Annotated in this window: 85 protein-coding genes and 1 tRNA gene; 40 read left to right on the top strand and 46 right to left on the bottom strand. The window is 72.9% G+C overall.

What is annotated here, in order from left to right; all coding sequences use genetic code 11:
• Positions 1 to 444: 444 nt before the first annotated feature.
• The 5 genes from O145_RS06645 to O145_RS06625 all read right to left on the bottom strand — a co-directional run bounded on the left by O145_RS06645 (position 445) and on the right by O145_RS06625 (position 5,092).
• Positions 445 to 1,308 carry an undecaprenyl-diphosphate phosphatase gene (locus tag O145_RS06645; RefSeq protein ID WP_043561364.1) on the bottom strand — a complete coding sequence of 288 codons (864 nt, stop codon included), beginning with the start codon at positions 1,306 to 1,308 and terminating at the stop codon, positions 445 to 447.
• Between the two features lie 171 nt (positions 1,309 to 1,479).
• Positions 1,480 to 2,304, bottom strand: a complete 825-nt coding sequence (gene hisN, locus O145_RS06640; protein ID WP_043561361.1) for a histidinol-phosphatase — start codon at positions 2,302 to 2,304, stop codon at positions 1,480 to 1,482.
• A 691-nt stretch (positions 2,305 to 2,995) separates the two neighbouring features.
• On the bottom strand, positions 2,996 to 3,559 hold the full coding sequence (locus tag O145_RS18030; protein ID WP_229118400.1) for an alpha/beta hydrolase family protein: 564 nt from the start codon (positions 3,557 to 3,559) through the stop codon (positions 2,996 to 2,998).
• A gap of 38 nt (positions 3,560 to 3,597) precedes the next feature.
• Positions 3,598 to 4,353 carry an aldo/keto reductase gene (locus O145_RS06630; protein ID WP_267489917.1) on the bottom strand — a complete coding sequence of 252 codons (756 nt, stop codon included), beginning with the start codon at positions 4,351 to 4,353 and terminating at the stop codon, positions 3,598 to 3,600.
• A 271-nt stretch (positions 4,354 to 4,624) separates the two neighbouring features.
• Entirely contained in the window at positions 4,625 to 5,092 is a 468-nt protein-coding gene (locus O145_RS06625) for a hypothetical protein (protein ID WP_043561356.1), read from the bottom strand.
• 1,709 nt (positions 5,093 to 6,801) lie between these two features.
• On the opposite strand from O145_RS06625, the gene O145_RS06620 reads away from it, so the two are divergent.
• On the top strand, positions 6,802 to 7,143 hold the full coding sequence (locus O145_RS06620) for a hypothetical protein (RefSeq protein ID WP_043561352.1): 342 nt from the start codon (positions 6,802 to 6,804) through the stop codon (positions 7,141 to 7,143).
• 168 nt (positions 7,144 to 7,311) lie between these two features.
• Here O145_RS06620 and O145_RS06615 read toward each other — a convergent pair whose 3' ends face one another.
• Positions 7,312 to 8,334 (bottom strand): zinc-dependent alcohol dehydrogenase family protein, encoded by a 1,023-nt coding sequence (locus O145_RS06615; protein WP_411265948.1) that lies wholly within the window; start codon positions 8,332 to 8,334, stop codon positions 7,312 to 7,314.
• A gap of 267 nt (positions 8,335 to 8,601) precedes the next feature.
• Here O145_RS06615 and O145_RS06610 point away from each other — a divergent pair, with 267 nt between their 5' ends.
• The 3 genes from O145_RS06610 to O145_RS06600 all read left to right on the top strand — a co-directional run bounded on the left by O145_RS06610 (position 8,602) and on the right by O145_RS06600 (position 10,547).
• A complete protein-coding gene (locus O145_RS06610; protein WP_043561345.1) occupies positions 8,602 to 9,789 on the top strand; it encodes a low temperature requirement protein A in 1,188 nt (395 codons plus the stop codon).
• A 109-nt stretch (positions 9,790 to 9,898) separates the two neighbouring features.
• The gene (locus O145_RS06605) at positions 9,899 to 10,150 is read left to right on the top strand and encodes a type II toxin-antitoxin system Phd/YefM family antitoxin (RefSeq protein ID WP_043561343.1); all 252 of its coding nucleotides are present in this window, start codon (positions 9,899 to 9,901) and stop codon (positions 10,148 to 10,150) included.
• Positions 10,143 to 10,547, top strand: coding sequence for a type II toxin-antitoxin system VapC family toxin (locus O145_RS06600; protein ID WP_043561340.1), 405 nt, complete (start codon positions 10,143 to 10,145; stop codon positions 10,545 to 10,547). Before O145_RS06605 ends, O145_RS06600 begins: the two co-directional genes overlap by 8 nt.
• 252 nt (positions 10,548 to 10,799) lie before the next feature.
• Here O145_RS06600 and modB read toward each other — a convergent pair whose 3' ends face one another.
• The 7 genes from modB to O145_RS06565 all read right to left on the bottom strand — a co-directional run bounded on the left by modB (position 10,800) and on the right by O145_RS06565 (position 22,943).
• Complete coding sequence (modB, locus tag O145_RS06595) at positions 10,800 to 12,977, bottom strand: molybdate ABC transporter permease subunit (protein WP_084682433.1); 2,178 nt, start codon at positions 12,975 to 12,977, stop codon at positions 10,800 to 10,802.
• 84 nt (positions 12,978 to 13,061) lie between these two features.
• On the bottom strand, positions 13,062 to 14,021 hold the full coding sequence (modA, locus tag O145_RS06590; RefSeq protein WP_043561337.1) for a molybdate ABC transporter substrate-binding protein: 960 nt from the start codon (positions 14,019 to 14,021) through the stop codon (positions 13,062 to 13,064).
• Between the two features lie 354 nt (positions 14,022 to 14,375).
• Positions 14,376 to 15,170: a respiratory nitrate reductase subunit gamma gene (gene narI / locus O145_RS06585; protein WP_043561334.1), complete on the bottom strand. Its 795-nt coding sequence runs from the start codon at positions 15,168 to 15,170 to the stop codon at positions 14,376 to 14,378.
• Entirely contained in the window at positions 15,167 to 16,021 is an 855-nt protein-coding gene (gene narJ / locus O145_RS06580; RefSeq protein ID WP_043561445.1) for a nitrate reductase molybdenum cofactor assembly chaperone, read from the bottom strand. The genes narI and narJ overlap by 4 nt, the downstream gene beginning before the upstream one ends.
• 35 nt (positions 16,022 to 16,056) lie before the next feature.
• The gene (narH, locus tag O145_RS06575) at positions 16,057 to 17,664 is read right to left on the bottom strand and encodes a nitrate reductase subunit beta (RefSeq protein ID WP_052374769.1); all 1,608 of its coding nucleotides are present in this window, start codon (positions 17,662 to 17,664) and stop codon (positions 16,057 to 16,059) included.
• Positions 17,664 to 21,425: a nitrate reductase subunit alpha gene (locus tag O145_RS06570; RefSeq protein ID WP_043561333.1), complete on the bottom strand. Its 3,762-nt coding sequence runs from the start codon at positions 21,423 to 21,425 to the stop codon at positions 17,664 to 17,666. The genes narH and O145_RS06570 overlap by 1 nt, the downstream gene beginning before the upstream one ends.
• A gap of 186 nt (positions 21,426 to 21,611) precedes the next feature.
• Complete coding sequence (locus O145_RS06565; protein ID WP_052374767.1) at positions 21,612 to 22,943, bottom strand: MFS transporter; 1,332 nt, start codon at positions 22,941 to 22,943, stop codon at positions 21,612 to 21,614.
• Between the two features lie 276 nt (positions 22,944 to 23,219).
• On the opposite strand from O145_RS06565, the gene O145_RS06560 reads away from it, so the two are divergent.
• Entirely contained in the window at positions 23,220 to 23,828 is a 609-nt protein-coding gene (locus O145_RS06560; protein ID WP_084682432.1) for a MogA/MoaB family molybdenum cofactor biosynthesis protein, read from the top strand.
• Between the two features lie 74 nt (positions 23,829 to 23,902).
• Here O145_RS06560 and mobA read toward each other — a convergent pair whose 3' ends face one another.
• The 7 genes from mobA to O145_RS06525 all read right to left on the bottom strand — a co-directional run bounded on the left by mobA (position 23,903) and on the right by O145_RS06525 (position 32,417).
• Positions 23,903 to 24,592: a molybdenum cofactor guanylyltransferase gene (mobA, locus tag O145_RS06555; protein WP_411265947.1), complete on the bottom strand. Its 690-nt coding sequence runs from the start codon at positions 24,590 to 24,592 to the stop codon at positions 23,903 to 23,905.
• Entirely contained in the window at positions 24,592 to 25,998 is a 1,407-nt protein-coding gene (locus tag O145_RS06550; protein ID WP_229118399.1) for a proteasome accessory factor PafA2 family protein, read from the bottom strand. Before O145_RS06550 ends, mobA begins: the two co-directional genes overlap by 1 nt.
• A 32-nt stretch (positions 25,999 to 26,030) precedes the next feature.
• Positions 26,031 to 26,216: a ubiquitin-like protein Pup gene (locus tag O145_RS06545; RefSeq protein WP_043561330.1), complete on the bottom strand. Its 186-nt coding sequence runs from the start codon at positions 26,214 to 26,216 to the stop codon at positions 26,031 to 26,033.
• A 1-nt stretch (position 26,217) separates the two neighbouring features.
• Positions 26,218 to 28,050: a proteasome accessory factor PafA2 family protein gene (locus O145_RS06540; RefSeq protein ID WP_052374765.1), complete on the bottom strand. Its 1,833-nt coding sequence runs from the start codon at positions 28,048 to 28,050 to the stop codon at positions 26,218 to 26,220.
• Positions 28,047 to 29,669: a proteasome ATPase gene (gene arc / locus O145_RS06535; RefSeq protein WP_043561328.1), complete on the bottom strand. Its 1,623-nt coding sequence runs from the start codon at positions 29,667 to 29,669 to the stop codon at positions 28,047 to 28,049. Before arc ends, O145_RS06540 begins: the two co-directional genes overlap by 4 nt.
• A gap of 732 nt (positions 29,670 to 30,401) precedes the next feature.
• Positions 30,402 to 30,920, bottom strand: a complete 519-nt coding sequence (moaC, locus tag O145_RS06530; protein ID WP_229118398.1) for a cyclic pyranopterin monophosphate synthase MoaC — start codon at positions 30,918 to 30,920, stop codon at positions 30,402 to 30,404.
• A 69-nt stretch (positions 30,921 to 30,989) separates the two neighbouring features.
• On the bottom strand, positions 30,990 to 32,417 hold the full coding sequence (locus O145_RS06525) for a molybdopterin molybdotransferase MoeA (RefSeq protein ID WP_052374763.1): 1,428 nt from the start codon (positions 32,415 to 32,417) through the stop codon (positions 30,990 to 30,992).
• 175 nt (positions 32,418 to 32,592) lie between these two features.
• Here O145_RS06525 and O145_RS06520 point away from each other — a divergent pair, with 175 nt between their 5' ends.
• Positions 32,593 to 33,069, top strand: coding sequence for a molybdenum cofactor biosynthesis protein MoaE (locus O145_RS06520; protein WP_084682430.1), 477 nt, complete (start codon positions 32,593 to 32,595; stop codon positions 33,067 to 33,069).
• A gap of 14 nt (positions 33,070 to 33,083) precedes the next feature.
• On the opposite strand, the gene O145_RS06515 is transcribed toward O145_RS06520, so the two are convergent.
• Positions 33,084 to 33,368 carry a MoaD/ThiS family protein gene (locus O145_RS06515; RefSeq protein WP_043561326.1) on the bottom strand — a complete coding sequence of 95 codons (285 nt, stop codon included), beginning with the start codon at positions 33,366 to 33,368 and terminating at the stop codon, positions 33,084 to 33,086.
• Between the two features lie 160 nt (positions 33,369 to 33,528).
• On the opposite strand from O145_RS06515, the gene O145_RS18025 reads away from it, so the two are divergent.
• Positions 33,529 to 33,798, top strand: coding sequence for an SMI1/KNR4 family protein (locus tag O145_RS18025; RefSeq protein WP_156966626.1), 270 nt, complete (start codon positions 33,529 to 33,531; stop codon positions 33,796 to 33,798).
• Between the two features lie 43 nt (positions 33,799 to 33,841).
• On the opposite strand, the gene moaA is transcribed toward O145_RS18025, so the two are convergent.
• Positions 33,842 to 35,062, bottom strand: coding sequence for a GTP 3',8-cyclase MoaA (gene moaA, locus O145_RS06505; RefSeq protein ID WP_084682429.1), 1,221 nt, complete (start codon positions 35,060 to 35,062; stop codon positions 33,842 to 33,844).
• 80 nt (positions 35,063 to 35,142) lie between these two features.
• Positions 35,143 to 35,445: a DUF2249 domain-containing protein gene (locus tag O145_RS06500; RefSeq protein WP_043561324.1), complete on the bottom strand. Its 303-nt coding sequence runs from the start codon at positions 35,443 to 35,445 to the stop codon at positions 35,143 to 35,145.
• 149 nt (positions 35,446 to 35,594) lie between these two features.
• Here O145_RS06500 and O145_RS18020 point away from each other — a divergent pair, with 149 nt between their 5' ends.
• Genes O145_RS18020 through O145_RS06485 form a run of 3 tightly spaced genes read left to right on the top strand, consistent with a single transcriptional unit; the run spans position 35,595 to position 39,570 of the window.
• On the top strand, positions 35,595 to 36,623 hold the full coding sequence (locus tag O145_RS18020; protein ID WP_052374761.1) for a hypothetical protein: 1,029 nt from the start codon (positions 35,595 to 35,597) through the stop codon (positions 36,621 to 36,623).
• A gap of 3 nt (positions 36,624 to 36,626) precedes the next feature.
• A complete protein-coding gene (locus O145_RS06490; RefSeq protein ID WP_052374760.1) occupies positions 36,627 to 38,003 on the top strand; it encodes a hypothetical protein in 1,377 nt (458 codons plus the stop codon).
• Positions 37,996 to 39,570 carry a multicopper oxidase domain-containing protein gene (locus O145_RS06485; protein ID WP_084682428.1) on the top strand — a complete coding sequence of 525 codons (1,575 nt, stop codon included), beginning with the start codon at positions 37,996 to 37,998 and terminating at the stop codon, positions 39,568 to 39,570. The genes O145_RS06490 and O145_RS06485 overlap by 8 nt, the downstream gene beginning before the upstream one ends.
• A 23-nt stretch (positions 39,571 to 39,593) precedes the next feature.
• Here the strand turns inward: O145_RS06485 and O145_RS06480 are convergent, their stop codons facing one another.
• From O145_RS06480 to gabT, 3 genes are all read right to left on the bottom strand, one after another.
• The gene (locus O145_RS06480; protein ID WP_043561322.1) at positions 39,594 to 40,322 is read right to left on the bottom strand and encodes a helix-turn-helix transcriptional regulator; all 729 of its coding nucleotides are present in this window, start codon (positions 40,320 to 40,322) and stop codon (positions 39,594 to 39,596) included.
• A gap of 61 nt (positions 40,323 to 40,383) precedes the next feature.
• Positions 40,384 to 41,877 (bottom strand): NAD-dependent succinate-semialdehyde dehydrogenase, encoded by a 1,494-nt coding sequence (locus O145_RS06475; protein ID WP_052374758.1) that lies wholly within the window; start codon positions 41,875 to 41,877, stop codon positions 40,384 to 40,386.
• Positions 41,878 to 41,907: 30 nt separating this feature from the next.
• A complete protein-coding gene (gabT, locus tag O145_RS06470) occupies positions 41,908 to 43,233 on the bottom strand; it encodes a 4-aminobutyrate--2-oxoglutarate transaminase (protein ID WP_043561312.1) in 1,326 nt (441 codons plus the stop codon).
• Between the two features lie 296 nt (positions 43,234 to 43,529).
• Between gabT and O145_RS06465 the strand changes: the two genes are divergently transcribed.
• The 5 genes from O145_RS06465 (at position 43,530) to O145_RS06445 (ending at position 50,921) form a co-directional block, all read left to right on the top strand.
• Entirely contained in the window at positions 43,530 to 45,209 is a 1,680-nt protein-coding gene (locus tag O145_RS06465; RefSeq protein WP_043561309.1) for a PucR family transcriptional regulator, read from the top strand.
• 271 nt (positions 45,210 to 45,480) lie between these two features.
• Positions 45,481 to 46,908, top strand: a complete 1,428-nt coding sequence (locus O145_RS06460) for an aminobutyraldehyde dehydrogenase (RefSeq protein ID WP_043561306.1) — start codon at positions 45,481 to 45,483, stop codon at positions 46,906 to 46,908.
• Positions 46,909 to 46,925: 17 nt separating this feature from the next.
• On the top strand, positions 46,926 to 47,780 hold the full coding sequence (locus tag O145_RS06455; protein WP_043561303.1) for a universal stress protein: 855 nt from the start codon (positions 46,926 to 46,928) through the stop codon (positions 47,778 to 47,780).
• Entirely contained in the window at positions 47,777 to 49,342 is a 1,566-nt protein-coding gene (locus O145_RS06450) for an APC family permease (protein ID WP_043561300.1), read from the top strand. Before O145_RS06455 ends, O145_RS06450 begins: the two co-directional genes overlap by 4 nt.
• A 211-nt stretch (positions 49,343 to 49,553) precedes the next feature.
• Positions 49,554 to 50,921, top strand: a complete 1,368-nt coding sequence (locus tag O145_RS06445; RefSeq protein WP_043561297.1) for an aspartate aminotransferase family protein — start codon at positions 49,554 to 49,556, stop codon at positions 50,919 to 50,921.
• A gap of 48 nt (positions 50,922 to 50,969) precedes the next feature.
• Here the strand turns inward: O145_RS06445 and rsgA are convergent, their stop codons facing one another.
• The 6 genes from rsgA to O145_RS16400 all read right to left on the bottom strand — a co-directional run bounded on the left by rsgA (position 50,970) and on the right by O145_RS16400 (position 58,902).
• Positions 50,970 to 52,058, bottom strand: coding sequence for a ribosome small subunit-dependent GTPase A (gene rsgA, locus O145_RS06440; protein ID WP_043561294.1), 1,089 nt, complete (start codon positions 52,056 to 52,058; stop codon positions 50,970 to 50,972).
• Positions 52,055 to 53,521, bottom strand: a complete 1,467-nt coding sequence (gene aroA, locus O145_RS06435) for a 3-phosphoshikimate 1-carboxyvinyltransferase (RefSeq protein WP_043561291.1) — start codon at positions 53,519 to 53,521, stop codon at positions 52,055 to 52,057. Before aroA ends, rsgA begins: the two co-directional genes overlap by 4 nt.
• Before the next feature lie 27 nt (positions 53,522 to 53,548).
• Entirely contained in the window at positions 53,549 to 55,768 is a 2,220-nt protein-coding gene (locus O145_RS06430; RefSeq protein ID WP_043561289.1) for an NADP-dependent isocitrate dehydrogenase, read from the bottom strand.
• A gap of 92 nt (positions 55,769 to 55,860) precedes the next feature.
• On the bottom strand, positions 55,861 to 56,355 hold the full coding sequence (locus tag O145_RS06425; RefSeq protein WP_043561287.1) for a DoxX family membrane protein: 495 nt from the start codon (positions 56,353 to 56,355) through the stop codon (positions 55,861 to 55,863).
• Between the two features lie 162 nt (positions 56,356 to 56,517).
• On the bottom strand, positions 56,518 to 57,204 hold the full coding sequence (locus tag O145_RS06420; protein WP_043561284.1) for a hypothetical protein: 687 nt from the start codon (positions 57,202 to 57,204) through the stop codon (positions 56,518 to 56,520).
• Between the two features lie 111 nt (positions 57,205 to 57,315).
• Positions 57,316 to 58,902 (bottom strand): serine/threonine-protein kinase, encoded by a 1,587-nt coding sequence (locus O145_RS16400; protein ID WP_084682426.1) that lies wholly within the window; start codon positions 58,900 to 58,902, stop codon positions 57,316 to 57,318.
• 496 nt (positions 58,903 to 59,398) lie between these two features.
• On the opposite strand from O145_RS16400, the gene O145_RS06410 reads away from it, so the two are divergent.
• The 8 genes from O145_RS06410 to O145_RS06380 all read left to right on the top strand — a co-directional run bounded on the left by O145_RS06410 (position 59,399) and on the right by O145_RS06380 (position 64,860).
• Positions 59,399 to 60,100: a sigma-70 family RNA polymerase sigma factor gene (locus O145_RS06410; RefSeq protein ID WP_043561281.1), complete on the top strand. Its 702-nt coding sequence runs from the start codon at positions 59,399 to 59,401 to the stop codon at positions 60,098 to 60,100.
• The gene (rsrA, locus tag O145_RS06405) at positions 60,100 to 60,435 is read left to right on the top strand and encodes a mycothiol system anti-sigma-R factor (RefSeq protein ID WP_043561278.1); all 336 of its coding nucleotides are present in this window, start codon (positions 60,100 to 60,102) and stop codon (positions 60,433 to 60,435) included. The genes O145_RS06410 and rsrA overlap by 1 nt, the downstream gene beginning before the upstream one ends.
• Before the next feature lie 213 nt (positions 60,436 to 60,648).
• Positions 60,649 to 60,723 (top strand): 50S ribosomal protein bL37, encoded by a 75-nt coding sequence (locus O145_RS19865; RefSeq protein WP_404976001.1) that lies wholly within the window; start codon positions 60,649 to 60,651, stop codon positions 60,721 to 60,723.
• A 247-nt stretch (positions 60,724 to 60,970) separates the two neighbouring features.
• Positions 60,971 to 61,696, top strand: coding sequence for a GntR family transcriptional regulator (locus O145_RS06400; protein ID WP_052374754.1), 726 nt, complete (start codon positions 60,971 to 60,973; stop codon positions 61,694 to 61,696).
• A gap of 212 nt (positions 61,697 to 61,908) precedes the next feature.
• A complete protein-coding gene (gene deoC / locus O145_RS06395) occupies positions 61,909 to 62,625 on the top strand; it encodes a deoxyribose-phosphate aldolase (protein ID WP_043561275.1) in 717 nt (238 codons plus the stop codon).
• 27 nt (positions 62,626 to 62,652) lie between these two features.
• Positions 62,653 to 63,432, top strand: coding sequence for a YczE/YyaS/YitT family protein (locus tag O145_RS06390; RefSeq protein WP_229118397.1), 780 nt, complete (start codon positions 62,653 to 62,655; stop codon positions 63,430 to 63,432).
• A gap of 9 nt (positions 63,433 to 63,441) precedes the next feature.
• Entirely contained in the window at positions 63,442 to 64,410 is a 969-nt protein-coding gene (locus tag O145_RS06385; RefSeq protein ID WP_043561272.1) for a LysR family transcriptional regulator, read from the top strand.
• 48 nt (positions 64,411 to 64,458) lie between these two features.
• Entirely contained in the window at positions 64,459 to 64,860 is a 402-nt protein-coding gene (locus tag O145_RS06380) for a hypothetical protein (RefSeq protein WP_229118396.1), read from the top strand.
• Between the two features lie 96 nt (positions 64,861 to 64,956).
• Here the strand turns inward: O145_RS06380 and O145_RS06375 are convergent, their stop codons facing one another.
• Positions 64,957 to 65,547: a GDSL-type esterase/lipase family protein gene (locus tag O145_RS06375; RefSeq protein WP_043561266.1), complete on the bottom strand. Its 591-nt coding sequence runs from the start codon at positions 65,545 to 65,547 to the stop codon at positions 64,957 to 64,959.
• Positions 65,548 to 65,745: 198 nt separating this feature from the next.
• A complete protein-coding gene (locus O145_RS06370) occupies positions 65,746 to 69,531 on the bottom strand; it encodes a multifunctional oxoglutarate decarboxylase/oxoglutarate dehydrogenase thiamine pyrophosphate-binding subunit/dihydrolipoyllysine-residue succinyltransferase subunit (RefSeq protein ID WP_043561263.1) in 3,786 nt (1,261 codons plus the stop codon).
• Positions 69,532 to 69,962: 431 nt separating this feature from the next.
• On the opposite strand from O145_RS06370, the gene O145_RS06365 reads away from it, so the two are divergent.
• The 5 genes from O145_RS06365 to O145_RS06340 all read left to right on the top strand — a co-directional run bounded on the left by O145_RS06365 (position 69,963) and on the right by O145_RS06340 (position 76,969).
• On the top strand, positions 69,963 to 71,339 hold the full coding sequence (locus O145_RS06365) for a hemolysin family protein (RefSeq protein ID WP_229118395.1): 1,377 nt from the start codon (positions 69,963 to 69,965) through the stop codon (positions 71,337 to 71,339).
• The gene (locus tag O145_RS06360; protein WP_043561250.1) at positions 71,336 to 72,433 is read left to right on the top strand and encodes a CNNM domain-containing protein; all 1,098 of its coding nucleotides are present in this window, start codon (positions 71,336 to 71,338) and stop codon (positions 72,431 to 72,433) included. Before O145_RS06365 ends, O145_RS06360 begins: the two co-directional genes overlap by 4 nt.
• Positions 72,434 to 73,511: 1,078 nt before the next feature.
• Positions 73,512 to 74,429: a M23 family metallopeptidase gene (locus O145_RS06350; protein WP_229118394.1), complete on the top strand. Its 918-nt coding sequence runs from the start codon at positions 73,512 to 73,514 to the stop codon at positions 74,427 to 74,429.
• Between the two features lie 28 nt (positions 74,430 to 74,457).
• The gene (locus tag O145_RS06345) at positions 74,458 to 75,204 is read left to right on the top strand and encodes a glycerophosphodiester phosphodiesterase family protein (RefSeq protein WP_229118393.1); all 747 of its coding nucleotides are present in this window, start codon (positions 74,458 to 74,460) and stop codon (positions 75,202 to 75,204) included.
• Between the two features lie 40 nt (positions 75,205 to 75,244).
• A complete protein-coding gene (locus O145_RS06340; RefSeq protein ID WP_043561243.1) occupies positions 75,245 to 76,969 on the top strand; it encodes a carboxylesterase/lipase family protein in 1,725 nt (574 codons plus the stop codon).
• A gap of 66 nt (positions 76,970 to 77,035) precedes the next feature.
• Here O145_RS06340 and O145_RS06335 read toward each other — a convergent pair whose 3' ends face one another.
• Positions 77,036 to 77,671 carry a VOC family protein gene (locus O145_RS06335; RefSeq protein ID WP_043561240.1) on the bottom strand — a complete coding sequence of 212 codons (636 nt, stop codon included), beginning with the start codon at positions 77,669 to 77,671 and terminating at the stop codon, positions 77,036 to 77,038.
• A 239-nt stretch (positions 77,672 to 77,910) separates the two neighbouring features.
• A tRNA-Arg gene (locus O145_RS06330) sits at positions 77,911 to 77,983 on the bottom strand.
• Between the two features lie 243 nt (positions 77,984 to 78,226).
• Between O145_RS06330 and argS the strand changes: the two genes are divergently transcribed.
• The 3 genes from argS to O145_RS18015 all read left to right on the top strand — a co-directional run bounded on the left by argS (position 78,227) and on the right by O145_RS18015 (position 81,817).
• A complete protein-coding gene (gene argS, locus O145_RS06325) occupies positions 78,227 to 79,903 on the top strand; it encodes an arginine--tRNA ligase (protein WP_169740327.1) in 1,677 nt (558 codons plus the stop codon).
• Positions 79,904 to 80,062: 159 nt separating this feature from the next.
• Positions 80,063 to 81,481, top strand: a complete 1,419-nt coding sequence (gene lysA / locus O145_RS06320) for a diaminopimelate decarboxylase (RefSeq protein WP_043561234.1) — start codon at positions 80,063 to 80,065, stop codon at positions 81,479 to 81,481.
• Positions 81,482 to 81,637: 156 nt separating this feature from the next.
• A complete protein-coding gene (locus O145_RS18015; RefSeq protein ID WP_156966625.1) occupies positions 81,638 to 81,817 on the top strand; it encodes a hypothetical protein in 180 nt (59 codons plus the stop codon).
• Between the two features lie 364 nt (positions 81,818 to 82,181).
• On the opposite strand, the gene O145_RS18010 is transcribed toward O145_RS18015, so the two are convergent.
• From O145_RS18010 to O145_RS06280, 6 genes are all read right to left on the bottom strand, one after another.
• Positions 82,182 to 82,328 carry a hypothetical protein gene (locus tag O145_RS18010; protein WP_156966624.1) on the bottom strand — a complete coding sequence of 49 codons (147 nt, stop codon included), beginning with the start codon at positions 82,326 to 82,328 and terminating at the stop codon, positions 82,182 to 82,184.
• Positions 82,329 to 84,133: 1,805 nt separating this feature from the next.
• Positions 84,134 to 85,885, bottom strand: coding sequence for an ABC transporter ATP-binding protein (locus O145_RS06300; RefSeq protein WP_052374753.1), 1,752 nt, complete (start codon positions 85,883 to 85,885; stop codon positions 84,134 to 84,136).
• Entirely contained in the window at positions 85,882 to 87,705 is a 1,824-nt protein-coding gene (locus O145_RS06295) for an ABC transporter ATP-binding protein (protein WP_169740326.1), read from the bottom strand. The genes O145_RS06300 and O145_RS06295 overlap by 4 nt, the downstream gene beginning before the upstream one ends.
• Positions 87,706 to 87,793: 88 nt before the next feature.
• A complete protein-coding gene (locus tag O145_RS06290) occupies positions 87,794 to 88,699 on the bottom strand; it encodes an energy-coupling factor transporter transmembrane component T (protein WP_043561223.1) in 906 nt (301 codons plus the stop codon).
• Positions 88,696 to 90,492, bottom strand: coding sequence for an ABC transporter ATP-binding protein (locus tag O145_RS06285; RefSeq protein ID WP_052374751.1), 1,797 nt, complete (start codon positions 90,490 to 90,492; stop codon positions 88,696 to 88,698). Before O145_RS06285 ends, O145_RS06290 begins: the two co-directional genes overlap by 4 nt.
• Positions 90,489 to 91,121: an ECF transporter S component gene (locus O145_RS06280; protein WP_084682422.1), complete on the bottom strand. Its 633-nt coding sequence runs from the start codon at positions 91,119 to 91,121 to the stop codon at positions 90,489 to 90,491. The genes O145_RS06285 and O145_RS06280 overlap by 4 nt, the downstream gene beginning before the upstream one ends.
• A gap of 254 nt (positions 91,122 to 91,375) precedes the next feature.
• Between O145_RS06280 and O145_RS06275 the strand changes: the two genes are divergently transcribed.
• The 7 genes from O145_RS06275 (at position 91,376) to O145_RS06245 (ending at position 99,751) form a co-directional block, all read left to right on the top strand.
• On the top strand, positions 91,376 to 92,710 hold the full coding sequence (locus O145_RS06275; RefSeq protein WP_043561219.1) for a homoserine dehydrogenase: 1,335 nt from the start codon (positions 91,376 to 91,378) through the stop codon (positions 92,708 to 92,710).
• 2 nt (positions 92,711 to 92,712) lie between these two features.
• Complete coding sequence (thrB, locus tag O145_RS06270; RefSeq protein ID WP_043561375.1) at positions 92,713 to 93,615, top strand: homoserine kinase; 903 nt, start codon at positions 92,713 to 92,715, stop codon at positions 93,613 to 93,615.
• A gap of 345 nt (positions 93,616 to 93,960) precedes the next feature.
• Positions 93,961 to 94,251: a hypothetical protein gene (locus O145_RS06265; protein ID WP_043561218.1), complete on the top strand. Its 291-nt coding sequence runs from the start codon at positions 93,961 to 93,963 to the stop codon at positions 94,249 to 94,251.
• A gap of 46 nt (positions 94,252 to 94,297) precedes the next feature.
• Positions 94,298 to 94,978 (top strand): DUF6891 domain-containing protein, encoded by a 681-nt coding sequence (locus O145_RS06260; RefSeq protein WP_052374772.1) that lies wholly within the window; start codon positions 94,298 to 94,300, stop codon positions 94,976 to 94,978.
• A 367-nt stretch (positions 94,979 to 95,345) separates the two neighbouring features.
• Positions 95,346 to 97,403 (top strand): transcription termination factor Rho, encoded by a 2,058-nt coding sequence (rho, locus tag O145_RS06255; protein WP_043561212.1) that lies wholly within the window; start codon positions 95,346 to 95,348, stop codon positions 97,401 to 97,403.
• A gap of 387 nt (positions 97,404 to 97,790) precedes the next feature.
• The gene (locus O145_RS06250) at positions 97,791 to 98,834 is read left to right on the top strand and encodes a Gfo/Idh/MocA family protein (protein WP_229118392.1); all 1,044 of its coding nucleotides are present in this window, start codon (positions 97,791 to 97,793) and stop codon (positions 98,832 to 98,834) included.
• Between the two features lie 11 nt (positions 98,835 to 98,845).
• Positions 98,846 to 99,751: a sugar phosphate isomerase/epimerase family protein gene (locus tag O145_RS06245; RefSeq protein ID WP_229118391.1), complete on the top strand. Its 906-nt coding sequence runs from the start codon at positions 98,846 to 98,848 to the stop codon at positions 99,749 to 99,751.
• A 234-nt stretch (positions 99,752 to 99,985) separates the two neighbouring features.
• Here the strand turns inward: O145_RS06245 and O145_RS16395 are convergent, their stop codons facing one another.
• From O145_RS16395 to O145_RS06225, 4 genes are read right to left on the bottom strand one after another with little or no spacing between them, the layout of a single operon-like run.
• The gene (locus O145_RS16395; protein WP_052374749.1) at positions 99,986 to 100,642 is read right to left on the bottom strand and encodes a TetR/AcrR family transcriptional regulator; all 657 of its coding nucleotides are present in this window, start codon (positions 100,640 to 100,642) and stop codon (positions 99,986 to 99,988) included.
• A complete protein-coding gene (locus O145_RS06235; RefSeq protein ID WP_043561206.1) occupies positions 100,639 to 101,772 on the bottom strand; it encodes an ABC transporter permease in 1,134 nt (377 codons plus the stop codon). Before O145_RS06235 ends, O145_RS16395 begins: the two co-directional genes overlap by 4 nt.
• A complete protein-coding gene (locus tag O145_RS06230) occupies positions 101,769 to 102,848 on the bottom strand; it encodes an ABC transporter permease (protein ID WP_043561203.1) in 1,080 nt (359 codons plus the stop codon). The genes O145_RS06235 and O145_RS06230 overlap by 4 nt, the downstream gene beginning before the upstream one ends.
• Before the next feature lie 14 nt (positions 102,849 to 102,862).
• Positions 102,863 to 103,645: an ABC transporter ATP-binding protein gene (locus tag O145_RS06225; RefSeq protein WP_229118390.1), complete on the bottom strand. Its 783-nt coding sequence runs from the start codon at positions 103,643 to 103,645 to the stop codon at positions 102,863 to 102,865.
• Between the two features lie 577 nt (positions 103,646 to 104,222).
• On the opposite strand from O145_RS06225, the gene O145_RS06220 reads away from it, so the two are divergent.
• Positions 104,223 to 104,825: a hypothetical protein gene (locus O145_RS06220; RefSeq protein WP_043561200.1), complete on the top strand. Its 603-nt coding sequence runs from the start codon at positions 104,223 to 104,225 to the stop codon at positions 104,823 to 104,825.
• Positions 104,826 to 105,088: 263 nt separating this feature from the next.
• The coding region (locus tag O145_RS18005) for a hypothetical protein (protein WP_229118389.1) at positions 105,089 to 105,415 on the top strand (327 nt) is incomplete at its 3' end.

The following is a 105,415-nucleotide window of genomic DNA, read 5'->3' as shown; positions in this document are numbered from 1 at the left end:
CAGCCCCGGAGTGGACCCGTCCAGGTGGGTCCGGGTGCTCGTCCCTGTACGGCCGCGGGGGGATGGTAGGCCCGCGCCAGGGGCGGGGCCCGCTCGGCTCGTTACCGGCCCTGCGGGCTCGTGCGACCGGCGCCGCCCGGCTTGCGTCGAGGCGCAGACCCCGGGTCCTCACCCATGGGGCGGGTGCGGAGGCGGGCCGCGCACGGCAGAGCGGCTGCCCGGCCCCTTGAACCGATCTCGGCGGCAAGGGGAGCCGCGGGCCCCGCCCCGCCCCCTCGGCGCCCGGCCCGCCCGCCGTCGTCGGGCCCGGGGGAGCCCCCGGCGGCCCCGGGACCAGGGGATCAGCTGCCGAACCACTCGTTGACGCGCGCCACGATCGCCTTGTCGAAGGCGTCATCGCAGTGGTGGCGGGCGATCCAGGCCGAGAAAGAGCCGCCCGCGGCCTCAGGGCTCGACCGTGCCGGAGGCGACCAGCGCGACGATGAGTGCGCCCAGGGCCACGCGGTAGAGGAGGAAGCTGGTGAACTTGTTGGAGGAGACGAACCTCAGCAGCCACGCGATCGTCGCGTAGGCCACCAGGGCGGAGACGATAGTGGCGATAATGGTGGCGGTCCACCCGACGGTGGCGGTGATGTCTCCCGCTGCTGTGACCGCTTCGAGCAGGCCTGCGGCGATGAGGGCGGGGATGCCCATGAAGAAGGACAGGCGCGTGGCCGTGACGCGGTCGAAGCGCAGGAAGAGCCCGGCGGAGATCGTCGCCCCGGAGCGGGAGATGCCCGGCAGGACGGGTGCGAGCGCCTGGAAGCCGCCGATAATGAGGGCGTCCTTGACGCCGACCTTGCTCATGCCCTTGCCGAGCGAGGCGTGGGCGGCTCCGGGCGGGCCGTCGGACTGCTGGTCCGCGAGCCACATGACGGCGCTCCAGACAATGAGGGCTCCGGCGATCACCCACATGTTGCGGGCCGTGACCTCGATGAAGTCCTTGAGCAGCAGCCCGACCGCCGCGACCGGGATCGAGCCGAGGATGATGCCCCAGCCCAGTGTGTAGTCGGGGTCGCTGCGCGCCTCCTTGGACCTCAGGCCCTTGAACCAGGCGGTCACGATGCGCACGATGTCGCCCCAGAAGTAGACGACGGCGGCCAGGATCGCCCCGATCTGGATGACGGCGGTGAAGGCGGTCATGCCCTTGCCCTCGATGTCGTAGTGGAGGAGCTTCTCGACGATATTGAGGTGGCCCGTCGAGGAGACGGGCAGGAACTCGGTGATGCCCTCGACGATGCCGAGGATGACGGCGTGCAGCCAGTTCATGGGTCTCCCAGGATGAGGGCGGACGGGGTCGCCCGAAGGCTATCGCGCCGTGACGCGACGATGGCGGGTCTGCGGCGTTGGCCTTGGTCTCACTCGGCGGGTCGGGGCGGCGGCGCTCCGGAGGCCCGACGATGGCGCCCCGCGGGCCCTGACCGGCGCGCGGGCCCGGCCTCAGTCGGTCTCCTCGGCCAGGCGCGCCAGGACGGCGTCGTGCAGCAGGCTGTTGGTGGCCACGGCGTCGCCGCCCCACGGGCCCGGCTCCCCCGCCAGCGAGGTGAAGCGCCCGCCCGCCTCGGTGACGATCGGGACGAGCGCGGCCATGTCGTAGACCTCGAGCTCGGGCTCGGCCGCCAGGTCGACCGCACCGGAGGCCAGCAGCATGTAGGACCAGAAGTCGCCGTAGGCGCGCGTGCGCCAGCAGCTCTGCATGAGCGAGAGCATGCCGCGCAGCCGCCTGCGCTCCGCCCAGCCGGACAGGGAGGAGTAGGACATGGATGCGTCCTGAAGGGCCGTCACGCTGGACACGTGCAGCCGGCGGGCCAGCGCCAGCGACCGCCCGCTCCAGGCGCCGCCTCCCCTGACCGCCCACCAGCGCTTGTCCAGCGCCGGCGCGGAGGCCAGGCCGACGACGACCTCGCCGTCCTCCACAAGGCTGATGAGAGTGGCCCACACGGGCACCCCGCGCACGAAGCTCTTCGTCCCGTCGATCGGGTCGATGACCCACTGCCGCGGCGAGCGGCCCGTCACCCCGAGCTCCTCGCCGAGCACCGAGTCGCGGGTGCGGGCCCGCGACAGGTAGTCGCGGATGAGGCGCTCGGCCTCCCGGTCGGCGGCGGTGACCGGGGTGAGGTCCGGCTTGGTCTCGACCTCGAAGTCCTGGTTGTCGAAGTGCGCCCGAGTCAGGGGATCGACCTGGTCGGCGATCGTGTGGGCCAGGTGCAGGTCGTCTCGCCAGCGGCGCTCACCGGCCGGGGGAGGGGAGGCGGTCTCGATCATGGCACCACGGTAGCGGGGCGGGCCCCGCGCGCCCCGGCCGACAGGCTCCGCGTGCCGGGCGCAGCCTGAGTCCTGGACAACTCGATTCCGGTCGAGCCACGACAGGCTCCGCGTGCTGGGCGCAGCCCGGTGACATCGGCTCGGGAGCACTGGCGCCGTGCGCTGGCGGCTCCTGGGCGGGGCCCGACGACGGCGGGGCCGTGCGAACCGCTTGGCTCCTGTTGCGGAAGCTGTTTGAGCAAGTCGTTTGAGCCGGTGGTCGGTGCCGTCGGTGTGCGGTGGCAGTGCAGGAGGAGGGCGTTGCACATGGGAGAGGAGGGCCTTGCCGGTGCGGATGCCGGTTCTTCGCATCATTCTGCGATTTCCGCATGTCCGTCAAAATGAGCTGACGCGCTCCCATGTGCCTACAGGGGGGTCTGCGCACATGGGAGCGCGTCAGTCAATCTTGGCGATCCGAGAAGAACGTTGGAATTCCAACGAAAGTCGGCGTCCATCTCGTCGGGTCGCCTCTCTCCCATGTGCAACTTGCCTCCGCACCCGTCCCGACCCGCACCCAGGGCGGCGGGTCCCCGCCCGGCCGCACCCGGACACGGGCCGGACGGCATGCGCGGTCGTCCGCAGCATCACCCACCCCGGGTGCGCAGTCATGACTGTCTCCCGATTCTCCTGACGGGTGCGGGCCTCGCCGGGACTACCGACTCAGGAGCTGGGCCAGGAAGGAGTTGATCTCGTCGAAGAGGGTGAGATCGATGCGGTGGTAGAGGTCCACGTGACCGGCGCCGGGTGCCGCGACGAGGCGCTTGGTGGTCGTCGGCTTCTCGTGGATCGCCTTGGACAGCGAGCGGGAAGTGGCCTGCTCGCCCACCACTGTGAGCACCGGCGTCTCGATCTGTTCGGGATGCGTCAGTTCGGCGAAGTTCATGAAGGACGGGTCCGAGGCGGCGGCGAGCCGTGTAGTGGGGCTGTGGCGGTGCCCCGCCTCGCGCCAGCAGAGGGCCCCGAACTCGCCCATCGGGTTGTCGTCGCTGAGGGTCATGGGTAGCCCATGGCCGCCATCGCCGGGGACGGCGAGCCGAGGTCCAGGTAGTGCTGCTCGGCCAGGTCCCGCCAGGGCGGCCCTGCGCGCCTGCGCATCGGGGTGCGGCGGCAGATAACTGGCGGAGATGTCGATCACGCAGACGTTGATAAGCGCCTTGATGCGCAGGTCCACCTGGGCGGCCGTCAGGGCAAAGGCGCCCGAGGCGCACACGCCCACGACACCGATCCGCTCGTGGTCTACGAGAGGGCGGGCGCTCAGGTAGTCGGTGCCGGCGTGGAAGTCCTCGACGAAGATGTCGGTGGAGGACGCGTGCCGCGAGCTCCCGCCGGATTAGCCGTTGTAGGAGGGGTCGAGGGCGAGCATGCGCTCGCGGTGAACCGCCTTTTGGGGATCGTGATAACGCCGGTGCGCACCTGGAAGGCCAGGGGCACCTGGGCCGGCGTGGCCTCGTGGTCCTGGGCGATCCGCGCGAGCACAGGGTGGGTGAGGAGCCGTCCCCGGCCCCCAGCGGGTTCCAGGCCTCGATCCTGATGTCGTGAGAAGCCAGGAGGCGGACCAGGCGGCGCTGCTGGTACAAGGACGTGCGTCTCCACCTGGTCCACCACCGGCAGGATCTCGGCCGTCCGCACGATCTCCTCCACCTGGCGGCCGTAGAAGTTGGACAGGCCGATCGACCGCAGCAGGCCCGCCGAGCAGGCCTCCTCCAGCGCCCGCCAGGTCCGGGCGTCGTCGCCGTGCGGCCAGTGGATGAGCACGAGATCGATCCAGTCCAGGCCCAGGGTTCTCAGGGAGCTCTCGATGGCGCGCCTGCCCGCCCGGTACCCGGAGGTCGCGAGCTTGGTGGTGACGAACAGGTCCTCGTGGGCCACGCCGTCGGCCATCGCCCCGCGCACGGCCCGGCCCACACCCTCCTCGTTGCAGTAGTACTGGGCGGTGTCGATGAGGCAGTACCCCACCTCGACAGCCTCGCGCACGCAGCGCTCGGTCTCGCGCGGCGGCGTCCGGTGCACGCCCAGGCCGAGGACCGGACGCCGTTACTGAGGGTTGTGCTCTCCGCGCTGCTCCCATACTGCTCCCCTCCGCCGCGCTCTCAAAGCCTGTGACGACCCCGGGGCCGCTTGCGTCTGCCCAGGGTCCGGCGTCGGAGCACCGTCCGGCCGGGGAGCAGCCCTGCCCGGAGCAGTCCTCCCCGCCACCGCACGTGGCACAGGAGGAGGCCGACGGCGAGGAGGACGGCGCTCTCGCCCACCACGACGCGGATGCCTCGGGCGGGGCCTGGGCTCAGTTCCACGGGGCGTGCTCTCCGTCGGGGGAACCGAACCAGATGATGATGACGATGCCGAGGAGCACTCCGATCCAGGACAGAGACTCGCGCAAGAGCCCGGCGGCGAGGAGTGCCAACCCGCTCCACGCGAGGTAGGCGCGAGCACTCTCGAGAGTCTCCGGCCCTGTGCCCGTTGCAGAGGATGCCGTCGCGAGTAGGAGGCCGATCGCGCTGAGGACTGTGAGATGGAGCCACCTGGCCTTCTGCAGGACGCCGGTGTCCCCCTCGTCTGTGGCGGCGAGCGGGGAGGCGAACGAGCTGATGACAGTTGTCGCGATGAAGGCGCTCAGGACGTAGTGGTAGAGGATGATGACGGGATTCACCCCTATCGTCAGGGTGAACAGATTATGGCTGGAATTAAACGAGATGGCGTTCTGGGGCGGCTGCTGGGGGACTCCTAGCTGGTGCTTGCGGGGATATCGCATGAGGGTTGTCTCGTGCGGGTCGATATGACGGGGGGGGGCGGGATGTCCTCGTCAGATGGGGGAGGCGTTCGGGCGCCCTGCAGGCTTGTGGTGTGCCGGCGGGGCCGGGGTGCCCGGGGGTCGGGCTACCACGAGCCGGCGGGCTGGGTGTCGGCGGCTACCACCAGACGACGCGGACTGGTCCTTTTCATCAGGACTGAGCCCGGTGCCTCGGACGGAACCCTGCGGGTACCGGCGCGCCCCTGCGGCCCTGCGGCCGCGGGGGCGCGGGCGCGTGGACCGCGAGGCGGTGCGCACCCGCCCGTGCGCTCGGGGCCCGCCAGGCCGCGGCCCCGCCGAGAGGTCCCGGCGCCACCGCCCGGGCCGCCGGGCCCGGAGTCTCGTGATCCTGACCTGGTCCGGGCGCGGGCTCCCGCCGCCGACAGGCCCGCGATGAAGTGGGTGGGCGGCATCCACCTGTACCAGAACCCGGGGAGGGGCCCGATCTGCCTGGCGACCGTTGCCGGGCTGCTGTACCAGGAAGGTGGTCGGGTACGCCACTGGGGCGACCACACGCGGCACCGGCCCCTGGTGTGCGAGGCGATCGACATGGCGGCCCGCAGGCGCCCGACGAGGAGGGACAAGACGATCTTCCACCCCGCCCCGGGCCGCGGCACCCCGGCACGCCTCCGCCCGGCTCGCCAGGCACCTGAAAGACTACGGCACTCGCCCTTCGGTGGGCAGGACCGGGGCATGCTGGACGGGCGCCCGGGCAGAAGCCGGCGGGCGCGACCCCCAAGGAACGACAGAGCCCACACCAATGGTGCACCCCACCAGACGCAAGACCACCAACGACACTGCCTCCCGGACCGAGCCCGGTACACAAGCCAGACACGTCTCCACACCGGCGCCCGGGTACCAGACACAGGGCGAGACCGAGTACGAGCCGGCAAGCAGTAACAAAGCCACCTGACCAGCACAACCAACCACAGCCCAAGACACACCCAGCAGCCCACCGGTCGTTCCTCGGGGCACTGGGCCTGACGACCAAGAAAACGGAGGATCTACCCCATCGGGGGAGACCAGGACGCCGAGCAGACCCGCCCTCATGACGGGTCGCTCGGCGCGAGACCGATAAGGGACAAGAGGACCGCGGCCGTCCTGGACAACGCCGGGCTCCACCACGCCCAGGGCCCTGACCAACCTCTATGCCACCGGCCAGGAGCCAAGGCGAATCACACCCATCCACACGCCCCCCTGCGCCCCCGACCCCGGGTCCCACCAAGCACGCACGTGACACCGCCAAAACCAGCACCGCCCACACCACCAACCGCGCCCCCGACCACGACCTCGAGCACACCCCAGTCACACCGCCACACACCGACCTCGTTCAGCTCCAGCCAGAGCTGACTGCGCGGATGAAGTCGATGCTGTCCGTCCGAGCCTCCGCCTAGTGGCAGCCTCCGCCTAGTGGCGGAACCTGTTCGCGACGATCTGCATGGGGGCGGGTCCAAGGACGGTCTGGCCGTGAGCGGCATCTCCACTTCGAGAAGGGCTATGTCGATGCGGTGTCGATCCAGGATGCGCAGTGCTTGTGCTCCGTCCTCCGCGGTGGCGGCTATGGCTATGCCCGCATGCTGGTCGAGCACGCGCGCGTACCGTCGTCGGGCCGCGGACCCGAGTTTTGAGACGCATGTCTTTCTGGCCGAGGGCCCTGTAGACTCACGCGCATGAAACCCCTCTACTGGTTCCTTGCCGCCCTTGTCCTGTTCGCTGCCGGGGCGGGGCTCATCAGCGTCCAGCACCTCGGCCCTGCACCAGACGTCACGTGCCTGGAGGAGGGGCAGCCGTCCTCGGGCTTCTCCGTCGAGGTCAACGGCGAAGAGTGCCGGCTCAACAACGAGGACTTCGAAGCGGTGTGGGACTACGAGAACAACTCGGCGCGCCCAGTGCGCCTCGCGGGCCTCGGGCTCGTCGTGGTCAGCATCGGCTTCGTGGTGACCGGCACCGTCTCCGCCGTCCGCCGCCGGAGCCGCAGGAGGAGGGCGGAGCGCCTCGCCGCCGTCGGCTGATGACGGCGCGGCCCGTACCGGGGCGGGATTATTCGGAGGATCCGCAGCCCCGCGTCTGAGCCGCGCGGGCGCGGCCGACGACCACTGGCCGCAGCCCGACCGTCGAGAGGTCGTGGGCCGCGGCCAGTGGTGTGAATCGCGGTCAGGGGTAGACCGTGTCGGACGGCGTCAGACCTCCAGCAGCACCTTGATGGCGCGGCGCTCGTCCATCGCCGCATACCCCTCGGCCGCCCTCTCCAGCGGCAGGCGCATGGTGAAGACCCGCCCGGGGTTGATCTCGCGCTTGAGGATGCGGTCGATGAGGTCCGGCAGGAAGCGGCGCACCGGTGCGGGCCCGCCCAGCATGTTGACCTCGGCGAAGAAGAGCTGCTGCCCGTCGAGGCTCACGCCGTGGGCCACGCCGACGTATCCGACGTGCCCGCCGGGCCGGCACGAGGCGATGGCCTGGTTCATGGACAGCTGGTTGCCGACAGCCTCGACCACGCCGTGGGCCCCGTAGCCGCCGGTGAGCTCCTTGACCTTCGCGGCGCCCTCCTCGCCGCGCTCGGCGATGACGACGTCGGCGCCGAACTCGCGGGCGAGCGCCGCCCGGTCCTCGTGGCGGGAGAAGGCGATGACCCTCTCGGCCCCCAGGGCCTTGGCGGCCAGGACGGCCGACAGGCCCACCGCGCCGTCGCCGACGACGGCGATCGTCTTGCCGGGGCCGGCCTGGGCGGCCACGGCCCCGAACCAGCCGGTGCCCAGCACGTCGGAGGCCGCCAGCAGGGAGGCGACGACGTCGGGGTCCTCCGGCTTGCCGCCGGGCACCGCCACGAGGGTGCCGTCGGCCAGGGGCACGCGCGTGTACTGGGCCTGCGTGTCGCCCATGAAGCCGCCATTGGCACAGCGGGACTGGAAGCCGGACTCACAGATCTCGCAGGTGTTGTCCGAGGTGCAGAAGGAGCCGACGACGAAGTCGCCGACCTTGACGTTCTTCACCTTCTCGCCCACCTCGACGACGGTGCCCACGTACTCGTGCCCCATGGGGCGGGGCTCGGTGACCGGGGCGATTCCGCGGAAGGGCCACAGGTCGGAGCCGCAGACGCAGGCGGCCTCGACCTTCAGGACCGCGTCGGTGGGCTCGACGACGCGCGGGACCTCGCGGTCGTCCACGCGCACGTCTCCGGGGGCGTGCATGACGACGCCGCGCATCGTGGTGGGCAGGTCAGGGGTTGTGGTGCTCATGAGATCCTCCGTTACTGGCGCCCGGTGGTGCTCGGGCGCCGTCGTTTCGAGCCTACGGGCCGCCCGCGTCCTGTCCCAGGCACTCCCAGGGCCACCCCTATCGCTGTCAGCCGAAGCGTCTTGCCGCCTCTGCGCGGCCGGGTCGGGGCGGCCCGTGGGGCTTCGTGAGGTGAGGTAGTGTCCGCGGTGCTCGCAGTACTGCAGCACGCATTGCTGCCCGGAGGAGAGGACCGCATGCCCGGCACCGTTCATGACCTTGAGGCCGCCCCCGGCGAGGAGCAGGAGGTCACCAAGCTCGAGCTCTTCTTCGACCTCATCTACGTCTTCGCCATCTCCCAGCTCTCCGAGCACCTCCTGGAGAACCTCACCTGGCGCGGCGCCCTGGAGACCCTGGTGATGTCCCTGACGGTCTTCGGGGTGTGGGCCACCACGACCTACGAGTCCACGATGGTGCTGGCCAGGCGGCGCACGGCGCGCTACCTCCTGCTGGGCGTCATGGTGCTCGGCCTGATTATGAACGCCTCCATCACCGGGGCCTTCGAGCACTCGCCCTGGATGTTCGCGGCCCCGCTGCTGGCCATCCAGATCGGCAGGCCGCTGCTGACCCGGAGAGTGGACGTCCTGCCTGCCATGCGCCTGCACCGCATCAACATGGTGGTATGGGCACTGGTTTCGGCCGTGCCCTGGGTGGTGGGCGCCCTGGCCGACGAGCACAGCCGCCTTCCCTGGTGGGCGGCGGCCGCCGCCATCGACCTGTTGGGCATGCGCCTGCGGCACCCGGTCCCGGGGTTGCCCGTGCCCGGCCGTGACGAAATCGACTTCGACCTGTCCCACCAGATCGAGCGGTGCCAGCTCTTCCTCATTATCTGCCTGGGCGAGGCCATCCTCACCACCGGCAACGCGATCATCCACGGCCTGGACGAGCCCCTGGTCGTGGCCGCCGGAGTGGCCTCCCTGCTCGTCATCATCGGCGTGTGGGGTCTCTTCTTCGGGCCGGCCAACGAGGAGCACGTCCTGGCCCCCCTGACCTCCGAGGCGCACAGTGACAGCCCGGCCTCCAGCGTCTCGCTGGCCGTCCTGGCCACCAACGGCCAGCAGGTTCTGGTCCTGGGCATGGTGGCCTTCGCCGTCGGGGCCGAGGTCGTCGTGGCCGCTCCGACCGAGCCAGCTGGCCCGGCGGCGGTCGCGGCGCTGTTCGGCGGCATCGTCACGTGTGTCACCGCCTTCTGGTACTTCCTGGTGCGCTCAACGGGCCACAGGGTGTGGATCAGTCTGGCGGTCTCCGACGCCGTTCTGATTGGTGCTGCAGCAGTGTCCGCGATTGTGGGACTGCCCGGGATTGCGGTGATGGGGCTGCTGGTGGTCGTGACGGCCTCCACCGCCTTGGGCTTCAACAGGGAGACCCGCCGACTGGCACGGTAGCGCCCCGGCAGGCCGCGCCGTCCTTGTCTCCGATGCTCTGACGGAACGTGCTCCACGCGCGCCTCACCCCCCAGTACCGCTCGTAGCGCTAGGTGCTACACTGGATACGATGATGTCCATCGGCCAGCGTGAACTGCGCAACAACAGTGGTGCGATTATGCGGGAGCTGAGCGGGGGGAAGAGTTTCATCGTGACTCGGAACCAGGTCCCGGTCGGCGAGCTGCGGCCGCTGCGTCGCAGTCGAACGGTGAACCGGGAGGTGCTCCTGGCCGCTCTCGCCGGTGCCCCAGTGGTCGATGGTCGGCAGGTGGTCGCCGATCTGGACGCCGTCATCGATCAGGATCCTGAGCCCCGTGCCTGAGTCGCACCGAATTGGCCTTCTCGATACGTCTGTCGTCATTGACCTGCCGCAGATCGACTCGGCCCTGCTTCCCGAGGAGCTTGCCATCAGCGTCGTGACACTCGCCGAGCTGAGTGCCGCTCCTGCTTACGCATCTGATCCGATGGAGCGCTCCCGTCGGCAGGCGAGACTCCAATTGGTCGAGTCCCTCATCGAGCCGATTCCTTTCGGGGTCGAGGCTGCGCGCGCCTACGGGCTGATTGCCAGTGCAGTCTTGGCTGCGGGCCGCCTTCCTCGCAGTCGTGCAGCGGATCTGATGATCGCTGCGACAGCCCTGGCGGAGGATCTTCCGCTGCTGACCAGGAATGCGGGCGATCTCAGGGGGCTTGAGGGCCTCATCGACATTCTCCCCGTCTAGCGGAACCCGAGCTGGCAGATGCTGGGTCGGTCTTTGCGCCTCGGTCATCGCCTGTGCCGCCTGTTGCCGTCACTGGAGCGGAGTAGCTGGTCGGGTGGGTGGGGCGTCGTTGCGGGGCGGAGCGTCGGGGGTGTCGTCGGGGCCTGGGCATGAGGGGGCCGGCTGGGCTGGTGGTGGAGCAGATCGTCTGAGGTGACCAGGCGCGGGCGGCCCGCACGCCGGGAGCCCTGTGGGATGCGTCAGACGGGCCGGTCACCGCTCCGCCCTCCCGCTCGTCGCGGTGGCTGTGCCGCCGCCGGCCCCAGGGCCGTCTGGGCTCCCGGTGTGCCGGCCCATGGGCCGTGCTGCGCGCCGGGGCACGATGCGCACCTCGACGGCCTTGATGGCGCACCACAGCTCCTGACCGACGGCGATGCCCATCTCGGCGACGGCGCCGGCGGTGACCACGGCGCGGACGCCCTGGCCGCCGGCCAGCCCCACGCTCACCAGGGCGCCGGCCCGCTCCACCCCGGTCACCCGGCCCGCCAGGACGTTGCGGGGCGAGCCCTCGGGGGGCTCCCGGTACAGGGCCACGGCATCCGGCGGCACCAGGGCGATGCCGGGCCCGCCCGGGCGCGGGGGCCCGCCGCGGGCGTCGGCGTCGTCCCGGGGGCGGCCGTGGACGACCTGTCCGCGTGGCAGCTCCAGGGCCGGGGCCTTGGCGTCGCCCGCCAGCTCCCCGGTCAGGACCGCCGTCCCGGTCAGCCGCGCGGCGAAGTCGGAGACCGGTGCGGCCAGGACCTGAGCCGTCGCCCCGCGCTCCACCACCCGGCCGCCCTCCAGGACGACGACGTCGTCGGCCAGCGCCGTCACGTCCAGGACGTCGTGGGTGACCACCAGGGCCGTGAGCCCCTCCTCGGCGATCCGGCGCGCGACCAGGGCGCGCATCTCCTGGCGCGCGGTGACGTCCAGGGCCGACATGGGCTCGTCGAGGACCAGCAGGCGCGGGCGCGTGGCCAGGGCCCGGGCCAGGGCCACGCGCGCCGCCTGGCCGCCGGAGAGCGCGCCGCCAGAGCGGGACGCCAGGTGCGACGCCCCGACGGCGGCCAGCTCGGAGCGGGCGCGGCTGCGGGCCTGCTGGCGGCTCGCGCCCTGGCAGCGCAGGGCGAAGACCACGTTGCTCAGGACCGACATGTGGGTGAAGACGCCGGGCTCCTGGCTGAGCAGCGCCACCTCGCGGCGGCCGGCGGGCACGAAGCCCTCCGGGCCGTCCAGGACCCGCCCTCCCAGGACTACCCGGCCCCCCTCGGCGTCCAGCAGCCCGGCCACCACCGCGCAGACCGTGGACTTGCCCGAGCCGTTGGGGCCCACGAGCGCCACGGTGCGCCCGGCCGGGACGGTCAGGTCGACGACGACGTCGCGCGCGTCCAGGCGGAAGGAGACCGCCAGCTCCCGGCCGCGCTTTCCGGGTTCGCCGCGCTCGCCGTGCCCGCCGGGCTCGTCCGGGGCGGCTGCGAAGGTGTCGTCGTCGGGGGAGGCGGCGGGCTTCCTCGGCGTCCCGGGCGCGTCCGCCTCCAGGGCCTCGTCGGCGAGGCCCCGGGTCGGACGGCGGCCGCCCGCCAGGGCGGTCCAGCGCACGTTCGTGGTTCCGATAATGAGGAATGACAGGGCGATGAGTACCACGGCCAGCGCCAGGGAGGTCGCCGTGTCGCTCTCCCGCTCCAGGTAGATGGCCAGCGGCATGGTGCGGGTGACGCCCTCCTTGGAGCCGGCGAAGGCGATGGTCGCCCCGAACTCGCCCAGGCTGCGTCCCAGGGCCAGGGCGGTGCCGCGCACCAGCGCGGGCGCCGCCAGCGGCAGGGTGATGCGCACCAGGATCCGCCACGGGCCCGCCCCCAGGGTGCGGGCGATGGTCTCGGCGCGGGTGTCGCGGCTGCGCAGCGCGGCCTCCAGGGTGACCACCAGGTAGGGCATGGAGACGAAGACCTGGGCGACGACGACGGCTGCGGTGGAGAAGGCAATGGGTATTCCCCAGGCGTCCAGGGTCTGCCCGAGCAGCCCCCGCTTGCCGAGGGTCGCCAGGAGGGCGATGCCCGCGACCACCGGCGGCATGGTCATGGGCAGCACGGCTACGACGCGGGCGGTCCGCACCCCCGGCCACTGCCTGGCCAGCAGCAGCGACAGCGGCACGCCCAGAGCCACGCTGATGGCCGTGGCGATCAGGCAGGTGCGCACCGAGAGCCACAGGGCCTTCTGTGCGGAGGGTGTGGACAGCAGCTGGGGCAGCCGCCCCCAGGCGACGCGCGTGCCCAGGCCCACCAGGGGCAGGACGATCGCGCAGGCGCCCAGGACGGCCAGGGCGGTGACGAGCACCGGCAGAGGGGCGCGAGCGGCCCGCCCACGCCGGGACGGGGCGCGGGCGGGCCGCCGGGAGGATGGCAGTCGATTCACGGGACCAGGTCTACTGCGCCTGCGCCCCGTGCCGCATGACCAGCGTCATTCGGCACGGGGCGGTGGCGTCGGACGCGGGCGGCCTCACGGCGTGGCGGTCTCGGCGTCCGGCTTGTTGCCGGCCTCATCCGGTTTGCCGGTCTCACCAGGAGATGCCGCCTCGGATGCCTTCGAGGTCTCGGCGGGCATGGAAGAGGGTGCGGTGGGGGCGGCGGTCATTGCGCCGCTGCTCGGCGCGGCGGAGGCGCCTCCGGGAGCGCCGAAGCCGTACTTGGCCAGGATCTCCTGGCCGGTCGTCCCGGTGACGGCGTCGATGAAGGCCTTAGCGCCCTCCGGGTTGGTGGGGCTGGCGGTGGCGGCGATGGGGTAGTGATTGATCACGTTGTTGGCGGGGATGTCGATCTTCTCCACCTTGTCCCCGGCGGTAGTCGCGTCGGTGACATAGACGAGACCGGCATCCGCCTCGCCGGACTCGACCTTGCCCACCACATCCTTCACCTGCTGCTCCTCGGAGACCGGGTTCAGAGTGATTCCCTTGGCATCTGCGAGCTTGTGAGCGGCCTTGCCGCAGGGGACCTCGGGGGCGCAGATGACGAGGTTGGCGCCATCCAGAGAGGAGTCCAGGCCGGTGATCCTCTTGGGATTGCCCTTGGGAACGATAAGGGTCAGGACATTGGTGGCGAACTCGGTCTGCTCGCCCACCAGACTCTTGTCGGCGGCGTCCTTCATGGTGGAGTCGTTGGCGGTGGCCAGCACGTCGGCGGCCTGCCCCTCGGCCAGGGCGGTCACCAGGTCCTGGGAACCTTTGAAGTCGAAGGTAATGGTCAGATCCGGGTTCTCCTCCTTGACCTTGTCGGCGATCTCCGGGAAGGCCTCCTTGAGCGAGGCGGCGGCCAGCACGGTGACTTCACCGCTGATCCCGGATGCGGCGCCGTCGGAGGCGCCTGCTGTCGAGTCCGTGGGGGACGAGCCTCCACAGGCAGCCAGTGAGATGGCGGACAGAAGGGCGACGGTGGCCAGGGCCGCGCGGCGGTGCATGCGCATGAGTGGGTCCTTTCATCTGGGGATCCGTACGGGAGCGAGCTCGCGTCGACCGACGATGGTTAACTTGACCTCGGAGCGCTAGTGACGCATCACTCAACTAGGATCTCATGCCGATGACCGGGATGGAAGGACATGATTTCGTTCGCCCGAAAGAAAATTGATCATCATTGTCTTTCGATTATTGCGGTACTGGTTATCCTCTGACGGGCGGAACACGGCAGCGGGACGCCCCGGTGCGCGACTGCCCCGCCGCGCACCGCTCGGCGAACCGATCTCGAGCCGGAAGCGAACCGATCTCGACGAGTGGGAGTGGAGCGGGAGCGCCGGGCGGAGCGAGCAGGGGAGCCGGGCCGGTCAGGCCCCCTGGGAGGGGGCGACGTCGTCGGCGCCCTGGTTGCCGGTGCCCTGGGTGCGCACGGGCGTCCACCCGCGGCGCGGAGCGGCAGCGGAGGTTGCGCCCTCCCGCGAGCGGTAGACGACGTAGGGCCGGGTCACGTACCCCAGCGGCGCGCTCACGACGTGGACCAGCCGGGTGAAGGGCCAGACGGCGAACAGCAGCAGGCCGGCCACAATGTGCAGCTTGAACACCGCCGGCACGTCCGCCATGAGCTCGGGCTGGGGGTTCAGCAGGAAGATCGAGCGGAACCAGGGGCTGATGGTCTCACGGTAGTCGTAGCCGCCGTGCAGGCCGCCCAGCAGCTGGGTGGACACCGTCGCCCACGCCCCCAGGCAGATCGGCACGAGCAGGAGGACGTACATGATCTTGTCGTTCGTCGTCGTCGCCAGGCGCACCGACTTGACCACGATGCGCCGGTAGAGCAGGCCGGCCAGCCCCACCAGCGTCATAATGCCCGCCAGCGTGCCGGGGATGACCGCCATGAGGTGGTAGACGTGCTCGGGGACGCCCGCCGCCTCGGTCCAGTCCTTGGGGACGCCCAGGCCCATGACGTGCCCGGCGGCCACGAACAGGATGCCGAAGTGGAACAGCGGGGAGGACCAGCGCAGGATCCGCGACTCGTTCCACTGGGAGGACCGACTCGTCCACCCGAACTGGTCGTTGCGGTAGCGCCACACCAGGCCCGCGCCCAGCAGGAGGAACGAGAGGTAGGGCAGGGCGGTCCACAGGAAGTACTGCTCGAAGGTGCTCATGATCGGGGCTCCTGGGCTGCGTGTCGGTGGGGACCGGGGTCGGCCTCGGGGGAGGGCCCGGTCCGGGTGAGCCGCTCGGGCCGCGCGGGCGTCGCGAGGAACGCCGGGCCGACGGCGGGGCCGGCCGCCGCGCCGACCGGACCGACCGGGCTGGTCGGACCGAGGAGCCTGATCGGCGTGGTGGGGAAGGGCAGTGTGTCCGTCACCCCGACGGTCTCGGTGGGCGGCCCGGCCGCCACCAGCGCCCGCACCCGGTCGGCCGTGGCGGCGTCGATCTCGGGCAGGGTCATGGAGACCGCCTCGACGATCCGGGCGTAGGGCGAGCCGGCGTCGACCAGGGCGGCGCGCAGCACCTCGATGCCCTCGCGGTGGCTGGACAGCAGCGTCTGGGCCACCTCGTCGCCGCTGCGCGCGCTCAGCTCCAGGACCACGGGCAGGTAGTCGGGCAGCTCGTCGGCAGCCATCTCGTAGCCGGCCGCCGCCAGCGCCTGCTTGAAGGCCAGCAGCGCCGCCCCGCGGTGCCGGGTGTCGCCCACCGCGTAGTAGGTCAGGTACAGGCAGCAGCGCCGGCGCCGGTCGAAGGTCTCCACGTAGTGCTCGGCCAGTGCGCGCGCCCCCCAGGAGCGGGCCGTGGCCACGAACTCCTCAATGGGGGCGGCCACCGCCGCGGGAGGGGCGTCCGGGCCGGCCAGGGCGGCGGCGACCGCCCCCAGGCGCTCCTGAAAGGCGTCCTCGGCCGGGTAGTCCAGCAGCAGGGAGGCGGCCATGTGCGCCGTCGCCCGCTGCGGCGCCGTCAGGGCGACTCGCTCGGGCGCCGCGAGCGGCCGCGGCGCCCGCACGAAGGGGGGCATGCGGGCGCGCCCGGGGGCCGTGCGGGGGCCCATGGTCAGCGGACCCCGCCCGAGGCGCCCACCCCGGCCAGGCCCGGGCCCGCGGCCGGGACCGGGTCGCGGCGCACCGTCGGCATGGGCAGGGCCACCGGGGCGGAGCCGTCCTGCCCGAAGGAAGCGACGTCGGAGTGGCAGCCGGCCGGGGCGCCCTCGCCCAGCAGCATGCGCACGTCCTCGCCCATGGCCTCCATGCCGCGGGGTATCTCCGGCTTGGAGGTGGGGATGACGTAGCGGTCGTCGTACTTGGCGATGGCCAGCAGGCGGTACATGTCCTCCAGGTCCTGTCCGCTCACGCCCACCGAGTCGGCGATGGCCGACGGCGCCCGCCGGCCCAGGCGCACCTCGCGCATGTGGGAGCGCATGGCCGCCAGGCGGCGCAGTGAGCGCTCGACCGGGTCGGTGTCCCCGGCGGTCAGCAGCCCGGCGAGGTACTCCAGCGGGATGCGCATCTCGGCCACCGCCGTCAGCAGCACCCTGTGGTCCTCGCCGTCCAGGCCTGCTGCCGCGACCTCCTCGACGACCGGGCTCAGCGGCGGGATGTACCACACCATGGGCATGGTCCGGTACTCGGGGTGCAGCGGCAGGGCGACCTCGTAGGTGGTGATGAGGTCCCAGACGGGGGAGGCCTGGGCCGCGGTGATCCAGGTCTCGGGGACGCCCTCGTCGCGGGCGGCGGCGATGACCTCGGGGTCGTGCGGGTCCAGGAGGATCTCGCGCTGCGCCGCGTACAGGTCCCGGGGGTCCTCGACGGCGGCGGCCTGCGAGACGCGGTCGGCGTCGTAGAGCAGGACCCCGAGGTAGCGCAGGCGGCCCACGCAGGTCTCGGAGCACACGGTCGGCTGGCCGATCTCCAGGCGCGGGTAGCACAGCGTGCACTTCTCGGCCTTGCCGGTGGCGTGGTTGAAGTAGACCTTCTTGTAGGGGCAGGCGGACACGCACATGCGCCAGCCGCGGCAGGCGTCCTGGTCCACCAGCACGATGCCGTCCTCGGTGCGCTTGTACATGGCCCCGGACGGGCAGGCCGACACGCAGGTCGGGTTCAGGCAGTGCTCGCAGATGCGCGGCAGGTAGAACATGAAGGTCTGGTCGATCCGGTGCTGGATCTTCTGGCTCATGCCCGCCAGGACCGGGTCGTCGGCCAGGGTCTCGGTCGAGCCGCCCAGGTCGTCGTCCCAGTTGGGGCCCCACTCGATGGTGGGCATGTACTCGCCCGTGAGCTGGGACCTCGCCCGGGCCACCGGCAGGGTGGGGGAGTCCTTGGGGGCCGAGAGCAGGCGGTCGTACTCGTAGGTCCACGGCTCGTAGTAGTCCTCGACGCCCGGCATGTCCGGGTTGGAGAAGATCTGCGCGAGGCGGCGCAGACGCCCGCCGGAGCGGGGCACCAGGCGGCCGCCCGGGGTGCGCCTCCAGCCGCCCCTCCACCGCCCCTGGTCCTCCCAGCCCCTGGGGTAGCCCACCCCGGGACGGGTCTCGACGTTGTTGAACCACATGTACTCGGTGCCCCTGCGGTTGGTCCAGGCCTGCTTGCAGGTGACCGAGCAGGTGTGGCAGCCGATGCACTTGTCGAGGTTCATCACCATGGCGATCTGGGCCATCACCTTCATCAGAAGGTCACCTCCTGGTTGGTGCGACGACGGATGAGGGTGACCTCGTCGCGGTTGTTGCCGGTGGGGCCGATGTAGTTGAAGGCGTAGGACAGCTGGGCGTAGCCGCCGGCGAAGTGGCTCGGCTTGAGCACGATGCGGGTCAGCGAGTTGTGCGTGCCGCCGCGCCTCCCGCTGGTCTCGGTCACCGGGGTGTTCATGGTGCGCTCCTGGGCGTGGTGCATGAAGACGGTTCCCTCGGGGATGCGGTGGGAGACGACGGCGCGGGCCGCCACGATGCCGTTGCGGTTGTAGGCCTCGACCCACTCGTTGTCCCTCACCCCGATCTTGTCGGCGTCGGCCGGGCTCATCCAGATGGTCTGGCCGCCCCGCCCCAGGGTGAGCATGTAGAGGTTGTCGTAGTACTGGGAGTGGATGGCCCACTTGTTGTGGATTGTCAGGTAGCGCACCGCCACCTGCGCGGTGCCGGCCGGCGAGGTGGACACCGAGCCCGGCGCGGCCTCCCCGTACAGCGAGGCGAAGTCCAGCGGCGGGCGGAAGACCGGCAGGGACTCGCCCATGTCCCGCATCCAGTCGTGGTCGAGGTAGTAGTGCATGCGGCCGGTCAGGGTGTGCCACGGCTTGGCGTGCTCGACATTGACCACGAAGGCGCTGTAGCGCCGCCCGCCGTGCTCCGACCCGGACCACTCGGGGGTGGTGATGACCGGCTGGGGCTTGACCTGGGTGTCGGCGAAGGTGACCTGCTTGCCGGCCTCCTCCTCGCTCAGCTCGATTAGCGGGGTGCCGGTGCGCTTGGACAGCGTCCTCCACCCCTGGGTGGCCAGGCGGCCGTTGGTCGCCCCGGACATGTGCATGACGGCGTCGCCCGCCTTGATCGGGGTGTCGATGAGCGGGCGGTCGGCGCCCGCCCCCCGGCCGGTGCCGTGGGCGCGGCGCAGCTTGTCCATCTCCTCATCGGCGATGAGCATAATGCCCTTGGCCGGGATGCCCGGCTTCTCCACCAGTGGGCCGATGGTGTCGAACTTGTTGAGGATCTGGGTGTAGTCCCGCTCGACGGGCACGAGCTTGGGCATGGTCACCCCCGGCACCCACCCCTCGGGCAGCGAGGAGATGTCCCCGTGCGCCATGGTCATGGCGTCGGGCGTGTCGTGGGTCAGGGGCACGGCGATGACGTCGGTCTGGGTGCCCAGGTAGCGCGGCGCCCAGGCGCTGACCATGGCTGCGAGCTGGCGGTAGATGTCGAAGTCGTTGCGGGCCTCCCAGGGCGGGTCGATGGCCGCGTTGAAGGAGTGGATGAAGGGGTGCATGTCCGTGGTGGACAGGTCGTACTTCTCGTACCAGGTGGCCGCGGGCAGGATGACGTCGGAGTGCAGCGTGGTGGAGGTGTTGCGGAAGTCCGCCGTCCACATGAGGTCGAGCTTGCCCTCGGGGGCCTGCTCGCGCCATGTCATGGTCACCGGCCGGCGGCCCGGCGGCGTCTCGGCGGCGCTGACGTCGCCGCCCGTGCCCACCATGTGGCGCAGGAAGTACTCGGTTCCCTTGGCCGAGCTGCCCAGCAGGTTGGTGCGCCAGGAGGCCAGGATACGGGGGAAGTTCTCCGGGGCGTCGGGGTCCTCGGCCGCGAAGCGCAGCTCGCCGCGCTTCAGCTGGTCGACGACGTAGTCCTTGGGCGCCATGCCGGCCTGCCTGGCCTGCTGGCCCAGCAGCAGTGGGCTGCGGTTGAAGGTCGGGTAGGAGGGGGTCCAGCCGCGTCTCATGGCCTCGACCATGGTGTCCGAGGCGGTCTTGCCGGCCAGCCTCCCCGCTCCCAGCGGGGAGGCGAGGCGCTCGGCGGGGGTGTTGTCGTAGCGCCACTGGTCGGTGGTCAGGTACCAGAATCCGGTGGAGATCATCTGGCGGGCCGGTCGCTGCCAGTCCAGGGCGAAGGCGAACTGTGCCCAGCCGGCGATGGGGCGGACCTTCTCCTGGCCCACGTAGTGGGCCCAGCCGCCGCCGTTGACGCCCTGGGTGCCGCACATGGAGGTCAGCGCCAGGACCGTGCGGTAGAGCTCGTCGGCGTGGTAGTAGTGGTTGATGCCTGCGCCCATGACGATCTGGGAGCGGCCCCTGGACTCCACGGCGTTGGCGGCGAACTCGCGGGCCACGCGGATCATGGCCGGCCCGGGCACGCCGGTGAGCTCGCTCGCCCACGCCGGGGTGCCCGGCGCGGTGGCGTCGTGGTAGTCCGCGGGCCACTGGCCCGGCAGGTCCGCCCGCTGGACGCCGTAGCCGGCCAGGAGCAGGTCGTAGACGGTGGTGACCAGGCGGCCGTCGGGCAGGCGGGTGGCGGGCACCCCGCGGCGCACGACGCCGCCGCCCACGCTGCCGGTGGGGGTGGAGGACCCGGGCAGGTCGAAGCGGGGCAGGAGCACCTCGACGCCCTCGACCGGGGTTGTCGTGACGGCCAGCTCGGAGATGCTCATGATCGGGGCGACGCCCTCCATGAGCAGGTTCCACCTGCCCTCCCCCTCGGGGGTGAAGCGGTCGGCGAGCGTCCCGCCGGGGTCGGCCGGGCCGCGGCGGCGGTCCCACACCAGGGGCCGGAACTCGTTCCTGGGCCGGCCCTCGGCCGCGCCCGGCACACTCTCGGCGGTGACGAAGCGGCCCGGCACGTACCCGGTGGCGTCGGGCGAGACGTCCAGCTCCAGCAGGAAGGGGGAGTCGGTGTAGCGGCGCATGTACTCCAGGAAGTACGGCTCGTGGCGGCCGACGTGGAACTCCTTGAGGATGACGTGCCCCATGGCCATCGCCATGGCGCCGTCGGTCCCGGGGGCCACGCGCAGCCACTGGTCGGCGAACTTGGTGTTGTCCGCGTAGTCGGGCGAGACCACCACGACCTTCTGCCCGTGGTAGCGGGCCTCGGTCATGAAGTGGGCGTCGGGCGTGCGGGTCAGCGGCAGGTTCGAGCCCCACATGATGAGGTACTGGGAGTTGTACCAGTCTCCCGCCTCGGGGACGTCGGTCTGGTCCCCGAAGACCTGCGGGGAGGCCGGGGGCAGGTCGGCGTACCAGTCGTAGAAGGACAGCATGGTGCCGCCGATGAGCTCGTGGAAGCGCCCGCCGGCGCCGTAGGAGAGCATGGACATGGCCGGGATGACGGAGAAGCCGGCGCAGCGGTCCGGCCCCCAGGTGCGGATGGTGTGGACGTAGGCGGCGGCGATGATCTCCATGGCGTCGTCCCAGCCCACGCGCACCATGCCGCCCCTGCCGCGGGCCGACTTGTAGGCCCGCGAGATCTCCGGGTCGGCGGTGATCTCGGCCCACGCGGCCACGGCGTCGCCGCCCTGGCGCTCCTTGGCGGCCCGGAAGGCGTCGAGCAGCACCGAGCGCACGTAGGGGTAGCGGATGCGGGTGGGGGAGTAGGTGTACCAGGAGAAGGCGGCGCCGCGCGGGCAGCCGCGGGGCTCGTACTCGGGCATGTCCGGGCCCGTGGTGGGGTAGTCGGTGATCTGCTTCTCCCAGGTGATGATCCCGTCGGTGACGTAGACCTCCCAGGCGCACGAGCCGGTGCAGTTCACCCCGTGGGTGGAGTGGACCATCTTGTCGTGGCTCCACCGGTGCCGGTAGAAGGTGTCGGCCTGGCGGCCGCCGGTGAGAAAGAGCCGACGGGCGTCCGAGCTGGCCCGGCCGCGGCGCAGGTAGGACCCCAGGGCGAGCAGGGCGGGGGCGCTCTCGACCTGCGTGCCGGGTCCGGCAACGAGTGGGTCGGTGGAGGTGGTCATCGTCTGTCTTTCACTGTTGTCACTGTTGTCACTGTGTGGGTCGGCTGTGGGTCGGCTGTGGGTCGGCTGTGGGTCGGCTGCGGGTCAGCTGCGGGTCGGCTGCGGGTCGGCTGTGGGTCGGCTGTGGGTCGGCTGCGGGCCCGGGCGGCGGGGCGCCCGGCCGGTCGCCCACCGCCGTCGTCGCCGTCAGCCCGGGAACGGCGCCCCCGGCCGGGCGTAGCGGAGCCAGCAGATGACGGCGCACAGCAGGCAGTAGGCCACCGAGATCCAGTACCAGGCGGTGGCGCCCAGCGACGCGATGGCCGCCCCTACGATGAAGGGGCCCAGGGACGCGATGGCGGCGGTGAAGCCGATGGCGCCGCCGGCCTGGCGCTTGGGCATGATCATGGGCATCTGCTTGAAGGTGCCGGCGTTGCCCAGCCCGGCGAAGAAGAACATCGCCAGCATGGACCACAGGAATCCGGGGAACTGGGCGGGGTCGGTGGGGTGGAGGAAGAAGGCCGCCACCGCCAGGGTCGCGCCCATGCCGATCACGGAGACCAGGGTCCACACGGCGCCGCCGAAGCGGTCGCACAGCGGCCCCCAGCACATGCGCACGACCGAGCCGATGAGGGGCCCCAGGAAGGCGTAGGTGGCGCCCAGCGGCAGGAGAGAGCTGTCGAAGGTGGCGGCCAGGGGCGAGCTCGGCCCGTAGGTGTTCTTAATCAGCAGCCCGAACTGGGCTGCGAAGCCCGAGAACAGGCCGAAGGTCGCCACGTACAGCAGGGTCATGTACCAGGTGTCGGGGTTGGAGAAGATGTCGATCTGCTGGCGGATATTCGCCTTGACGGGCACGTCCTTGAGCAGGGCGAAGGCCAGGAGGGCGGCCACGATGGTCCAGGGGACGAAGAAGACGGCGATGTTGTGGACCCACACCGGGCCCTCGCCTGCGCTCTGCGGGGCGACCCAGGTGATGCCGAACAGGCCGAAGCCCATGAGCCAAGGGCCTATGAGCTGGATGACGCTCATGCCCATGTTGCCCACGCCGGCCTGGAGGCCGAGGGCCGTGCCGGACAGGCGCCTGGGGAAGAAGTATCCGGTCGAGGGCATGTAGCCGGAGAAGGAGCCGGCGCCGAGGCCGCAGGCGAAGGACAGGGCCAGCAGCACCCCGAAGCCGGTGGTGCTGTCCTGCACGGCGAAGAACCAGCCGAGCATGGGCAGGGCGTAGAGTAGGGAGGAGTAGCCGACGAGCCTGCGCGTGCCCACGATCGGCGGCAGGAACATGTAGAGCAGGCGGATGAGCCCGGAGGACAGGCCCGGCATGGCGGCCAGCCAGTACAGCTGGCCCTCGGTGAGGCGGAAGCCGATCTCGTTGAGCTTGGGGGCGATCGCGCTGGGCAGGAACCACACGCAGAAGGCCAGGATCATCGAGTAGGTGGTGATGATCAGGGTCCGCCACGCGATGGGGGCGGACCAGCCCTCCGGCTCCTCGGGGTTCCAGCCGGTGAGGACCCTGCCGCTGGTGTCGAGCGTACTCATGAGACTCCTGTGGTGACGCGAGGACAGAGCGCGGTCAGCGTGATCGTGGCCTCGGGCCGCGTTGTCCGGGGCGGGCGCCACGAGGCACGAGTCCTCGTGGCCCAGATTGTTCCATGATGCCGGATCCGGGGCTCGGGCCACGCCGGCGCGGCCCGAGCCCCGTCATTCCGATGGTTGTTCAGGAGCATTTTTTCACGGAGGGCGCCGTATATAGCAAATGTCGCATGCCCTAATAGATGCGGTGCGCCGTCGGCGCGGCCCCGTTACGGTGTGTTCATGCCCGACAGCACCGACAGCACCCGCCCCGACCGGCCCGCGACCTCCGGCGCCCGCCCGCACGGGGGCCGTCGGCCCTCCGCCGACGAGGTCGTCCAGAAGGCCCTGCACCCGCTGCCCGAGCCCCTCAGGGGCGCGGTCATCACCGTCTCGGACCGGTGCGCGAGCGGGGCGCGCGAGGACACCGCCGGGCCCCTGGCCGTCCGGCTCCTGGCCGGGCACGACGTCGTCGTCGACCAGGTGCGCGTCGTGCCCGACGGGGCCGAGCCGGTGCGCGCCGCCATACGGGCCGCCGTCGCCGACGGCGCCCGGGTCGTGCTCACCACCGGGGGCACCGGCGTGACCCCCCGGGACCTGACCCCCGAGGGCACCGCGCCCCTGCTGGCGGCGCGGCTGGAGGGGCTGGAGGCGCAGGTCCGCGCCCACGGCCTGACCAAGACGCCGCTGGCCGGCCTGTCACGGGGGCTGGTGGGGGTCACCGACCGCGGTGAGGACGGCGCCCTCGTGGTCAACGCGCCGGGATCGCGCGGCGGGGTCAAGGACACCGTGGCCGTCATCGGCCCGCTCGTGCCGCACGTCCTGGAGCAGCTCGGCGGCGGGGACCACTGAGCCGCCGCCGAGCTCCCGCGGGACTGGACTGGCAGTGAGCCGTTACTGAGCCGTCGCCGGGCCGCCGCCGGGCCTCACCCGCGGTCCCAGGCGCGCACGTCCTCCCAGGTGTCCAGGTCGCGCGCTGCGGCCCGCAGGTCGCCCAGGTCCACGCGGACGACCGCCAGCCCCCCCAGGGCCCGACGCACGGAGACGTCCCGCAGCGCCACGCCCCCCGGCGCCGCGCACCGGGTCAGCGCCGCCGTGCGGTAGACGCCGAGCAGGTACTGGACGTGGTCGCCCTCCAGCGCGCAGGCGCCGTCAGCTCCCCGGGACGCCGCCGCGACCAGGGCGGGCAGGGCCCGCCAGGACTCCGGCGCGTCGCAGGTGACGACGGCGGTCAGCGCCGCTGGCCCGGGGTCCTGCGCGAGCCGCGCGAGCCCGGCGGCGATGCCCGCGACCGGGCCGCCCAGCGGCGGGTCCTCCAGCGCGCGCAGCACGCCCGCGGGCAGTGCGACCCCTCCGGGGGCCACGACGACGACGCGGCCCGCGCCCGGGCCCCCGCCTGCCGGCGGCCCCGCCGGTCCCGCGCGCCCGGACAGCTCCTTCAGCCCGGCCAGCACGTGGTCGAGCAGCCGGGCCCCGCGGGCGACGACGTCGGGCTTGGAGGCCCCGCCGAGCCGCCTGCCGGTCCCGCCCGCCAGCACGACGACGTCGACCCCCTCCCCGCCCGGCAGGCTCGTGCCCGCCAGGCCGTCGGCGCCCGGGCCGCCCGCGCCGTCGATCACGCCGGCCCCAGGGCCTCGATCTCGGCCAGGAGCGCCTCCACGCCCGCGTCCTCGGTCTGCCGCGGGTCGGGCAGGTCGATCTGGGGGCGGGGCGGGTCGTCCAGGCGCACGTGCGCCCAGCCGATCGAGGCGGCCCGACCGGTGCGCTCGCAGGCCGCGACCACGCGGCCGCGCAGGACGGCGCGGGTCCCGCGGGGCGGCCGGGTGCGGGCGTCCGCCACGTCCCGCGGGGCGGTCAGGGGCGTCATGAGCCCGGCGGCGCTCAGGGCCCCGCGCAGGCCGGCATCCGCCGACAGGTCGTGGTAGGCCAGCTCGGCGCGCCGTACCCGCGGGTCGCGCCAGCCTGAGGGGGAGCGCTCGGCGACCCGCGCCAGGACCCGGTGCTTGATCGCCCAGTCCAGCTCGGTGGCCACCGGCCCCGGCCGGCCCGAGCGCAGCGCCTGCGCGCCCCGGCCCGCCAGGTCGAGCACGCGCGCGGTCAGCCCGTCGGCCTCGTCGACGGCCGGAGAGGCCAGACGCTCCAGGACGAGCTCCACCATCTCGGGGCAGGTGATGTCGCTGCGGCCGCCGACCCGCCGGCAGGCGGTGTTCGGATCCTGGTTCCACACGTGGGCGGCGCGCGCCGGGTCGGCCAGCTCGCAGTCGGCCAGGTCCCACTGGCCGCGCTCGACCAGGGTCAGGGCCGCGTCCACCAGGACGACCTTGAGGGCGGTCGTCCACGGGCTGACCGCGGAGTCCCCGGCGACCACGTGCAGGCGCCGCCAGCGGCTCGCGTCGGCGTGCGGCTCGTCGCGGGTGTTGACGAAGGCGCGCTCGCGGGTGGGGTCCGCCGAGGCCGCGCCGTGGATGTGGTCGGCGCGCGCCGAGTAGCGCATGGGCCCCAGCGGACGGCTGAGATCGTCGGTGCCGTTGGTGCCACCGGCCTCGGGCCGGCCGCCGTCGGCGGGCAGCGCCCCGGCGCCGGCTAGGACCTGGCGGGCCGCCAGCAGCCCCACCAGCCCGCCCAGGGGCAGGGGGGCGTTGCGCCCCACCTGGTAGTTCTCGTGGCAGCCGAAGGTGGCCCCCCACGCGTCCGTGTTCGACTTCAGCAGGTGGATGCGCGCGCCGCGGGGCTCCAGACGGGCGTTGGCGGCTCGGGTCATGGAGGCCAGCACCGCGTCGCCGGCCAGGTCCTGGGCCACGACGTCGCTCACCCACACGCACTCCGGCCCCGCGTACTCCGGGTGCTGGCCGACGTCGACGTACAGGCGCGCCCCGCTGGTGGTGAAGCGGTGCGTGCCGCTGCGCGGGGAGGAGACGTCGCGGAAGACCTCCTGCACCGCCTCGTCGACGCTCAGCGGCGCGCCCTCACCTCCAGGGGCCAGACGTGCGCTGGTGACCCCGTACTCTGTCTCGATCCCCACGGCGCGGTGCAGGCGGCCAGCGGGGGCAGGCCTCACTGGCCGCCCTTCTGCCTGAAGCTCTGCACGAAGGTCAGCGCGTTGACCTCCAGGACGTCGTCGATGCCGTCCAGGACCTCGTCCAGCCCCTGGGCCGCCGCGCTGGGCGCCACCGGCGTCGGGGCCGGCTCCGGCTCGGGCGCGTCCTCGCGCGAGACCTCCTTGTGAATGCGATCAGCCATGTCACTGCCTCCTTGTGCTGCCGGCTGTGCTGCCGGTGCGCCGGGCCTCGTCCCCGGCGTCGTCGTCGCCCGCCGGTACCCGGGCGGCGGGCCGCCGCGGGGCGGACGGGTCCTCGCCGGAGCCGGCGTAGAAGCCCTCGTCCCAGGCGTAGGTGCGCGGCTCGTCGGGGATGTCGATCCCCAGCGCCTCCAGGGCCGCGATCAGGCGCGCGCCCTCATCGCCGTCGGTGCCGCGCCCGAGCGCCCGCTCCACCTCCGCGGCGGTCGGGTGGGCCGGGTCGGCCAGAGTCACCCGCAGCAGGTCGGCGGCGCCGACGTCCACCACGAGCGAGGTCCAGCTCGCCGCCCACACCCGATCGGGGAAGGCCCTCAGGAACGCGGCCCGTCCTCCGGCGCGCGTGTCGGCGGGCGCCTGATCCACGGCGGCGCTCACCGCCGCGTCGTCCACGACCCGGCGCACCGAGCCGGCCCGCTCCAGGGCGGCCGTGAGCGAGGACGCCGGATCGACGACACCGAGCTGCAGGTCGGCCGCCCGGATGCGGGCGTCGTCCCAGCCGCAGCCGTAGCGGGCGCGCAGGCGCTCCAGCACCGCGAGCTTGGCGCACCACTCCACCAGGTGCGCCGCCTTGAGCGGGTCGTCCTCCAGAGCGTCGAGGGCCTCGCCCCACAGCGCCAGGACCTCGGCGGTCTCCTCGTCGAGCGCCTCGGCGCCGCCGGCCGTCCGGGCGGCGGCGGTGATCTCCTCCAGGAAGGCGCGCTGGATCTCCAGGGCGCCGGCCCTGCCTCCGGCCGCCAGCTCGCAGCGCACCCGCAGCCGGGGGTCGTGGGAGAAGGCGTGCAGCGCGCCGACCGGGTCGGCGAGGGCGACGCGCTCGGCCAGGTCGCGAGCCCGCTCGGGGTGGTTCTCGACCAGTGACAGCAGCGCCGCCATGGACCCGGTGCGCAGCAGGCCCGTGACCGCCAGGGTCGAGGAGTCGGCGGTGATCACGTGCAGGCGCCGCCAGCGGCCCGGATCGGCATGGGGCTCGTCGCGGGTGTTGACGATGGGGCGCTCGCGGGTGGTGTAGATCGAGACCTCCTGCTCGATGTAGTCGGCGCGCGCGAAGACCTGGAACCCGGGCGTCCGGCTCTGCGCGCCGATGCCGACCCGCCCGGAGCCGCCGATGACCTGCCGGGTGACCAGGAAGGGCAGTGTGACGGCGGTGAGCAGGTCCCAGGGCACGTCGCGGCGCACCGCGTAGGACTCGTGGGCGCCCCAGGCCGCGCCGTGACCGTCGGTATTGTTCTTGATCACCTGGACCCGCGAGCCGCGCTCCCGGCTCAGGGCCGTCTCGGCGCGGTGCATGAGCAGGTCCCCGGCCCGGTCGTACAGGACCGCCTCGCGGGGGCCCATGGCCTCGGGGGAGGCGTACTCGGGGTGGGTGTGGTCCACGTAGAGCCGCGCCCCGTTGGCGGCGTGGCTCGCCGAGCCCCGGTAGTAGTGGGACTCGAAGGGCGTCACCCGCTTGACCCAGCGCGTGGGCGAGCCGGTCAGCACCGCCCCCGCCTCCCGGTCCGTGCGGGCCTCAGGGGCCAGGTCGCGATCGGCGCCGTCGCGCGCGTCCCTGGTGGGAAGCTCGCCGGAGTAGTCGAAGCGGCAGCCGGCGCCGGCCAGCAGCCCCCGGCCGGTGGCGGCCGGCACGTGATCGGTGGACGGCGCGCCGCCGGCGGCCGCGTCACGCGCGTAGGTGAACAGCAGGGCGCGCGCCATCAGGTCGGGGTCGGCGTCCGGGTCGTCGCGGTCAATGAGGGCGTACTCGGTCTCCACGCCCATGATCCTGCGCACGGTGATCATTGTGTCTCCTTCCTGGGGGCCGGGGCGAGCGCAATGACCGGGTCGGTGCGCTGGCCGCGCCCGACGACGCGCGCCCACTCCTCGGGGTCCGAGGCGCCGGGCAGCTCGGCGGACTCGGCCACCTCGGCGTGCAGGGCCTGAAGCAGGTGGGCGGTGGTCAGCCCGCGGCGGCCCGCCAGGGCGTCCTTGACGGCGGCGGCCTTGGCGCGCTCGACGATCGAGGCGATCATCGCTCCGGAGACCAGGTCCGCCAGGTGCCAGGTCTCCACCGCCCCCGAGCGCCGGTGGACCTCCAGGACCGCGGTGTCCGGGCTGCGGGAGAACAGGGTGTCCAGCAGCGCCTCGCCCATGGCCCGCACGGCCCCGCTCACGGACCCGGCGGCAGCGAGCTCGTCAGGGTGGATCGGCAGGTCCTCGGTCAGGTAGCGGCTCAGGATCTGGCGGCTCGCCTCGCGGTCCGGCCTGTCGATGCGAATGCGCACGTCGAGACGGCCGGGCCGCAGGATCGCCGGGTCGATCATGTCCTCGCGGTTGGAGGCGCCGATGACGATGACGTTGCGCATCTCCTCCACGCCGTCGATCTCGGCGAGAAGCTGGGGGACCACCGTGGTCTCGACGTCGCTGGACACCCCCGTGCCGCGGGTGCGGAACAGGGACTCCATCTCGTCGAAGAAGACGACCACCGGCACGCCGCGGGCCGCCTTGTCGCGGGCGCGGGTGAAGATGAGGCGGATGCGCCGCTCGGTCTCCCCGACGTACTTGTCCAGCAGCTGAGGGCCCTTGATGTTGAGGAAGTGGGTGCGCCGGCCGGCGGTGCGTGCCAGGGAGGTGGCCACGGCGCGGGCGATGAGGGTCTTGCCGACCCCGGGCGGGCCGTACAGCAGCAGGCCCCGCGGCGGGCGCAGGCGGTGCTCGACATAGAGCTCGGGGTGGGCCATGGGCAGCTCGATGGCGTCGCGTATGCGCTCGATGGTCGCGTCCAGGCCGCCGATCATGTCCCAGGAGGTGTCGGGGGAGTCGTCCAGGAGGAGGTCCTCGACCTCGCGGCGGGCGATGCGGCTCAGGACGACGCCGTCCTTGAGGTCGGCCATGAGGGCGTCGCCGGGCCGTAGGCGCACGGAGGTCAGGGCGGGGGACAGGCGCAGGACGCGGGTGTCCTCGCTGCGCACGGCGACCAGGACGTGGCGCTCGTCCAGGCGCTGCTCGACGGTGACGAGCTCGCCGACGTCGGCGGGCTCGGCGGTGGCCACGGCGTTGAGGTGCTCGTCCAGGACCAGGGCCGTGCCGGGCTCCAGGCCGCCCAGGGGCAGGGAGGACGAGGCCGTCACCCGCATCCGCCTGCCGGCCACGACGACGTCGATGGTGCGGGCCAGGGCGTCGACCACACCCACGTGCGTGGCCAGTGACAGCGGCGGCGCAGTCAGGCGCTCGATCTCCTCCCGGGCGGCCGCCAGCTCCCGGCGCGCCGACGCCAGGGCGCGGGCCAGGCTGCGGTTCTTGCGCACCAGGACCTCGGTGTCGGGCACGGTCGGATCGGGCGCCGCAGCCCCGGCGCTCCCAGCCTCGGCGGCGTGCCCGGTCTTGTGCGGCTGCGTACGCGCCGCAGTGCCCTCATCCACGTCTGCTCCTTCGCCTCGGTTCTGCCCGGCCGCCGACGATCCCCAGGGACCGGAATGGCACGCCCGTACCAGAACGAGGTTAGCGTGTTCGACCGCGCGGCAACAGGGGGCGGGCGCGGGTCCCGGCGGGCCCGGCCTCCTCGGCCGCCTCAGTCGGCCGGGCGTGCTCGGCGTCGAGGGGAGCTCGTCGTGTGTTCCGTCCGGGCGTCCGGACGTGCGGCCCGCTCGCGGTCCCTGCCGGCCTGTCTCGTCGAGATCGGTCGTGTTCCGGCTCGAGACCGGTTCGCTTCCGCACCGAGACCGGTTCGCGGGGCCGGGTGGCCGTCGGGCGGCTGTCCAGCCGGTTCTTCACGGCCTCCTGAAGACCGGCCCTGACAGAAAAAGGTGGCTCCTACGCGCTTTTAAGGCGCTCACCGTTCCCGGGTGCGGTGAGGATCGGCATGTTTCCGCGGTTCTGTGGCGCGGACGGGGCGGTACGGGCAGCTAAAAGTGCGTAGGAGCCACCTTTTCCGCCCGGCACACCGCTCGAGCCCCCTCGCCGGCGCCCCAGAACGCGTCTTGTCCCAGAACCGGCCCAGACGACTGGCTCCGGGAAGCGTCGGGCGACGCGGTCGGGCAGTAGTGCGCTCAGGCGAGGCGGTCCGCCGCCTTCGCGGTCGTAGGTCAGGCGCCGCGGTCGTAAGCCTGAGGCACGACCGCGAGGACCGGACGGAACCGGCCTCTCCCCCGGAATCAATCATCTTGGTCGGCCGGGCGCACCCAGTCGCCCGAGCGGCCCCCCGACTTCGCCGTCACCATGGCCTCGCGCAGCGCCACGCCGCGGTCAATGCCCTTGACCATGTCCACCACCGCCAGGCCCGCGACGGTCGCCGCGGTCAGCGCCTCCATCTCCACGCCCGTGCGGTCGGCGGTGCGCACAGTCGCGCAGATGCGCACGCCGTCGTCCTCGACGGCCAGGTCCACCCGGCAGCCGTGCACGCCGATGACGTGCGCCAGGGGCAGCAGGTCGGGGACCCGCTTGGCCGCCGCGATGCCGGCCACGCGCGCCACGGCGAGCACGTCGCCCTTGGGGACGGCCCCGTCGCGCAGCGCGGCGACGATGCTCGGGGAGCAGGCCACGAAGGCGGTCGCGCCGGCGGTGCGCACGGTGGGGGGCTTGGCCGTCACGTCGACCATGCGGGCGGCGCCGGCGTCGTCCAGATGAGTCAGGCGGATAGGGAACGAGTCAGGCAGGCCGGGCTGGTCAGACATTGGCTCCTCCGGGTGATTCCTTCGGGTGCGGACGGGATCATGCGGTCGATCGGCACGTGCCTGTGAGCGTCAGCGCCAGCCCGCGGATGCGGCGGGACCGCAGCGCGGGTGGCCCGAGCCCGGCGCCGCCGGGGCGCTCAGGGCGATGAGACCGACCTCGTCGCCCACGCCGACCTCGGGCACATCCTCACCCACGACAGCCAGCGCCTCGGCTGCGGGCAATGAGGCCACAAGGTGCGAGCCCGAGCCCAGCCGGTGGGTCGGCTCGACCCACAGGGTCGTGCTCTCGGGGGCTGCGCCCGGCGCCGGTGGGTCCGCGCTCATTCCGTCCGGGGCGTCGACGAAGCGCACGGGAAGGTACTGGCGTCTGCCCGGGGGAGTCCGCCACGCGGCGGCGGCGCGCACCCGCGTCGGGGCCGCCCCCTGGGCGCGGCGGGCCCCGCCTCCGGTGAGTGGGCGGGGGAGGACGTCGTGCCCGGCCAGGCGCGCCAGGGCCGGGACGACCACGGTGGTGAAGGACACGAGCACGCTCACCGGGTTGCCCGGCAGGGTGATGACGGGCACCTGCCGGGACGTTCCGCCGTCCTCGATGCGCACCGTGCCGTGGCCCTGCGGCTTGCCCGGCTGCATGGCGACCTTGGTGAGGCGCAGTCGCACCGCGCCGTCCGTCAGGCTCTCGTCCTCCGCCAGCATGACCAGGGGGTCGAAGGCGCCCGCCGACACCCCGCCGGAGGTGACGATGAGGTCGGCCCCATGCGCCGCCTCGGTGAGCGCCTCCGCCAGGGACGCGGCGGTATCGCCGCTGCGGGAGACCGAGGCGAGCCGCGCGCCGTGCTCGGCGACCAGCCCCGCCAGCAGCAGGGAGTTGGAGTCGGGGACGGCGCCGACCGGCAGCGCCCGGCCGGGGTCGACGAGCTCGGCGCCGGTGGACACGATGGCGACCCGCGGCCTGGGGAAGGCGCGCACCGCACCCAGGCCGACCGAGGCGAGGGAGGCCACGGCCGCCGCGGACAGCGGAGTGCCCGCCGCCAGGACAGGGTCGCCGATGCCGACGTCCTCGCCCGCTCGACGCACGTTGAGGCCCGACTTTGCAGCGGCGCGGATCTCGACCTCGACGGGCGGTGGGTGCGGGCCGGGCGCCTGGTTGGTGTCCTCGACCTTGACAACGGCATCAGCGTTCTCGGGCATCATCGCGCCGGTCATGATCCGCTGGGCCGTACCGGGGACCAGGGGCCCGGGGGCGGCGCCGGCGGGCACGTCTCCGGTCACCGGCAGGACGACGGGGGCCTGCGGCGCGGCCGATCCCGTGTCCTGGGCGCGCACCGCGTAGCCGTCCATGGCCGAGTTCGTCCACGGCGGTACCGGCAGGGCGGCCGCCACGTCCTGGGCGAGCACCAGTCCGTGCGCCGCGGCCAGGGGGGTGTCGGCGGCGGGCAGGGGCGCGAGCGCGGCGAGGACCTCGGCGACGTAGGCCTCCACACTGAGCATCTCGGGCATGGTTCTCCCTTCGGGGCCGGTTGACGGCGGCGCGCGGGCGGGGCGCGGAGCGACGGTATATTCCCGAGGCTCATCATGCCCGTCCGCCGGGCTCGACGGCGCGCGGCGCACCCGGGACGTGTAGCGTCCCGTCCGGGGCGGGCGCGCCCGGGGGAACCGTTTGAGAGGAGCGACTGTGGCTGATACGGCTGACACCGCTGGGCCGGGCGACCGGCCGGGCGGCTGGGGCGCCGCGTGCGTCGTGCGGGCCGGGCTCGCCTCGGAGCCGGTCTCGGCGGCCGAGCTCGCCGCCGCTGTCGAGGACCGGGCGGCCGGCGCCGTCGTCACCTTCGACGGCATGGTGCGCGACCACGACCGCGGGCGGGGCGTGAACGGCATCGTCTACTCCGCCCACCCGAGCGCCGAGGAGGTCGTGGCGCGGATCGCCCACGAGGTCGCCGGGCGGCCCGGCCTGCGGGCGCTCGCCGTCGTTCACCGGGTCGGTGACCTGGGGATCGGGGAGACCGCGCTCGGCGTCGCCGTGAGCGCGGACCACCGCACGGCGGCCTTCGAGGCCGCCCGCGACATCGTCGAGGAGGTCAAGAGGCGCCTGCCGGTGTGGAAGCACCAGATCTTCGACGACGGCACGCGCGAGTGGTCCAATACCGCCTGAGGGCGGGCCGCGCCTCACCCGCCGGCAAAAGGCGGCAGGATGTCAATACGGTCGCCGTCGGCCAGGGGCGCCAGCGAGTCCGCCGGCGTCGAGAGGGCGTTGACCAGGTAGCTGGAGACGCCGATGATCCGCGCCATCTCCAGGCCGCGTCCCGCGAGCTGCTCGCGCAGGGCGGCCAGCGTCGTGCCGGCGGGCAGCTCGAGGCGCTCCTCGGTGCGCCCGGCGGCCTCAGCGGCGGCGGCGAAGTAGCGCAGCTCGATGGCGATCATCTCGCCGGCGTGCGGCGGGGTGGTGGTCATGTCGGCTCCTCTCGGGTCCGGGCTCTGAAGGGGGGCTCGTGGCTGCACGCGGGGCAGGCCGTTCGGTGCTGGTCGCGTGGATGGTACCCGCCGTCGGCTCCCCGGGGCGGGACCCGTCGGGATGCGGGCCGGCCGCCTGCCGTGTGCAGGAGTGTGAGCCGTGGACCTGGACGCCGCGTGGGACATTGTGGAACGAGCGCCAGCCGAGCACGTGCCGGCGGTCACAGCCGCGCTGCGGGGGGCTGGAGGACATCGAGCGCCTGAGCGCGACGGTCGGCCGCGAGCTGCCGGCCGACTTCCGGCCGACTTCGTGGCGAGCCTGCGCCGTCATGACGGCCAGGACAACCCGACCCGGTTCCTCGACCTCATTGACCACTACACCCTGCTGGGCGTCGAGGACGGCGACGGGATCTGGCTCGATGACGACTGACGCCCGGACCGACCTCGGCGCTCAATGCGACCGATCTCGACGCTCAGCCGCCGATGGCGGACATGGTGCGCGCGGGCCGCACGAAGCCGCCGGCCGCCCGGCCCGGGGCGTCCGCGCCGTGGGCAAGCGGCTTGCGCCAGGTCGCCCCGGCCCAGACCCGGATGAGCTCGTCGTCGCTCGCACCGGCGCGCATGGGCCCGCGCAGATCCGTCTCCCGTGCCGAGAACAGGCAGGTCATGACCCGCCCGTCGGCCGTCAGCCGCGTGCGGTCGCAGTCGGAGCAGAAGGGCGCGGTCACCGAGGCGATGACCCCCACCGTCCCGGCCGGGTAGGGCCCGTCGCGATCCGCGCCGGCGGCGACGTCCCACACCGCCGCCGGGCGGCGGTCCGGCCTCCCGCGGGCGCGCAGCCCGAAGCCCGCGGCGCCCAGGGCCTCCAGGATCTGCCCGGCGCCGACCACGTCCCCGGCCCGCCACGACTCGCGCGGCCCCAGCGGCATGTGCTCGATGAAGCGCAGGCTCCACCCGCGCCGCAGGCACTCGCCCAGCAGCCGGGGGGCGCGCTCGCCCAGGGTGCCGGGCACGGCCACGGCATTGACCTTGACCGGCGACAGGCCCGCCGCCTGCGCCCCGGCGGCGCCGCGCAGGACCCCGTCAAGGCGGTCGCGGCGGGTCACGCGCGCGTACTCGCCCCGGTCCAGGGTGTCGATGGAGACGTTGACCCGGTCCAGGCCCGCGGCGCGCAGGCCCGCGGCGCGCCTGTCCAGGCCCAGTCCGTTGGTCGTCAGGCCGATGTCGGGCTTGGCCCCGCGGCGCGTGCGCAGCCCCGCCACCGCGGCGACGATCTCCTCCAGGTCCCGTCGCAGCAGCGGCTCCCCGCCGGTCAGGCGGATCCGCTCCACGCCGAGGCGCTCGACCGCGATGCGCGCCAGCCGCGCGATCTCCGCGGTCGTGAGCAGACTGGGCGCGGGCAGCCACTCGAGCCCGGCGGCGGGCATGCAGTAGGTGCAGCGCAGGTTGCAGCGGTCGGTGACCGACAGGCGCAGGTCCCGCACGGTGCGTCCGTGGCGGTCCGTCAGCCGGTCCGGGACCGCGCCTCCCGACGTCGTCGGCACCTCCTTGAGCGCCGCGGGGTCCCACGCGCCGCCGCGCCCCGGGGAGGACGGCTCCGCGGGCGCCGCGACGCGCACCGCCGGCGTCGGCAGCGCCACAGGAGGGCGCACGGCCGGTCCGGCGACGCGTCCGTCGTAGGGCGGAGGGGCCATGGCTGAAGGATACGGGGCAGTGCAGGACGGGTCCTGGCCGCAACCGGTGCGTCAGGGCCGACCCGCAGCGGGGGCGCCGCTCAGGCGACGCGCAGGATCTCGACGCGGGCGTAGCCGTCCTCGGCCTCCAGGAGGGTGTGCTGGAAGGTGAGCGGCAGCCGGTCGATCTGGTCGAGCAACGGGGTGGGCACGTGCGGGGCCACCAGGTCGAAGCCCTCGCCCACGTTCAGCGAGGTGGCGGCGCCGATGACGGCGGCGTGGCGCAGACGGTGGGGGATCGCGCGGGCGTCGAGGGTCAGGCGCTCGGAGCCGTGCTCCTGGCACCCGCAGGCGTGGGCGTGCCTCTTCTCCTCGATCGGGATGAGGTCGGGGGTCTCACTCATGGCGTTCTCCTTGCAGTCGTGGGTGCGGCCGCCGCCGACGGCGCACCGGGCGCGCGACCTGTGACGTGAGCCGAAGCGCGTCGCGAGATCATTGCCCGGCCTGCCACTATTTTATTACGGTGACTGTTGTGGAAAAAAGTGGGGCGAGTGTGTCGAAGGACCCAGGCTCGGCCGCCTCCGCCCGAGCCCCCCAGGCGCCGACGCCGGTCGTCCCGGTCCGTCCCGGTCCGCCCCGGCCGACGTCCGGGCTCATCGTCCTGGCCCTCGCCCTGGTCGGCGCCTGCCTCCTGGCCGGACTCGACGCCGTGCTGCTGAGGCTGGGCGCGTGGGCGCCGGCGGGCGGCGCCGCGCTCGCGGCCCTGCGCGACCCTCTCCTGCTGGTCGGCCTCCCGGGCGCGGTCATCGCCCTGGGGCGGGCCGCGGCCGTGGGCGAGACCTGGGCCCTCCTCGCGCCCATCGGCTGCGCCTCGGGCTGCCTGGCCCTGGTCGCCGGGGTTCCCGAGCCGGCCGGTCAGGTCCTGGCGCTTCTCGGTTCTGCGGCCCTGTGCGCCGTCGACGCGCGCCTTCACCAGCGCGCCGCCTCCGTCGCCGTGGACGTCCGGGCCATGGGCGCCATCGCCCTGATGCTGGGGAACCTGCTCTGGCTGCGCGGCATGGCGATCGCGACCTGCGTCCCCCTGTGGCTGCTCCTCCCCGTGCTGGCCGTCGTCGGCGAGCACCTTGAGCCCGCCGCCCCGGGCTCATCGGACGCCGTGCCCGGCACGGTCGTCCAGGAGATCCTGCGCGCCGTGTCGGCGGCCGCCCTGCTGGGCGCCTGCATGCTGGGCGTCACCGAGTCCGCCCGCCTCGTCATCGGCCCCGCCCTGCTCGCCATGGCCGTCGTCATGGCCCGCGACGACGTCGCCCGCGGCGCGATCCGCGTCACCGGCGCCGCGCGCCTCGCCGCGGCCTGCGCACTCACCGGCCGCCTGTGGCTCGCTGTCGCCGGGCTGGCCTGGACCCTGAGCCCCCTGGACGCCGGCCCCGGGGCCGGGCGAGGCGCCTATAAGACCGTCGCCCCCGCCATCGTCCTCGGCTGGGTCCTCTCCATGATGACGGCGCGGATCACCACCCGCGCCGCGACCGCTCCGGCCTCGGGACGTCCCGGGACCGCCCCGGCCGCCGCACGGAGGCCCTGAGCCGTGCCCGCCTCAGGCGGGCGCCCCGCCCGCAAGCCGTCTCGCCGCAGCACCCAGGTGCGGCGCAACAGCCTCGTCGTGGCCTGGATCGTGGTCGCCGCCGTGCTCGCCGTCCTGGTCATCGGCGGACCGCTGGGCTCCTGGGGAACGTGGCTGCCCCTGCACGCCCTCATGCTCGGCGGCATCGGCTCGGCGATCACGGTGTGGTCGGCGCACTTCGCCGACACCCTGCTGCACCGCCCGGCGCTGGGCGGGGCCGCCCTGCTCGACGCCCGGCTGTACGCCCACGGCGCGGGCACGGCGCTCGTCCTGGCGGGGACCACCGCGAGCCTGTCCGCCCTGACCATGGTCGGCGCCACGGTCGTCGCGCTCGCCGCCCTGACGGGCGCACTGGCCATCGCGGTGCAGTACCGCCGCGCCGTCGCGCCGCGCCTGGCGGCCCTGGCGATCCACTACGCCGTCGCCCTGACGCTCCTCGCGCTCGGCGCCGCCCTCGGCTACCTCACCAGCCGGGCCGGGGCCCGCGGCCGCGCCCACCTGTCCGACATCCTCTACGTCGCCCACACGACCACCATGCTCCTGGGCTTCGTCGGCACCACCGTGCTCGGCACGCTCACCGTGCTGTGGCCCACCATGCTGCGCACCAAGATGGAGCCCGGGGCGCCGCGCTGGAGTGCCCGCGGACTGCCCCTGCTCGTGGCCGGCACCGCGCTCGTGGCGGCCTCCGGGGCGCTCGCGCCGCTGGCCGCGCTCGGCACGGCCGTCTACCTGGCCGGGGCGTGCGGCGTCATCGTGCCAGCGGCCAGGAGCGCTCGGCGCGTGCCGCCCACCTCCTTCGCCACCGCCTCGGCCACGGCCGCGGTCACCTGGTTCCTCATCGGCGTGGTGCGCATCGGCACGGGCGTCGGGGCCCTGGCACTCGGCGACGCCGGGCCCGCCGACCGGGCCGCCGCCGCCCGGGAGGTCATCCACGGCGTGCGCGTGCTCCTGGCGGCGGGCTTCGCCCTGCAGGTTCTCGCCGGGGCCCTGAGCTACCTCAGCCCCGTCATGCTCGGCGGCGGCCCGGCGACCACGCGCGCGACCAACGCCATCATGGACCGTGCGGCCGCCTACCGCGTCGTCGCCGCCAACGCCTGCCTCGCCCTGGCGCTGCTGACCGCCCTGCCCTGGGAGGTGCGCCTGAGCGGGGCGGTCACCGCGGGAGCCGTTGCCGCCTACGTCCCGGTCGGCATGGGGATGAGCGTGCGCGAGGCCGTGCGCCGCAGCCGCGGGCCGTCCCCGCGGCCGGGACCCGGCCGGAGCCCCGCCGCGCACCGGCTCCCTCAAGCTCAGGAGCCCCCTCAAGCTCAGGAGAGTATTCGGGAGAGAGCAGATGAGTGACAAGCCCCCCGCCGATTCCGACGCCACCGGCGCCGGCCCCGGCCGGTCCGCCGGCTCCGCCAGAGCCGGCGGCCAGTCCGGCCGCGGCCGGGTGCACCGCGGGGCCGTGACCTCCGGCACGGCCCCGGCCGTCGGCCGCGGCCGTCGCGCCGCCTCCGCGCAGGACGCCGAGGACGCCCGCCGGGACGCACGCGCCGTCGACCGCCGCGGCGCGCTCTTCGGGCTGCTCACCGCCGGGGCGGCCGTCGTCGTGGGCGCCGCGGTCGGCGGCCGCGGGGTGGGGACGCGTGCGGTGACCGCCACGGGCAGGACCGTCGAGGCCGCCGTCAGTGTTGAGGGCATGCGCTTCGTGCCCGACACCGTCACGGTCTCCCCCGGCGACCGGCTCGTCATCACCCTGAGCAACACCTCCGACCAGGTCCACGACCTCGTCGTCGAGGTCTCGGACGGCGGCACCGCCACCACCGGGCGCGTCGCGGCGGGGGCCACCGGCACCCTGGATGCGGGCGTCGTGGCCGGACCGCTGGAGGGCTGGTGCTCGGTCGCCGGGCACCGTGCGCAGGGCATGGTCTTCCACGTCACGACCGGCGCCCAGAGCACTGCGGCGGGCCACGAGGGCCACGGCGACCTCGGCGGCCCGGCGGCCCCGGCCGGCGGCCCCTCCGACGACTCCGACGACGCGGTGCCCGACTACTCGGCGGTCCTGCCCGACGACGTCCCCGCCTTCGACGCCGTCCTGCCCGCGGCCGGGACGGGCACTCTCCACGAGCACACCTTCACCGTCACCGAGCCCGTCGGCTACGTCGGCGGCGGGGTCACCCAGAGGCGCCTGACCTTCAACGGCCGGGTCCCCGGGCCGGTGCTGCGCGGCAGGGTGGGCGACACCTTCAGGATCACCCTGGTCAACGACGGCACCATGAGCCACTCCCTCGACCTTCACGCCGGCGTCGTCTCCCCGGACGGGGTCATGCGCTCGATCAACCCCGGGGAGCGGCTCGTCTACGAGTTCGTCGCCCAGCGCGCGGGCATCTGGCTCTACCACTGCTCGACGGCGCCTATGAGCGTGCACCTGGCCGGCGGCATGCACGGCGCCGTCATTATCGACCCGCCCGGCCTGGGCGGGGTCGACCACGAGTACCTCCTGGTCCAGTCCGAGATCTACCTGGGCCCCGAGGGCGGGCAGACCGATGCGGCCAAGGTCGCCGCCAAGACGCCCGACCTGTTCGCCTTCAACGGCATCGCATTCCAGTACCGCGACCGGCCGCTGCCCGCCAGGCCCGGTGAGCGCATCCGCTTCTGGGTCCTCAACGCCGGGCCGTCGGAGCCCATGAGCTTCCACTGCGTCGGGCTCCAGTTCGACCAGGTGTTCCTCGAGGGGGCCTGGAGCCTCGGGGGACCAGGCCGGATCGGCGCCGCGTGGTCCGGCGGCGGGCAGGCCCTGGGCCTGCAGCCCGCCCAGGGCGGCTTCGTCGAGGCCGTGCCGGCCGAGCCCGGCACCTACACGTTCGTCTCCCACTCCTTCGCCGACATGGAGAAGGGCGCCATGGGGAGGCTGGTTGTCGCGTAGTGGGCGGGACGGGCGGGACCCGCTCAGGCGGGCGCCTCCCCGTGCTCGACGACGACGCGGCAGCCGTCCTCGCACAGCGGCACCAGCGTCAGGCGGGTGCGCGCGCCGGTCTCGCCGGCGGAGGAGCGGTGCAGGCCCGCGCGCTCGTAGACCTCGTTGAGGTAGCCCTCGTGCATGACGCACACCAGCGGGTGGGGGGTCCGGCCGCGGGACACCAGCGGGCACGCCTTGAGGACGAGGGCGTCCCCGTGGGGCTCGGGCGCGAAGCCCATCATGGACAGGGCCGGCAGGAGGCCCGCGGTGCGCCGGGTCGGGCCGGCGCCCTGGCCGGAGTCCCCAACATCCTGCACCGACGGCGTCATCTGCGCCCAGCGCCGCCCGATCGCCAGCGCGAGCTCGTGAGCCCGGGGGCCGGTGCCCAGCGTCTCGGCGACGGCGTCGAGCAGGGTGAGGTAGGAGTCCAGGACCTCCTCCGGGTTCGGGGCGGTCGAGGCGTAGCGCAGCGCAGGGCGGCCGCGCCGGCCCGTCGGCTTGGAGGAGACCTCGACGAAACCGGCGTCGACGAGCGCGTCGAGATGCTCGCGCACGGTGTTGTGATGGAGGTCCAGCGCGGAGGCCACCTCGGCGGCGGTCATCGGGCGGTGGGCCGTCTCAATAAGCTCGAGGACACGACGCCGGGCGACCGTCAGCTCGGTGCGCGCCGACAGGTCCGCCCATGAGGGGCGCGGTAGGCGCGCAGAGACATCAGACACGCGGTGAGCCTAGCGGGAGCGACAACGCTCGCACAAAGCGCTCCCCTCCGGCCGGGGCGCCTCAGTCCCAGGCGATCGACCAGTACTGGGTCTCCTGGAACTCCCGGACGCCCTCGCGGGCGCCCTCCCTGCCGATGCCGGACTCCTTCAGGCCGCCGAAGGGCGCGGCCGGGTCCGAGACCAGGCCCCGGTTGATGCCGACCATGCCGAACTCGAGCCTCTCGGCCAACCGCATCGCCCACCCCAGGTCCCCGGAGAAGACGTAGGAGGCCAGCCCCGCGTCGGTGCCGTTGGCCCAGCCGAGCATCTGCTCCTCGTCATCCCAGGCGATGACCGGGGCCACCGGGCCGAAGATCTCCGTGCGCACGATCTCGGCGTCGGGGGCCACACCGGCCAGGATCGTCGCCGGGAGGAACGCCCCGGGCCCCGTCGGGCACTCGGAGCGGGCGGCCACGCGGGCCCCCGCGGCGACAGCGCGCTCGAGGAGCTCGGTGATCGCGTCGCGGGCCCGCACCGTGATCATCGGTCCGATCTCGCACCCCTCCGGTCCCAGGGCCGGGCCGACCCTCAGGGCCCGCACCGCCCGGGCGAGGCGCTCGACGAAGGCGTCGTGGACGTCGGCGTGCACGTAGAAGCGGTTGGCCGCGGTGCACGCCTCGCCGGCCCCGCGGAACTTGGCCTGCACGGCGCCGGCCACGGCGGCGTCGAGATCGGTGTCCGGGGCCACGATGAAGGGGGCGTTGCCGCCCAGCTCCATGGAGGAGACCAGGACCTTGTCCGCCGCCTGGCGCATGAGCGTCCTGCCCACCTGCGTCGAGCCGGTGAAGGAGACGGCGCGCACGCGGGAGTCCTCCAGCCAGGTCGTGGCGATCTGCGCCGAGCGGGTCGAGGGCAGGATGTTGACCACCCCCGCGGGCACGCCCGCCCGCTCGATGAGGCGCCCCAGGGCGACCGCCGTCAGGGGCGTCAGGCTGGCGGGCTTGAGGACGACGGTGCACCCGGCGGCCAGCGCCGGGGCGATCTTCCGGGTCGCCATGGCGGCCGGGAAGTTCCAGGGCGTGATCATGGCGACCACCCCGATGGGCCGGTGGGTGACCAGCGTGCGGGTGCCTCCGGCCGGGGAGGGGCCGAAGCCGCCCTCGGTGCGCACCGCCTCCTCGGAGAACCAGCGGAAGAACTCGGCGGCGTAGCGGACCTCGCCCAGGGCGTCGGCGAGCGACTTGCCGTTCTCGGCGCTGATGAGGGCCGCCAGGTCGTCCTCGGCGTCGATCATGAGCGAGAACAGCGAGCGCAAGAGCTCCCCGCGCAGGCGGGGCGCCGTCGCGCCCCATGCGGGCAGGGCCGCGGCGGCGGCGTCGACGGCGGCCCGCGCGTCCTCCAAGGTGGCGTCGGCGACGGTCGCGAAGGGCTCTCCGCAGGCCGGGTCGACGACGTCGAATGAGCCGTGGTCGGAGGCGGCCCGCATCGCACCGCCGATGAGCAGGCCCTCCCGGGCGTCGATGTCGGACAGGACGCCGCTCAGGCGGGGCGCGGCCTCAAGGGTTCGGTAGGTCATATCGGTTCCTCCTCGGTTCTCAGGGGGTGCTCAGGCGCGGGCGGACGCCAGGGCGTCGTGGATGATGGCCAGGCCCCGGCGCAGGAGGTCGTCGGGCATGGTCAGCGGCGGCAGGAGACGGATGACGTTGGAGTCCGTGCCGCAGGTCAGGACGATGACCCCCCGCTCGCGGGCGCGGGCGGCCACCTCGCCGGTCAGGGCGGCGTCGGGGCGCCCCGTGCCCGGGTCGATGAGCTCCAGGGCGAGCATGGCGCCGCGCCCGCGGACGTCGCCGACGCGGGGGTCCTCGGACCGCCAGCCGCGCAGGATCTCCAGGCCGATCTGCTCGATGCGGCGGGCGCGGGAGGCCAGGTCCTCGTCCTCGATCATGTCGAGGACCGCCAGGGCGGCGGCGCAGGCCACCGGGTTGCCGCCGTAGGTGCCGCCCAGGGAGCCGGGCCCGGCGCAGTCCATGATCTCGGCGCGGCCGGTGACGGCGGACAGCGGCAGGCCCCCGGCGACGCCCTTGGCGATCGTGACCAGGTCGGGGACGACGTCGTCGTGCTCGCAGGCGAACCAGCGGCCTGTGCGAGCCATGCCGGACTGGATCTCGTCGACGATGAGGACCGCGCCGCTGGCCGCGCACCACTGCTGGAGGGCGCGCAGGAAGCCGGGCGCGGGGACGACGAAGCCGCCCTCGCCCTGGATGGGCTCGATAATGACGCAGGCCACCTGCTCGGCGCCGATCTGCGCCTCGATCCGGGCGATGGTGCGCTCGGCCGCCTCCGGCCCGTCGAGCCCGTCGCGGAAGGGGTAGGAGCCGGGCACCCGGTAGAGCTCGGGGGGGAAGGGCCCGAAGCCGGCCTTGTAGGGGGCGGCCTTGGCGGTCAGCCCCATGGTCAGGGCGGTGCGCCCGTGGAAGGCGTGGTCGAAGCAGACGACGGCCTGGCGCCCAGTGTGCCTGCGGGCGAGCTTGACGGCGTTCTCCACCGCCTCCGCACCGGAGTTGAACAGGGCCGTGCGCTTGGGGAAGTCGCCGGGGGTCAGGGCGTTGAGGCGCTCGGCGACCGCGATGTAGCTCTCGTAACGGGTCACGGCGAAGGATGTGTGCGTCAGGCGGTCGACCTGGTCGCGGACGGCGGAGGCGACGGGGGCGGCGGCGCCGCCGACCGTCGTCACCCCGATGCCGGAGCCGAAGTCGATCAGCCGGTTGCCGTCGACGTCCTCGAGGATGCCGCGGTCGGTGGCGGCGGCGAAGGTGGGCATGGCCGCGCTCATGGCGCGGGGCACGGCGTCTCGCGCCCGCTCGGCCAGCGCCCGCGCCCTGGGTCCGGGCATGGGGGTGGAGATGAGCTCGTCCTGGGGCAGTGTCGTCATCGTCGTGCCTTCCTCGTCGGGGCTGTGTACAGGCCGTGCGGCTCGTGCCGGGCGTTGTGCGCCGAGGGCGGCGGTGACAGCGCTGGCATCGCGTGCGGGCCCGGCGCACCAGGAAGTCAAGCACGGCACAGCCCCCGCCATCCGGAGCAATATGCTCATGTGGGCGCCCTCTGGTGTGCGACATGCACTTCGGGTGCGGCCGCGAGAGCGGCTGAGACCCCCGCCGCCCCGCCGCGGGGCCCCGAGCGGCCGTTCGCGCAGGCGGACGACCCCGGGGGTGTGCTTGGATGCCCGACATGGTCACCGTCGCTCAGCTCCTCGCCGATCCCCGCCTGCGCCTGCGCGCCGTCCACCTGCCGGATCCCGAGCGGCGGGTCGAGTGGGTGGCCGCCACCGAGCTCCTGCACCCGGCCTCCTACCTGGAGGGCAGCGAGCTGGTCCTCACGACGGGGCTGGCGATGGCCGGGGTGCCGGCCGCGGTCTGGGCGTCCTACGCCGACGAGCTCGTCGAGGGCGGTGCCGCAGCCCTCGGCCTGGGCACCGGCATCGCCTTCCAGGCCATCCCCCTAGAGCTCAGGCGCGCCTGCGAGCGCGGCGGCCTCAACCTCCTCGAGGTCCCCCACGAGGTGTCCTTCACGGCCATCAGCCGGCGCGTCGGCGCCGGCCAGCCGCGCGGCGGCGAGCCCGGCTCCTCCGGCGAGCGCGCCGACGACCGCCTCGTCCTGGCCCAGCTGACCAGGGCGGCCGCCCGCGGCAGCGACGTGGCCGTCCTGCGCGCGCTGGCGGCCTGCGTCCACGGCGAGGCGGCCCTGTACTCCGCGCACGGCCAGGCGCTGTCGGGGCCCTACGGCGTCGGCAGCCTCCTCGACGAGCGCCTCGTCGTCGAGACGATCTCCCGGATCCGGTCCCGCGGGCTGCGCGGCGCCGCCGGCGTGGAGGAGGGGAGGGTCCGCCTGACAGTGCGCCCCATAGGGCTGACCGGGGAGCCGGGCACCTACCTCGTCACCGCCGTCGACCGGGACGAGGCCGGCCCGGTGCACCTGGCGGTCGAGCTCTCGTGGTCTCTGCTCAACCTCGCCGAGGAGTCCTCCCGGGGGCGGGCGGCGGTGCTCGCGGACCTGCGCGCCGCCGGCCTGCGCCACCTCCTGGAGGGCCGGATCCGGGAGGGGCTGGCGGTGCTCGGGCAGGTGCCCGGCTGCCAGGCCCTGGGGCGCACCGGCACCTGGCGCATTGCCGTCGCCCTGGGCGAGGAGGGGCGGGGCCCGGCGCTTCTCCAGGCCCTGGCCCGCGCTGCCGAGGGCGGGACGGGAGCGTCGGGCCCGGCGGGCTGCCTGGTGTGGGCTCCGGCGACGCGGGTCGACGGCGGCGACGGCCCTGACAGCCCTGACGGCCCTGACAGCCCTGACAGCCCTGACGTCTCCGAGGGAGTCCTCCTGGCCGGCCCGGCGACGGCGGTGGACCGGCTGCTCGCCCCGCCGAGAAGGGCGGGCGCGGCCGCGGCGGGCGGCCGCGGCCCGGCCTCCGCGACAGGGGCGCGGGCCGCCCTGACCGCCGCCCTTGGCGCCATGAGGATCGGGGTCAGCGCCCCCGGGCGCATCGAGACCCTCTCGCAGGCGCGGGCCCAGGCCGCCCACGCCGCCCGGGGCGCCCGCGGCACCGGACAGGTGCGCGACTGGGGGAGCCTGGGCGGCGTGGACGCCATCGACCTCATCTCCCCGGCCGACGCCCGCGTCCTCGTGACGGCTCAGCTGCGCGCTGTCGCGGAGCGGCCCGAGCTCCTGGAGCTCCTGGAGGCCTACCTCGCCGAGGGCGGCGCCACGGGGCGGGTGGCCTCGCGGCTCGGCATCCACCGCAACTCCCTGCCGCAGCGCATCCGGCGCCTGCGCCGGGCCCTCGGCGTCGACCTGGACGACGCCACGGTGCGCTCCAACCTGTGGATGGCCCTGAGACTGCGCGAGCGGGTCGGGGCGGACTGACGCCCGCGCAGGCCCGCGAGCGCGCGGGTTCAAGCCCGCAGCGGGGATCGGGCGCGTGAAGATTGTGCACCTTGCACCTGTGGACGGATAAGACACGACGTTACTATCCGGACATCTCTTGGGACTCAAGTCCTATGTTTCCGCGGTGTTGCGGAGCATGAGGGGCTGCGCCGGGGCGCGACCCGCCCGCAGCAGTGAGCAGGAGACGGGCCGCCCGTCCTCGGTAGCGGCTCCAGCACAGTCCGCACGCACACGAACGGAGAGACTCACCATGAGCCTGTCCCCCCTACCCAACTACATCGACGGGGCGCCCGTCGCCTCCCGCGCCTCCTCCGCCCTCGAGGTCAAGGACCCCCGCACCGGCGAGACCGTCGCCCTGTGCCCCGTCTCCGTCCAGGAGGACGTCGACGCCGCCTACGCCGCCGCTCAGCGGGCCTTCGCCGCCTGGCGGCTGACCACCCCGGCGCAGCGCCAGGAGCTCATCCTGCGCCTGGCCGACGCCGTCGAGGAGGCCGCCGCCGAGATCGTCGCCGCCCAGCAGCGCAACACCGGCCAGCTCGCCTCCCTCATCCGCAGCGAGGAGGTCCTCACCGGCGCCTCCCAGCTGCGCTTCTTCGCCGGAGCCGCCCGCATGGCCTCCGGCCTGGCCTCCGGGGAGTACGCCGAGGGCCTGTCCTCCCAGCTGCGCCGCGAGCCCATCGGCGTCGTCGGCCAGGTCGTCCCCTGGAACTACCCCTTCATGATGCTCGTGTGGAAGGTCGGCCCCGCGCTGGCCGCCGGCAACACCATCGTCCTCAAGCCCTCCGAGACCACCCCCGAGTCCGCCCTCGTCTTCGCCCGCATCGCCGGGAGGATCCTGCCCAAGGGCGTGTTCAACCTCGTCCTGGGCGACGCGACGACCGGCCGCCTCATGGCCTCCCACCGCGTCCCCGGGCTCGTCGCCCTGACCGGCTCCGTGCGCGCCGGCTCGGACCTGGCCGCTCACGCCGCCGGCCACCTGACCCGGGTCCACCTCGAGCTGGGCGGCAAGGCCCCCGTCATCGTCTTCGACGACGCCGACCTCGAGGCCGCCGCCGAGGGCACTGCCACGGCCGGCCTGTTCAACGCCGGCCAGGACTGCACCGCCGCCACCCGAGTCCTGGTCTCGCGCGCCGTCGCCGAGGACTTCACCGCCACCCTCGTGCGCCGCGCCGAGGCCCTGCGCACCGGGCCCATCCCCGAGGAGGAGGCCTTCTTCGGCCCCCTCAACAACGAGCGCCAGCTCGAGCGGGTCTCCCGCCTCGTCCAGGAGCGGCCCGCCCACTCCACGCTGCTGACCGGGGGCCACCGGGTCGGGCGGACCGGCTACTACTACGCCCCCACCGTCATCTCCGGCCTGCGCCAGGAGGACCGCCTCGTCCAGGAGGAGATCTTCGGGCCCGTCCTGACCGTCCAGGTCTTCGACGACGACGCCGAGGCCCTCGCCATGGCCAACGGCGTGGACTACGCCCTGTCATCCTCCATCTGGACCGCCGACCACCGCCGGGTCCTGCGCTTCTCCCGCGACCTCGACTTCGGCTGCGTGTGGGTCAACACCCACATCCCCCTCGTCGCCGAGATGCCCCACGGCGGCTTCAAGCACTCCGGGTACGGCAAGGACCTGTCGGTCTACGGGGTCGAGGACTACACCCGCGTCAAGCACGTCATGAGCGCGCTGTGAGGACGGGGGGCACACACATGCGCATCCTCACCGCCTTCACCCACTCGCTGGGGGGCCAGGACGCCTACGCGCTCGCGGCCAGGCTCTCAGACGCCCTCTCCTGGCCGATGGACATGGTCTCCATCATCCGCGGCGGCACCCACGGGGCCATCACGGAGGGCTCGGACATCGCCTACCAGGACGTCGTCCTCCAGCAGGTCGTCCAGTGGATGGACGAGGTCACCTACGTCCGCCCGACAGAGCTGCCCGTCACCAAGCACCTTCGCTACAACGACTCCTTCCCCGAGGGCCTGATCGAGACCACCGTCGAGCTCGGCTCCTCACTGCTCGTGGCCGGCGGCGGACGCCACGGCCTGACCGGGCGGGTCTCCCTGGGCAGCATCGGCCAGACCCTCCTGAACGCCTCCCCGGTGCCCGTGGCCCTGGCTCCCCGGGGCACCCGCTTCGACCGCGAGGCCGGCGTCGAGCGCATTACCGTCATGCTCGGGGAGTCCGGCGGCTGGCAGCCCGTCCTGGGCGCCGCCAGGACCTACGCGCAGGCCTGCGGCGCCCCCCTGCGCCTGGTCACCGTCGCCACGCGCGACTCCCCCGACGACGCCCGCATTATCGAGCGCGCCGAGAGCTGGCTCGATGAGGCCCGGCTCACGGTGGACGGGCTGGAGGACGAGCGCGTCGTCATCGTCCGCGCCGGGGACATGGGCTCGGCGATCGTGTCGATGGACTGGAAGCACGAGCTGGCCCTGCTCGGATCAGCGCGCCTGGCCCGCAGAGGACTCCTCTTCCTGGGCCCCACCGCCAACAAGATCATGCGCAACCTACCCGTGCCCCTGGTCGCCGTGCCCAGCGCCCCGGAGGGCGGCGAGGAGACATGAGTGGCGACTCCGCGGCTCGGGGGAGCGCTGACATGTCCCGCAAGGGGCTGGCCGCCGGCTCCGTCGGGCTGCTCGGCGCCATCGTCATCGGCGTGTCCTGCGTGGCCCCCGCCTACACCCTCACCGGGGCGCTGGGGCCCACGGCCTCCGAGGTCGGGGCCCAGGTGCCCGCCATCTTCTCCGTCGGCTTCATCCCCATGCTGCTCGTCGCCCTGGGCTACCGCGAGCTCAACCTCTACATGCCGGACTCCGGGACCTCCTTCACCTGGGCGACCCGGGCCTTCGGGCCCTGGGTGGGCTGGATGGCCGGGTGGGGGGTGATCGTGGCGACCGTCGTCGTCCTGTCCAACATCGCCGCCATCGCGGTCGACTTCTTCTACCTCATGCTCGCCCAGCTCCTGGGGCGCCCCGACATCGCCGGGCTGACCGACGTCCTGCCCGTCAACATCGCCACATGCCTGGTCTTCATCGCCCTGGCGACCCTCGTGTCCTACCGGGACATGCAGACCACGCAGAGGCTCCAGTACGCCCTGGTCAGCTTCCAGCTCGTCGTCTTCGTCGGCTTCGGCCTGGTGGCCCTGATCCGCTGGCTGACCGGGACCGCCTGGAACCCCACCCCCATCCAGCTGGACTGGTTCAACCCCCTGGCCGTGCCGGACTCCTCGACCTTCATCGCCGGCGTCTCCCTGTCCCTGTTCATCTACTGGGGGTGGGACGTGTCCCTGACCGTCAACGAGGAGGTCGAGGACTCCGGCAGGACGCCCGGCAAGGCCGCGGTGCTGACGGTCCTGGCCATCGTGTCGGTCTACATCGTCGTCACCCTCGGCTCGATGACCTTCGCGGGACTGGGAGAGGAGGGCATCGGGCTGGGCAACCCCGACATCCAGGAGAACGTCTTCTTCGCCCTGTCCGAGCCGGTCCTGGGCCCCTTCGCGATCCTGATGTCGCTGACGGTCCTGACCTCCTCCGCGGCCTCGCTGCAGTCCACCTTCGTCTCGCCCTCCCGCACCCTGCTGGCCATGGGGCACTACCGGGCGATGCCCGCCTACCTGGGCAGCATCTCGCCGCGCTTCTACACGCCGGGCAACGCCACGATCGTCTCGGCGCTGTCCGCGGCCACGTTCTACACGATGCTGAGGATAGTCTCCACAACCGTCCTGTGGGACACGGTCCAGACGCTCGGCGCGATGATCGCCTTCTACTACGGGCTGACCGCCTTCGCGGCCGTCTGGTACTTCCGGGGCCACTGGTTCCGATCCCCGCGGGACTTCTTCTTCCGCTTCCTCGCCCCGGGCCTGGGCGGCACGATCCTCGCCGCCATCCTGGTCATGACCCTCAGGGACTCCATGGACCCCGCCTACGGCTCCGGCTCCCAGATCCTGGGATTCGGGCTAGTGTTCGTCCTGACCGTCGGGCTCATCGCCCTCGGCCTCGTCCTCATGATCATCCAGCGCCTGCTCGACCCCGCCTTCTTCCGCGGCGAGGTCCTCGCCGTCTCCGACGCCGTGGCCGACGATGCAGGCGGTGCGGCCATCACCGAGGAGGAGGCCGTGCCCGACTGACTGACCGCGGTCGGCGCCGGCCGCGCGCCGGCGCACCGCACGTCCTCGCGCGACTCACGCGTATCCACGGTACCTCGCCAGTACTTCACGAATACTTCGCCATCTACTTCCCCAATAACCCCCTGACCGCGCCAGGCCGGCGAGCAGGGCCGATGCAACCAGCACAAGACAGCGTGGACGCCAGGCCGGCCCACACGAAGGAGAAAGAGCAATGAGCATCAACATGGAGCGCGTCGCCGAGCTGACCGAGTCCGAGGGCAGGCGCCTCAACGAGCGCACCCGCGGATCGCAGCGCATGTACGAGCGCGCCAGCGAGCACCTGGCCGGAGGCGTGGCCTCCTCCTACCAGCTGCGCGACCCGTGGCCCATCTACCTCGAGCGCGGCCAGGGACCCAGGGTCTGGGACGTGGACGGCAACGAGATGTGGGACTTCCACAACGGCTTCGGCTCGATGCTCCAGGGGCACGCGCACCCGGTCATCGGCCGGGCGGTGGGCGAGCGCTACGCCCTGGGCACCCACTTCGCGGCGCCCACGGAGGACGCCGTCGTCGTCGGCGACAACCTCGCCGAGCGCTGGGGCCTGCCCAAGTGGCGCTACACGAACTCCGGGTCGGAGTCCACCATGGACGCGATCCGCATCGCCCGCGCCTACACGGGCCGCGACACGGTGATGAAGATCTTCGGCTCCTACCACGGCCACCACGACACCGTCATGGTCTCCATCGGCGTGCCCTACGACCAGATCGGCGACCACGACGCGCCCGCCTCCCTGTCCTACGGCGCCGGCATCCCGGACGCCGTCGTCCGCATGACCGTCCCGGTGCACTTCAACGACGCCCGGTCCATGGAGCAGCGCATCATCCAGCTCGAGGCGGAGGGTCGCAAGCCCGCCTGCGTCATTATGGAGCCCGCCATGATGAACCTCGGCGTCGTCCTGCCCGAGCCCGGCTACCTCGAGGCGGTCCGCGAGATCACCGAGCGCCACGGCGTCGTCCTCATCTTCGACGAGGTCAAGACCGGCCTGTGCATCGGGCCGGGCGGCGCCACCAAGCGCTTCGGCGTCACGCCGGACCTGGTCACCATGGCCAAGGCCCTGGGCGGCGGCCTGCCCTCGGGCGCCATCGGCGGCACCGAGGAGGTCATGAGCGTCGTCGAGGACCACTCCGTCTACCAGGTGGGCACCTACAACGGCAACCCGCTCGTCATGGCGGCCGTGCGCGCCAACCTCGAGCAGGTCCTCACCCCGGAGGCCTACGAGCACCTCGACCACCTCAACGACCGCATCCTGGCGGGCTGCAACCGCGTCATCGAGGCCTACGACCTGCCCGGCTACGCCGTCGGCGTCGGCGGCAAGGGCTGCGTCACCTTCTCCCCGAAGAAGGTCATCGACTACGAGACCTTCAAGGAGCACCAGAACGAGGCCCTGTCCGACCTGGCCTGGCTGTTCAACATGAACCGCGGCATCTTCATGACGCCCGGCCGCGAGGAGGAGTGGACCCTGTCGGTCACCCACACCGACGAGGCCATCGACGCCTACGTCGACTGCTTCGAGGAGCTCGCCGAGGCGATCACCTCCTGACCGCCTCCCGGCCGGTCCTCCTCCGGCCCGGGGCGCGGGGCCGCCGGCTCAGCGCCCCGGGCCGGCCGGCAGGGTCGGGTCCTCCGCCTCCAGGGACGGGGCGAGCAGGCGCCGGAAGGACTCCACCCGCGCCCGGCGCGCCTGGGCCGGTCCCGCGCCGGCCCACTCGTCCAGGGCGCAGTCCAGGGCGCCGGCCTCGTGCGTGCACCCGCGCGGGCAGTCCCGGGCGACCTCCGCCAGGTCGGGGAAGCCGCGCAGGACGTCGGCGCTGCCCACGTGGGCGACGCCGAAGGAGCGCACGCCCGGGGTGTCGATCACCCAGCCGCCGCCGGGCAGCTCCAGGGCCTGAAGGGATGCGGAGGTGTGCCGCCCGCGTCCGGTCACCTCGTTGACGCGGCCGGTGGCCCTGTGCGCGCCGGGCACCAGCGCATTGATGAGCGTCGACTTGCCCACCCCCGAGTGGCCGACGAGCACCGAGACCCGCCCGGTGATCGCCTCGCGCACGGCCCGGACTCCGCCGCCCGCCTCCGGGGCGTCCTCGCGGTCGGAGGGGCCCAGGCGGGTCGCCACCGAGCGCACCCCGAGCGGCCCGTAGAGGTCCAGGAGGGGGCCGGCGTCGGCCAGGTCGGACTTGGTCAGCACCAGCAGCGGCTCCATGCCGGCGTCGTAGGCGGCCACGAGGTAGCGGTCGATCATGCGCGGGCGCGGCGCCGGGTCGGCCACCGCGGTGACGATGACGAGCAGGTCGGCGTTGGCCACCACGGGCCGCTCGCTGCCCGCGGCGTCCCCGTCCTCGGCGGAGCGGCGCAGCAGCGTGCGGCGCTCCTGGATGCGCACCATGCGGGCCAGCGTGCCCCTGCGGCCGGAGACGTCCCCGACGACGGCGACCCGGTCCCCGACAACGACCCTGCCCCGCCCCAGCTCGCGCGCCTTCATGGCCGTGATGTCGCCGGTCCCGTCCCCGGTCAGGGCGGGGTCGGCCAGGCGGATGCGGTAGTGGCCGCGATCGATGCGGATCACCGTGCCGACGACGGCGTCGTCGTGGGCGGGGCGCCGCTTGGTGCGCGGGCGCGAGCCGCGGCCGGGCCGCACCCGCACCCGCGGGTCGTCGGTGCCGATGTCGCGCCGGCGCGTCACCGGGCTCCGCCTTCCCGGCCCGGCTTCCGCTGCTCCTGCGGCCCCCGGCTCAGCATGCCCGCCCACAGGGCCGGGAAGCCCGGGAGGGTCTTGGAGGTGCACGCGACGTCGTCGAGCTCGGTGCCGGGCACGCCCAGCCCGACCAGGGCGGCGAAGGCGGCCATGCGGTGGTCGCCGTAGGAGCGCATGAGCGCCGGGCGCAGCCGCCAGCCCGCGGGCAGGGCGTCGATGGCCAGGCCGTCGTCGGCCTGCCGGGCGACGCCGCCGACCCGGGTGATCTCGGCGACCAGGGCCGCCAGGCGGTCGGTCTCGTGGCCGCGCAGGTGGGCGATGCCGGTCAGGCGGGAGGCGCGCCCGTTGGCGGAGGCCAGCAGCGCCAGGGCCGCCACGGCGGGCGCGAGCTCGCCGACGGCGGACAGGTCCGCGTCGATGCCCCGCAGGCCGCCCGCGCCCGACCCGTGCGCCACGAGGGTGCGCGAGCCGTCGGCCCTGGCGCGCAGCTCGACCTCGCCGCCCAGGCGCACCAGCAGCTCGCGCCAGGAGTCGCCGCCCTGGGTCGTGGGGGCGGGCCAGTGCGGGACACCCACCTCGCCGCCCGCGACCAGCGCCGCCGCCAGGAAGACCCCGGCGTTGGACAGGTCCGGCTCGATGCTCGACTCCCCGCCGCGGGGGCGCCCCGGGTGGACGGTCCACGTGCGCCCGCCCCCGGAGCCCGCGGCAGTGGCGTCCGGCTCCTCGGGTTCGTCAACGACGATGCCGCGCTCGCGCAGGGCGGCCACCGTCATGGCCACGTGCGGCAGGGAGGGGACGCGCCCGACGGCGGTGACGGCGAGCCCGCCGGGCAGCAGGGGGGCGGCGAGCAGCAGGGCCGACAGGAGCTGGGAGGAGCCGGAGGCGTCCACGCCCACCCGGTGCGGCCGCTCGGGGCGCGCGGGGTCGGCCGGCCCTGCCAGGGCGCCGCCGCCGGGGCCCACGCGCACGGGCAGACGGCCCGGCTCGCCCAGACAGGCCACCTCGGCGCCCAGCCCCGCCAGGGCGTCCAGCAGCGGACCGAGCGGGCGGTTGCGGGCGGCCTCATCGCCGTCGAAGACGACGGGCGCGTCCGCGAGCGCCGCCAGCGGCGGGACGAAGCGCATGACGGTCCCGGCCAGGCCGCAGTCGATGCGGCCGACGCCGTCGGGGCCGGCCTCCACGTGCAGGGGCAGCGGGGCGGGGCGGACGCGCAGGCGGGTCGCCTCCCCGTCGAGCCGTTCGAAGCGGGCGCCGAGCGCGGTCAGGGCCGCCTCCATGAGCTCGGTGTCGCGAGAGCGCAGCACCCCGGTCAGCGTCGTCGGGCCCTCGGCCACCGCGGCCAGCAGGAGGGCGCGGGCGGTCAGCGACTTGGAGCCCGGCAGGGCGACGGTCGCCTCCAGGGGGCCGCGGGCGGCCGGGGCGGGCCAGGGCCCGGCGGGGGACGTGCTCATGCGCCTATCGTGCCAGGAGCGCCCGCCTCAGAGCGCGTCGATAATGCGGTTCAGGGTCTTCGAGGGGCGCATGACGGCGTCCGCCCTGGCCGGCTCGGGGCGGTAGTAGCCGCCGATGTCCACCGGACGGCCCTGCACGGCCACCAGGTCGGCCTGGACGGCCTCGTTGGCGGCGCCCAGCGCCTCGGCCACCGGCGCGAAATGCGCCGCCAGCCCGGCGTCGGCGTCCTGCGCCGCCAGCTCGCGGGCCCAGTACAGGGCCAGCCAGGCGTGCGAGCCGCGGTTGTCGATCCCGCCCAGTCGGCGCGCGGGGGAGCGGTCGTTGTCGAGCAGCGTCGTCGTCGCCGCGTCCAGGGCGTCGGCCAGCACCACGGCGCGCGCGTTGGCGCCGACCTGGGCGACGTGGCGCAGCGCCTCCGCCAGCGCCAGGAACTCGCCGAGCGAGTCCCACCGCAGGTAGTTCTCCTCCAGCAGCTGGCGCACGTGCTTGGGGGCGGAGCCGCCCGCGCCCGTCTCGTACAGGCCGCCGCCGCTCATCAGCGGCACCACCGACAGCATCTTGGCGCTCGTGCCGACCTCCAGGATGGGGAACAGGTCGGTGTTGTAGTCGCGCAGCACATTGCCGGTCACGCTGATCGTGTCCTGCCCGCGCCGGGCCCGCTCCAGGGACAGCCGCGTGGCGGCCACCGGGTCGAGGACGCGGATGTCCAGGCCCTCGGTGTCCTCCTCGGCCAGGTAGCGGCGGACGAGCCCGGCGATAACGCGGTCGTGGCTCCGCTCCGGGTCCAGCCAGAAGACGGCGGGCGCCCCGGTGGCCCGGGCCCGGGCGACGGCCAGGTGCACCCAGTCGCGGATGGGGGCGTCCTGGGTGGTGCAGGCGCGCCAGATGTCGCCCGCCTCGACGTCGTGGGACAGCAGCACCGTGCCCGGCTCGGCCCCGGCGCCGCGGACGGCGGCCACCTCGACGCGTCCGGCGGTCGGGATGAGGAAGGTCTTGTCGTGGCTGCCGTACTCCTCGGCCCGGCGGGCCATGAGCCCGACGTTGGGGACCGTGCCCATGGTGGCGGGGTCCAGGGCGCCGTGGGCCTTGCAGTCCTCGATGACGGCTTCGTAGACGCCGGCGTAGGAGGAGTCGGGGATGACGGCCAGGGTGTCGGCCCTGTCGCCGGCCGCGTCCCACAGCTTGCCGCCGTTCCTGATCATGGCGGGCATGGAGGCGTCGATAATGACGTCGCTGGGCACGTGCAGGTTGGTGATGCCGCGCTCGGAGTCGACCATGGACAGGCGAGGGCCCGCCGCCAGGTCGGCCTCGATGGAGGCACGGATCGCCTCGCCGTCCTCCAGGGCGTCCAGCCCGGCCAGGATGGAGGCCAGCCCGTCCTCGGCGCGCAGCCCGGCGGCGGCCAGGGCCGTGCCGTGGGCGGCGAAGGTCCGCGGCAGGGCGGCGCGCACCGCGTGGCCGAAGATGAGGGGGTCGGAGACCTTCATCATGGTGGCCTTGAGGTGGATGGAGAACAGGACGTCCTCGGCCCTGGCGGCGGCGAGCTGGGCGGCGAGGAAGGCGTCCAGCGCGGCGGAGGACATGCAGGTGGCGTCCACGACCTCGCCGGCCGTCACCTGCAGCGACTCGCGCAGGACGACCGGCGCCCCGCCGTCGGCCGGCACGAGGCGGATCTGCAGGCTCCCGGCCTCGGGGACGACGATGCTGCGCTCGTTGTGCCGGAAGTCGCCGGCCTCCATCGTGGCCACGCGGGTGCGCGAGTCGGGGCTCCACGCCCCCATGGCGTGCGGGTGGGAGCGGACGTAGGCCTTGACGGCCCTCGGAGCCCGGCGGTCGGAGTTGCCCTCGCGCAGGACCGGGTTGACAGCGCTGCCCTTGACGGCGTCGTAGCGGGCGCGGGCGTCGCGCTCGGCGTCGGTGGAGGGGGAGTCGGGGTAGTCGGGCAGGGCGTGCCCGCGGGCCTGCAGCTCGGCGATCGCGGCCCTGAGCTGGGGCAGGGAGGCGGAGATGTTGGGCAGCTTGACAATGGTGGCGCTCGGGGAGGCGGTCAGCTCCCCGAGGGTCGCGAGGTCGTCCTCGGCCAGGTCGAAGGCGGCCAGGATGCGGTGCGCCAGGGAGATGTCGGCGGTGGCCACGCTCACGCCCGCGGCGCGGGTGAAGCCCTGGATGATCGGCAGGAGGGAGTGGGTCGCCAGCATGGGCGCCTCGTCCGTCCAGGTGTAGATGACGTTCGGCTGGTCGCTCATGCACATGTCCTTCGCTGATGGCCCGGTGGCGCTGTACGCGCTCACCCTAGACGATCGAGCCCGCACGGGGCGCGCGCCCCGTGCGCCGCCCGTCAGGCGCGGCTGGCGCGCCCGGCCACCCAGGCCGCGGCGATCGCCTTGCGCTGCCGTTTATGGTTCTCGAACCGCCAGGTCAGGGACGGACGACCCTCCCGGTCGACGGCGGCCAGCAGGAGCCCGGCCCCGACCGCGCCGCCGCGGGCCAGGCCCGACAGGGCCTCCTTGCGCGCCTGCGCGCCCTTGACCGCCCACACCGGGTTGTTGATCAGGGTCAGGGGAAGGTTGAGGGCCGCCAGCACGGTCGCGCAGGTGCGCGGGGCTCGGCTCGTCGCCAGGCCCAGTCCGGCGGCGACACTCACCGCACCGCAGGCCCTGGTGAGCATGCGGGCGTCCGAGGTGAGCACCGGCGGCAGGCCCGCCTTCTCCAGCAGCGGTGAGACCTTCTCGAAGCGCTCCACGTGGCGCGCGGGCCGGGTGAGGGCATCGATCCCGTCCAGGACGAAGGACGCGGCGAGCATCGGGCGGGCGAAGGCGCGCAGAATGTTCATGACACCATCCTGGCCCACGGGAGCGCTCGCGGCCAGGTTCTCGCCGCATGTCCGCCGGCCGACTCCGGGCTCCCGCCGAGTACCCGTCGGGAGGGCGCCGGGCCTGCGGGCGGGCGCGGGGAGACGGCGCCTCGTGCAGGGCGGTGGGTCGGATGCCGGTGGTCAACGGGTCGTTCTGAGCCCGCTCGCCGTGAACCCGTTTCCCTTCCACGACAGATCGGCGGAGCCGATCCCCGTGAAGCACAGGTGGCACTGGCGGTCCCCGCTGACCTCCTGATTGACCCACTCGAGGTGGGCGGCGCCCTCTGATGTCGTGATTGATGCGATCATGCCCGCCTCGGCTCCCGAGTCGATATCGCGGAGACTGATGCTGCCCGCCAGGGACAGGGTCTCCGTGTAGGCCGCGATGTCCGTGTGGAAGAGGTCGGTGCCCCCGCGGTGGCACTCGAGCGGGACCAGGGTGAGGGGGCCCGCGCTCGTGCTCATGACGATGGTGGGATGCCGGAGGAAGGCGAACGCCGTCGTGCCAGTGGAGTCCTGAGCCGACGCATAGCTGTTCGCGAACGACGCCGTCGTGCCGTCGTCGGCGATGCACCCCTTGGGAAGGGGCAGGCGCGCGCCCCTCAGATCCGGAGCGCCCGGGGCGTCCTGCGCCAGCGGGTCCAGCGTTTCGGCGCCGGAGGGGCTCGCTCCGCCGGAGGCCGCACCGGCCGCGGTTCCCGAGGAGGAGTCCGCCGGCTCCTCGGTCGGGGCGCTGTCGGCGCTCCCACCCCACGAGCAGGCACCGGTCAGGGCGAGTGCAGTCGCAATGCAGGCGGTTGAGAGGACGTGGCGAGGGCGTGGGTGCATGGGGCTCGATCCTCACACGAGAGTGCGGACGGTGATAAGGACGTGAGAATGCGGCAAAAGTGATGGATGAGTGAGGCGGTGGCCGGGGGTCGGCTGCTGCTCAGGCGCCTCCTAGCGGTCGATGAAGCTGATGGAGTCCACCTTGTTTCCCTCCGCCTCCAGGACCACGAAGGGGGTGGGGCAGCTCGCCTGACACGAGAAGTCGATCCGGCAGGCAACCTGGTTCTCGGCCACCTGGATTCCGGCTGCCGTCGCGTCGGCATTGTTCATGCAGGTATTGATGCTGTAGCCCGCCGACGCGTTGTGGACGATGTAGTCGCGAGCCGTCTGGTAGCCGGCGGCCGGTGACGGGTCCTCCAGCTGCTGACGCGCCTGAGGAGTCGTCTGGCGCCATATGCTGGTCTCGTCGGACTGCTTGAGCGACTCGACGAATGACGTTGCGACGGTGCTCCTGTCGTTTGCGACGCCGTCGCCGTCCGCGGGCGCCCCGACGCCCTCCTGCGATGCGGCGCCCGTCGCCCCGACGCCGTTGTGAGACGGGTGGGTGTAGATGTAGGCGGAGGCCCCGACGGAGCCGGCGATCGCCAGGATGCTCACCGTGGCCACGGCGATCGGCAGCGATGATGAGCGCTTGTGCGGACGTGGTGGCGGTGGCGGCGCGGGAGCGCGGCGCTCCGGATACCTGGGGTATGCGGGCTGGGTGCCGGGCTGGGGCGGCGGCGCCGGAGGGCTTAACGTGGTAATGGTCTCGGCGACCTCCGGGGTCTGAGGGATCTGAGGCGCGGGCGCGGCATTCTTCTGCGGCGGCGCGGGCGGGGGAGAGGAATCCGGCGCGCAGGGCGAGGATGACAGGGTGGGGGCTGCGGGAATTCCCGACAGTGCGATTGACAGGTACTTCAGGGCGTGCTGCGCCTCGTTTATGCTGGGACGTGCCGTCGGGTTCTTGTCCAGCATCTTGCTGATGAGGTCCCACAGCGAGTCGGGGATCCCCTCGGGGCGCACGGGCGCCATGAGGATCTGGGCAGCGATGACGTAGTTGTAGGTTCCGCTGAAAGGGGTGACTCCGCACGACAGCTCGTACAGTATGATTCCCAGGGAGTAGACGTCCATGGCGAAGGACGGGCGGGCTCCGCCGTTCACCTCCGGCGCCATGTACAGCGGCGTCCCCGCGCCTACGGCGGTGCGCGTCAGCACCGCCGAGTCGCAGATGGATGCGACACCGAAGTCCACGATCTTCGGTGTCTCGGGGGATGTGGAGGAGTCCATGAGAATATTCTCGGGCTTGATGTCCCGGTGGACCACTCCGGCATTGTGCACGGCTGCGATTCCTGCCGATATCTGGGCCCCCAGCCAGGCGACCTCTTGGGGGGGCAGGGCGCCGCGCGATTTGATGGTGTCCCGAAGGCTGCCGCCGTCTACGTAGTCCATGACGAGTCCGAGCGTATTCCGCTCGACGACGATGTCGTGCACCTCGATGACGTTCGGGCCCGCGGCCCTCTTAAGAGCGCTTCGCTCCTTGAGGAACGCGTCTATGACACTGCTCTCGGCGGTTATGGACTTGTGCAGCACCTTGAATGCGAGCGGCCGCGGAGAATCTTTCGAGTGGCCTTTCCAGACTTCTCCCTGAGCCCCTGAACCGATCTGCTCATCCAGTATATAGGTGCTGCCGAGGTACTGAGAAGATGGAGATTCTGTCATGAGATCTGCCTGGTTCCGCGAAGAAGAGAAGAGGATATGAGAAGAAGGAACAAGCCCGGTGAAGGAGAGGCTACCAGAAAGCGCGGAGCGGTGCACCGGCCTATGGAGGGAAGGCGCAATGACCTGCCGGCGCGTCCGGGGCGGACGGCCCGGGGGCGCCTGGGGCGGCCCCGGGCCGCACGCCTGCCGGGGGGCGGCCGGGGCGGACGCCGCGCCGACCGGGCGGGGAATGAAACCGGGGTGCCCGCCTGTTGGTCAGGACGTGACTGCGAAACTGCCGATCAGACCGCCCGGCCCGACGGCGTCGTACCGCGCGGGCCCGTCTCGCACCCGCGCGCCGGTGGGCGGGCCGCGGCGCCGAGGAGACCGATCGACACCTTCGGAGCGTCATCCGCGTGCCGGCGCGCAGGGCGGGGACGTCCGCCGGGGCCGGCCGAGCGCTCTGAGCGGCGCCGATTGCGGGCGCGGGTGCCCAGGGGCGTTAGGCTCGTGGACGATGACGGACACCGACGACTCGCGCCCCGACGGCGCCCCGCGCGAAGACGGCGACGCGGCCACCGACCTTCTCACTGACATCGACCCCGACGGCTCCGGCGACCTCGACCGGGCCCCCGAGGACGAGTCCGAGGAGGAGCGCGCCGCGCGCTTCGAGGCCGACGCCCTGCCCTACCTGGACCAGCTCTACGGCGCGGCGATGCGGATGACGCGCAACCCGGCCGACGCCGAGGACCTGGTCCAGGACGCCTACGCCAGAGCCTTCGCCTCCTTCCGCCAGTACCGCCCCGGCACGAATCTCAAGGCCTGGCTGTACCGGATCCTGACGAACACCTTCATCAACTCCTATCGCAAGAGGCAGCGCGAGCCGCTGCAGTCCGACGCCGACGCCGTCGAGGACTGGCAGCTGCACCGCGCCGCGTCCCACGACTCCACCGGGCTGCCCAGCGCCGAGAACATCGCTCTGGACGAGCTGCCCGACGAGGAGATCAAGGCGGCCTTGTCCGAGCTGAGCGAGGACCGCCGACTGGCCGTCTACCTTGCCGATGTCGAGGGCTTCTCCTACAAGGAGATCGCCGAGATCATGGACACGCCCATCGGCACCGTCATGTCGCGTCTGCACCGCGGACGTCGCCAGCTGCGCGAGCTCCTGGCCGATCATGCCCGTCAGCTGGGCTACACCACGACTCGGGAGGGCCGCTGATGGGCGGATCGAATGAGAAGGACGAGCGCTGCTCGTGCTCGGAGGCTCGCGCGCACCTGGAGCGCTTCCTCGACCACGAGTGCGACGGCGACCTGACCGCGCGCCTGGCCGAGCACGTGGCGACCTGCGAGCACTGCTCCCGCATCGCCGACGCCGAGACCCACCTGCGCGAGATCCTGCGGTCGCGCTGCGCCGAGCAGGCTCCGCCCGAACTGCGCGCCCGGGTGCTGGGGCGGCTGTCGGTCATGCGGGCGACGACGTCGGCGACTACGGCGACCACGGCCGATGGCACGACGACGGTCCGCAGCCAGGTCGTCCGCTACCGCCTCGGATGACGATCCCGGAGCCGCCGGGCCCCTGTCGCGGAGATCTACCGATCTCGAGCCGGAATACTGCCGGTCTCGGTGAAGGGGGCGCGGCCGGGAGGGGCGCGCGGCGCGCGTGACCGGTGCAACTGGTGGGCGTGTGGTCCGCGATCCCGCTCGTGTGCAAAAATGAGTGGCGTTCCGTGCCCCCTCGTGGGGCGGTCCAGACACGAGGAGGCCATTATGGGCAAGCGCGGTCGCAAGCGTCGTGCACGCGCCAAGAACAGCGCCAACCACGGCAAGCGCCCCAACGCCTGAGCCGGGTCTGCGCGTCCGGCGCCGCACCCGGGCAGCCGATGGCGCGGCCGGTCACCCTGCGGTGGCCGGCCGCGCTCGTCATCGTTCCGGCGCGGGTGCGCGGGCTCTGAGGCGCTGTCGGGCCGCCGGCGGGGCGGCGCGGCCGTGCGCACGCCGCCGGCATCCCGCGCGACGGCGAGAGGACCTGCTCTTGTATATACTGCTGTGGGCCGGTTTCTGGCCCCGGGGTGTCTGTCAGGAGGAGCGCATGCCAGTCAAGGCGACTGCCGATGAGCAGGACAGGCCCCGCTACCGGGAGATCGGCGAGTGGCTGGAGGAGGAGTGCGGGAGACTGCCGGTGGGCGCCCTGCTGCCCTCGGAATCCCAGCTCGCCGACAGGTTCGCCGTCAGCCGTATGACCGCCCGGCACGCGCTGGAGAGGCTGCGCGAGAGCGGCCGGATCGAGCGCCGGCGCGGCGTCGGCAGCTTCGTGGCCGCCCCGCAGCTCCACCGCCCCGACGCGCTTCTGCGCTCCTTCACCGAGGAGCTCCGGGTCCGCGGCATGGCCGCCTCGTCGGCCGTCCTCGAGGCCGGCCTCGTCGTCCGGCCCGTTGAGGCGCGGGCGCTCGGGATGGATCCCAAGTCCACCCTGGTCTTCATCGATCGCGTCCGCTGCGCCGACGGCGCGCCCGTGGCCCGGGAGCGGGTGCACCTTCCCGAGAGGTACCGCGCCGTCCTCCAGGCCGATCTGGCCGGCGGCTCCCTGCACGCCGCCCTCAGGGGCGCCGGCGCCGTGCTGGCCAGGACCAGCGGCGTGGTGACCTCGCGCCTGGCGACGGCGGAGGAGTGCAGGCTCCTGCTGGTTGACGAGCCGACCGCGCTGCTGGTCGAGACTCGGACGGTCACCGATCCGGAGGGCACCCCTGTCGAGACGACCGAGACCGCCTACATCGGCGCGCGCTGGGCGATCGACACCCTCGGCTCGGTGGGCTGACGCTCTCGCATCGACGGATCCGGCGGGGGCGCTCACCGCGGGCGCCCCCGCCTCTGCGTCCGGGGCCAGGACGGGCGCGCGGACGTGGTGCGGATCGCGCTCCCGCACCCTGTCCAACAGGATGTATATACAGGTATGGTTCTCGCTGAGGCGCCCGGGGAAGTCCCCTCCGCCTCCCGCACCCGTGAGACCACGCAAGAAAGAAGACACCCATGCACCCCACCAAGCCCGCCGCCGAGATGACCCGGGACGAGCTCGCCGCCTACATCGACTACTCGATCCTCAAGCCTGAGTTCACCACCGCGGACGTCGAGCGCGAGGTCCGCGCCGCCGTCGAGCTCCGCTGCAAGACGGTGTGCATCAATCCCGCCCACATCGAGACCGCTCTTCCCCTCGTGGCGGGCACTGGTACGGGGATCTGCGTCGTCATCGACTTCCCCTTCGGCACCTCGAGCACGCGCTCCAAGGCGGCCCAGGCCGAGATCGCCCTGGAGCACCCGATCGAGGACCTCGACATCGTGATGAACTACGGCCGGCTGCGCGGCGGCGAGATCGAGCGCGTCACCGAGGACCTCAGGGCCGTCGTCGAGCTGTGCCACGCCAAGGGCGTCATCGTCAAGACCATCTTGGAGACGGACGCGCTGACCGACGACGAGATCCGCGCAGCGGCCGAGGCCGCCATCGCCGCCGGCACCGACTTCATCAAGACCTCGACCGGCTTCTACACCGGCACGCCGACCCACGGCGAGCGCACCGGCGCCTTCGACGACATGGTCCGCCTCATGCAGGACGCGGCCGCCGGGCGGGCCAGGGTCAAGGGCTCCGGCGCCATCCGCGACCGCGAGCACTTCCTGCGCCTGATCGACATGGGGATCGACCGCATGGGCGTGGGCTACCGGTCGGTTCCCGTCGTCCTCGGCCAGGAGTGACGGCGTCCCGGGCGGTACCCTCGGCACGTGACAGGCCCCCTCGACGACGACGGAGCCGGCGGCGGGGTCGCCGCCCCGCTGCCGCAGGGGCGACAGCCAGGACGGTGCGAGATGCCTTCGGGACGCTTGACGGACAAGAAGCAGTGGACCCTGCGGGGCGGCTCCCTCCTGCGCCGCGTCCTCGTGTGCGTCGTCGGGGAGATCATCACCTCGCTCGGGATCGCGATCCTCCTCATCGGGCACGCCGGCGTCGACCCCTACACCGCCTTCCTGCAGGGCGTGGCCCACCTGTCCGGCCTCTCCTTCGCCGCGGTCGTCCCGATCGTCAATATCCTCCTGCTCGTTGTGGTCATCCCCTTCGACAGGACGATCTTCGGCCTGGGAACCGTCCTCAACTTCACCATGGTGGGGGTGCTGGTCGATTTCTTCCAGGCCGTCTACGCCGAGTACCTCACGTTCACGTACACCGTTGCCGGAATGCTCGTGTGCCTGCTCATCGGGATGGGCCTGTTCAGCCTGGGCGTATCGATGTACATCACCTGCGACCTGGGGCAGGGGCCCTACGACGGCATCGCCCCCGCGATCAACCGGGAGCTCCCGCGGGTGAGCTACCGCGCCTTCCGCGTGACCCAGGACGTCCTCGCCATCGCCCTCGCGCTCGTCCTGACCGGCTTCGACCTCTCCCTGGGGATCGTGGCCGTCGGGACGATCGTCATGGGCTTCTTCCTCGGCCCGATCATCGGCCTGTGCAACACGAGGATCTCCAGCCGCCTGGTCGGCCAGCCGCCGGGGCGGGTCCCTCCGTAGACTGCCGGTGTGAACGACCGACTCAGTCCCGAGGGCCTGCGCTACGCTCAGGCGGTCGCTCGAACCGGCTCCTTCAGCGCGGCCGCCCGGGAGCACAGCCTTACGCAGCCGGCGCTGTCCAACGCCATCCGCCGTCTGGAGGAGGCTCTCGGCGATCGGCTCTTCGAGCGCAGCACGCGCGGGACCACTCCCACCGCCTTCGGCGCGGCGATCCTGCCCAGGGTCGATGCCGCGCTGGCCGCGCTCGACACCGTTACCGCCGAGGCCCGCCACTGGCACGCTCCCGAACCGCTCCCCGTGCGCGTCGGCGTCTCCCCGCTCATCAGCGCGGGCGTCGTAGCCCGCGCCCAGCGCGCCGTCGCCGCCCTCCCCGGCCGCGGGAAGGACTCCCTCGTCCTGCGCGAGGCCGACCTGTCCGAGCTGTGTGCCGCGCTTGACGACGGCGAGCTCGACCTCATTGTCGTCCCCGCCGTTCTCCCGCTCACCCGCTGCCGACACCGCGTCATAGGCAGCGAGCCCGTCGTGCTCGTCGAGCCGGAGGCGGGCGACGCAGGAGCCCCTTCTGCGGCGACTGCGGCCGCCCGCGTTGACGAGCTTGCGCACCGCACCCTTCTTCTCGTCCCCGACACCTGCGGGCTGACGACCTTCACCCGCGGCCTGCTTGCCGACCGCGGCCTGCCCCTGCGGGCCTACTCGGGAGAGCGCGGCCTGCTTGCCGACCGCGGCCTGCCCCTGCGGGCCTACTCGGGAGAGGCCGCCAGCTACCGGGTGCTCGAGGGCTGGGCGGGGATGGGGCTGGGCAGCGCGCTCCTGCCCCGCTCGAAGGTGACCTCCGTCGAATCGCGTGCGCGCCCTGTGGTCGATGTCGACGGCGCGGCCATCACCATCGCCTACGAGGCCGCCTGGGACGGCGCGTCGCCGATTGCGGACGAGCTCGAGTCCCTGGCCGGGGGCCTCGCCTCCGAGGGCGGCCCATAACCGGGCGCGCAGGGCGGCCGCCCCGGCGCCGGGGCATAACGTCGCGTGATGCCGGCATCAGCCAAGAGCCTCTACCGGCGCCGCCGCGCCGATTCCTACGGTGTGGGCAGTGACGCGCCGGCGGCCGACCGGCACCGGGCGCCACCCGACATCGAAGGAGCCACCATGACCGCCTACCTCCAGGTCACCATGACCATTGACCCGGCCGACCGCGCCGCCGGCGCCAGGATCTACTCCGACTACAAGCAGGAGTTCCTCGACACGGTCCCCGGCGCGGAGAGCAAGGAGCTGCTCGTCCGCGACGAGGACGTCCAGGTCCTCCACGGCTTCGAGACCGTCGAGCAGGCCGGCGCCTACCTGACCAGCGAGCTGTTCACCGCCAAGGTCGTCCCAGGCCTGACCCCGTTGTTCAAGGCCGACCCGGACATCCGCGTCTACTCCGTGGCCTGAGCCGAGGCGCGAGGGCCGGGACCGGCTCAGCGCGGCGGACAGGGGGCGAACCGATCTCGAGCCGGAGATGAACCGATCTCGGCGCAGGGGAGGCGCTCAGGAGGGCTGGGACACGCCCAGCCACTCGTACCAGCCACGGTGCAGCACCAGCCAGGCGAGCAGGCCGTAGCCGGCCTGGCCGGGGTGGTCGCCGCCGGCCGCGGCGACGTCGGTGATCCACTGGTCGTGGTTGCGCAGCGGCTCGAAGGTCTCCACGTAGGGGACCCTGCGCCGGTGGCACACCTCGGTCGCGGCGCGCGACAGGGCCGCCGTCGCGTCGGGGCTGACGCTGGGCAGCGGCGGGGGCCCGACCACGAAGCAGGACCGCTGCTCGCCGGCGGCCTTGTCCAGGATGTTGGCCAGCGCCAGGCGGCTGCGCGCGGGCGAGATGCCGGAGCCGACGTCGGCCACCCCCAGCCCGATGACCATGCGGTTCACCCCGGTGTGGGTGGAGCGCAGGGCCACCTCGGGCGGCCAGCGGTCGGCGAGCTGGACCGTCGTCTCCCGGGGCACGGCCAGCGTCGCCCAGAAGGCCTCCAGGTCTCGGGGGGTGCGCGCCATGACGCGCCCGGCCCACCCCAGGGCCCGAGGGTCGCCGTAGCCGGCTACGAGCTCGTCGCCGATGAAGTGGATCCGGGTCTCGTCCACATGGCTCCTTTCCTCTCGACGGCCATCGGGCCGGACCCAGCGCCGGCTGCCGCGATCCGCCGTCGTGCAGTTCCTCCTGAAGGAGACGCTACCGCGCCCCGGGCCCGGACGCGTCAACGACGGCGCGTCCCCCGGGCGGGCAGGCTCACAGGCAGGGCCGTCGGAGCCGGTCGAGGAGGCTCAGGGCCGTCGGGACGGTCAGCCGCGATCGAAGGCCGCCGCCATGAGCGCCGCCTGCTGCGCCCGGTAGGCGCCGGCGCTGCCGACCGCCGGGGAGGCCGCCTCGGTCGGGGAGGCGAGCCGCAGCCGCCCGCCGCCGGTGAGAGAGGCGGGCATGTGCAGGGCGAGCCACGGCCAGATGCCCTGGTTGGCGGCCTCGTCCTGGACGAAGACGAGCTCGGCGCCCGCGTAGGGGGCCAGCGCCTCGGCCAGCTCGGCCTCAGGCAGCGGGTAGAGCTGCTCGAGGCGGACGATCGCGGTGGACGCGTCGCCCCGCTCGGCCCGCTCGTCGACCAGCGCGTAGTACACCCGGCCCGAGCACAGCAGCACCCGGTCGACGCCCGCGCCGGCGGCGACCCGCTCGTCGGTCTCGCCGACGACCGGCAGGAAGGCCCCGGCGGTGAGGTCATCCACCTGGGAGGTCGCGGCCTTGAGCCGCAGCAGCTGCTTGGGGGTGAACACGACCAGCGGGCGGCGCGGACGGGAGTAGGCGTGCTCGCGCAGCAGGTGGAAGTGGTTGGCGGGCGTCGAGGGCATGACCACCCGCATGTTCCCCTGGGCGCACATCTGCAGGTAGCGCTCGATGCGGGCCGAGGAGTGGTCCGGTCCCTGGCCCTCCTGGCCGTGCGGCAGGAGCATGACCAGGCCGGAGCGCTGGCCCCACTTCTGCCCGGCGGAGGCGATGTACTCGTCGATCACGCACTGGGCGCCGTTGGCGAAGTCGCCGAACTGCGCCTCCCAGACCGTCAGCCCCTCCGGGCGCTCCACCGCGTAGCCGTACTCGAAGGCGAGCGCCGCGTACTCGCTCAGCAGCGAGTCGTAGATGCTCAGCGGCGCCTGGTCCGGGGTGAGGAAGTCCAGCGGCGTCCACTCGGCGCCCGAGTCGTTGTCGTGCAGGACGGCGTGGCGCTGGGCGAAGGTGGCGCGCCTGGTGTCCTCGCCGGCCATGCGCACCGGCACGCCCTCCATGAGGAGGGAGCCGAGCGCGATGAGCTCGCTCAGGGCCCAGTCGATGCCGCCCTCACGGGTGGCGCGCCGCCGCCTGGCGAGCATGGCCCCCAGCTTGGGGTGGACCGTGAACCCCTCCGGGTAGGCGACCTGGGCGTCCCCGATGCGCTCGACGACGTGGCGCGGGACCGCGCTGGTCCAGCCGATCATCATGCCCTCGCCGGCGCGCTGGGAGGCGGGCACCTCCAGGCTGGTGGTCTGCAGGCCGACCTTCGTGGGGTCGGTGGCGTCGAAGGAGTCGCTGGAGGCGCTCTGAGCGGTGCCGCCCGAGCGCGCGTGGGCGGCCCGGGTCTCGGCGAAGATCCGTTCCAGCTCGCCGTGGAACTCCTCCTCGATCCGCTGGGCATCCTCGGCCGCGATGTCCCCGCGTCCCACCAGGTCGGCGGTGTAGACCGTGCGGGTCGACGGCAGGGAGTCGATGAGGCGGTACATGACCGGCTGGGTCATCGACGGGTCGTCTCCCTCGTTGTGGCCGCGGCGGCGGTAGCAGATGAGGTCGATGATGACGTCCTTGTGGAAGGCCGCCCGGTACTCGTAGGCGCGGTGGGCGGCCCGGGCGACCGTCTCGGGGTCGTCGGCGTTGATGTGGAAGATCGGCACCTGCAGCCCCTTGGCCAGGTCGGTGGCGTATGTGGTCGAGCGGGCCGACGCCGCCCCGGTGGTGAAGCCGATCTGGTTGTTGACCACGATGTGCACGGTGCCGCCGGTGCGGTAGGCGGGCAGCTGGCTCATGTTGAGGGTCTCGTAGACCACGCCCTGCCCTGCGAAGGCGGCGTCGCCGTGCACCAGCACGGGCAGCACCGTGTAGCCCTTGTCGCCCAGGCCGATGCGGTCCTGCTTGGCGCGCACGATCCCCTCGACGACGCCGTCGACCGTCTCCAGGTGGGAGGGGTTGGCCGCCAGGGACACGCGCGTGCTCACCCCGTCGGTGCCGGTGAAGACGCCCTCGGTGCCCAGGTGGTACTTCACGTCCCCGGTGCCCGCGCCCTCGATGACGCTGGTGCCGTCGAACTCGTCGAAGACCTGCCCGTAGGACTTCCCGGCGATATTGGTCAGCACGTTGAGCCGGCCGCGGTGGGTCATGCCGATGACGACCTCGTCCAGGCCGTCGTGGGCGGCCGAGTCCAGCAGCCGGTCCAGCAGGACGATGAGGGACTCCCCTCCCTCCAGGCTGAAGCGCTTCTGGCCCACGTACTTGGTCTGCAGGAAGGTCTCGAAGGCCTCCGCCTGCTCCAGCTTGGTCAGGATCCGACGGCGCTCGGCCGGGGTGACCGCCATCCACTCGCCCTCGAGACGCTCCTGCCACCAGGTGCGCTGGGCCGGGTCCTGGATGTGCATGTACTCGATGCCGGCGGTGCGGCAGTAGGCGCGGCGAAGGCGCGCGAGGATCTCGCGCAGGGTGGCGCGCTCGGTGCCGCCCAGGCCGCCGGTCGGGAAGGTGCGGTCCAGGTCCCACAGGCTCAGCCCGTAGGAGGACAGGTCCAGGTCCGGGTGGCGCCGCAGGCGGTAGGTCAGGGGGTCGGTGTCCGCCGCCAGGTGGCCGCGCTGGCGGAAGGCGTGGATGAGCTCGGCCACGCGCGCGGGCTTGCCCGTCTCCAGATCGGGGTCGTAGGTGGCGTCGCGGGCCCAGGCGACAGGCTCGTGCGGGATGCGCAGGGACTCGAAGATCCGCTCCCAGAACCCGTCCAGGCCGAGCAGCTTGCGCTCCACCAGCCGCAGGAACTCCCCGGAGGCCGCCCCCTGGATGACGCGGTGATCGTAGGTGGAGGTCAGTGTGACCACCTTGCCGACACCGTGGCGGGCGAGGGTCTTCTCGCTGGCGCCGGCGAAGGCGGCCGGGTACGCCATGGCGCCCACCCCGACGATCAGGCCCTGCCCGGGCATGAGACGCGGCACCGAGTGCAGGGTGCCGATCATGCCGGGATTGGTCAGTGTGACCGTCGTGCCGCGGAAGTCCTCGACCTCCAGCCCGCCCGCGCGCGCCCTGGCGACCAGCTCCTCGTAGGCGGCCACGAAGCCGGCGGCGTCCATGAGGTCCGCCTTCTTGATGGAGGGCACCAGCAGACGGCGCTCGCCGCCGGGGGCGGGGACGTCGATGGCCAGGCCGAAGGCGACGTGGGCGGGCGCGTGGAGGGCGGGCTTACCGGCGGCGTCGGTGGTGTACGAGACGTTCATGGAGGGCATCTCGGTCAGAGCCTCGACGACGGCCCACCCGATGAGGTGGGTGAAGGAGATCTTGCCGCCGTGGGTGTGGAGGAGGTGCCCGTTGATGATCGCACGGTTCTCGATGAGGACCTTGGCGGGGATGGCGCGGGCGGAGGTGGCGGTCGGGATCGACAGCGACGCCTCCATGTTCTTGGCCGTGCGGGCGGCGGCCCCCCTCATGCGCGAGTCGTGGTCCTGGCAGGCGTCGTCGTCTGACGAGCCGGTGTAGTGGTGAGCCGTGCGCTGGGCGTAGGGCGACGTCGGCGGGGCGGCGTCCGAGGGCGGTGCGGGCGGCAGGTCCGAGCGGGTCACGTCCTGTATGGCCGTGGACGGGCGGCGGGGGGAGGGCCGCAGCGCCGACGACGGGGCCGGTGCGGCCGCGCCGCCCGCAGCGGGATCCGCGGTGTGCGGGCCGGAGGCCGCCGCGCCCTCGAACAGGGCCCGCCACTGCGGTGTCACCGAGGAGGGGTCGGCCAGCCAGGCATCCCGCATCTCCTCCACCATCCACTCGTTGGCTCCGAAGCCTGCGGCGGTGCTGTCCAGTGTCGACACGGTGCGTCTTCTCCTCGTCGCGGGGTCGGCAGCACCCGTCCGCGAGCGCTGTCGCGTGGCGGCGTCGGCGGGTGGGCGGATGGTGCTCGTGCGTCGTCGTGCGTCATCGTACGGGGAGAACCGGGGGTGCCGGGGCGAAACGCGGGACTAAAGACACATTTGTTTCGGGCATGTGACGGGGATGGGGCGGGGGGCCGACCGGCGCGACCGTCCAGCTCCCCCACCGCCCAGCTCACGCGCCGCGGGGCGGGTGATAGCGTGCGAGCCACTATGCGATCGGCATCCCGGCGGGCACGCGGACGCGCTTCCCGCCATCATCCGGAACCTGGCCATCCTCATCCCGCGCGCTCGCAGACCCCGGCGCCCGCCGCGCGCGGCGCTCCGCCGACTCGGCAGCCTCCGCCGCCTCTGCAGATCCCGGGCGGTGCCGCGTGACCGACTGGCTCATGATCGCTCTGGGTCTCCCGCTGACCGCGGGCACGGCCCTGTTCGTCTCCGGCGAGTTCTCCCTGGTCGCCCTGGACCCCTCGACCGTCGAGACCCGCGCCGCCGCGGGCGACAGGCGCGCCACCACGGTCCGCAGGGCCCTGGGCCGCATGTCCACGCTCCTGTCCGGCGCCCAGGTCGGCATCACCCTGACCACCATCCTGCTCGGCTACACCATGCAGGACGCCCTGGCCAGGATTCTCGGCGGGCTCATGAGCGCCTGGCTGGCCCAGTCCGTGGCCACCGGCGCGGCCGTGGCCATCGCCCTGGTGGTCGTCAACGCCTTCTCCATGGTTGTGGGCGAGCTCATCCCCAAGAACGCGACCCTGGCCGACCCCATGCGCACCGCCGGGCTCGTCGCCCCCTTCCTCATGGTCTTCACGGTCGTGCTCAAGCCGGTCATCGTCGTCCTCAACGACACCGCCAACCTGGTCCTGCACCGCATGGGCATCGAGCCGGTCGAGGAGATCAGCGGCACCCGCAGCGCCGGAGAGCTCGCGGCCCTCGTGCGCCACAGCGCCGAGGAGGGCGCCCTGGACCCCTCCACCGCCACGCTGCTGACCCGCTCGATCGGGCTCGGGGCGCTGACCGCCGTCGACGTCATGACCGACCGGGGCCGCCTCCACGTCCTGGACCAGGCCGACACGGCCGACGCCGTCGTGGCCCTGGCCCGCACCACCGGCCACTCCCGCTTCCCGGTCATCGGCGAGAGCCCCGACGACGTCCTGGGCATCGTCCACCTGCGCCGCGTCATCGCCGTGCCCTACGAGCGGCGGGAGAGCGTGCCGGTGACCTCCTCCTCCCTCATGACGCCCGCCCCGCGGGTGCCCGAGACCATGCCGCTGGCCGCCCTGCTGGTCGAGCTGCGCAACCAGGGCTCCCAGATGGCCGTCGTCGTCGACGAGTACGGCGGCACCGCGGGCGTGGTCACCCTCGAGGACGCCATCGAGGAGATCGTCGGCGACGTCGCCGACGAGCACGACCGGCGCCGGGCCGGGGCGCGCGCCGACGCCTCCGGGGACTGGCTCGTGCCCGGCTGGACGCGCCCCGACGAGCTCGCCGCGCGCACCGGCCTGCACGTGCCCGACGACGGCCCCTACGAGACCCTCGCCGGCCTGGTCATGACCGAGCTCGGGCGCCTCCCGCAGATCGGCGACACGATCGCCACGCCGCGGGCCGCGCTCACCGTGGAGGCCATGGAGGGGAGGCGCGTCACCCGCCTGCGGGTGCGCCCCGTCGCCGGGTCCGCTCGGGACGACGCCGCCGGGGACACCCCCGCGCCCCGGGGCCCCGCCGGGCGCGACGGGGAGGAGGGCCGATGAGCACCCCGGTCGCCCTGATCATCACCGTGGCGCTGCTGGCGGGCAACGCCTTCTTCGTCAGCGCCGAGTTCGCCGTCACCTCCTGCCGCCGCTCCCAGCTCGAGCCGCTCGCTGCCGCCGGCGACGCCCGGGCCGCCACCGCTCTGTGGGCCCTCCAGCACATCTCGCGGATGCTCGCCACCGCCCAGCTCGGCGTCACCGTGTGCTCGACGGGCCTGGGCGTCGTCGCCGAGCCGGCCATCGCGCACGCGCTGACGCCCCTGCTGGCCAGGATCGGCATCGGCGACGCCGGGGCGCACGCGGTGGCCGTCGTCATCGCCCTGGTCCTGGTCGTCTACGTCCACGTGGTCTGCGGGGAGATGGTCCCCAAGAACATGTCGATCGCCGCGCCCGAGAAGGCGGTGCGGCTGCTCGCCCCGCCCCTGGTGTGGGTCTCCCACGTCTTCGGCCCCGTGATCACCGCGCTCAACGGCTTCGCCAACTGGACGCTGCACCTGATGGGCCTGGAGCCCAGGGAGGAGGTCGCGGCTGCCTTCAACGCGGCCGAGGTCGCCTCGATCGTCGAGCGGTCCACCGCCGAGGGCGTCCTGGAGGACGACACGGGTCTGCTCACCGGCGCCCTGGAGTTCTCCGAGGAGACCGCGGGCAGTGTCATGGTGCCCCTGGACTCCCTGGTCACCCTGCCCGGGGACTGCACGCCCGAGGACGTCGAGCAGGCCGTCGCCGCCACCGGCTTCTCCCGCTTCCCGCTCGTGGGCGGGGGAGCGGGCGGCGAGGCCGCCGACGCCGGTGGGGCCGGTGAGGGCGAGACGCGCGACGGCCCGATCGTCATCTCCGGCTACGTCCACCTCAAGGACATCCTGTACGCCACCGAGGCCCAGCGCAGCGAGCCGATACCGTCCTGGCACGCCCGCGCGCTCGTGCCCGTGCACGCCGGCGACGAGGTCGAGGACGTGCTCGCCGCCATGCAGCGGACCGGCGCCCACCTGGGGCGGGTGGAGGACCCCGAGGGCGTCACCATCGGCGTCGTCTTCCTTGAGGACATCCTCGAGGAGCTGATCGGGGAGGTTCATGACGCCATGCAGCGCGGCTGACGGCGAGCCCCGCGTGTCTGCGCGGTCGGCCCGACGCGGTGTGGTGTACTGGCGCGCCTGGAGTGTGCCCGGGTCCACGGAAGAGGCGCGCTCCGGGTGTTAAAGTGCCAAGGTGGAGATCAGCGACCAGTCGACGACACGGCGTCAGCGCCGTGAGGCTGAGCGCGCCGCACAAGCGCAGCGTGAGGCCGAATCACATGCGATGAACCGGACCGGCGCCCGTCAGCAGTCTCGCGGGCGCACCACCGCGTACACGGGCGCGCATGCTGGTCCCGCAGGGGACGCACGGCCCGTGTCGCGCAGGAGCTCCGCCCGGGCGCCCTCCGGGTGGAGGCCCGGGCCTCCGACGGCCGCGCCACCCACGCCCGCGACGCCGGTCACGGGACGCCCCAGACGCGCGGCCGACCGCCCCGTCGCGGCACCTGCACGGCCCGCGGCCCCCGCGGCAGGGCCCGTGGAGTCTGCCGCATTCTCAGCATCCTCAGCGTCCTCGGCGTCCTCCGCGACTTCTTCCGCTTCCCCGGCCCTGAGGCCCCGGGCGCCCTCGTCCTTCCGCCCCCGGCCCGCTCCCCGGGCGCCACTGGGCGGGCGCACCGTCCCGGCCCCATCACCCCCCTCTCCCGCCCGCTCGGGCCCGCAGTCTCCTGCCTTCCGCGCCGCGCCGCCGACGCCCCGGGAGACAGCGCCTCGTGAGCCCGCCGGTCCCGGCGAACCGCCCACCGGCGTCATCGCCTGGGACGACATCATCTCCTCGCCGGCGTCTCCGCCCGGGAGAACGTCCCCGAAGTCCAGGAGCGGCACCCGCTCCAGGCGTCCCTCGCGTCCCGGGGCCGGCGCGGGGACCCGCACCGGCGCGCAGCCCGAGCCCGCCCGAGACGCGGGGCGGGGCGTCGGGCGCGCCTCGGGCCGTGCGCACGCTTCGAGGCCCGGGCCGGTTCCGGGGCCCGGGCCGGTTCCGAGGCCCGGGCCGGTTCCCGGGCCCGCTCGGGCCGTCCTGGGCGGCCCTTCTGCGCCCGCGGCCCCCGCGCCCGCGGCCCCCGTACCGGCGGCCCCCGTACCGGCGGCCCCCGCGCGGGAGGTGAAGGACCGCGCCCCGCTCGGGCGCCCGCGTGATGCCGCACCGACAGTTGAGAGCCAGCCGCTCTCGGGGGAGGCGAACGACGAGAACATCGTCGCCCCGCCCGCCCGCCCCAGGACCGGCGCCGGCTGGGTCGGCCGCATCAGCGTCATGACCGTGCTGGGCCTCGTGACCGTGGTCGTTCCGATCAGCGCCCACGTCTCGGCCAGCCCGCTGGCCTCCGCGGCGCTGAGCACGCAGACCGCCGACCCGGCGCCCGAGGCGAGTGCGCCGCCGTCCTCGGTGGCCGCGGCCGTGCTCGGCTCCGACGCCGACGTGGACCCCCAGTCCGACTCCGAGATGTCCAACGACCCCGACGCCGCGGCCAAGGCCCGCATCCGGGAGGCCCGTGAGAATCCCACCACGACCTGCGCCTCGCAGACGGGCGGGGCCTCGGGCGACGCCAGCGCCCTCAGCAAGGCTCCGGAGATCTTCTATCCCATGGTCTCGGGCACCTACACCATCTCCTCGCCCTACGGCTACCGCCTGCACCCCACCCTGGGCTACATGAAGCTGCACGCCGGCCAGGACTTCGCCGCCCCCGTGGGCACGCCCATCTACGCCGTCGCCGCCGGGAAGGTCGTGACGGCGGGCATGGACGAGGGCGTCGGCACCGTCACCATCGAGCACCAGATCGACGGTCAGACCTGGTACACGAGCTACATGCACATGTACGAGGACGGCATCTACGTCCACGTGGGGGACACGGTGACCGCCGGCCAGCTCATCGCCGGCGTCGGCAACACCGGGCGGTCCTCCGGACCCCACATGCACTTCGAGGTGCGCACCAAGAACGACACGGCCGACGAGTCCACGGTCGAGCCCCAGAAGTGGCTCGACGACCACCACGCCGCCGAGCTGTCCACGGACTGCTCCTGAGCGGCGCCCGGGTGCGCAAGGAGGAACGATGAGACCCAGGCGGCAGTGCGCCGTGATCGCCCACCGCGGCGGAGCCCGCGAGGTCCCGGAGAACACGTGGAGCGCCGTCGAGCACGTCGTGTCGCTGGGCCTGGAGTGGATGGAGACCGATCTGCGGGCCACCGCCGACGACGTCGTGGTGCTGTCCCACGACGCCGGTCTGGGACGGGTGAGCGGCATGGAGCGGTCGCTGTCCGAGATGACCTGGGACGAGGCCGCCGAGCTCGATGCGGGCGACGGGCGCAGCCTCGTGCGCCTGGACGAGGTCCTGGAGGCCCACCCGCGACTCGCGCTCAACGTGGACCTCAAGGAGCCCGCGGTGGTGCAGCCCGCCCTGCAGGTGGTCCGCGTGGCCGACGCCCTGAAGCGGGTGCGGTTCGCCTCCTTCTCCGCGCGCCGTCTGGCGATGCTGCGCCGTCAGGAGCCGCGCGCGACCACATCCCTGGGGGGATGCGACATCGCGGGTCTCATGCTGCTCAGCGAGGCGGCCCTGCCCCTGCCGCACACGCGCTGGGGGTGGACGCGGGGAAGGGTGGACGCCGTGCAGGTGCCGCCGACCTACCGCGGGCTGCCGGTGGTGACACGGCGCTTCGTGGCGCAGGCGCACGCCGCCGGGCTTGAGGTGCACGTGTGGACGATCGACGACCCCGCGCAGATGCACCGTCTGGCAGCGCTGAACGTCGACGCCGTCATGACCGATGTCCCGAGCCTGGCCCTGGAGACCCTGGGGGGCTGAGGGCCTTCACATCGGCGCCTCCGCGGGAGACAGTGGGCACATGCAGGATGAAGCCCCCTCACCCCCCATCAGCGGCGCCGGCGGCGCCCCCCACGTGTCGGCGACGCCGATCGCCCTTCCCGCCGGTGAGGAGGGCCCCCGGGTTGATGCGCCCTGCGGGCCGGTGCGCGGGGTGTGGCGGCGGATCGTCTCGGCTCCCGGGGCCCGGTCGCCCCATGCCCGCTTCGAGCGCTCGGCGGCCTTCTACAACATCCCCTACGCCGAGCCCCCGGTCGCCGGGCGCCGGTTCATGGCGCCCGTGCCCCGCGCCCGGTGGCGCGAGGAGCGCGAGGCCGTCCTGCCCGGCCCGACGCCGCAGCGCGGCTCCATCTTCGACGACCCCGCCATCCCCGAGCCCACCGTGGTGGGGGAGGACATGCTCAACCTCAACATCTTCACCCCGGCGCCTGGGGACGCGGGCGCCGGGCTGCCGGTCTACGTGTGGATCCACGGCGGCGGGTGGTCCTCGGGCTGCCAGGCGAGCCCCTGGTACGACGGCGCCGCCTTCAATCGCGACGGCGTGGTGACGGTGGCCCTGTCCTACCGCCTGGGCTTCGACGGCTACGGCTGGGTGGAGGGCTCGGACACCCCCTTCAATCGGGGCGTGCTCGACCAGATCACGGCCCTGGAGTGGGTGCGGGACAATATCGCCGCCTTCGGCGGGGACGCGGGCCGGGTGACCATCGGCGGGCAGAGCGCCGGAGGAGGCAACGTCCTGACCCTCATGGCCTGCCCCCGCGCCCGCGGCCTGTTTCACGGGGCGATCAGCGAGTCGGGCGCCGTCACCGACGTCCCCGCCGACCGCGCCCGGTCCACCGCCCGCGAGATGGCGCGCTTCGCCGGCGTCGAGCCGAACCTGGAGGGCTGGCGCGCGCTGGACTACGACCGGGTCTTCTCCACCACCGCAGGCTTTGAGAGGCAGATCGAGAGGCGGGTCGAAGGGCACTGCGCAGAGCCGGCTGCTCCCGACCCGCTGGTCGGGCGCATCCGGGCCGCGCTTATCCCGGGTCCGGACACAGGGATCATCTATGGCCCCGCGGTCGACGGCGACCTGGTGCCCCTGCCCGTGCGCGAGGCGCTGGCCCGGGGCTCGGGTGGCGATATCCCGCTGCTCGCCATGAGCACGACGCACGAGTTCATCTGGTCGGCCTTCGGGCTCGCCCAGGAGCTCGGCGAGCGCAGCGCGGCGGAGATCATGACGCGGGCAGGCCTGGACGCGGGACTGGCCGCGGATTACGTGGCATCCCATCCCGAGCTGGCGGGCGGCGAGCACCTGCGGCTCGGCAACCTGATCTCCGATACCATGTTCCACACCCCGCTCCTGGGCTGGGCGCGGGCCCGGCTGGACTGCGCAGGACCGGACGCTCGGGCGGCGGGCACCTGGCTGAGCCGCTTCGCGTGGGAGTCGCCCGAGACGGGGTGGTCGACGCACTGCTTCGAGGTGCCCTTCGCCTTCGACTGCCTGGCCCACCCCTACTGCGGCCACACCCTGCGCTCGGCGCCTCCCCAGGCGCTGGCCGACGCCGTGCACGGCGACTGGGTGCGCTTCATCCTCGCCGGTGACCCGGGCTGGCGGCCCTGGGACGGGCGCGGCCTGGGGCGGACCTACGGGGACCCGCGTGGCGCCCGGCCGGACGGGGCCGTCGACGGCGAGGTCTTCGCCGTCGAGCAGCGCCTCCTGGAGGCCGGGGAGCGGCTCGCCGAGGCGGCGCCGAGGGAGGGCTGAACGCTCGCCCGCCGGGCAGGACCCGCCTGGACGGGCTGCCTACCGCCGGTGAAGACCGGTCCGGGCTCAGCCCCCCAGGACAGTGCCGTCGTCGAAGACCGCGCGCATCTCCGTGCCGGGCGGCGCCAGGACAAGGGCCTTGTCCTCGCACAGGCCTCGGACGAGCCGGTGCTTGTCCTGCGGCACCGGCAGGCGCACCGAGGTGATGCGGCGCGCCCCGCCCGGGTGGGTGAAGTCCGTCGGGCGCGGGTCGATGGAGAAGTGCGTCATGAAAAAGGGAAGGTCCGGGTCGGCGGGGAAGAAGACCCGGTAGCGCAGCGTACGGCCGGCGGTGTCCGTGCGGTGCGGGCCGAGCTCCAGGCCGTCGTCGTCCAGGGAGCGGACGGCATAGCGGAACTGGGCGTCGTCGCCCTCCAGGCACAGCCCGCACAGGCCCTCGGCGCACTCGTCCCAGCCGGCAAGCCGGCTGAGAGCCCGCCAGTGGCGCCCCCCGACGAGCGCGGTCAGCTTCTTGAGTGCCTTGGGCGTGCCGGTCCCGGCGAGAAGCTCAAGATAGGGGCCCTCGCCGAAGTAGGCGAGTGCGTTGATCGGGTTCCTCCGCCGGCCGTACTCGACGGCGAAGCCCCTGTTGCGGAAGTCATCGACCGCCGCACCCAGGTCCTTCATCTTGTACAGGACATACCCCAGATCCGTGGGCGTCATGGTAGGGCGGCCGCTGAGCGGCTGCGAGGCCCGTCATAAGGCTCTCGCGGCGGCAGCGGGTCCGCCTGCGCGGCACGATGGCCGCCTGCTCGTCCGCCGGGAGCCCGTAGGCCTCCGCGCGGCCGAGCAGCGGTGCGCCGGAGAGGTCGCGGACAAGGTGACCGACGGTGCCGAGGCCTGCGCCCCGGAGATGTCAGCGACGGCATCCCGATGAAAAAATGCCGCCACTGACGGGCCGGTGCCCCGAACAGGACTCGAACCTGCGGCCTTCTGCTCCGGAGGCAGACGCTCTATCCACTGAGCTATCGGGGCCCGGTGCGGGACTCTACCAGCACCGGGCCCGCAGGTCGAAACCGGGTCGAAGATCGAGGGAAGCGAGTTTCGACACCGCCGGCGAGCGTGAGCGTGACCCGGCGCGGTGGTGACGGCGCGGGTGAGGCGTGCGCATCCGGCCTCGTTGACTCGCGTATGCTCTTGCTCACTGCACTTGCTGAGCTGCGAGCTCCGACGTCACGCAGGAATTGCCGACCCTCGCCGCTCCGCTACTCTGTGCCCGTGACCCCCGAAGAGCTCGCTGAAGCGATCCGCACCGTTCTGTCCACTGCCGCGACCGACGGCTCTCTCGCCCTGCCGGTCGAGGACGTGCCGCTTCCCCGGGTCGAGCGACCCCGCAACCGCAACCACGGCGACTGGTCCACCAATGTCGCCATGCAGCTGGCCAAGAAGGCCGGCACGAACCCGCGCGCGCTCGCCGAGCTCCTCGTGCCCCGCCTCGCCGAGCTCGACGGCGTCGACTCCGTGGAGATCGCCGGGCCGGGATTCCTCAACTTCCGCGTGAGCGCCGCGTCCGCCGGAGAGCTGGCCCGCACCATCGTCGAGGCCGGGGAGAGGTACGGCCGCAATGAGACCCTGACCGGCCAGCACGTCAACCTCGAGTACGTCTCGGCCAACCCCACCGGGCCGGTGCACCTGGGCGGAGCCCGCTGGGCCGCCGTCGGCGACTCCCTGGCCCGTATCCTGGTCGCCTGCGGGGCCACCGTCACCCGCGAGTACTACTTCAACGACCACGGCACCCAGATCGACCACTTCGCCGAGTCCCTGCTCGCCGCGGCCCGCGGCGAGGACACCCCCGAGAACGGCTACGGGGGCGCCTACATCGTCGAGATCGCCCAGAGGGTGACCGACGACGAGCTCGCCGCGGGGCGCCCCGCCCCGGCGACCCTCGAGGACGCCGCCGCCACCGAGGTCTTCCGGGCCCGCGGCGTGGAGCTCATGTTCGCCGCCATCAAGGACGAGCTGCACGCCTTCCGCTCCGACTTCGACGTCTTCTTCCACGAGGAGTCCCTGCACAGCTCCGGTGCTGTGGGGCGGGCCATCGACATCCTGCGCGGGCGCGGGGTCATCTTCGAGGCCGATGGCGCCACCTGGCTGCGTACCACCGACTTCGGGGACGACAAGGACCGCGTCCTGATCAAGTCCGACGGCAACGCCGCCTACTTCGCCGCCGACGTCGCCTACTACCTGGACAAGCGCTCCCGCGGCGCCGACTGCGAGATCTTCCTGTTCGGCGCGGACCACCACGGCTACGTCGGCCGCATGATGGCCATGTGCGCCGCCTTCGGGGACACCCCGGGCGTCAACATGCAGATCATTATCGGCCAGTTCGTCAACCTGGTGAAGGACGGAGCCCCGGTGCGCATGTCCAAGCGCGCCGGCACCATCGTCACCCTGGAGGACCTGGTCGACGCCGTCGGCGTGGACGCGGCCCGCTACGCCCTGGCGCGCTCCTCCATGGACTCCACGATCGACATCGACCTGGACCTGCTGGCCTCCTCCTCCGCGGACAACCCCGTCTACTACGTCCAGTACGCGCACGCCCGCATTCGCAGCGTGGCCCGCAACGCCGCCGAGCACGGCGTGTCCCGCCAGGCGGGCTTCTCCCCGACGGCGCTGGACGACCCGGCCGACGCCGTCCTGCTGGGGGCCCTGGCCCAGTTCCCGGCCACCGTGGCACAGGCCGCAGCCCTGCGCGAGCAGCACCGCGTGGCCCGCTACCTGGAGCAGCTCGCGGCCGCCTACCACACCTGGTACGGGGCCACCCGCGTCACCCCGCGGGGCGACGACGCCGTTGACTCCGGTCACGTGGCTCGCCTGTGGCTCAACGACGCCGTCGGCCAGGTCATCGCCAACGGCCTGGACCTCCTGGGCGTCAGCGCCCCGGAGCGCATGTGAGAGGAGAGGCCCGCGAACGCGCCCGCCCGGTCGTGCAACCGATCTCGGTGCGGGTTACGACCGGTCTCGAGCCGGATCCGGACCGATCTCGTGAGACCGGTTCACTTCCGCGTCGAGATCGGTTGACGCGGCGCCCGTGCCGGAACCAGAAGGAGGATCATGACCGCTGCGACCGTTCCCGCCGGTGAGGCGGCTCCGGGCACCCTGGTCTGCCCCGAGCCCCCCGAGCGCCCCGACCTGTGGCCGTGGTCCGCGCGGCGCCGCGACGACGGGGTCCTCGAGGTCGGCGGGATGGCCCTGACCGACATCGCCGCGGACTTCGCCACCCCCGTCTTCGTCATGGACCGCGCCGACCTGCGCGGGCGCGCCCGGGTGTGGGCCACCGCCATGGCCGAGGAGTTCTGGGACGGCTACGGCATGAGCGGCGGCGACGCCTACTACGCGGGCAAGGCCTTTCTGTGCTCCGACGTCGTGCGCACCGTCACCGGGGCCGGCATGGGGGTGGACACGGCCTCCCTGGGCGAGCTCACCATGGCGCTGCGCGCCGGCGCCCCGCCGTCGATGGTGGGCCTGCACGGCAACAACAAGCTCGACGCCGAGATCGAGACCGCCCTGCGCGCGGGGGACGGCCGGGGCATTGAGCGGATCTTCATCGACTCCCTGGACGAGGTCGCCCAGATCGAGTCGGTCGCCGCCCGCCTGGGCACGACCGCCCGCGTCATGATCCGGGTCAAGACCGGCGTGCACGCCGGCGGCAACGAGTACGTCTCCACCGGGCACGAGGACCAGAAGTTCGGCGTGGGCGCCTTCGACGGCCAGCTCGACGAGGTCGTGGACGCCATCACGGCCTGCCCGCACCTGGAGCTGCGCGGCCTGCACAGCCATATCGGCAGCCAGATCCAGGGGACCGTCGCCTTCGAGGAGGCCGCCGGCATCATCTGCGGGCTCGCCGCGACGGTCGGGGCCCGGACGGGTGCGCCGCTGCCCGAGATCGACCTGGGCGGCGGGGTGGGCATCGCCTACTCGGGCGCCGACCCGGTCCCCACCGCCCCCGTTGAGGCGGCGCGCGCTATCGCCCGCACCGTGCGCTCGGCCTGCGACCGCCTGGGCGTCGAGGTTCCGCGGGTCTCCGTGGAGCCGGGGCGCTCCGTGGCGGGCCCCACCACCCTCACCCTCTACCGGGTGGGTGTGGTCAAGGACGCCCTCCTCGCCGACGGCGCTCGCCGCCGCTACGTCTCCATCGACGGCGGCATGGCTGACAACATCCGCCCGGCCCTCTACGGGGCCAGGTACACCGCCTCCGTGGCCAACCGCGTCTCGCAGGCGCCGGTGGTGCGCTGTCGCGTGGTCGGCAAGCACTGCGAGTCCGGCGACGTCGTCGTGTGGGACGTGGACCTGCCCGACGACGTCTCCCGCGGCGACCTGCTGGCGGTGCCCGCCACCGGCGCCTACGGCTACTCCATGGCCTCGAACTACAACATGCTCACCAAGCCCGGCGTCGTGGCCGTCGAGGACGGCGACGCCCGCTGGGCGGTGCGCCCTCAGACCATCGAGGACCTCCTGGCCCTCCAGGGCTGAGGCGCAAGGGCCGGGCTCCCCTGGCCCGGCCGCATCGCGGGGCGCCTATACCCGCAGCGCCGGGGGTCTTTCTCATCCTGGAGGACGAGATGCCGCCGGGCGGACTCCTCCCCGAGACTCTGCCCCGGAGCTGTGAGGCTCCTTACGCTGTGTGGCATGAGCGCAGCAGTGTCATCTCTCGAGGTCCCTCCGCCGCCGGTTCACCGCAGCGGCGACCTGGTCCTGCCCTACTCGGCGGATCTGGGCAGGGTCTTCCGCCGGGCCTGGGCGGCGGTGACGCGCCGACGGCGGCCCGCCGGGGTCGGCGGGTCCGCCCGGGCTGCCGACCGCCGCTGAGGCGCTTTCTCAGCGTTTTCAGGGCTCGGCGTAGAATCGGGGTCACCTTCGGAGGCTCGGTGCGGCTGCTCTCGGGCTGTGGCGGGGCGGGCAAGACGACCCGAGCTGCTCCGGCTGCGGCGCGAGCTCGACCGTGGCGCCTACGTCCCCGTATATCTGGGTATCGAGGACTACCTCAACACAGAACTTCCTCCGGGCGGCGGCTCCCTCCTCATTGCGCTCGCGGCCGGCTTCGTCGGCGGCTGCGAGGAGGCCGACGTCCCGAAGCAGAAGATCGTCGCGCGGATGAGGTCCTTCCCCGATCGCCTTGATATCAAGGGGGAGGCCGGCACGGCCGTGTCGGCGGGCCCGGTCGCCCTCGATCTCAAGGCCACGCTGCACGACGACGAGGGCCTCCGCGCTCAGGTCGCAGGGCCCTGGAGCCCGACCGGAAGGTCTTCAAGAAGGAGATGCGCGCCTTCTTCCAGGCGATGGACGCCGCCATGCCCTCCGGGAAGACGCCGGTCTTCATTGCGGACTCCATAGACCACTGTCGCGGACGGACCGCCACCTTCGATGAGGTCCGAGATTCTGTTGAGTCGCTCTTCTCGAGGTACGCCTCGGAGCCGGCCCTGCCCGACATGCACGTGATCTACACGGTTCCGGTCTATGCCGAGCCTGCGGGCTGGGAGGGGCAGATCTGGCCCGTTCTCAGTGTCAAGGTAGGAGCGCGATGGCGGGGACTGCCGTGCGGGGATCGACCTCCTGCGCCAGGTGCCCGCCAGACGCGCCCCAGGCGGTGACCTCGAGAGGCTCCTCGGGAGTCGGATCGACCGGGTGATTCGCGCCTCGGGCGGTCTGTTCAGAAGAGCTATTCCGTCTGGTCTGCGCGCTCCTGGTCAGCTCCTGGTCAAGGACGGCGCGCTTCCGGTGGGCACGGCCGACATCGATCAGGAGGAGCGTCAGCAGCGCTCGTACGCCGCTGCGGGGCTCACGGAGGAGCAGGAGCAGTGGGAGATCCTGCGAGCAGTGCGTCAGACCGGACAGCTGCGGGTGCCGCGCGAGCGGACCGCCGAGGCGTGGGCGCTCCAGGCTCTCGGGCATGTCATGTGCTGCCGCAACGGGAGGGTTGGCTGGTACCGTCCGCCCTCTTCCGGACAAGCTCTTGGACGAGGCGTGACATGCCGTTCCGGGAACCCGACGAGGCCGTCAGCGTAGATCAGGCGTGGTCGGGCCCGCGGCACCACCTGGAATGGGCCGGGGCTGAGCCCACAGCCGTGTTCCTCGCTGTGCGGTCCCGCGACCAGGCGGATGATCTTAGGGAGAGGGCCGCCCTGTGGGGTCGCAGAAATCGTGAGCGGTGGACACCATGTGAGGCGGATGAGGACTCTGCCGACTGGTTACGACGCGAGCTGCCAAGACCGGGAGTCCTTTGGTTCGCCCTCTGGGCAGAGGAGCAGCGCGTAGACGTACTTCATGCGCTCAATGAGGTGCGCATTCGTCTCGCCGACTCGAGAGGGGCGCCTGGTTCTCTGCGGTCCGATTCCTCTGCTCGGGCAGGCTGCTCGCGAGGCTGCCGATCTGTGGCCCGCGCGCTCCTTCGCTCATGTTGTGCGTGCTGTGAGCCCACCCTCTGGCTCGCCGCATCAAGCGGTCGAGAACATGGGGTGGAAGTCGGAGCTCATGGAAGGCGAGAGGTATCGTTCCGCCTGGCGATTGACGATTCCCGAACAGCTGCGCACTCCCGAGGCCGGCGCGGCGCTGCGGGAAGTGGGGCGACCCCGTTCCCTGCTCCCGGCGGACCCGGTCGGTGCGCGAGGAGTTCTTGACGAGTCCAGGATTAGTGGTTCCCCTATCCGCAGTATTGTTTTCGGGCTGACGCGGGCGGAGATCGCCGGTCTGCTCGATGGCGGGATCGACATCGAGGCGAATCCTGCTTCTGTGATGGTTGGTTTACGGGGACTTCCTCGAGGCTTCCGCGCTGGCGCTGCCGACGCTGTGATGCAGGCCGGAGAGGTTTTCGGTGCTTATGGATGCGACTGCGGAGGCGGCGGTGGAGTCGTTGAGAACTGACCGCAAGCTGGCGAATTCGTTGGGTACGCCGGAGTCGCTGCGCGACCTGGGGCCTTCGCTAAACAGTGTGGGGCTTGCGGCGGAGCGGCATGGTGGCTCTGAGGTGGGGGAGCAATGCCCGGAGGAATCTTTGACAATATTCTGCGAGGTTGCGGACCTTTTAGGCGCGCCCCGGACGATTGAGGACTTGATGGGCGCCCTCACAACGACTGTCATTGATAATCAGCCATAACCGTCGCGAGGGCGACCGAAGATTCGCCTCCCTCAGCTCTCCGCGCTCATCTCCGCACCCACGAGTCTCCACCTGTCGATGGCCTCCTGGTCGTCCCAGAAGCGCCGGTAGGTGCCGCCCGCCGCGTAGAGCTCATTGTGCGCGCCCACCGCCTCCACGGCACCGTCGACCAGCACGACGATCCGGTCGGCCCGGCGGATCGTGCTCAGCCGGTGCGCGATGACGAGCACCGTGCGCCCCCGGCTCAGCTCCTCCATGGCCCGGGTCACCACGGCCTCGTTCGCCCCGTCGAGCGCGCTGGTCACCTCGTCCAGGAGCAGCACGGGCGCGTCCTTGAGGAAGGCACGGGCAATGGCCACGCGCTGGCGCTCGCCGCCGGACAGGGCGGAGCCGCCCTCGCCCACCGGCGTGTCCCAGCCGCGCGGCAGGCGCTCGACCACCTCGGCCAGGCCCGCCCGCCGGGCCGCCTCGCGGACCTGCTCCGCGCTCGCCCCCGGACGGCCGATGCGCACGTTCTCCTCGATCGTGGTGTCGAAGAGGTAGACGTCCTGGAAGACCATGGAGACCCGCTCCATGAGCGCCTCCACGCGCGCGGCGCGCACATCGACCCCGCCCACGCTCACGCTTCCCGAGCTCGCGTCCCAGAACCGGGCCACGAGCCGCGCGATCGTCGACTTGCCCGACCCGGACGGCCCCACGAGCGCCGTCACGCTGCCCGCCGGGAGGGTGAGGCACACGTCGTGGATGACCTCCCGCCCCGGGACGTACCCGAAGGACACGTGGTCCAGGACGACGTCGTAGGGGGCGCCCGGCACCGCCGCCGCCTCGGCCTCGGGCTCGTCCATGACGGGCGTGTCCAGGATGGAGCCGATGGACTCCAGGGCGGCGCCCGCCTCGTGCACGGGGGACACGTAGAAGGCGAGCATGCCCACCGGGTCGGCGAAGCGCACCGCCATGAGCGACAGGGCCACGAAGACCGCCGGGTCCACTTGTGCGCCGAGCAGCAGCGACGCCCCGACCGCGACGGCCAGGACCATGCCCGCCTCCACAAAGGTGTGGAAGCCGATGGCCGCGGGAGCGGCGGCGCTCATGGCCCGGCCCGCCACCTCGTGGTCCTCCGTCAGGTCCCGCTCCAGGGGCTCCCAGCCGTCGCGGCAGGCGCCGGTCGCCCGCAGGACCGGCTGGAGGCGGGCGAGCTCCAGGACCCGTGAGGCCAGGCGCCGGGTGGAGGCCTCGTGCTGGCGGTACTCCGCGACGACCGCGCGCTTGAGCCGCCGCAGCGCCCACACGCACCCGGGCAGGGTGATGATCATGGCCAGGCCCATGCGCGGCTCCTGCCACAGGGACACCACGGCGATCGCCGCCGCCGAGCCGCTCATGGAGGCGATCTGCGGCAGCACCAGCGAGGGCAGGTGGGACAGGGCGTGGATGTCGGTGGACGTGGCCGCGGCGACCCGGCCGGTGGCGGCCGAGTCGAACCAGCCCAGCGGCAGGTGCTGGACCTTCTGCCCGACGGCGCGGATGAGGCCGCCGCACACGTCGTCGGAGCCGATCCTGTAGGAGCGCACCGTCGCGGCGGCGCTGATGACGGCGGAGGCGCAGGCGGTCGCCATGATCGCCGCCAGCCAGGCGCCCGCGCCGGGGCCGCCGGACAGGAAGGTCCGCAGGAAGGGGACGAGCAGGCCCAGGGCGGCGCCCTGCAGGACGCCGGCGACGGCGTGGGCGACAATGAGCCCCTTCAGGTGCGAGTGCCCGCCCAGGTAGCGGTCGAGTCGGGTGATCACTGCTGCGCCTCCCACAGGGTGCGGTAGAGCCCGCCGGCGGCGAGCAATTCGGTGTGCGTGCCCCTCTGGACGACGCGCCCGCTGTCGAGCACGACAATGGAGTCGGCGTCGACGACCGTGGCCAGGCGGTGGGCGATGACCAGGACGGTGCGGCCGCGGGCGAGGGCGGCGAGCGCCTCCTGGATCTCGCGCTCGGAGTGCGGGTCCGCCTGGGCGGTGGCCTCGTCGAGCAGGAGGACGGGGGCGCCCGCGAGGAAGGCGCGGGCCAGGGCGATGCGCTGGCGCTCGCCGCCCGACAGGTGCGCCCCCTCGGAGCCCAGGACGGTGTCGTAGCCGCGGGGCAGGGCCGTGATCCGCTGGTGGATGCGGGCGGCCCGGGCGGCGGCCTCCACCTCCTCACCGGTGGCGTCCGGTCGGGCCAGGCGGATGTTCTCGCGGGCCGTGTCCGCGAGGATCCCGCCCTCCTGCAGGACGATCACCATCTGGGAGAGCAGGTCCTGGCTGGAGGCGTCGCGCACATCGGTCCCGCCCACGCGCACGCTCCCGCCGGTCACGTCCCAGAAGCGGGCGACGAGCCGCACCAGGGTGGACTTGCCCGAGCCCGAGGGGCCGACAACGGCGGTGACCGTCCCGGGCCGCAGCTCCAGTGAGACGTCGTCCAGGACGAGCGGGCCGTCCTGGCGGTAGCGGAAGGAGACGCGGTCCAGGGCGACGTCCACGCCGCCGCGCTCGTCGTGGCCCACCGGGACGGGGGCCTGGGGCTCGGGCAGCGCGGGCTCGGCGAGCAGCTCCCCGATGCGCTGCGCGGCGTCCCGCGCCTCGATGAGGCTGTTGCCCATGGAGGCCAGGTTCATCATGCCCGAGGGCAGGCCGACCCCGACCAGGAGGAAGGGCAGCACCCCGACGGGCTCCATCAGGCCGCGCCCGACCATGACCCAGCCGGTCGCGATAATGGGCAGGAGCATGAAGGCGGGGCCCATGAGGGCGCTGAGCACCGCCATGGGGCGGCCCGGCCCGCGCATCCACTTATACGAGGCCCTCGTGTAGCGGCCCAGCGCGTCGGAGAACCGGCCGAACAGCGTCCCGCTCAGTCCGAAGGCCTTGACGGCGGCGATGCCGTCCGCCATCTCCACGGCGGCGGACGCCAGCTGCTTCTCCGACTCGTTGAACTCCTCGGTCAGCTGCTTCATGGTGCGGGCGGCCAGCGCCCCGGCGACGGCGACGGCGGCCGCCAGCCACACCAGGAGGACCAGGGTGAAGACCCAGGAGCGGGTCAGCAGGTACACCAGGCCGAACAGGGGCGCTCCGATCGCCATTCCCAGGTCGGAGCCGAAGTGGGCGATGAGGGCGTGGACCTTGGCGGTGTCCTCGGTGATGGTCGAGCGCACGCGCCCGGAGGACTCCTCCGTGTGCCATCCCAGCGGCAGGCGCGCCAGCACCACGGCGATCCGGCGGCGCAGGTCGGTGCGGAAGCGCAGCTCGACCCGGTGGGCGTAGCCGGTCCCCCACAGGTAGATCATGTGCCCGCCCATGAGCCCGACGGAGATGGCGGCGACCCAGGCCCATGCCGTCCGGGCGGTCAGCGTGGCGGCGAGAGCCTGCTGAGCCAGGGCGGTGACGCCGATCGCCGGAAGGAGGCCGAGGGCCGCCCCGGCCATCCCGCAGCAGAAGGCGAGGACGATCGAGGGCCGAACCGGGCCGAGGAGCTGTTTGAGGGCGATCTCGGACGCCGGGGGCGCCTGCCCGGTGGTGTGCCCGGCGTTGGTCGTAGTGGCGGTGGGCGACGGTTCAACAGTATCGGTCTGTGCTTCTGCGGTCATTGCGAACTCCGTAAGAAGGAGGAGCGCCATGGTCTATGGGGGTCAAGCGAGTCTCACCTTACAGCGATTCCGTGGAGGTGATGGAGCATCAGATGTCGTGGATGACGAGCCCGTCGCCGCTGAAGCGCACGGCGATGGCGGCCGCCAGGGCCCAGCAGACCAGGACGAGGACGGTGTCGCGCCACCGCCAGCGGGGGGCCGAGCGCTCGCTCCGGGTGCGGTGGGCGCCGAACCCGCGCGCGTCCATCGACATGGACACCCGCTCGGCGTGACGCACGGCCCCGGCCATGAGGGCGGGCACCGCCGACCACCGCCGCGCCAGGGGCCTCAGGAGCGGCAGCCGCGCCCGAGTGCCGCGCAGGGCGTGCGCCTCCTGGATGACCCGGTACTCGGCGGCGAAGCGCTCCCGGAAGCCGAGGGCCGCCATGCCCGCGTAGCCGATGCGGTAGGGCACATGCAGGTGGATCACCATCGCCCGCAGCAGGTCCTGGGGGCTGGCGAGGAGGCCGGTGAGGAGGAACAGCGACAGGGCCGTGCCGAGCTTGCCGCCCAGGCGCGCTCCGGCGACGACCTGGTTGAGCTGGAGGCTCGCGCCGAAGGCGTCGATGACGACCGGGGAGGCGCCGACGCGCTCAATGGGGGCGGAGACGGCCAGGAGCACGGCGATGACCGCGGCGAGCGCGAGGACCGCCGCAGCCAGGAGAGGGCCGCGCCGCAGGTCGGTCAGGATCAGGAGGACGGTGGCGGTCCCGAGCGCCCACAGCGCCGGGACCGGAGTGGTCTGGATCGCGACCACGACGATGATCGGCACGATGGCGGCGAAGGGGGACAGCGGGTCCAAGGCGAGCAGGCCGCCGAGCCCCGGACCGGCCCCCTCGGGCGAGCGGAGGCCGGCCGACGTCGTGCCCTCCAAGGCCGGGGCGGCGTGCGCAGCATCCTCGGCGGCCGGGGCGCTCCCGACCGCGGCCGAGGGGACAGGGGCCGGATCGCTCATGCCAGCTCCTTCCAGGAGACGCGGGTGGGCGTCGCCGCCCCCAGGTCCGCGGCGGCGCGGGTCAGGCGGGCCAGCGGCGGCGGGCGCAGGCCGGCGCGGGCCAGCAGCGGGGCGTCGGCGAGGACCTCGCGGGCCGGGCCCTCGCTCAGGACCGTTCCCCCGGCCAGGATGAGGACGCGGTCGGCGTGGTCGGCGGCGAGCTCCATGTCGTGGGTGGTGATGACCAGGCCCGCCCCCTGGGCGGCGACGTCGCGGAGGCGGCCCATGAGCGCCTCGGCGCCCCGGCGGTCCTGGCCGAAGGTCGGCTCGTCCAGGCAGACGACCTCGCGGTGCTCGCCGAGCACCGAGGCCACGGACAGGCGCCGCTGCTGGCCCCCGGAGAGCAGGAAGGGGTTCGCGTCCGCGCGGTCGACCAGGTCGAAGCGGGCGAGCATCTCATCGACCGCCCGATCCACCCGAGCCTCCTCGGCGCCTTCCAGGCGCATGCCGTGGGCCAGCTCGTCGCGCACGGTCGGCTCGAGGAACTGGTGCTCCGGGTTCTGCATGACGAGGGTCACCGCCCTCCCGGGGCGACCGGGCCGACGCGGCCTCCCGGCGACGGTCACCTCTCCGGTGGTCCACGCCTCCAGGCCCGCGAGCGCCCGCAGGAGCGTGGACTTGCCCGAGCCGTTGATCCCGACGACGGCGAGGACCTCGCCGCGCCTCAGGGCCAGGTGCACGCCGTGGAGCACCTCGTGGCGGCGCCGTCCCCGCCCGCGGGGCACCGAGAGGTCGCGGGCCACCAGGACGGGCTCCTCGTCGCGGGCGGTGCCGTCGGCACCGCCCCGCGGCGCGGGGTCCTCGGCGGGCGTGGGGCGGGCCGGGCCCGCGCAGAGGGCGGACGGGGCCGCAGCGAGCTCCTGGGCGGCGTCGTCGAGCGTGAGCGGGAAGGCGCTCTCGCGGTCGGCGCTCGCGGCGGTGAGCCCGCGGCCGGCCAGGAGATGGTGCAGGCGCACGGCCGTGGGCAGGCGGATGCCGGCCGCGGCGAGAGCCTCGCCGTGGACGCCGAAGGCCTCCGCCGGCGGGCCGGTCGCAATGGTCTGGCCGTCGGCGTCCAGGGCGATGACCCGGTCGACGGCGCCGATGAGCTCGTCCAGGTCGTGCTCGACGACGAGGACCGCCGTGCCCCGCTCCTTCAGGGCGGGCAGGAGCGCGTAGAAGTCGGCCGAGCCGGACGGGTCGAGGTTGGCGGTCGGCTCGTCGAGCACGAGCAGCGCCGGCTCGACGGCGAGGGCCGCGGCCAGGACCACCCGCTGACGCTGCCCCCCGGAAAGGTCCCAGGGGCTCGCGTCCGCGTAGCGGGCCATGCCGACCGTCTTGAGCGCCGCCAGGGCCCGCGGCTCGATCTGTCCGGCGGGGACCAGCAGGTTCTCCAGGGTGTAGCAGACCTCGTCCAGGACCCGGGTGGTGACGATCTGGGAGTCGGGGTCCTGCATGACCATGGCGACATTGCGGGCCAGGTGGGAGATGTCGGCGTCGGCCGCCTCCTGGCCCGCCACGAGGACGCTGCCGCGGTAGTCGGAGGGCACCGAGTGCGGCACGAGCCCGTTGAGGGTGAGCGTGACGGTGGACTTGCCGCAGCCGGAGGGGCCGAGCAGGAGAGTCGTGGTCCCGGCGGGGAGCGAGAGCGTCACGCCTCCCGGGATCCAGGCCTCGGTGCCCGCGTAGCGCACGCTCGCCCGGTCCAGGCGGGCGAGCGGGGACGCGTCCTCGTCTCCGGCGTCTCGGGCCGCCCCGGCGGTGGGGGCCGTCATCGGGCGACGCCGACGCCGGTGCGCGCCAGGGCCCGCTTGAGCAGCAGGCAGACGCCCGCGCCCGCCCAGCAGGAGACGATCGCGAGGACAATGCCCAGGGCCGTCTGGCGACCGGTGAGAGCGATCTGGAAGCCCCAGCCGTAGGCGGCGGCGTTGAGTCCGCCGAAGATGACGCCGGAGATGGCGTAGACCCACCAGGCCCATTTGCGGTAGAGGAGCAGGGCCACTGGTGCGCCCACATAGCACGCGCCGATGATGTTGCCGAGGATCGCGGTCGGGCCCTGCGGGGTGAGGAAGGCGGAGATGACGCCCATGACCAGGCTGCCGATGACGAAGGCTCCCGGCTTGTTCACAATGACGCCGGGCAGGAGGTAGGGGATGATCCATGCGCCCATGAGGGCGCACATAATGAGGATGCCGCGCGGGCTGACCGCCACGACGACGGACAGGTAGGTCAGCGGGACGACGAGGATCGACCCCACCACGCCGAGAGCGGCGACGGTCATGAGGTTGCGGGTGCCCAGGACCGAGTCGCGCAGACCACCGCGGGCCGAGGACCGGATGACGGGCTCGTCGGGGTCGCCGACCGGGTCGGGGCTCGGAGCGGGAGGGGTCCCGGACGCGTTCATGGTGTGCTCCTGGGCGGGTGAGAGATGGGCGGGTGAGAGACATCTGTCATGACGTCTGCTCAGCACGTGGATGACGGATGTGAGAGTGGGATTTAGGCGAGGCTTACACAAGATAAGACCGCTTCTCAGGTAAGGTCAAGGCCGGTCTCGCTGAGGGTCGTGCCGGATGAGTGCGGACGCGCGGGCGTTGCCACTTATGCTGGGGCGCGACGCAGTCGCCCTCCGGCGAGTCCCTCTCAAGCAAGGTGGTCCCCGTGACTGAGCAGCCCCAGCCGGCCTCCCCCCTCCCCGGCGCCGCACCCGCGCTGCGGGTCGGCGTCCTCGGCTCCGGCACCGTCGGCACCCAGGTAGTCCGGCTCCTGCTGGAGCAGGCCGACGACTTCGCCGCGCGCAGTGGCGCCCGCATGGAGATCACCGGCATCGCCGTGCGCGACCTCGACGCCCCCCGGGACCCGGCCGTCCCCCGCGCCCTTCTGACGGACGACGCCACCGCCGTCGCCACCGGCAACGACATCGTCATCGAGCTCATCGGCGGCATCGAGCCTGCCCGCACCCTCATCCTGGCGGCCCTGAAGTCCGGCGCCAGCGTCATCACCGGCAACAAGGCCCTCATCGCCGCCCACGGGCCCGAGCTCTACGACGCCGCGGCGGCCGCCGGCACCGACTTCTACTACGAGGCCGCCGTCGCCGGCGCCATCCCCGTCGTCTACGCCCTGCGCGAGTCCATGGCCGGCGACCGGGTCACCAGCGTGCTCGGCATCGTCAACGGCACCACCAACTACATCCTGGACGAGATGAGCACCAAGGGCCTCTCCTTCGAGGAGGCCCTGGCCACCGCCCAGGCCCTCGGCTACGCCGAGGCCGACCCCACCGCCGACGTCGACGGCCTGGACGCCGCCGCCAAGGCCGCCATTCTCGCCTCCCTGTCCTTCCACACCCGCGTCGGCCTGTCCGACGTCCAGGTCGAGGGCATCCGCTCCGTCACCGCCGACGACATACGCGAGGCCCACGCCTCCGGCTGCGAGATCAAGCTCCTGGCCATCGCCCAGTACCGCGACGACGCGCACGCCCGCGGCGTGTCCGTGCGAGTCCACCCCTCGCTCGTGCCGGCCGACAACCCGCTGGCCTCCGTGCACGGGGCCTTCAACGCCGTCCTCATCGACGCCGAGGCCGCCGGCCGCCTCATGTTCTACGGGCAGGGCGCGGGTGGCGCCCCGACGGCCTCCGCCGTCCTGTCCGACGTCGTCGCGGCGGCGTCCCACCGTGTCAACGGCGGCCAGGCCCCCCGCGAGTCGAGCTACGCCGACCTGCCGATCCTCGGCCCCGGCTCCGCGATCACCCGCTACCAGGTCCAGCTGCGCGTGGACGACAAGCCCGGCTCCCTGGCGATCGTCGCCGGCGTCTTCGCCGACAACGACGTGTCCATCGACTCGGTGCGCCAGAGCACCTATGTCGGCGGGCGCGACGCCATTGTCACCATCGTCACCCACCCCGCCGGCGTCTTCCACCTTGATGCGGCCGTCAGCTCGCTGCGCGAGGAGGACCGCGTGCTCGAGGTCGTCTCCGTCCGGCGCGTCGAGGGGCAGTGACCATGCGCCTGGCCAATGAGCGGGCTGCCGTCCGGGTGCCCGCCACCACCGCCAACATGGGGCCCGGCTTCGACTCCTTCGGCATGGCCTTCCGCTACTACGACGAGGTCGAGGTCCGCCCGGTCGCGGGCGCCACCCACGTGCGCGTCGAGGGCGTGGGGGAGGGGATCGTCCCCACCGACGACGACAACCTCGTCGTGCGCGCCCTGCGCGCCGGTCTCGACGCCGTCGGCGCGCCGCAGGCCGGATTCGAGATGCGCTGCGTCAACCGCATTCCGCACGGCGGGGGCATGGGCTCGTCCGCCTCCGCGGCCGTGGCCGGTCTCATGCTCGCCCGCGGCCTGCTCTCCGAGCCCCGGGCCCTGTCCGACGGCAAGGTGTTCCGCATCGCCACCGACTTCGAGGGGCATCCGGACAACGTCGCGCCGGCCGTCTTCGGCGGGGCGACCGTGGCCTGGGTGGAGGCCGACGGCACGCCCCGGGCCGCCCCCATGCCGGTGGACGGCTCCCTGTCGGTGAGCCTTCTCGTGCCGCCGCCCGCGACGCGCCTGAGCACCGAGGAGGCGCGCGAGGTCCTGCCCGACCGTGTGCCGCGGGCCGACGCCCTGTTCAACACCTCGCGGGCCGCCGTGCTCATGCTCGCGCTGGCGGGCCGCCCCGACCTGCTCATGGCCGGCACCGAGGACCGCCTTCACCAGGACTACCGCCGGGGCGTGCTGCCCGCGTCGACGGCGGTGATGGACTCCCTGCGCGCCCAGGGCTATCCCGCGGTCATCTCCGGCGCCGGACCCACGGTGCTGGTGCTGGCGAATGTCGCGCAGCAGACCCGCTTCACCCTGGAGCGGCACGGCTGGATGGTTCTGCGGCCCGGCATCGACACCCGCGGCGCGGTCCTGACCCGCTGAACCGGCCCCCGCGACGGCCAGGTCGCCCGTACGCGTGAAGCAGCAGCAGGTCAATGGGGCCCGTGCACGTTGAGAGAAGAGGACGGCACCTGGTAGAGATGCCTCCTGCCGTGCTTGAGAACGCGACGTGATCATGATGCAGACGGGTACGCGGTGCCCGCACCGGAGAGGAGCGTCCTCATGGGTACTGGAGGTACTGGGCGGCCGTAGCACGCGGCCGTACGGCTAATATGGCCGCGCTTGTCGCCACCCATATCGGTCAGGCCCTCAAGGCGTCGTCCTCGCCGGAACAATCTGCTGTACAAGCCGCCCGACCCCGCTGGCCCGTCCGGCGCCGTTGAAAGCATGCTCCAGACGATGTACGCGGTGGTCTTCGACCCCGGTGCCAACAACCATCCCGGAGGCGTTCTCAGCTCCGCGGTCTACTACTGGGCCCCTGAGGGCGCGCCCGAGCAGGCGACTTGGTTCCGCGAGGCCTATGGCAGGATCTCGGCTCTCCTCATCCCCGGAGAGCTCTTCAGCGGGCGCTTCCCCCAGCATTTCATCCAATCCGCATTGACGGGCCCTGACGGGCGCCCGCAGGATCGCCCGAGAAGCTTCTGGACGTGTCTCAGGACGATGGTGAGCGCTTGGTGAGCGGTCCCCATGGGCGGAGCCAGGGAGGGGCTCTACGATGGAGGGCATGAGCTCGACGAGAGATTTCCGTGATTTCAATAGTCAGCCTCAGGGGCTGCGCCTGTCCGCCGACATTATTCCTCCTTCAATCGAGGAAGAAGTCCGCGCGGCGATCTGGAACCAGGTTGTTCTGGGCAACGCCGATGAGGCGACCCTGGTTTTTGATATCACTGACCAGTTCTCGGAGGAGGCGCCGGTCAGTGAGGACGGCGTTCGCACCGCCGTCCGGTACCTGCTCGCCGCCCGCCGCAGGCAGCAGGAGTCCTTCGGGGAGGTCGTGACCAACCTCGACAGCGCCTTCGCCGCTCTGCGCGAGCGCGAGATCGTCGCCGAGCAGGCCTTCTCCTGCTGCAACAACTGCGGCTTCGACGAGATCCAGGAGGTGGCCGACGGCCCGCAGTGGGCCGGCTTCGTCTTCTTCCACATGCAGGACGCCGAGCGTCTCGTCGAGACGGGGGAGACCTACCTGTCCTACGGGATGTTCTGGCGCCACTACAAGACGCGCGAGGAGTTCGACGCCATGAGCGGGACCGAGAAGGACGCCTACTACGAGGAGCAGACCCTCGACCTCATGCGGCGCGTCGTCGTCCCCGTATTGCGCGGGCACGGCATGGAGGTGGACTGGGACGGCGACCTGAGGACCCGCGTCCTCGTGCGCGGCGCGGAGCTCTACCGGGCCATCTCCTGAAGTCTCGGGAAGCCCCGGCCAAGGGGCGCCGTTGCGGCGGTCCGGAGGCGGCAAGGCCTCGGCAGGGGAGGCCTCCCGCGCCGTATGACCCGCACGGGGAGGGGCGCGGGTGAACAGGCGCACAGGAACGTGGCGTGCGCTATACGGACGGCAGGCGCTGTGCGTATGCGTTCACGGTCGCGGGCTGCTACACTTTTCGCATCTGCCCTGCGGATTGCACCGCACCGCAGATTTCATGAGACCCGGACGTGGGGCCCAGCCCCACCACAGCCCGGCAGTGCATGGCCCACCCCGTGAATGGTTCCGGGGGGAGTCCCCCAGTTGAACGTTTCCCTTCGTGGAGCGCAATCACACCGTTAGGATACTCGTGACCGAGACCTCCAGCGCCCAGCCCTCGCTTTCGACAATGCGCCTGGCCGAGCTCCAGCAGCTCGCGTCCTCGATGGGCCTCAAGGGCATCTCCCGTATGCGTAAGAGCGAGCTTGTCGCCGCTATTCGCGGCGGAGCCTCCGGCGGCTCCGCCGCGACCCCCGCCCGCGCTCCTCGGAGCGGCACCGCCTCCGGAGACAGGGCGACGGCGGCGACGAATGCGCCCGTGACCGAGCCCGCCGCCAAGCGGGACGACAAGGCCGAGTCCGCCGAGACGGCCGACTCATCCGAGACACAGCCGGCCGGTACCCAGCCGTCCGGCGCCGAGCGGGCCGAGCCCGGCCAGGCGCAGTCCCGTCCGCGTCGTCGTGCGACTGCGGCGACGAGCACCCCGAGGACCGGGCCCCCCGCCCTCGAGCTGCCGATCCGCCTGGAGGAGGACGACGACGGCGCCGCGGGCGAGAACCGTGGCCGTGGGCCGGTGCGCGGGCGCGATGCTCAGCGCGGCAACGAGCAGGGCGCCTCGGAGGCTTCGCGACGCGGGCGCCGTCGGGCCCAGGCCGCTGCGGGCGCCCCGGAGCGGGCCGATCGCGAGCACTCCGACTCCCCGGAGGGCCATCTCGATGCGAAGGCGGCGCTCATGCGCGACCTCGCCGACGCCACCGGCACTCCCGCCATCGAGCCCAGTGAGCGCAAGCGCCGCGACGGCGGCGGGCGGGGCAATGAGACCGACTGGGACGAGGAGGGCCGCGGCGGGCGCCGTCGTCGCGGTCGCAAGCGCCGTGACCGCGATCGTGACCGCGACGGCTCTCAGGGCGAGGGCGGCCAGGGGCGCGGCCAGCAGCCGCGCGAGGACGAGGTGCTCCTGCCCGTCGCCGGCATCCTCGACGTCTCGGACCACCAGCACGCCTACCTGCGCACCTCCGGCTACCTGTCCGGCCCCAAGGACGTCTACGTCTCCGCCCACCAGATCAAGGACAACGGTCTGCGTCCGGGCGACGCCATCACGGGCTGGGTCCGCGAGGGCGGGGAGACCGCCCACCCCGGCGGCCAGAGCCGCAGCAACCGCCGGCAGAACCGCGCGGGCCGTGTCAAGTACAACCCGCTGGTGAGCGTCGAGACCGTTAACGGGATGGACCCCGAGCGGGCCAAGCGCCGCCCCGAGTTCACCAAGCTCACTCCTCTCTACCCCCAGGAGCAGCTGCGGCTGGAGACCACGCCCAAGGCCATGACGCCGCGCGTCATCGACCTGGTCGCCCCCATCGGCAAGGGGCAGCGCGGGCTCATCGTCTCCCCGCCCAAGGCGGGCAAGACGATCGTCCTCCAGCAGATCGCCAACGCGATCAGCGTCAACAACCCCGAGGCCCACCTCATGGTCGTGCTCGTCGATGAGCGCCCCGAGGAGGTCACCGACATGCAGCGCACGGTCAAGGGCGAGGTCATCGCCTCCACCTTCGACCGCCCCGCCTCCGACCACACCACCGTCGCCGAGCTCGCCATTGAGCGCGCCAAGCGCCTGGTGGAGCTCGGCCAGGACGTCGTCGTGCTGCTGGACTCCATCACCAGGCTCGGCCGGGCCTACAACCTGGCCGCTCCGGCCAGCGGCCGTATCCTGTCCGGCGGTGTGGACGCCTCCGCCCTCTACCCGCCCAAGCGCTTCTTCGGGGCGGCCCGCAATATCGAGAACGGCGGGAGCCTGACGATCCTGGCCACGGCACTGGTGGAGACCGGTTCGAAGATGGACGAGGTGATTTTCGAGGAGTTCAAGGGCACCGGCAACATGGAGCTGCGCCTGTCCCGCCAGCTGGCGGAGAAGCGCATCTTCCCGGCCGTGGACGTGGCCGCCTCCTCCACCCGCCGCGAGGAGCTGCTCATCGACCCCGCCCAGCTCAAGATCATGTGGCGCCTGCGCCGCCTGTTCACGGGCCTGGAGCAGCAGCAGGCCCTCGAGCTGGTCCTCGGCAAGCTCAAGGACACCCAGTCCAACGCCGAGTTCCTCATGGTCATCTCCAAGACGACGCCGTCGGGAACCTCGCTGGCCGACTCCGAGGAGTAGGTGCGGCGGAAGGCGCCGGAGGGGGCCGTGCGGCCACTCGATCCGACTGGTCGTGCGGCCCCCTCCGGCGGGATCGGTCGAGTTCCGCGTCGAGATCGGTTCAGAGCACCGGGCGCCCCATGGCTCTCTTCGACCGCTACGCGCTGCACCGCCTTCTGGAGCCCGCGGAGGACGGCGAACTCGTATGAGCGCGGGCGGCCGGCTCGCTTGGACGCGATCCCGCCGCACACCCGCCCCCGTTCCGACGGCCCGGCGGCGAACCCGACGCGCCGCCGCTCCGTCCCGCCCCCCCCGCGGCGGGCCGCGGTGTGCGAGGGCTCCTCACTGCGGACGTAATTGATTACGCTCCGTGTTGGCGGGAGAACGCCCCGCATCGTTCGAGGAGGAATGATGGAGACAGGCCTGAGAGTCGGAATCATCGGTACCGGTGTCATGGGCGCCGACCACGCCCGCAACCTCGCCCGGGGAGTGCGCGGCGCCGCGCTCACGGCGATCGCCGACGCGGATGCTGCACGCGCGAACGCGCTCGCCCAGGACGTCGGAGGCGCAATCGTCTACCCCGGCGGGGAGGAGATGATCGCCTCCGGCCGGGTCGACGCGGTCATTATCGCCGTCCCCGACCCGCTCCACGCGCCGCTGGCCCGGGCCTGCCTTGAGGCGGGACTGCCCGTCCTGTGCGAGAAGCCCCTGGCCCCCACGGCCTTCGAGGCCGCCGACGTCGTGCGCGCCCACCGGGCGCTGGAGCGGCCGCTGCTCACCGTCGGCTTCATGCGGCGCTTCGACCCCGGCTACCGGGCCATGCGGGCGCGCCTGGCCTCCGGGGCCGACGGCGCCCTCCTGATGACCCACTCCGTGCACCGCAACGTCGAGGCCTACCCCGGCCAGGACTCCAGCGCGACGGTGACCAACTCCGCCGTCCACGAGATCGACATCCTGCCCTGGCTCTCCGGGCACGACATCGTCGAGGTCCAGTGGGCCTGCGGCCGCGCCTCGAGCCTCATCTCCGAGCGCCACGACCCCCAGCTGCTCCTGCTGCGCGACTCCGCCGGCATCCTGCACACCGTCGAGCTCCAGGTCCACGCCCGGTACGGCTACGACGTGCGCTGCGAGCTCGTCTGCGAGCGCGCCAGCGTCGAGCTGCCCGGCGTCCCCGCCCTCGTCGAGGCCGACGAGCTCGTCGTCTCCTCCGGCCTGGCCCGCACCAGCGCCTACCCCGCCGACTGGCGCCCGCGCTTCGCCGCCGCCTACCGGGCCGAGCTCTCGGCCTGGGTGGACGCGGCCCTCCACGGGCGCCTGCCCGAGGACGCCGCCACGGCCGAGGACGCCCTGCGCACGACCGTCGTCGCCGAGGCCCTCGTGCGCTCCATGAACGACGGCGGTCGCCGCGTGAGCGTGCCCGCGCTCGACGAGGTCCTGGCCAAGGGGCGCTGAACCGCTGGGCCATGGAGATCGGCATCGTCACGGACTCCTTCGCGCACCTGCCCTTCGAGCGGATGCTCGACACCGCCGCCGGGCTCGGCCTCACCGCCGTCGAGCTGCCCACCGGCGGCTGGTCGAGCGCGCCCCACCTCGACCTGGCCGCTGTGCTCGGCGACGCGGGCGAGCGCGACCGCTGCCTCGGCGCGATCCGCGAGCGCGGGCTGCGCGTGAGCGCCCTCAACATCAACGGCAACCAGCTGCACCCGGTCATCGGCGGCAGGATCGACGAGCTGGTGCACCGCACCGTCGACCTCGCCGAGCTCATGGGTGTCGGCACGGTCGTCCTCATGTCTGGCCTGCCCGCGGGCGCGCCCGGGGACCGCACCCCCAACTGGGTGACGACGTCCTGGCCCCCGGAGACCCAGGAGGTCCTCGACTACCAGTGGAACGAGGTCGCCATCCCGTACTGGCGGCTGCTGGCGCGCTACGGCGAGGAGCGGGGCGTGCGCTTCGCCGTCGAGATGCACGGCGACCAGCTCGTCTACAACACCGCCACCCTCCTGCGCCTGCGCGAGGCCGTCGGCGACGTCGTCGGCCCAACCTCGACCCCTCCCACCCCATGTGGATGGGCGCCGACCCGCGGGCCATGGCCGCGGCCCTCGCCGGCGCCGTCTACAACGTCCACGTCAAGGACGCCCGCGTCAACGAGGCGATCAGCGCCGTCAACGGGCTCCTGGACACCCAGCCGCCCGAGCGCGCGGCCACCCGCGCCTGGAACTACGTTACCCTCGGCCTGGGGCGGCCCGGAGGCCGTCAGTTCTGGGGGCAGCTCCTGGCCGACCTGCGGGCCGGCGGCTACGACGACGTGCTGGCCATCGAGCACGAGGACGTCCTCTTCGACGCCGTCGAGGGCGTGGAGGCCACGGTGAGCCTTCTGCGCGAGGTGACCCCGGTGCTCCCGCCCAGCTGGAAGCCGCAGGACGTCTGAGGCGCCCCGCCCGTCCGGGGCCGGAGCGCCGCGCAGGTAGCCGCGCTCCCGCAGCGGGTCGAGGTTCGCGTTGCGCAGCTCGACCGTGGAGTCCCGGGCGGCGCGGGAGACGTCCATGAGGCCGGCGCGGCGGTGTGCGGGTGGGGATGTCGTGGCTGACGTACCCTATTGCCCATCAGAGCGCGGGAGACGACGGCGTCTGCCCGGCGGGTCGTGCGGCCGCCGCGCGCGGGGGAGCCGCCTGGTCGATGGCGTCCTGGAGGAGATCGCCGTAGACGACGACGGCCTCGTCGCGCGACAGGGCGGCGGTGTGCTCGCTCCGCAGGAGACAGCGGGCGGTGATGTACCCGGCGATGATCGTCTCGGCCTGAGCCATCGCCCGCCCGCGTCGGGCGCGCCCCGCGGGCAGGAGCTCCTCGGCGACCTGCCTGATGCGCTCGCCGATAACACGGGTCAGCAGGGTGCGGGTCCGTGCGTCGCCGGTGAGGGTGGAGACGAGGCGGTCGCCGTAGGGGGACTCGTAGACGGCGGTCAGGAAGGCGAACAGCCTTCGCCCTATTCCGGGCAGGCCCGGCGAGGTGACGTAGTCGATGACCCGGTCGGCGTTGATCGGCACGTGCATGGCCTCGAAGAAGAGCTGTTCCTTGGAGCTGAAGTAGTAGTGGATGAGAGCGGGGTCGCATTCGGCGGCGCGCGCCACCGCGCGCAGGGAGACGGCGGAGAAGCCGTCGCGCAGGAACACCTCCCATGCGACGGCGAGGATGTGCTCGCGGGTCTCGGGGCTCCCCGGGCGCCGGCCGCGCGGGCGGGGCCCCTCGGCGCCGGTCGTCATCCGCGGCCTCCTGGTCGTCGGCGGGCGAACCGCCGGTGGTACATGAGTGTGGCAGTGGCCAGCAGTATGGCGCATACGACTGCGAGCAGGCCGTAGGAGGCGCCGGCGTCGTCAACGGGGTAGCCGAAGGCTCTGGACCGGATGAGGCCGAGCGCCCAGGTGTTGGGGATGGCCTCGGCCAGGACCCGTTCGGGGCCTGCGAGGTAGCGGGCGGGTGAGGTCCCGCCGCCGAGGAACCAGCAGAGCACGGCGGCGACCATGGCGCCGACGGCGGCGCCCGCGAACTGTCTGACGCTGAGGGCGAGGATGGTCGCCACGGCCATCCAGATCCCTGTGATGAGCACCAGCGGCACGAGGGCCGGAAGCAGGAACGCGGCGACGTTCAGGCCGCAGACCACCCGGATGAGAACCCCGTTGAAGGCGGCCGTCAGGGCTCCCAGGAGCAGTGAGAAGAGCAGGCGGGCGCACCAGAACGGCCAGGGACCGGCGGGGCTGAGGGCGTACTCGGCCGCCGTCCCCAGGGTCTTCTCCGCGAACAGGAGGTACAGGAGGCTGAACATCGACCCGATGAGGAAGGCGAGCATGAAGATGCCGGCGGCGATGAGCTCGAACCAGTCCACCTGCGAGTCCACGGTGTACTCCTCGTCCACCTGGAGGTCGTAGCCGGGGTACTCGGCGTCGTAGAAGGAGACAATGCCCTCCTGGAGGTAGAGGCGCAGGTTCTTGGCCATGTCCGCGGAGTAGTTGTTGACGTGGAACTCCACGGCGGGGGAGCCGCGGTCCTCGACGCGCCGGGTGAAGTCCTCGCCGATCACGACGACGCCGGCGATCTGGCCGCGCTCATACAGCTCGAGGGCCTCCTGCTCGTCGCCGGTCCGGCTGGTGAAGTACGGCCGGCCGCCTGCGGGCGAGGTCTGCGCCAGGATGTGGTGCTCCAGGCGCGCGCCCAGCCGGCCGGCGTCGTGGTTGACCACGGCGATCTCGAGTGAGGACATATTGCCGAAGGTGATCCAGAAGACCAGCAGGATCGCCGTCGGGGCGATGACGCCCGCGGCGACTGCACGGGGGTCGGCGCGCAGCAGGAGCACGAGCTTGCGCAGCTCGGCGGTGAAGCGGGGCAGGGCGCTCATGAGGAGGCTTCCGGACGGCGCAGGCGCGCCAGGTACAGCCCGGTGGCGCCGAGCACTCCGACGACGGCGGTGACCGCCAGGGCGGTGAGGGCCGCCTGCGGGCGCAGGCGCCCTCCCAGGTAGGACCAGCGCGCGAGATCAATGATGTGCGTGGCGGGGTTGAACCGTGAGAGCGCGACGGCGGCCGGGCCGAAGACGAACATCGGCCCCAGCCCGCCTCCGCCGACCCAGCACACCAGGGCGGTGACCAGGGAGGTCAGGAAGGAGGTGAGGGTGTTGCGGCTGGCGAAGCCGACCATGAGGCCGAAGGCGGAGGAGGCCAGGTATCCGAGGGCGAGCCCTCCCGCCAGGGGCAGGGGGCGGGCCGGGGACAGGCCGGTGAGCAGCCGGAGGACCCCCACCAGGACGACGCCCGCGACCGAGCACTGGACCAGACAGGCGCTCAGCTTGGCCGCGATCACGAGGCCGGGGCGGGTCGGGGCCAGGCGCAGCCAGAGGATCGTTCCGCGCTCCCACTCCCGGGTCATGGACAGCAGGCCGAACAGCAGGCCGGAGAACAGCGCCCCGAAGCCGAGTGCCGACAGGCCGAATGTGGTCGACCAGGGGATGTCCCGGGGATAGGTCGGATGCTCCTCCACGCCGACGTCGCCGCCCTCCAGGTGCGCGGAGGACCAGGTGTACACCGCGCCGGTGAGCCGGTTGCGGAAGTTCTTCGTCATGTTGGTGTTCACGTCGTTGACATAGTGGACGATCGTGCCGGACGTCCGCCCGTCCCGGGCGGAGGGCTCGGCGGCGATGACCACGAGGTCGGTGCTCTCGCCCCGGGGCGGGTCCGCGGTGCCGGGCTCGACCTGGAGGTAGGGCGGGTTGCCCGGGGCGCGGTTGGTGGCCAGAACCTGCGCGAACTCGCTCCGGTCGGGGCCCGGGTGGACGGTCAGGGGCAGGGTGATGTCCCCGCGCACCATGAGCATGAAGAGCGCCATGAACATGACCGGGCTCAGGATCGTCAGCAGCGTGTAGGGGAGGGCGGAGCGCACCTGCCGCAGCTCGGCCCCCACCAGAATGAGGCAGCGCATGGTCGGTGCCCTTCTCAGTCCCGCAGGCCGCGGCCGGTGTGGGACAGGAACACGTCCCCGAGCGAGTCCGCCCCCGCCCGGCTCTTGAGCTCGGCCGGGCTGCCCTGTGCGACCAGCTGGCCGTGATCGAGGATGACCAGGTCGTCGCACAGATAGTCCGCCTCGCCCATGACGTTGGTGGTGACAATGACGGTGATGCCCTGGCCCCGCAGGGCCTTGATGTAGTCCCAGATCCGGTAGGTGCCCTGGACGTCGACCCCGAGCGTGGGCTCGTCCAGCAGCAGGATCCTCGGCCTGTGCATGAGCGCCCGCCCGATGCACAGGCGACGGCGCATTCCGCCGGAGAAGGTCCGAACCGGGTCGTCGGCCCGCTTGGCGAGCTCGACAAGCTCCAGGGTCTTCTCGATCCGGTCGGGGATCTCGCTCACCGAGTCCATGAACAGCGCCCCGTGGAAGCGGAGGTTCTCCCGTGCGGACAGGTCCGGGTAGACGCTGTCGCTCTGCGGCACCAGCCCGATCAGCCCGCGGACTTCGACCGCGTCGCGGACCGGATCGAGGCCTCCCACCCTGATGTTTCCCCTCGACGCGGCGAGCAGACCGGTGATCAGGTTGATCACGGTGGACTTGCCGGCGCCGTTCGGCCCCAGCAGCCCGTAGACGCGCCCCTGCGGGACGCGCCAGGTGAGTCCGTCCACGCGCGGCTCGCCTCCGAGCAGGACGCTCACCCGGTCGAGCTCCACCATCCAGCCGGTGTCGGCGTCCTCGGGGGCGTTTACTCTCCCGTGTTCCTCTCCCATGCTGCGCTCCTCATACCTGTCCCGCGCGGGCCGCCCGCCGCGGCCGCCATGACTCACCGTCGCGCTCGCGTCGACGAGCGGCAAGCACTGATGAATTACCGGGCGCCGGAGACAACTGTTCTGGCGTCCGGGTGCCGGACGAGGGGCGGGAGATGATGAAATCGTCGTCCCGTGCGGCGGCGACGAGCCGGCGGGGGCCGGTGAGGTCTCGGTCACTTTATGGCTGGTCGTCCACGAAGGAACAGGTGTACAGTCGACTGTGACCCGTACCTCTCCGCCCGAAGGACGTCCCGTGAAGCGATCCCACATCACTACCGGTCTGCTCGGTGCTGTGCTGAGCGCTGGTCTGCTCCTCGCGCCGGTTGCGGCGGCCGATACGATAACAAGCGACGGCTCGTCCGAGCCGTCTCCGACCGCCACTGCGAGCCCGACACCCACTCCTGGCCCAAAGAGCGCCGCCGACTCCCCCGAGGCTCCGAGGCCGAGCTCCGGTGGGGAAGAGAGGGCGCCCGGCGCCGCCGAGGATCCGGCGGAGCCCGGCAAGGGCGACGCCGGTGCTGGCGGGGATCCGGCGGCCGTGACCCCGGCGGAGGCCGGCGAGGCGCCTCCTGTCGGCCCCGCTGATCCTGCTGAGTCCGCCGATCCCGCCGCCGAGGATCCCGCACCGGCGACGGCGGGCGCTGTCGTCGCCGGCGACCCGGGGATGACCTCCAAGAACAAGCAGTACAGCAACGAGGCCTCGATCGTCTCCATCCATCGAGAGGGCTGCGTCCTGACCTTCGAGGTCCAGGTCAACACCGCGGGCACCTACACCATTGCCGTCTGGGATGACGGTGCGCAGGTCGGCACCGTGGAGGTCGGTGGCACGGCCGACGAGGTCGTCACCGCCACCTACACGATGGGTGCGAACGTCGGCACCGAGGCGTGGGGCTATGACTTCCTCCTGAAGTCGGGCGAGGCCAAGGTCCAGTACATCGACTGGAACTTCGAGGGCTCGGAGATGGTGATGACCCAGTGCGCCGCCGCGGCGGCCTCTCAGGTCCCGGTCGCCGCCACGGCCTCCTCCAAGCCCGCTCACGCCCTGGCCAGGACCGGTCCCGCTGTCGGCCTGGGCGTGCTGATCGTGCTGGTCCTGATTGGCGGGGGCATCGCACTGCGCCGCTTCCGCCACAAGTCCTGAACCAATAGCTGACGGGCAGGTGCATGCACCGTGGCGCTGCGACTCCCAATGGGGCTGCGGCGCCACGGCAGTTCCAAAGAGAGACCAAAATTGGGACTTTAGGCCGTTGCGCGCATGGGAGTGGCATGTACTAGGGGCGTGGTTGCGGTTCCGGTCATGGAAAATGGCAAGTTTTTGTTCTTGTGGGACCGCAATGGCCTTTGTTGCGATGAAGGGGCAGACACCTGGATCTGCTCCTGACATCAAAACGAAGGACACCCCTCATGCGACGAAGCATTATCACTGGTGCGGCTGCCGCTCTTCTCGCCGGCTGCCTCGTGGCGCCGGCATCCGCGGAAGAGGCCCCGGACCCCGCCGCCGATCCCGTACCTGCCGCCGAGGCCGCCGAGCCTGCGGCTGAGGCGCCCGCCGAGCCTGCGCCCGAGGCCGAGGCGCCCGCCGAGGCCGCCGAGCCTGCGGTCGAGGCCGAGCTCGCTGAGGCCGCTGCGCCTGCGGCCGAGGCCGAGCCTGCCGAGCCTGCGCCTGCGGCTGAGCCTGCCGCCGAGCCCGCCGAGCCCGCGCCCGAGGCGCCTGCCGAGCCTGCGCCTGCG

This window comes from Actinomyces israelii DSM 43320 (assembly GCF_000711965.1).
Classification (GTDB): domain Bacteria; phylum Actinomycetota; class Actinomycetes; order Actinomycetales; family Actinomycetaceae; genus Actinomyces; species Actinomyces israelii.
Note: the sequence above shows the minus strand (reverse complement) of the source record. Positions and strands in the feature narration are given on the sequence as shown.

Excerpts from the sequence above, each read along its gene's own strand:
- O145_RS06645 (WP_043561364.1), bottom strand. The coding sequence starts at position 1,308 with ATGAACTGGCTGCACGCCGTCATCCTCGGCATCGTCGAGGGCATCACC.
- hisN (WP_043561361.1), bottom strand. The coding sequence starts at position 2,304 with ATGATCGAGACCGCCTCCCCTCCCCCGGCCGGTGAGCGCCGCTGGCGA.
- O145_RS06625 (WP_043561356.1), bottom strand. The coding sequence starts at position 5,092 with ATGCGATATCCCCGCAAGCACCAGCTAGGAGTCCCCCAGCAGCCGCCC.
- O145_RS06620 (WP_043561352.1), top strand. The coding sequence starts at position 6,802 with ATGAAACCCCTCTACTGGTTCCTTGCCGCCCTTGTCCTGTTCGCTGCC.
- O145_RS06615 (WP_411265948.1), bottom strand. The coding sequence starts at position 8,334 with ATGCGCGGCGTCGTCATGCACGCCCCCGGAGACGTGCGCGTGGACGAC.
- O145_RS06610 (WP_043561345.1), top strand. The coding sequence starts at position 8,602 with ATGCCCGGCACCGTTCATGACCTTGAGGCCGCCCCCGGCGAGGAGCAG.
- O145_RS06605 (WP_043561343.1), top strand. The coding sequence starts at position 9,899 with ATGATGTCCATCGGCCAGCGTGAACTGCGCAACAACAGTGGTGCGATT.
- modA (WP_043561337.1), bottom strand. The coding sequence starts at position 14,021 with ATGCGCATGCACCGCCGCGCGGCCCTGGCCACCGTCGCCCTTCTGTCC.
- narI (WP_043561334.1), bottom strand. The coding sequence starts at position 15,170 with ATGAGCACCTTCGAGCAGTACTTCCTGTGGACCGCCCTGCCCTACCTC.
- narJ (WP_043561445.1), bottom strand. The coding sequence starts at position 16,021 with ATGCCCCCCTTCGTGCGGGCGCCGCGGCCGCTCGCGGCGCCCGAGCGA.
- narH (WP_052374769.1), bottom strand. The coding sequence starts at position 17,664 with ATGAAGGTGATGGCCCAGATCGCCATGGTGATGAACCTCGACAAGTGC.
- O145_RS06570 (WP_043561333.1), bottom strand. The coding sequence starts at position 21,425 with ATGACCACCTCCACCGACCCACTCGTTGCCGGACCCGGCACGCAGGTC.
- O145_RS06565 (WP_052374767.1), bottom strand. The coding sequence starts at position 22,943 with ATGAGTACGCTCGACACCAGCGGCAGGGTCCTCACCGGCTGGAACCCC.
- O145_RS06560 (WP_084682432.1), top strand. The coding sequence starts at position 23,220 with ATGCCCGACAGCACCGACAGCACCCGCCCCGACCGGCCCGCGACCTCC.
- O145_RS06545 (WP_043561330.1), bottom strand. The coding sequence starts at position 26,216 with ATGGCTGATCGCATTCACAAGGAGGTCTCGCGCGAGGACGCGCCCGAG.
- O145_RS06540 (WP_052374765.1), bottom strand. The coding sequence starts at position 28,050 with ATGATCACCGTGCGCAGGATCATGGGCGTGGAGACCGAGTACGCCCTC.
- moaC (WP_229118398.1), bottom strand. The coding sequence starts at position 30,920 with ATGTCTGACCAGCCCGGCCTGCCTGACTCGTTCCCTATCCGCCTGACT.
- O145_RS06525 (WP_052374763.1), bottom strand. The coding sequence starts at position 32,417 with ATGCCCGAGATGCTCAGTGTGGAGGCCTACGTCGCCGAGGTCCTCGCC.
- O145_RS06515 (WP_043561326.1), bottom strand. The coding sequence starts at position 33,368 with ATGACCACCACCCCGCCGCACGCCGGCGAGATGATCGCCATCGAGCTG.
- moaA (WP_084682429.1), bottom strand. The coding sequence starts at position 35,062 with ATGGCCCCTCCGCCCTACGACGGACGCGTCGCCGGACCGGCCGTGCGC.
- O145_RS06500 (WP_043561324.1), bottom strand. The coding sequence starts at position 35,445 with ATGAGTGAGACCCCCGACCTCATCCCGATCGAGGAGAAGAGGCACGCC.
- O145_RS06485 (WP_084682428.1), top strand. The coding sequence starts at position 37,996 with ATGAGTGACAAGCCCCCCGCCGATTCCGACGCCACCGGCGCCGGCCCC.
- O145_RS06475 (WP_052374758.1), bottom strand. The coding sequence starts at position 41,877 with ATGACCTACCGAACCCTTGAGGCCGCGCCCCGCCTGAGCGGCGTCCTG.
- gabT (WP_043561312.1), bottom strand. The coding sequence starts at position 43,233 with ATGACGACACTGCCCCAGGACGAGCTCATCTCCACCCCCATGCCCGGA.
- O145_RS06465 (WP_043561309.1), top strand. The coding sequence starts at position 43,530 with ATGGTCACCGTCGCTCAGCTCCTCGCCGATCCCCGCCTGCGCCTGCGC.
- O145_RS06460 (WP_043561306.1), top strand. The coding sequence starts at position 45,481 with ATGAGCCTGTCCCCCCTACCCAACTACATCGACGGGGCGCCCGTCGCC.
- O145_RS06455 (WP_043561303.1), top strand. The coding sequence starts at position 46,926 with ATGCGCATCCTCACCGCCTTCACCCACTCGCTGGGGGGCCAGGACGCC.
- O145_RS06450 (WP_043561300.1), top strand. The coding sequence starts at position 47,777 with ATGAGTGGCGACTCCGCGGCTCGGGGGAGCGCTGACATGTCCCGCAAG.
- O145_RS06445 (WP_043561297.1), top strand. The coding sequence starts at position 49,554 with ATGAGCATCAACATGGAGCGCGTCGCCGAGCTGACCGAGTCCGAGGGC.
- aroA (WP_043561291.1), bottom strand. The coding sequence starts at position 53,521 with ATGAGCACGTCCCCCGCCGGGCCCTGGCCCGCCCCGGCCGCCCGCGGC.
- O145_RS06430 (WP_043561289.1), bottom strand. The coding sequence starts at position 55,768 with ATGAGCGACCAGCCGAACGTCATCTACACCTGGACGGACGAGGCGCCC.
- O145_RS06425 (WP_043561287.1), bottom strand. The coding sequence starts at position 56,355 with ATGAACATTCTGCGCGCCTTCGCCCGCCCGATGCTCGCCGCGTCCTTC.
- O145_RS06420 (WP_043561284.1), bottom strand. The coding sequence starts at position 57,204 with ATGCACCCACGCCCTCGCCACGTCCTCTCAACCGCCTGCATTGCGACT.
- O145_RS16400 (WP_084682426.1), bottom strand. The coding sequence starts at position 58,902 with ATGACAGAATCTCCATCTTCTCAGTACCTCGGCAGCACCTATATACTG.
- O145_RS06410 (WP_043561281.1), top strand. The coding sequence starts at position 59,399 with ATGACGGACACCGACGACTCGCGCCCCGACGGCGCCCCGCGCGAAGAC.
- rsrA (WP_043561278.1), top strand. The coding sequence starts at position 60,100 with ATGGGCGGATCGAATGAGAAGGACGAGCGCTGCTCGTGCTCGGAGGCT.
- O145_RS06400 (WP_052374754.1), top strand. The coding sequence starts at position 60,971 with ATGCCAGTCAAGGCGACTGCCGATGAGCAGGACAGGCCCCGCTACCGG.
- deoC (WP_043561275.1), top strand. The coding sequence starts at position 61,909 with ATGCACCCCACCAAGCCCGCCGCCGAGATGACCCGGGACGAGCTCGCC.
- O145_RS06380 (WP_229118396.1), top strand. The coding sequence starts at position 64,459 with ATGCCGGCATCAGCCAAGAGCCTCTACCGGCGCCGCCGCGCCGATTCC.
- O145_RS06360 (WP_043561250.1), top strand. The coding sequence starts at position 71,336 with ATGAGCACCCCGGTCGCCCTGATCATCACCGTGGCGCTGCTGGCGGGC.
- O145_RS06345 (WP_229118393.1), top strand. The coding sequence starts at position 74,458 with ATGAGACCCAGGCGGCAGTGCGCCGTGATCGCCCACCGCGGCGGAGCC.
- O145_RS06340 (WP_043561243.1), top strand. The coding sequence starts at position 75,245 with ATGCAGGATGAAGCCCCCTCACCCCCCATCAGCGGCGCCGGCGGCGCC.
- O145_RS06335 (WP_043561240.1), bottom strand. The coding sequence starts at position 77,671 with ATGACGCCCACGGATCTGGGGTATGTCCTGTACAAGATGAAGGACCTG.
- lysA (WP_043561234.1), top strand. The coding sequence starts at position 80,063 with ATGACCGCTGCGACCGTTCCCGCCGGTGAGGCGGCTCCGGGCACCCTG.
- O145_RS18015 (WP_156966625.1), top strand. The coding sequence starts at position 81,638 with ATGAGCGCAGCAGTGTCATCTCTCGAGGTCCCTCCGCCGCCGGTTCAC.
- O145_RS18010 (WP_156966624.1), bottom strand. The coding sequence starts at position 82,328 with ATGAAGACCGGCGTCTTCCCGGAGGGCATGGCGGCGTCCATCGCCTGG.
- O145_RS06295 (WP_169740326.1), bottom strand. The coding sequence starts at position 87,705 with ATGACCGCAGAAGCACAGACCGATACTGTTGAACCGTCGCCCACCGCC.
- O145_RS06290 (WP_043561223.1), bottom strand. The coding sequence starts at position 88,699 with ATGAGCGATCCGGCCCCTGTCCCCTCGGCCGCGGTCGGGAGCGCCCCG.
- O145_RS06285 (WP_052374751.1), bottom strand. The coding sequence starts at position 90,492 with ATGACGGCCCCCACCGCCGGGGCGGCCCGAGACGCCGGAGACGAGGAC.
- O145_RS06280 (WP_084682422.1), bottom strand. The coding sequence starts at position 91,121 with ATGAACGCGTCCGGGACCCCTCCCGCTCCGAGCCCCGACCCGGTCGGC.
- thrB (WP_043561375.1), top strand. The coding sequence starts at position 92,713 with ATGCGCCTGGCCAATGAGCGGGCTGCCGTCCGGGTGCCCGCCACCACC.
- O145_RS06265 (WP_043561218.1), top strand. The coding sequence starts at position 93,961 with ATGCTCCAGACGATGTACGCGGTGGTCTTCGACCCCGGTGCCAACAAC.
- O145_RS06260 (WP_052374772.1), top strand. The coding sequence starts at position 94,298 with ATGAGCTCGACGAGAGATTTCCGTGATTTCAATAGTCAGCCTCAGGGG.
- O145_RS06250 (WP_229118392.1), top strand. The coding sequence starts at position 97,791 with ATGATGGAGACAGGCCTGAGAGTCGGAATCATCGGTACCGGTGTCATG.
- O145_RS06245 (WP_229118391.1), top strand. The coding sequence starts at position 98,846 with ATGGAGATCGGCATCGTCACGGACTCCTTCGCGCACCTGCCCTTCGAG.
- O145_RS16395 (WP_052374749.1), bottom strand. The coding sequence starts at position 100,642 with ATGACGACCGGCGCCGAGGGGCCCCGCCCGCGCGGCCGGCGCCCGGGG.
- O145_RS06235 (WP_043561206.1), bottom strand. The coding sequence starts at position 101,772 with ATGAGCGCCCTGCCCCGCTTCACCGCCGAGCTGCGCAAGCTCGTGCTC.
- O145_RS06230 (WP_043561203.1), bottom strand. The coding sequence starts at position 102,848 with ATGCGCTGCCTCATTCTGGTGGGGGCCGAGCTGCGGCAGGTGCGCTCC.
- O145_RS06225 (WP_229118390.1), bottom strand. The coding sequence starts at position 103,645 with ATGGGAGAGGAACACGGGAGAGTAAACGCCCCCGAGGACGCCGACACC.